Below are 109069 nucleotides of genomic sequence, written 5' to 3' on the forward strand. Positions count from 1 at the left end.
AAGGATGACAGCGCCCAGCGCTTTGTCGAGCGCCGCCTGCATCCGCGCCCGGAGGTGCACTCGCGGGTGCATTCGACCCTGCCCAAGGCCGACCCGCTCGATCCGCAGACCCGTTTCATCGAGCCGACCAAGCGCAAGCCCTATCGCCTGCTGAACGATAGCGAGCAGGAGCTTTACCAGCGGCTGTGCGAGGCCATGCCCAATATGCGGGTGTTTGCTCAGGTCGGGGTGTCGCAGCTGGCGCTGGCGCGGGGGCGGCATGAAGCGCAGCGCCTGAACCGCATGGCCGGTCGGGGCGTCGATTTTGTCGTTTGCGATCATGATTTTTCGATTGTCGCAGCCATCGAACTGGTCTGGCCGACGGCCGTGCCGGACGGCGACAATGCTGAAGACGTGAAACGGGTGGCCTTGCAGAGCCTGGGCATTCCGCTCATCGTCTTTTCCCCCAACAAGTTGCCCGACGTCGATGGCATCGGCCGTGCCATTGCCGACGCCATCCTGCGCCGCAAGCATCTGGAGAGCGAACGTGGCTGAGTCGGTGGCGGGTGTTGTGGCACGCAGCGCCGCGGCAGCATGGCCGAGCTGCTGAGGCAGAGCTTTCCCGCCATCCGGCAGCGCGGGCCGTGGGGCCTGTGGCTGCGTAGCAAACGCCTGCTGCTATTTTCTGCCCAGATCGCTCTGGCCCTGCTTAGCCCCCGTTTTCATCAGGCACCGCTGTATCAACGCACCGCCCAGGTGCTCTGCAGCAGCGCCTGGCAGACCCTGGCCAGCTACCTGCTGGCCTGCACCCTGATCAGCGCCGTGCTGACCCGGCTGGTGACTGTCAGCGCTGCCAGCTACGGTTTGTCGCATCTGGCGCTGGAAGGCGTGTTGCGGGTCTTTGTCATCGAAATCCTGCCGCTGGCGGCAACGTTGTTTGTGGCTACCCGTGCCGTGCCGCCGGCGTTGCGCCAGTTTGCCCAGGCCAGCGTGCGCCGGCAGGCGACGCTGGCCGATGTGCTGCCTTGCGTCCTCGGTAACGCAACAGCGGTGCTGGTGCTGGCCGTGTTTGCCGGCATCCTGTCCTTGGTCGTCGCCTATCTGGTGGTGCATGGCCTCAGCCCGTGGGCGCTGCCGGCCTATGGCCGGCTGATCGGTCAGGTGTTCGATCCCGTACTCAGCCTGGTGTTGCTGAGCAAAATCGTCTGGTTCGGCCTTGCGGTCGGCCTGGCGCCAACCACCGCCGTACTTGAAACGCAGCAGACACCCGCCAGTCTGGAAATGCGTATCATGGTGCGGCTGCTTTTTGCCCTGCTGCTGGTCGAGGTGTTCTTCCTCGCCCTGCGCCTGTTCTGAGCCATGTCCGAATCTCCCCTTTCCTCCCACAGCGTCCCTACCATCGCTCACGCCCAGACCAAGGCCGTCGCCCTCCTCCTGCTGGCGGGTACGCTGCTGGTCTTGTTCGTGCTGTACGTGATGCAGGCGCGCGGGGTGTTTACGGAAAACCAGCAACTGTTGCTGGTGGCCGAAAACGCTGAAGGGGTGACGGTGGGCAGCGACCTCAGCTTTTCCGGTTTTCCCATTGGCCGGGTCAGCCGGATCGAACTGGCCGAGGACGGCAAGGCGCACATCCACCTCGATATTCCCGTGGCGCAGGCGCGTTGGCTGCGTACCTCGTCCATTTTCACCCTGGAGCGCAATGTCGTCGGCAGTGCCAAATTGCGTGCCTACAGCGGCCTGCTCGACGACCCCCAGTTGCCGGATGGCGCCCGGCGTGACGTGCTGATCGGCGACGCTGCCGCCGGTGTGCCGGAACTGGTGGCGACCGCGCACAAACTCATCGACAACCTGGAACGCCTGAGCAACGCCGATTCCGCCCTGAGCGGCACGCTCGCCAACCTGCAGCAATTTTCCGCCAGCCTGAATGGCAAACACGGTGCCCTGGGCGCGCTGCTGGGTAACGAAAAGGATGTGGCCAAAGTCATTGCCAGCCTGGAGCAGACCCGGGCACTGCTGGTTGATGCCCGTGCCAGTCTGCAGAAACTCGATGCCAGTTTGGTGAATATGCAGGCCATCAGCAGTGATCTGCGCCCGATTGTCGATGACGCCAAGGCCATCAGCGGCAACGTGCGTGGCGCCAGCGAAGATCTCGATGCACTGCGTGCCGAGGTCGATCTCAACCTGCGCAAGGTCTCTGGCATGGTGGATGAGCTCAACCGCAAATGGCCTTTTGCCCGCGAGCAAAAGCTGGAGTTGCCCTGATGCGCTGCCTCTTCACCTTGGCTTTGAGCGCCCTGCTGCTGGCGGCCTGTGCCCACCAGCCCCCGCCACCGGACTGGCTGCTTGTCGCCCGCAGCGCCAGCGAACAGCATGCCCGCCTCTATCTCGAAGGGCGTGACCGGTTGGCGCAAAGCCAGCTCCAGACCGCCCGCGCTGCCACAGCCCGTACCGGCAACGCCAGCGCCATGGCACGGATCGAACTACACGCCTGCGCCGCCCGAATCGCCAGCCTGCAGCCCCCCGCCTGCCCTGAATTCCAACCGTTGGCTGACGATGCCGGCCAAGCCGAGAACGCGTATTTTCGCTATCTCACCGGTCAGCTGGTCGAAGGCGATCTGGCCCTGCTGCCCGCTACCCAACAGGCCGCATGGCGCAATCCGTCCAGCCTGAGCGACATCACCGACCCCCTCAGTCGTCTGCTCGCGGCCGCCGTGCTCCTGCACGCCGGCCGCTTGCCACCCGCCGCCTACCAAATCGCCATCGATACCGCCAGCCAGCAAGGCTGGCGCCGCCCCCTCGCCCACTGGCTGCAACTGGAAGAGGCGCGATTGAACCATGCCGGCGATGCAGCCGCTGCGGCTGCCATGGCGCGGCAACGGGCGCGGCTGCTGGCGGATTTGCCGGAAGCAGCGGTGGAACGCTGAAGTCCGGTTGCAGGTGCCTTCAGAAGATTTGCAACAGGCCTGGTCACTGCGGGTAAAACGCAAAGACATGCTGACACGTTCTCATCAGCGTGCCTCCCAGGGGTTGATGACGTTCACCCCGGCAGCCTCAAAAGGGGTGGTGTCACGGGTGGCGACGGCGAAGCCGTTGGCAAGGGCAATGGCGGCAATGAAAGCATCGGCCGTTGCAACGGCCAAGCCAGCAGCGCGGGACGTGGCCAGCAACTCGGCATAAGACTTTGTGCAAGCCATGTCGAACGGCAACACCCGGTTGGCGAACAGCGGCAGCAAGCGCTTTTCCAAATTCTCATGCAGGCTGTCCCGGCGCTTTCCCGCCGGCATCAGCGCGACACCCGCACGCAACTCAGCCACCGTGATCGTGGACAGGTAGAGCGTTTCCAGCGCTTGCGCGTCCATCCAGTCAAGGACGCGGGCATTTGGTTCCAGGCGCTGCGGCTCCGAAATTACGTTCGTATCGAGCAGGATCATTCGATGCTCACCGCACGGGCCGGAGACTTGATGCGTGCGCTCTCAAACAAGGAGTGTTCTTCATCGGTCAGGCCGCCAGCCTCGCGGGCGATGGAAGCCAGGAGCGAGCCAAGTTTCACACGCCCTTCCGGCTTGGTTGCCCGCTCCAGAATGTCGCGGATTTCGGCCTCGGTGCTGCGGCCATGATGGGCGGCTTGGATTCGGATGGCTCTATGCACCTCATCGGGCAGATTTCTTACATTCACGTTCGCCACTTGATATATCTCCATCTATAAACCATCAATGATCCCATTGTATGGTTATGATACCGAAGCGCAAGCCTTCAGGCCTCGGTAAGCGTCCGTTTGCGAGATCTTTTTCCCGCGTGCGCCAAATTACAACCCTTCCGTGCCCCGATACAACTCCGCCACCGGCAGGGAAAATTCCAGGCTGGGCAGGGTCAGCACGCCGTCCGGTTGCGGGCGCTGCGTGGACCACTGGTTCTCCGTGCGCACATAGGCCACCACCTCCGGGTTGTCCTGCCCGATCAGAACGTACTCGCGCAAGGAATCCAGCGTGCGGTAAGCAAACAGTTTTTCGCGGCGGTCAATGCGCTCGGTACTGGGAGACATGACCTCTACCAGCACCGAGGGTTGCGTGCGAAAGTGGCTGGCTTGATCGGCCGGATTGCAGGCCACCATGATGTCCGGGTAGTAAAAAAAATCTTCTTCATTGACCGACAGGCGAACTTTGAGATCCGCCATGAACACCCGGCACGGACCACCCGCCAGGTGGCGATGCAGGGCGGCAGCCAGATTGAGGCAGATAATGTTATGGCGAGCGCTGGCGCCGCTCATGGCATGCACTTCGCCGGCCAGATATTCATGCCGCTCGGCGGCGATTTCTTCCCCGTTCAGGTAGTCTGCGACAGAAAGCGTTTCACGAATTTGCGCGAGGGCCATGGGTCATCTCCATTTGTCTGGGCTTCGATGCGGATTGCTGCTGTGGATTGTCGCATGCAGCAGCGCGGCAGTGCGATGCTGGTTTATTGTGGCGAACTGAAGCAACAAGACCACCGAGGCGAAAGTCATTTCCGCCACTTTGTTTCGCTCCGGGTAAGGGCGGACGATTGCCGCGCGCCACGTCTATCGCTATGCTCAAAACCCCTGCCCTCCCCTGCGAGAACGAAAATGAGCCTGCCGCAAGCCAAAATGCCGTTGGGAGCCGACGATTACCTGGCCTGGGAACAGGAGCAGCCTTGTCGACATGAATACATCGACGGTGAAGTTTTCGCCATGAGTGGCGCCTCGGATGCGCACGGCACGGCAGCAGGAAATCTTTTCGCAGCCTTGCATACCTTTACCCGCGGCACCCCCTGCAAACCCTTCATCGCCGACATGAAAGTGCAGGTCGCAGCCGCCAACAGCTTCTACTACCCGGATATCCTCGTGACCTGCGATCCGCGTGACCGCACGCCAGAAGCCAGCCACGTCAAGCAACACCCCTGCCTCATCGTTGAAGTGCTCTCCCCCAGCACCGAAGCCTACGACCGTGGTAACAAGTTTGCCGCCTACCGCCAGCTCGAAGCGTTGCAGGAATACGCCCTGGTCAGCCTCGAAGCCCGGCGCATCGAAATCTTTCGCCGCGATGCCACCGGCCACTGGGTGTTGCACCCCTTCGCCCTTGATGAAACCCTCGAACTCGCCAGCCTCGACTTCCGCTGCCCCGTTGCCGAGATTTTTGAAGGTGTTGAAGGCGAGTGAAAGAACGGATGCAGGTCGCGCGGCCAACGCCAGGGTTCGTCGCGCACCGGCATGGTTAGGCTGATGAAATCGGCCGCATCAGCGCCCGGTAAATACTTGAGCACATACTCGTCGCGTTCGCGGTAGAGTTGGGCAACGGTCTTGCCACTGACCTGGACGTCGAGCTTCATGGCAAGTCACCTTGGCGCTGTTCGGCCAAGATTGCCGCTCGTCCGCGTTGCGGAGGTCGGGCGGGCTGTCGGTGGGCGTACAGGTCTCCACTGTGACAGCCTAAGGTGGGCATTCGGCTGAACGGTGTGCCATTCCGGCGTGGCACAGCTACAGGCTGTGCCATCATTGTTTTGTCATGCGGCAGGGATGCGCAGCATGGCGCGGGCTTCACGTCGCGGCGCATGCGGCGCGAACAGGTGAGTGCCGGGAAATCGCCACGGCAGCGGGTTTGCTGCAGAGCGGGGCGTGTGCTGGGCGATTCTCCAATAGTTGGCATGGCATATGCTTATAGCCCCACCAGCGGAGTATCCCGCCTTTTTCCTCCAAGGAGATTCAACATGAAAAAGATGCAACAAGGTTTTACCCTGATCGAACTGATGATCGTTGTGGCGATTATCGGTATCTTGGCTGCTGTGGCACTGCCGGCTTATCAGGACTACACGGTCCGCGGCCGCGTCTCTGAATTGGCAATTATGGCTTCTGGTGCTAAGGCTACTGTGAGTGAGAATATTGCCAACAACGGTGGCGCGATTCCTGCTGACGCATGTGTCGGTGTGAGCGTGTTTTCCTCTGCAACCAAAAATACCGCTAGCTTGGCATGCACTGCCGCCACTGGTGTGTTGACCGTTACAGGGACAACTGCAGCCCAAGGTGTGGTGTTGGTTTATACGCCGACACCGAGTGCTGGCAAAGTAGAATGGAAGTGCACCACTGCATCGGCGGCAAAATACAAGTATGTTCCTGCTGAGTGCCGTCAATCATAAAATTGGCTGAAGCAAAGAAGAGGGCTACGCCCTCTTTTTTTGTTTGAATTTTTTATGAGATTCATTGTTTTGAAGAAATTTTTGGCTGGCTGGAGTGCGGCAATATTATTTAATATTATTCCTGCATTATTTGCGATTACAGTTGGCTATGATAGAGGTTTGTTTGTACTTGAGAGCTTGCCGCTTGTTCTGTTGGCGGGAGTGGAGGCTGGTTTTTTTGTATTTATTTATGGGGTTTTTTTTGCTGGGTTGGAACTGATTTACGGCGTATCTCAGGCTTATCCTCTTTTTGAGGCTACCCAATTAATTGATGTGGTGGAATTTTTGCCAAATGCCAATAAAAAATACATTTTGCTTGTTGCGATGTATTTTTTTGTGTTTTTTGGGGTTGTTTTTTTGGGTGCTAAGCTTTCTCGTTTTTCTGGGAAGTTTTCTTTATCAATCGTTGTATTGATGATTTGCGGTTTTTCTTTGGGAGAAAAATTTAATAACTTTTCTTATGAGTCAGAAAAATTTTTCATTCTAAATCAAACCTTGGTAGGGGGGGTTTATTTTAGTTTAGAGGGAAGCAGGAGGTTTAATAATGCCCCTCAAGAAAAAAAAGAAGGGGGTGTGCCTTTTGCGTTGTGGGAGCACTCTAATGTGCCGATGAATGTCTGGGCGGGTGGCGTGCTGCCTAAAAAAATTCTTTTTGTAATGGTTGAGTCTTGGGGGATGCCCATAAATCAAGAAGAATATATTTATCAACTAAGGAATTTGAAGAGCAAAAAAAATATAAAAATTCTTAATGAGGGTTTAATAAAGTATGGTGGAGGTACTGCTGTTGCAGAGCTTCGTGAGTTGTGTAGGCTATATCCTCATGCATTGTCGTTCAGAGATATTCCTGAAGATTTTGCAAAGAATTGTTTGCCAAGAAAATTGCGGGACGAGGGCCGTCTGACTGTTGCTTTGCATGCTGCATCGGGCCATATGTACCACAGAGAAGATTGGTACCCCCGAATAGGATTTGAAGAAACTTATTTTTTTGATAACCCTATTGCCAAGGCTCGGAAATGCTTTAGTTTTCCGGGGTATTGTGATGTGGATTTTATTGATGCTGTAAAAAATAAGATTATTTCTAGTGAATCCATATTTTTTTATTGGTTAACCCTAAATTCTCATATCCCTTACGATGCAAGAGACTTGAAGCGCAGGGATGATGGTATTTGTCGCATTTTGGGAATTGAGGCCAGGGATCGTTGTATTCATTTTCAATTGCTGCAAGAGTTTTTTTCTGATTTTGCGGAAAAATTTGATGATCCTGGGGTAAAAGATTTGCATGTGGTTTTTGTTGGAGATCACTCGCCTCCATTTTTGGGTGTTGGAATTAGGAAGTATTTTTCAAAAGACGACATGGTTCCATTTTTGTATTTGAGGGTGGGGAAGTGACTGTTTTGTGGAATTTTTATCTTGCAGAATTTTGGATTTATCAAGGGTTTGCCAAAATTTTCCAAGGTGGTTGAGATTTTTTGCCCATGTCCTCTTTTTCTGTTTCGTTTGCATCTATTTCTTTGCGCACTACCTTGGCACAAGGTGTTGCGTTGTGCGTTTTGTTGGCTTTGTGGGCGCCCAACCTGCTGGGTGTTCCAGCGCTAGCGGATCAGGTAGAAATTGCAGTCCTGGGTGCTGTGTTGTGGCTGCTGTGCGTGGCACTGCTGGGGCGCTTGTGGTTGGTGTTGGTGCTGGCCTTGCCCGCCGCGCTGGTGTGGCCACTGGAGTTGTGGTTGCGCTGGCACAACGGCACCCCCATTTCGCCCCATTTGGCAGCGCTGGTGCTCGAGAGCAATTGGGCAGAGAGTGCTAATTTTTTATCCGCCTACGGGTTTGGTTTGGTTTGGTTTGGTTTGGTTTGGTTTGGCTGGTGCTGTATGCAGTGAGCTGCTGGTGGGCGTGGCGGTTCGATGTGCGTTGGCAGCACCGCTCCCGGGTTTATGTGGTAGCTCTTTGTGCGACCTTGTTGGTGCAGTTCTATCGATTTCATGGCACTGATGAGGTGTTGGTTAGTGATGTGGCTTCGGAGGCTTTAGCAGATCCCAAAATATCGAGCTGGACCTTGCAGTGGGCTGATGTTTATCCTGTTAATTTGCCCTTGGCCGTAATACATTTTCGTGAGCATCAGGGCAAGCTGCACGCGCTGCAATCGGGGTTGGCCAGTCGCAGCTTGCAGGCGCAGCAGATGGTGCATGCCCACAGCCCCGAGGTGGTGGTGTTGGTGATTGGTGAGTCGGCCAGCGCCACGCGCTGGGGCTTGCTGGGTTATGGCCGCGACACCACGCCGCAATTGGCGCAGCAGCAAGGGGTGGTGGTTTTTAGCGATGTGGTGGGCCTCTCCGTGCTGACGCGCACTGCAGTGCCGGGGGTGCTGTCGCGCAAACCTGTATTGAAGCCCAGTGGGGATATAGATTTGCAGGCCGAGCCCTCGCTGGTGCAAGCTTTCGCCCAAGTGGGCTACCAGACGCATTGGCTGTCTGCACAATCGCGGATGGGTCGGCACGACACTTCTATCAGCTTGTATGCCCGCGAGGCCGCCGATGTGCGTTTTGTAAACCCTGGTACCTACCAGCACCGTTTTCACATGGATGAGGCTCTGCTTGCACCTTTGCGCGATGTGCTGGCACAACCGGGGCGACATCTGGTGGTGCTCCACTTGCTGGGCAGCCACTTTGATTACGCTTTGCGCTACCCGTCCAGTTTTGACCACTTCCAGCCGTCGTTGCAGTCGGCCCCTGCTGCGACAGATCCGGCACGTTATGCCGAGCAGGTCAGCAACAGCTACGACAACAGCCTGCGCTATACCGACCACATACTGGCCCAGGTACTTAATGCCGTGCAGCAGCGCGGCGGCAATTCAGTGGTGGCCTATTTTTCAGACCACGGCGTTGATCCAGCGCAAGGGCAGTGCGCCTCGCAAAAGCCCAACCGGCGCAGCGAGGCTGCCTACCGTGTACCTGCATTTGTGTGGCTCAGCGAGCCGATGCGCACGCAGCACCGGGCGCAATGGCAGCGCTTGCAAAACAACGCCCAGCAGCCCTACACCACCCGCGCGCTGTATGCCACGCTGCTAGGGCTGGCATCGATTAATGTTTCTGGTGGCTTGCCCGCCGAGAGTTTTTTACAGTCCCCTGCTCAGCCGCTGCCGCCGCGCATGGTGGCAGGTATGACCGGCAACTTGGTGGACTTTGATGCGGCACGACAAAAGAGCGCGTGTTCCATCGTGGCTCATTGATAAGGAGTAATTTTGATCAATACGGTATTGCTACTGAGCTTTTTCATCTCCGGCTGCAGCGCCTTGATTTACCAAGTGAGTTGGCAGCGCGCGTTGTACAGCTTGATTGGCGTGGACATGGATTCCATCACCATCATCGTGTCGGTGTTCATGCTGGGCATTGGCTTGGGCGGCATGTTGGGCGGGTGGCTGTCGGATCGGTTTCCTCTGCGGCGTTTGCAGTGGTATGCGGGTATCGAGCTGTCGATTGCGCTGTACGGCAGTGCCAGCCTGTGGTTGTTGCGGTTGCTTCAAGCTGGGTTGGCAGACAGTTTTTTGGGCGACGGCGCTGTGGGCAGTGCGGTGGCCAGTTTTGGTTTTTTGCTGCTGCCCACGGTGCTGATGGGCATGACGCTGCCGCTGCTGACGATGGCTTTTGACGAGCGCACGGCCAATATTGGGGTTTCGGTGGGCACGCTGTATTTCATCAACACCTTGGGGGCAGCCACCGGTGCTGCGCTGGTGCCTTTTGTGCTGCTGCCGCTGTGGACGTTGCCGCAGGTGGTCTGGGTGGCCGTGGCGGGCAATGTGGCGGTGGTGCTGTGTGCGGTGCTGGCTGCCCAATTGCTGCCGCGCACTACCGCTGTCACCACAACCACCGGAGCCCCCGCATGAACTACCCCGCCTTGCTTTCTTTTGCCTGCGGTTTTGCCAGTTTGAGTTTGGAGATTTTGTGGGTGCGCCTGTATAGCTTTGCCAAGTTGTCCACCCCGGCAGCGTTTGGCTTTGTGCTCATGGCTTATTTGCTGGGCATTGCGCTGGGTGCACATGCCGGTGCCCGCGCCTGCCGCCGCGCTGATAGTGATGCCCAACTGTGGGAGCACAGCATTGCGGCACTGTGGTTGTCGGGGCTACTGACTTTGGTGTTGCCCGCACTATTTGGCGCAATGGCCAGCGTTTGGCTGGAAAGCGCAGTGCTGGACTTGCTGCTGATGGCTACCGCATCGAGCGTGCTGGCGTTTGTCTTCCCTATTGCCCACCATTTGGGCACGCAAAACTTGGAGGGCCAGCAAGGCCGACGCTTTGCGCTGGTCTATACCTCGAACGTGGCCGGGGCGGCGTTGGGGCCACTGGTGACGGGCTATGTGCTGCTGCATAGCCTGAGCTTGCAGCAAAGCTTTTTGGTGATTTGTGCGGTGCAATGTGCAGCGGCGGTGTTTTTTACGCTGGCGCTCAAAGCCAAGCCGCGCTATGGCGTGCTGGCAGGCGTGGGCACTTTGCTGGCTTTGGGCGGTGCGCTAGCCAGCACGCTGCAAGACCCCCATGCCTTGGTGCAATCGGTCAATCAAACGGGGACGCGTGCGGGCACAGTGATCGAAAACCGGCACGGCATCATCACCATCTTCCCTGAGGCTGGCCAAGGCGATGCAGTGTATGGCGGCAATGTGTACGACGGGCGCACCAACCTGAACCCTGAAATCAATAGCAACGGCCTGGAGCGCCCGCTGCTGATGGCGGCCCTGCAACCCAAACCCAGCCGGGTGTTGATGGTGGGCTTGTCGATTGGTACTTGGCTGGCGCTGGTGAACGAGTTTCCGGGCGTTGAGCAGGTGGATGTGGTGGAAATTAACCCCGGCTATTTGCAGGCCGCACAGGCCTACCCGGCGCAGGCGCGTGCTTTGCAAGACCCGCGCGTCAACGTGGTGGTGGATGATGCCCGGCGCTGGCTGCGCCAGCACCCGGGCAAGCAATACGACCTCATCATCATGAACACCACGTGGCACTGGCGCGCCAACATCAGCTTGCTGCTATCCACTGAGTTTTTGCAGTTGATGCAGGCGCACATGGCGCCGGGTGCGGTGCTGTCGTTCAACGCTACCGGCTCGGCGGATGCTTTTTATACGGCCAGCAAGGTGTTTGCCCATGCTTACCGCTATGTGAATTTTGTTTATGCCGCAGATTTTGATTTTCGTGCCCGCAAAGATACGGCTGCCACGCGCCAGCTCTACCAAAGCCTGACGCTGGGCGGTGCGCCCTTTTTTGCAGCCAATTCCCCCGCTATTGAGCGTTTTGTGACCCGGCCCTTTGTGGGCATAGATTCGGTTCAGAAATCAGCGGGACGGCCTTTGGAGCAGATCACCGACTACAACATGGTGACCGAGTTCAAGTATGGAAAATCGCTTTATTAGCGTGCTGCAGTTGTTCAACTATTGTTATTTACTGAGCTGACCGTTATGCAATCCGGAAGCCCCTTCTGAGTGCTAGCGCCATTCACTTGGCAATTACCGGAAAGCGGCATGAGTGGGCTTCCTGGAGGGTTTGCCACATTTGTGGTAGATTGGTTTCAGCTTAGGTTTTGCCCGTCCTGGAGGCCACTATGAGCACATCGACATCCATTCGCATCGACCAGACCTTGTACGATCAGGCGCGCTCCGAAGCCGTGAGTGAACACCGCACCATCGCCGGGCAGATCGAGTACTGGGCCAAGATCGGCCGCGCCGCCCTGGACAATCCCGACCTACCGGTGAGCTTCGTCGCCGAGTCGCTGGCTTCGCTGACCGAGCCGCGTGGTGAGGCCACGCGCTTCGTGCCGCGCTCCACACAAAAGCCCGGCCGCGTATGAGTCACGGCCTGCAGCAAACTCGGCGCTTTGCCCGGGCCTACAAGAAGTTGCACGACAACGTGGCGGCAGACGTCGATGCCGCCACCGAAGTCGTGGCGGCTGACCCGACGGTGGGCGAGCGCAAGAAAGGCGATCTGGCGCAGTTGCTGGTCTACAAATTCCGCAGCCAAGATCAGCTCTACCTGCTGGGCTACACCGTTGATGACGCGGTGCGACTGGTCTATCTGGAAGCGGTCGGCCCCCACGAGAACTTCTATCGCAACCTCGGGCGTTCGTGATGCCCGAGTCGCACGAATCCTCCGGCGGTTTTGAATCCGCCGCGCTGGGTTGGTTGTCGGTTTGCTTGTGGCGGATATCGATCTGGTGCTCATGGATGTTTGAGGGCGCGAACGCAGTTTCTGGCGAATTGGCTCAACAGGCAGAATCAGGAAAAACTGGCAGCATGAAACCCAGCCGTCGGCAGACAAAAAAACGAGGGAAGCTGAGCTAAAGCGGCGTGTTTATGTTGTTTGGCAGGAAAAACTGGTAGCATGAATCTCACCCTTTGGCAGACGAAAAACCGAGGAAATCTCACATATGCCGACAATTTTGAGAGTGGGTGGATTTCGGTTCTATTTCTATAGCCACGAGCCTAACGAGCCGCCCCATGTGCATATCGACAAAGACGTGGCCACCGCCAAAGTGTGGCTGCATGACGCCACTGTGGCACGCAGCATAGGTTCCTCTGCCCAAGATTTAGGCAAAATTCAACAGATGGTGAGAAGTCACCAATCTTCATTAAAGGAAGCATGGAATGCATTCTTTGGTACCTGAAACCGACGTGCGTGCAATGAACGTTGTCTTGGATGATGCGCGCTTGGTGGTCGATTTAATGGACGGGCGCACGATTGCCGTGCCGCTGGCGTGGTACCCCAGATTGGCCAATGCCACTCCCCAGCAGCGCAGCCATTGGCAGCTGGCCGGTGGTGGCTATGGCATCCATTGGCCCGATATTGACGAAGATCTGAGCACCGAGGGCTTGTTGCGTGGAGCTCATGCACCTCAGTCGCAATGAAGTCCATTTCCTTTAACACGCGTTCGCTGAAAAACCGAACTTCAAGTTCGTCGCCTTGAGAACCGCGTTAAGAGTCCGGATGGTTGGATTGCCCCGACTCGACAGCGTGCGATAGAGCGTTTCATGTGGTGATGGCGATATGCACTGATGCCATAAGACTCATGCGATTGCCCAGGGAACGATGTTGGACGCGGGTATTACGGCCTGGCATGCCTCAAGCGCAGCATCAGCACCAACGGATCTGCCGTCGCCGCCTGCAAGCCGTAATGCTCGTAAAACAGCTTGGCGCGCTCGTGCAGGGCATGCACGAGCAAGGCACGAACGCCAGTGTTCTGCGCAACGTTCACTGCGCGCTTGACGGCATCTTGCAGTAGCGATCCACCCAGCTTGATGCCTTGGGCTTGGTTGTCGACCGCAAGTCTGGCCAAGACCATGACGGGCACTGGATCGGGTATGTTTCTACGCACACCGCCTGTTGCGAGTTGATGGGACACGGCACCGGCTGCCATTGCGTAGTAACCGTAAACGCGGCGTGCACTATCCGCTACGACAAACGTGCGACTGGCTCCGCTGAGCTGATTGGCCATCGCACGACGTTTGAGCCATTCATCCAGTAGCGGTTCGCCGCAGGAAAAATCGGCGCAGCGATGATCGAGCGTCAATGGCTGTGGCGCGACCAGATCAAGGCTCATGCCTTGTTCCAAACTGGCTTCAGTGCAAGCAGGCGATCCAGCCCGGCGTTGGGCTTGGGTGGCGCATCCAGCAGTTCAACAAATTGCTGAAATTTGTCGGTATCCAGAGAGAAGTGAACCTGATCGAGTACAACGGACTGGGCGCGCTCGCAAGCAGCCTCCAGCATGAAGTCCGAACGATTTTTGCCTAGCAGATTGGCGGCGTGATCGATGAGGTCACGCTGCTCCGGCAGGGCGCGTAGATTGATGGCGGCGGCACGCATAGCGAGACTCCTTTTGTAAGCACAACAGATATACGGATGCTAGTGGCGCGTGTAGCTGTTGTCAATACAGGCGGGGTTGAACCCTGCCCCCACGGGGGGCAAATGGCGGAAACGATGGACTTTAGGCCCCTACCCTTCCATAGGTCAAACCAGGGACAGCCCCGGTGTCTGGGCGTTCACGAGGGTTCCTTGCTTGTGCTTGAGCTGGCTTCTGGCAAGGATTCGAAGACTTCTGCCGGGGTGGCGAGGAAGTCCAGGGATTTGAGAACCAGGCCACGTTCGGCATCCCGGGTGGCGAGCAGCCATTCGTCGTTTTCGGTGCGGCGGAAGATTTCGATACGGCGATACAGCGGGTCGATGAGGGCATATTCCTGCAGGTCGGAAATTTTCCGGTAGGCCGCGAATTTTTCGCCCCGGTCATAGGCGGCGGTGGAGTCGGAGAGCACTTCGATGATGATCTTGGGGTGGTGCAGCACCCGCTCGGCCTGCAGGTCGTCGGGATGGCAGCTGACGAAAACATCCGGGTAGAACACCGCATCGGCTTCATCGACGGCCAGTTGCATGTCGGCAATGTAGGTGCGGCAGGGACCGCCACGCAGATGGGCCTTGAGGGCGGCGAAGCAGTTGCCGGCCACCAGTACATGCGCTTGGCGGGCGCCGGTCATGGCGAACACTTCACCTTTCCAGTATTCGTGCTTGTACGGCTGCTCGGCTTCCCAGGCTAGAAAATCATTAAGGCTCATCGAGGTTTGAGGTGCTGGCAGGGCCATGGTGTTCTCCGGTTGTGCTTTGCCCGTGATGATTGCTTCATGTTGGACGAAGCAATATAGCAGATGCGCTGTGGGGCGGGCTGCTGCAAGCCTGGTCAGACAATGTGAGTCAGCTTGCCCTATCGAGGGGGGGGCGCACAATCCGGCTTCTTTAACCGGTTTTCTTGTGGCCGATGTTGATCTGGTGCTCATGGACGTTTGAAGGCACGAAAGCAGTTTCTGGCGAATTGGCTCAATAGGTGTCACGTCCCCAGGCATCTGGCCCCGCATCTCGAAACACCCCGAAAATTCCATCCTGTCTAGCCTCCTTGATGACCGAACGTCGAAAACGCAGGCCCATGGGGTCCAAAGAGATCGCCTCCCTCTCTTCCAGATAGCCAGCGTCATAGGCAAATTCGCCTACCCGTGTCTCGGGAGACCAGGAGAAGACGCCAGCCCGCACCGGTTTCGTTTCACCCGGACGGTACACCAGGATGGGCGTCGACTTCTTAGCCATTGCGGATTCTCTTCGGTAGTCGGCTGGCCATTAGCCGATGGCTATCAGATTCGAGGACGGCAATCTTGTCCACGTCGTCCAGTACATTCAAGGCCCACAAGGAAAACACACGAGCTTTTGTGCTTATAACCGTTTCAAGGCACGAATCCGCTGCCAAAGCTGGGCTGGCGGAATATCGATGGTCATGGCCTGCATGCAGCGCTCCAGCCAGCCGTGGCGTTGGTGCATGCGCTCGATGGCGGTGTTCAGGTCGCGCCGGATGGCCTGGCCGTAGGCTGATTCGGCTTTGGCAAGCGCCTGGCGCAAGCGGGCAAGATCGAGGTTCAGCATGGCCAGGTCGATCAGGTCGCGGCTGAAGATGCCGTCGTCCGCGTGTCTGTCGGCATTGGCCAGGAGTTTACTGGCGGCGAGGTCGGTCAGGGTCAGGGTGCTGATTGAGCACAGGATGTCGGTAGGGCCGGGGGCGTCGAGCGTGATGCGGGCTTCGCGAACGATTTCAAATTTGATGGGCTCGTTATCCATCAGTAGTTGCGTGCGGATTCCGTATTGATCGGCGCGGATCTCCCGCTGGACGATGAGGGGAATGGCGCCGGCGCGGGTGATTGACGCCATGCCCTGTGCGCTGGTGAGTATTTGCCGGAGTTCGCGATAGCCGGTGGGGTTGGAAATCAGGAAATCCATATCGACCGATTCGCGGTATTCGCCAAAACGCAAGGTAATGCAGGTGCCGCCGCCGAAGAGGCAGCCATGTTGCCGCAGTAGATCAGCGTCGAGTGCCTGCAGGACGCGCGCGATGCGTTGGTGGTGTGGGCGCTCAAACATGGCGTGGAACGTTGGCGAAAGCCTGGTGGAGCGCTTCAAGCAAATCCTGCTCGGACTGGGTCAGTTTGGCGCTCTCGAGATGACGTGCATTACGCTCGTAGATGTCGAATGCTTCGACAGGGCTTAACGTATCGATGCCCCTGACGTGCCAGGCGAGTGTTTTGAGTTGGGGGTAATCGACCAGGGCGATGCGCGCCGGAATCCAGCCTACTTTGTGGTCGGCGGGGGTATCTGGCCTGTCGGTCGGCACGACATGGAAATCCAGCCCCAGGACAGTCAACGTCTTGCCGTAAGCTCCCATGGCAACGCTGGTTTCGCCTTTTTCAATGCGGTGCAGGGTAACCCGGGAAATGCCAGCGGCTTCAGCCGTGGCGATGGCGCTGATGCGAAGTTGCTTACGCCGGGTACGAATTTCCTCACCCAGTGTTTTTAGACGTCGGCTGGTGATGTCGTCGGATGGCAAGTCGTTTGTTCCCATAGTGTTTCTCATAGTATTCAAAAACAAAAGAATGTCTACTATGAGAAATTATTTCGTGGTCTGACGTGCCGTTGCTCGGTGTCCGGCTGGTGGCTCAGCCGATGCATACCCAACCTGTAGACGCCCCGCCTGGCTAAACTGCGTGGCCCGTCGGCTTCCGTGTCAGCAAGTCCTGGTGCAGAAGGGTCTCAGGGTCTGCTGACTTGATGCCGAAGTGAAAAATGATCGAGGGCGCCCCGCGCTTCCCTGAATAAGCAAATCAGAAATCAATCGTTCCGCGCCATGCTGGCGCTTTCTAGACTGGCGCTCGTCTTAACGAAACGGAGCGCAGCATGCAACGCAAATCTCTTCTGGTCGGCCTGTTCGCGGCCGGTCTGCTCAATTTTTCCCTGGCGCAGGCGCAAACGACCCTGCTCAATGTGTCTTACGACCCAACCCGGGAGCTGTATCAGGAATTCAACCCGGCTTTTACCAAGTACTGGAAGGGCAAGAGTGGCCAGGAGGTAGTGGTTAAACAGTCGCATGGCGGTTCCGGCAAGCAGGCGCGGTCGGTGATTGATGGGGTGGATGCCGATGTGGTGACCCTGGCGCTGGCGGGGGATATCGATGCCATTGCCGAGAAGGCGCGGTTGTTGCCGGCGGACTGGCAGAAGCGGCTGCCGCTGGCGTCCACGCCTTATACCTCGACCATCGTTTTCCTGGTGCGCAAGGGCAATCCGAAAGGCATCAAGGATTGGGGCGATCTGGTCAAGCCCGGGGTGGCGGTGATTACGCCGAATCCGAAGACTTCCGGCGGTGCACAGTGGAACTATCTGGCTGCCTGGGAATTCGCCAAGCGCACCTATGGCAGCGAGGCGAAGGCGAAGGAATTCGTCGCCAACCTGTACAAAAACGTGCCGGTACTGGATTCCGGTGCCCGCGGTTCGACCATCACCTTCGTCGAACGCGGTATTGGCGATGTTTTCCTGTCGTGGGAGAACGAAGCCTTCCTGGCGGTCAAGGAGCTTGGTCCGGACAAGTTCGACATCATCGTGCCGTCGCTGTCGGTGCTGGCTCAGCCGCCGGTGGCGATTGTCGACAAGAACGTGGACAAGAAAGGGACCCGCCAGGTGGCGCAGGCTTATCTCGAGTACCTGTATAGCGAGGCGGGCCAGGAAATTGCGGCCCGCAACTACTACCGGCCGACGCTCGACAAGGTGGCGAAGAAGTACGCCAAACAGTTCCCAGCCGTAACCTTGTTCACCGTGGATGAGGCGTTTGGTGGCTGGAGCAAGGCCAAGGAAGTGCATTTCAAGGACGGCGGGGTGTTCGACCAGATCTTTACGCGTCGCTGAACGAAGTGGTTGCCAAGGCAGGGCAAAGTCCCTGCCTTGTTTGACCAGGGAATAAGCAATGACCTGTTTATTCTTTTTCGTTGAATTCAGAAGCCCTACACTTTTTCACCCCGTGCCCCGGAGAAGCGCATGCCCCTGAAGAAATTTCCTAGCACCCTGGCGATTCGTCCGGGCGTATTTGCTGTTGTGACACGCTGATGGCGACGCTAAAAAAATCAAGCGTGTTGCCCGGCTTCAACCTGACGCTGGGCTACACCATCGGCTATCTGTCGCTGATCGTGCTGATTCCGCTGACGGCGGTGTTCCTGAAAACGGCGAGCATGAGTTTCGACGAGTTCTGGCAGGTGGTCAGTGCCGACCGGGTGGTGGCCTCCTACAAACTCTCGTTTGGCGCCTCTTTCCTGGCGGCGGGCATCAATGCTGTGTTTGGCCTGCTGCTGGCCTGGGCGCTGGTGCGCTACTCCTTTCCCGGCAAGAAGCTGGTCGATGCCCTGGTCGATCTGCCGTTCGCCCTGCCGACGGCGGTGGCCGGCATTGCCTTGACCGCGCTCTATGCCCGCAATGGCTGGCTTGGCCAGTATCTTGAGCCGCTCGGCATCAAGGTGGCGTTTACGCCGCTCGGCGTGCTGGTGGCGCTGGTGTTCATTGGCTTGCCCTTCGTTGTCCGCACGGTGCAGCCGATTCTGGAAGATCTTGATACCGAACTGGAAGAAGCGGCGGCCAGCCTCGGCGCGCAGCGCTGGCAGACCTTTCGCCACGTGACCCTGCCGATCCTCCTGCCGGCGTTGCTGACCGGTTTTGCACTGGCGTTTGCCCGCGCTGTCGGCGAGTACGGTTCGGTCATCTTCATCGCCGGCAATCTGCCGATGGTGTCGGAGATCACGCCGCTGATGATTATCACCAAGCTGGAGCAGTACGACTATGTCGGGGCGACGGCGATTGCGTCGGTCATGCTCGTCTTTTCCTTCGTCCTGCTGCTGATCATCAATGGCTTGCAGGCTTGGACCGCCAAACGTACCGGGAGGGATCGCTGATGGCTGGCGCTGTGGCACTGCATGTGGGCGGCGACCATGCCGCCCGTTTCGAGGGCAAGGCGGCGACGCGCGAAACCCCGCTGGTCAAATGGACGATCATCGGCCTCGCGCTGACTTTCTTCGCCATTTTCCTGCTGCTGCCTCTGCTGGCAGTCTTTGTCGAAGCCTTCCGCAAGGGGTGGGAAACCTATCTGACGGCCCTGACCGATCCGGATGCCTTGTCGGCGGTCCGGCTGACCCTGCTGGCGGCGCTGATTTCGGTACCGCTCAACCTGGTGTTCGGGGTGGCGGCAGCCTGGGCGATTGCCAAGTTTGAATTTCGCGGCAAGCACTTCCTCATTACCCTGATCGATCTGCCGTTTTCGGTGTCGCCGGTGATTGCCGGTCTGGTCTTTGTGCTGATTTTCGGGGCCCAGGGCTGGTTGGGGCCGTGGTTGTTCGACAACGACATCAAGATCATCTTCGCCGTGCCCGGCATCGTGCTGGCCACCGTGTTCGTCACCTTTCCCTTCGTTGCCCGCGAGCTGATCCCGCTGATGCAGGCGCAGGGCAAGGAAGAGGAAGAAGCGGCGGTGGTGCTGGGTGCCAATGGCTGGCAGACCTTCTGGTATGTCACCCTGCCCAATATCAAGTGGGGGCTGCTCTATGGCGTGATCCTCACCAACGCCCGGGCGGTGGGCGAGTTTGGTGCCGTCAGCGTGGTTTCGGGGCATATACGCGGCCAGACCAACACCCTGCCGCTGCACGTCGAAATCCTCTACAACGAATACATGTTTTCGGCGGCGTTTGCCGTGGCTTCGCTGCTGGCCATGCTGGCGCTGGTCACCCTGGTCATCAAGAACTGGATCGAATATCAGGCGGCACGCAGTTACCGCACCACCTATGGCACATCCCAGCAGGAATCCGCATCATGAGCATTGAAGTCAAGAACATTCACAAGTCCTTCGGCAATTTTGTCGCGCTCGACAATATCAGCCTCGACTTTCCGACTGGTGAACTGGTTGCCCTGCTCGGTCCCTCCGGTTGCGGGAAGACCACCCTGCTGCGCATCATTGCCGGACTGGAGCAGGCTGATTCCGGCCAGGTGCTGCTTGAAGGCGAAGATGCTTCCGCGACCCATGTGCGCGAGCGTCAGGTGGGGTTTGTGTTCCAGCACTACGCGCTGTTCAAGCACATGACGGTGTTTGATAACGTCGCCTTTGGCATGCGCATGAAGCCGCGTGCTCAGCGGCCGTCGGCGGCGAAAATCCGGGACAAGGTGCATGAATTGCTCAATCTGGTGCAGCTGGATTGGCTGGCCGACCGTTTCCCGGCGCAGTTGTCCGGGGGGCAGCGCCAGCGGATCGCGCTGGCCCGGGCGTTGGCGGTGGAACCCCGTGTGCTCCTGCTCGACGAGCCGTTTGGCGCGCTCGATGCCAAAGTGCGCAAGGAACTGCGGCGCTGGCTGCGGCGTCTGCACGACGAGCTGCATATCACCTCGATCTTCGTCACCCACGATCAGGAAGAGGCGCTGGAAGTGGCGGACCGGGTGGTGCTGATGGATCACGGTCATGTCGAGCAGATCGGTACGCCGGAAGAGGTGTATCGGCATCCGGCGACGCCTTTTGTGTACAGTTTTCTGGGGGCGGTGAATCATTTCCACGGTCGCACCGAGGATGGCCTGATCCGCGTCGGTGAGGATGTGTTGCAGCGCCAGCCGGACGATTTTGCCCAGACCCTGGCGCAGGGCGCGTCGGTGGTGGCTTTTGCACGCCCGCACGAACTGATGATTCTGCCCGACGTCGGCGCGGGTGAAGGGGTGGCGGCAAAAATATCGCGCATCCTGGCTTTTGGTGTGACCGCCCGGATCGAGCTCGATGGCGTCAATGGCGCCAGCGGTCAGCATTTCGAGGTCGAACTGACGCGGGAGCAAGTGTTGCAGCAGGGGCCGGCCGAGGGCCAGCAAGTGCGCCTGGTGCCGTCGCGGCTCAAGGTGTTCGAGCACACGGGAGTCTGAGATGAACTTGCAACAACTGCGCATCGTGCGCGAAGCCATTCGCCAGGATTTCAATCTGACGGAAGTGGCCAACGCCTTATTTACCTCTCAGCCGGGGGTGTCCAAGCACATCAAGGATCTTGAGGACGAACTGGGGGTGGAGATTTTCGAGCGTCGTGGCAAGCGCCTGCTTGGCCTGACGGGCCCCGGTCAGGAACTGGCTGGAGTGGTTGAACGCATTCTGCTCGACACCCAGAACCTGCGCCGCATCGCCGACCAGTTTGCCAGCCGGGAAACCGGCCATTTCGTGGTGGCGACCACGCACACTCAGGCGCGTTACGCCCTGCCCAAGGTGATCAAGTGGTTCAAGCAGGATTACCCCAAGGTGCACCTGACGCTGCTGCAGGGCAGCCCGCGCGAGATCGGCGAAATGCTGGCTGCCGGTGAAGCCGATGTTGGGATCGCCACCGAAGGGCTGGAGGGCAATGACGATCTGGCGACATTTCCCTGCTATCAGTGGCGGCATGCGGTGATCGTGCCACAAGGGCATCCGCTGCAGCAGGTCGACAAGCTGACGCTGGATGTCCTGAGTGACTACCCCATCATCACCTACCACGCGGGTTTTACCGGCCGCTCCCATATCGACCAGGCGTTTGCCAGTGCCGGCATCGTGCCCGATGTGGTGCTGTCGGCCATCGACGCCGATGTGATCAAGACCTATGTCGGTCTGGGGCTGGGCGTGGGGCTAGTGGCCTCCATGGCCTTTGACCCGGAGCATGATCGCGGTCTGGCGTTGTTGCAGGCGGAAGACCTGTTTCCGCTCAACACGACTCGCCTGGCCGTGCGTAAAGGGGCCTGGTTGCGCAGCTACACCTATGCCTTTATCGAGAAGGTATCGCCGGACTTGTCCGAAGCCGTGGTCAAGGAGGCCATCCGCCAGAATGGCCGGGGCGAACAAGGGTGAGCATGGAGGTTGCCGCTGCAGTGAATACCCTGTTGCACTATTTTGATGCGCTCCGTGGCGCCGAGGACGATGATTCCTGCCTGCGTCTGCAGGCGGGCGAGATCAGCGGTCATTTTCGCGGGCTGGCGCTGAAAAGCGTCTTTCAGCCTCTGTTCTCCAGCCATTCCGGGCAGCCGGTCGCGCACGAGGCACTGCTGCGGGCGGCCGATTGCCAGGGACGGTCACTGCTGCCCGGCGAGGTATTTGCTTTTCCCTGCAATGCGCAGGAAATGCTGTTTCTCGACCGGTTGTGCCGGGTGGTTCATGCGGGCAATTTCGTGCGGCAGGCGCCGTCGGGTGACCTCTTCCTGAATATTGAAGGGCGTCACCTGCTGGCAGCTTCCAACCATGGTCAGACGTTTGAATCCCTGCTCAAGGTGTGTGGCCTGACCCCGGAGCGCGTCGTGCTGGAAATCCTGGAAGCGCGCATCGATGATCTGGGATGTTTGCAGGAAGCGGTGAGCGGTTATCGCAGCCGGGGGTATCGGGTGGCGATCGACGATTTTGGTTGCGCGCATTCCAATTTCGATCGCCTCTGGCAGCTCAGCCCGGACATCGTCAAGCTGGATCGCTCGCTGATGGTGCAGGCGGAAGCTAATTCCCGGGCGCGGCGGGTGCTGCCGAAACTGGTGGAGATCATCCACGAACTCGGTGCCACGGTGGTATGCGAAGGTATAGAGAACCGGACGCAGCACCAGCTGGCGGTCGATGCCGGGGCCGACTGGTTGCAGGGCTATTTCTACGCCCGTCCTGCTGCCGCACTGTGGCGTGCTCCAGCACAGGCCGCTACGGCATCGCATGCATTTTCGTTTGATCCGGAATGGGCGATACCATGATTATCGACTGGCCGCACTTCACGCCGTGGTCGGCGCTGGCCGGTGGGGGGCTGATTGGTCTGGCCGCTGCCCTGCTGTTGACCGGCCTGGGCCGGATTGCCGGGATCAGCGGCATATTTGCCGGCTTGTTGCAGCCATTTGCGGCAGAAAATCGCTGGCGCTGGGCTTTTTTTCTCGGCCTGTTGTTCAGCCCCTGGTTGCTGCGGACCTTGCGTCCCGGGCAGCCAGCGTTCCCTGACGCTGACATTACTGCGCCAGGACAGTGGCTGCTGTTGCTGGTGGCGGGTGTGCTGGTGGGTTACGGCACCCGCATGGCCAACGGGTGTACCAGCGGCCACGGTGTCTGCGGCCTGGCACGCTTGTCGCCCCGCTCCCTGGTGGCGGTGCTGGTGTTCATGGGTAGCGCCATGCTGACTGTGGCGCTGCTGCGCCATCTGCCGGGAGGCGTGTCATGAGCTTGCTGCTAGCGTGCTTGAGTGGACTCATTTTCGGCCTGGGACTGCTGCTGTCGGGCATGAGCAATCCGGCCAAGGTGCAGGGGTTTCTGGACATTTCCGGGGCCTGGGACCCTTCGCTGGCGTTCACCATGGCGGGGGCGATCGGCGTCGCCATGCCCTTTTTCTTCTGGGCCCGGCAGCGATCCCGAACCTGGTTGGGTTTGCCGCTGGCCCTGCCGGTCAGCGCCCGGGTGGACCGCCGGCTGGTGTTCGGTAGTGTGCTGTTTGGTATTGGCTGGGGACTGTCCGGCATTTGCCCCGGCCCTGCCCTGGTTGGGCTGGGAGGTGGATTTTTGCCGGCCATGGTGTTTGTCGCCGGTTTTTGTGGCGGCATCCTCGCCTTCAATCGGCGTTCCCGATCGACAGGGGACGCCTGAACGTTTCGCTCCCGCCGGCTAATGGCTGCCGGCGGGGCTCCGCACGGGAGGGTCAGCCGAGCACGTCCTTCCAGATGGTGGTGGCCCAGGCCCGGGTGTAGATGCCTTCTTCCACCGACGCTTCCTTGGAGACGCCGCCGGAACCTTCGACCACCAGGGGCACCTTCTTTTCCGGGTGGTAGCGGTGCACCGAATCGACATGGATGGCCCGCTTGCCATCGACCATGGAATAACAGGTGTTGGCCATCAGGGTGGGTTGCGGTTCCCGGCCGGAGAAGATTTCCACAATGGCGGCGGCCACGGCCTTGCCGTGCTGGTTGGCCATGTGGCCCGACTTGGGCATCAGGGGCGCGGCGGAGAGGGTGTCGCCCAGTACATGCACCTTCGGCACGGCGGTGGATTCCAGGGTGATCCAGTTCACCTCGGCCCAGCGGTCGTTCACATTGACTACGCCGATCTTGCGGGCGATGTCGGCGGCGCGTTGCTGGGGCAGGATGTTGAGCACGTCCCCCGTCACCTTTTCCCCCAGCTCACTGGTGACCGTGCGGCTGGCCGCGTCCAGGGCCACTACGTTCCACTTGGGCCGGTACTCGATGATCTCCTTGTAGTCTTTCTCCCAGACGCTGAGGAAGAGCTTTTCCTTGGAGATGATCTTGTCGTTGGCGTCCAGCACCAGTACCTTGGATTTGGGCTTGTGCTCCTTGAAGTAGGAGGCGATCAGGCTGGCCCGCTCATAGGGGCCGGGGGGGCAGCGGTAGGGAGCCTTGGGGATGGAGAGCACATAGGTGCCGCCGTCCGGCAGGTCTTCCAGTTGTTTGCGCAGCGCCAGGGTCTGGGGGCCGGCTTTCCAGGCGTGCAGCACGGTTTCCCGGGCCTTCTCGTCGTAGCCGGCGATGCTGTCGTAGTTGAAGTCGAAGCCGGGGGAAAGCACCAGCCGGTCGTAGCTGAAATCCCCGGCCTTGTCAGTCTTGACGACGCGCTTCTCCGTATCCACATCGGTGACGCTGGCGGTCACCACCTTGATGCCCCAGTGCTTCTTCAGGTTGTAGTAGCTGTGCACCGTGGTTTCGAACTTGCGGTGTCCTGCCAGCACTTCGTTGGAGGTGGGGCAGGAGATGAATTCCTTCTGGCGTTCGATCAGCACCACCTCGATGGCGCCATGGCTCCACTTGCGCAGGTATTTGGCGGCGGTGGCGCCGCCGAAACCGGCGCCGATCACCACCACCCGGCCCACGGGCTTCTTGCCCTTGGCGGCCAGGGCGGTGCCAGGGACGGCAGCAAAGGCAGCGCTGGCGCCGATGCCTTGCAGCAGGCGGCGACGTTCAGGATTGAATTTGTTCATGGCGGGTCTCCCTTATTTCTGCCTGGAAAAGTAGTCCGCCAGGATGGCGATTTCTTCGTCGGTATAGCCCTTGGCCAGCTGGTGCATGATGGTGGCGGGGCGGGTGCCTTGCTTGTAGGCCTTCAGGACTTCTTCCAGCCAGTCCTTGTCCTTGCCGGCGATACCGGGAATGGCGGCGGTGGATTTGCCGTCGGTGCCGTGGCAGTTGGCGCAATTGGCGGCAAAGTAGGGCGGCGGGGTCTGGGGCAGGCCGCTGGCCTGGGCCAGGCCCGCACTGCTTGCCAGCAGGGCCAGGGTGAGGGGGATGGTGCGGATTTTCATGGGACCTCCTTCAGGAATGGCGCCTTACTGCGCCGTCGTTTCAAAAGACTGTTGCTGGCCCTGGTTGTCCAGCCAGGCGATGCCGACCTTGTCGCCCGCCTTGACGCCCTTGAGGCGCCAGCCGAACAGGGGATCGGCGGCAATGCCGGAGCCGGTCTGTACCCGGGCCACCGGCTGCCCGTTCAGGGAAAGCTCGATTTCGGTGATGAAGTGGGCCGGCCGGGGGCGTCCCTGCTCGTCCTTGCTCAGGCCAGTGAGCATGGGGTGGTTGAGCAGCACCTTGATCAGGGCCGTGTGGTCCGGGTCGTTTTGCAGGCTGGCGCGCATGCGAATGGGGAATTTATTCATGGTTTACCTCACCCGGGCAGGCAGCCGCCGAGAATGACGCGCACTGTCCTGCTGTTGCTGTAGAGCTGGCCGTTGGCCTGGACCAGGACGTGCAGCTTCGAGGTTTCCGCCAGCTTGATCCGGGCTTCGAACCAGGGCTGCAGGCGGGGATTGAAGCTAGCATCGGCCAGGAGCGGGAATAGATTGCGCTCGCCGATCAGGAGAATCCGCTCCACCTGCGGCAGGTCGGTCTGGATTTCCACCGGGATATTGGCGCCGTTTTCCGCCACATCGGGCGCAACGATGCGGATTGCATCGCTGTCCCGGGGCGGCTTGAGGCCCAGGGCGGCGTAGACCGAGGCCGGGCTGCGGGCGTTGAAGGCGTTGCTGTTGCGGCTGGCGGGGCTGTTGGCCCAGGCCCCGCCCGGCGCCAGATAGGCGCTGAGCAGGGCGAGACCGCCGGCGAGGAAGTGGCGACGTTGCAAGACCGTTTCCTCCGCTCAATAGCTCTGGCCGGACTTCTCGCCCGGCAGGCCGCTGCCCACCTGGGCTGCCGCCCGGAAGAAGGCCGCCAGGGTCTGCGGAGTGACGCTCTGGAACAGGGCCGCGATGACCTGGGGGTCGCTCATGGCCTGCACCCAGCGTCCGGAGAGGCGGGCGTCCGCCAGCTGGGTCAGGGCCTGGATCAGTTCCGGATTGACCATGGCGTTGGCCCAGGCCACCAGGCTCTCCGGCTCCAGGTTTTTGGCGATGAAATCGGTCTGCAGCAGGGTGGTGCTCGCCGTCAGCCATTTTTCCAGCAGGGCGGGTTGGCCTAGGCGCAGCAGACCATTGACGGTCTCGGTGCGGGTCAGGGTGCGCACCCAGGCATTCACCAGGCGGGGGTTGCCCAACTTACCCAGGGCGGTGATCAGCTTGGGGTTGGCGGCCACGTTCAGCCACTTTTCCACCACCACCGGGTCGGAGAGCTTGAGGCCCACGGCGATGGTGTTGGGGTTGATGAGGGTTTCCACATAGCGCTGCAGCAGGTTGTCCTGGGCGTTGCGGCCGATCAGGTTTGCAAACACCGGCGGGTAGAAGCCGGCTTCCACCCAGCGCACCAGCAGCTTGTCGTCGGCCAGCCGGGCCAGGGTGTCGGCCAGGCGCGGGTCCGTGAAGGCGGTGGCCCAGCTGTTGAGCAGCACGGGATCGGCGGATTGCAGGGCGGCATCGATCAGGCGCGGGTCGGTGATGAGCTGCAGCCAGCCGTCCACATAGGCCTTGTCCTGGCCCAGCAGAGCCTTGGCCAGCGAAGCTGGAGAGGTGAGTTCCTTGATCCATTGCTGCGCTTGTTGAGTGGTAACGACCTTGCCCGCATCGGGTGAGGCCAGCTGGCCGACGATGGCCTGAACCTGGGCCGGATCGGCCAGATTGTTCTGCGCCAGGGCCGGTTGTCCGGCGAGCAGGGCGGCGCCGACGGCGGCCGCGAACAGGGATTGCTTGAAGGGAGTCATGGTCATTCCTTACAGATCGCCGTTGGCACCGGCCTGGATGATGTCCGCCAGGCCCTGGCGCAGCTGGATGGCGCCCTGGCGCAGGGCGTCGGGAATACGGTCGGGGTTGGGCAGGTCATCCACCCAGCGCACGTCCCAGTCGAGCATCACCAGCCAGATCTTCTGGTTGGCGTCTTCCACCACGGCGATGCGGCAGGGCAGGAAGATCACGAATTCCAGGCTGTAATCGAGCAGTTCCCGGGCGATGTTGGCGTCGCAGAAGTTGAAGATTTCCACCCGCGGCGTGGGCTTGCCGGTGGTGGCGGCCACGTCCTTCCAGATGGCGTTCACGCCGACGAACTTGAAGTTGATCTTGTTGGCCCGGGCCTTCATGGAGGCCACCACGTCGTCGTAGCTGAGGCCGGGCTTGGCCTCCACCTTGTAGGCCAGCAGGTTGATCAGGTCCCGCAGCGACAGGGGCGACAGGGCCAGGCTGCTCTGCACGAAGCGGTTGCGGGCTTCTGGGGTGATCGGGTCGAGCATGGTGTTGGGCGTGTGCCGGCGGGCTTCCGGCACGGGCACCGGGTATTTGTCCGGCAGGGTGTAACTGCCTTTGCCGGTTTGCTGCTGGGGGGCGCCGCTGCCGTACTGGGCCAGGGCGGAACCGCTGGCCAGGGTGAAGGCCAGGGCGAGGGCCGTGGCCAGGGAACGCGGGGGGATGGAATGCCGGGTCATGTCATTTCCCTTTCTTCTGGGTGTTCTGGGCAGCGGCCCGTTGCTGCAGGCCGTGGGCGCTCTGGGCGGAAGCCCGCAGCCCCTGGGCCAGGGCGCGCAGGCTGGTGTCGAGCAGCTTGGGGTCGGCGGACAGCATCAGGGCGTTGAGCACCCGGGGCTGGGTCAGGGCGTTCAGGTAGGGGGCGCTGATGCGCGGGTCGCTCCAGGCCAGCACGCTGTCGATGAAGGCGGGCTGGGTCAGGGAGAGGATCCACTGGTTGATCAGCACCGGGTCGGTGGTCTGGACGATGGCATCCACCACCTTGGGCTGGGTCAGGGTGGCGATCCACGGGCCCAGCAGTTTCGGGTCGGCAAAGCGCAGCAGGGCATCCACCAGGCGCGGGTCGGTGGCGAGCTTGAGCCAGGCGCGCACTGCCTCCGGCTCGGCGAAGCGGATCAGGGCGTCGAGGAAGCGGGGATCGGTGAAGGCGCTCACGTAGGCGGCAATGGCCTTGTCGTCGGCGACCTTGAGGAAGGCATCCACCACCTTGGGATTGGCGGCGGCCAGCAGCCACTGGCTCCAGAGCTTGGCGTCCGCCACCCTGGCCAGGGGTTCGATGATCTTCGGGTCGGTGAACACCAGGGCCAGCTGGCTGATGTATTTGGGATCAGCCCAGCTCAGGCTGGCTTCGATCAGTTTCGGATTGCCGAGCAGGCTGATCCAGGCGTTGGTCAGTTTCGGGTCGCCCAGCTTCAGGGCGGCATTGAGCAGGCGGGGATCGGTGAAGGTCTTCAGCCACTGTTCCAGCACCCGTTTGTCGGCCAGGCCGAGGGCGGCGTCGACAAATTTCGGGTCGGTAAAGCCCGTCACCCACTGCTGTGCCAGGGTCGGGTCGGCCGCCTTGAGCACGTTGGCCACCAGGGCCGGGTTGGTCATGATGTCCACCCAGCGGTTGATGTTTTCCGCATTGCCCTGCTTGAGCAGGGCTTCAATGGTTTCGGCGCGGGTCAGCACTCTGACCCAGCCGGCCAGGGTCTGCGGGTCCACCAGGCGGGCGAATTCGCCGATGGAATCCGGGGCGGCCAGGGCGCTGGCGGCTGTATCGGCCATCTTGCCGGCAGTCTTGCCGTCCAAGGCGTACTGGGCCAGCGCCGGCTGGGCCAGGGTCAACGCCGTGGCGATGGCCAGGGGGCGTAACGTGGCGCGCCACGGGTTGCGGGGTGAAACGGGCATGTTCTCTCCTTGTCGTCAGGGGTGGCGCCTGAATGCCAGCGCCAGAGGCTGCGCATGTTCGGGCGCCGGTGCTGCGGAGAGAACGATTTATTTTCGATAAGCATATCTGCGTTGGCGCAGGTGCTTCTGCAGGTGCCCGCAGGCGCCTCGTGCCGGCCTGGAGAGTGTTGCGTGGTCGGGGCCGGCGTATATCCATATACGGATTCCGTCGTTAATTTGCACCGGCGCTTGCCTTACGCTCCGGGCATCACGACATGACCCGGAGCCGTTAACCATGACTTGCCAGATCGCCACTGTACTTTCCGCCTTGCTGGCGGCCAGCCCTGTTCCGGTGCCGGACGGGCGCTCCGGGGTGGAATTGCGCAAGCCCGTGCCCGTCACGGTGAGCGTCCGCGCCGAGAAACCGCCGGTGCGACGTGATGGCCAGAAGCGGGCCCAGCTTGAGCGGCCTCCAGTGGTGGAGGCGGTACTGGGCACGGGAGCGGGTTCCTGAGTATTGGCGGTGACGGTGATGGCAGTAGATGTTGATCGGGCAGCTGGCGGCGGTCCTCACGAAAAACGCCCTGCTTGCCTGCCGACCAAGCAGCGCAACGCTTTGAGCAAGCTCTTTGAGCGTCCCGACTTCACGCCAGAGGAGGTGCATGCCCTGGGTCATGCGCGCTTGCTCAAGGTGAGTGGTCTCGGGCCCCGGGGGCTCGACATCATTGCCGACTGGCTGGCGGCCCATGGCCTGCTGCTGACCAGCCAGCAGGAAGCGAGCCGGCTTGGGCGGCAGGCCCGGCGGGTCGACCAGGCCATCCGCTTTCTTCAGCGCTGCGGCTACGAAATCAGGCCGCCGGCATCCCTGACCGGAGATTGACCGGCGGCAAACGCAAAAACTCAAGCGGGAGACCAATGCGTCCCGGACCTCGCGAGGTCCGGGACGCTGCTATTTCAGGCGGCGGGCCGGAGTCCGTTCAGCCTGGCAGCTTCGCTGCGGGCCTGCGGCAGCGCTGTGTTGCAAGCCTCCGGTCGGGCTTGCCGTAGCTCGCCGGTGCCGTGCGGGGTGTCATGCGGCGTAGCGCCGTCCTCTAGCAGGAGGCGGGCACCGATGGCCCGGGTTTTTCGGGCGATGTCACGTAGTCGCTGCGGCGACTCGAGTTGGCTGGCGTCGAGGCGCACGATGTCCGGCCGCAACTGTTCGAGCAGGGCGTCATTCGGATCGCCACGGCCAAAACGGTGAATGGCGAGGTGATAGCCCTGCGCCTGGTAATTGGTGATGGCTCGCTGCACCGGGTCGCCCGGAAGCAGGCCGCCGACTTCAAGTTCGAGGGTGACTTGCTGCGGGCTCAGGCCGCAGGTGCGCAGCAAGGCGGCAAAAACCTGGCCATGGTTGGCCGGCACGTTGAGTACGTGGCGAGGGTGGACCTTGAGCAGCAAGTTGCTGCGTTCCGGATGGTGCAGGTAATTGAGGGCATGCAAGGTGCGCACCAGGCGGTCCAGGTAGATGAATTCCTCATCATCGTAGGGCAGCACGAAAACGCTGTGCGGGTCGAGTGGTGTGCCGTGCCGCAGGCTGACGGCCTGCAGGTGCGCGGCATGGCCGTAGATCTGGCCGGTGGTGGTATCGACGATGGGCAGGAATTGCGAACTCAGTTGCAGGTTGGCGAAATGGGCCAGCACCCTGCCCTGTGCCGTGCTGAAGGTGGTCGGGCCGGCGGGTTTGGCGGTGCGGCCGGCGTTGAGGTAATGCACAAGATCGGTGAACGGCATGACGAAATTCCTTCGCGGGGAGCTGAATGACGCGGGCAGTGTGCCGGGCGTGCCGCGCCGCGAGAACGAAGAAATACGTATGAGCATATGCCTGGCCTCGGGCGGAAAATGGGCTATCGGCCTGGGGTGTTGCGGGAGTGCGGGCGTGATGCTCGGCAGGCGCGAGGAGATTTCTGTGCTGGAAGTACCAGGAGGCATGCGCCGGGGCGATATTTTTGCGGTTTGATTCGCCTCAATCTGCCGGTACACTGGCGCCTCCATAATTTGCCCACCCTGATCCGGGCACTTGCCCTTCTGCCATGCTCGAAGCTGACAATCTGGAATGCCTGCGCGGTGACAACCGCCTGTTTGCCGGGCTCGGCTTTACCCTGGCCCCGGGCGAACTGATTTATCTGCAGGGGCGCAATGGCGCCGGCAAGACCAGCCTGCTGCGCATGCTGATCGGGCTGCTGCCGCCGGAGAGCGGCGACATTCGCTGGCAGGGAGAATCGATTGGCAAACAGCGCGACGAATACCATGCCGCGCTGTGCTATCTCGGCCATCACAATGCAATCAAGGAAGAATTGACGCCGCTGGAGAACTTTCACCATGCGGCGCGCTTTGCCGGCCAGGACATGGACGAGGATGCCGCGCTTGACGCGCTGGCACAGGTGGGGCTGGCCGGGCGCGAGGATCTGCCCTGCCGCTACCTGTCGCAAGGGCAGAAACGACGGGTGGCGCTGGCCCGGCTGGTGGTGGATCGGCGGCCCCTGTGGGTGCTCGACGAACCTTTCGTGGCGCTCGATGTGGCGGCGGTGGACTGGCTGGCGCAGATCATTTCCGCCCATTTGCAGCGCGGTGGCATGGCGATCATGACCACGCACCAGGCGGTGGAGATTCCCGCCGGTGCCGTGCGGGAGTTGCGCATTGGCTGAGTCGATGCTGCACAAGAACATTTAAGGACGACCAGGACACAGCGTGCTCAAGATCATTTTTTCCGTGATAGCCCGTGATTTGCAGCTGGCCATGCGCCGGCAGGCGGATATCGTGTCGGCGCTGTTCTTTTTCGTCATCGTCGTCAGCCTGTTTCCGCTCGGGATCGGCCCGGAAACCGACCTGCTGCGCAAACTCGCGCCCGGCGTGCTGTGGGTGGCGGCATTGCTGGCCACCATGCTGTCCCTGCCGCGTCTGTTTGCCGACGATCATCGCGACGGCACACTGGAGCAGCTGGCACTTTCGCCCTATCCGCTGGGCTTGATCGTGACTGGAAAAACCATCGCTCACTGGCTGGTGTCCGGTCTGCCGCTGGCCCTGATTGCGCCAATTCTCGGGGTGCAGTTCGATCTTGCGGCCGATGCCTTGTGGGTGCTGACCCTGACCATCCTGATCGGCACGCCGGCCCTGTCCGGTATCGGCGCCATCGGTGCGGCGCTGACGCTGGGCTTGCGTGGCGGCGGCGTCCTTCTCTCGCTCCTGGTTCTCCCCCTCTACATTCCGGTGTTAATATTCGGCGCTGGCGCAGTTGAAGCCACGGTGTCCGGTCTCGGGGGGGATGGACATCTATCGTTGCTCGCTGCCATGACCACCGCCGCCATCGGCTTTGCCCCCTGGGCATCGGCCGCGGCCTTGAAAATTGCCCTCGAATGATCGATCGCTTCAACCTCTACCGTTTCGCTTCCCCCGCCACCTTTTATCCCCTTGCCGGCAAGCTGATTCCCTGGTTTGCTGCGGCAGGCGTGCTGTTCGGGCTGGTCGGCCTGTATATCGGCATGCTGGTGGCACCCACCGATTTCCAGCAGGGCGAGGGCTACCGCATCATCTTCATCCACGTCCCAACCTCATGGATGAGCATGTTCATCTATCTGGTGATGGCTTTCTGGGCCGCCATCGGGCTGGCCTTCAATACCCGCCTGTCGGGCATGATGGCGCAGGCGCTGGCGCCGACCGGCGCGCTGATGGCCTTTCTCTCGTTGTGGACCGGCGCCCTGTGGGGCAAGCCGATGTGGGGGACCTGGTGGGTCTGGGATGCCCGCCTGACCTCCGAACTGATCCTGCTCTTTCTCTACATCGGCTACATGGCGCTGGTGGCGGCGATTGACGATCCGCGCCGGGCTGACAAGGCCGGCGGCATCCTGCTGCTGGTTGGCGTGGTCAATATTCCGATCATCTACTTCTCGGTGAAGTGGTGGAACACCCTGCACCAGGGCTCCAGCGTCAACCTGACCAAATCGTCGATGGCCGAAATCATGCTCTGGGGCATGCTGCTGATGGCGCTGGCGTTCTGGATGTATGCCATCGCCGTGGCGCTGGCCCGGGTGCGCACCCTGATGCTGGAGCGCGAGCGCAACGCCGAATGGGTGCGGAAGATGCTGAGCGAGGAAAACGCATGATTTACTGGAACAGTTTTGCCGACTTTCTTGCCATGGGGGGGTACGGGCTCTACGTCTGGGGTTCGTTCGGCGTTACCGCCCTGGTCATGGTGGCCGAACCCATCCTCGTCGCCCGCAACCAGCGGGCAAGTGTGGCGCGTCTCAAGCGCCAGTTGCGTGCCGAACAGCGCGCTGAATCACGGAGTCCTGCTGCATGAAGCTGCGTCACAAGAAACTTGCCCTGATCGGTGGGGCGCTCGCCCTGCTCGGCATCATCGCTGCCCTGGTGCTGAACGCGTTGAACAGCAATATTGCCCTCTACATTTCGCCGACTGACGTGAAAAACGGCAAGGCGCCGGCCGACAAGCTGTTCCGCATCGGCGGTCTGGTCAAGGAAGCCAGTATTCAGCGGCAGGCCGATGGGGTGACGATCCGCTTCATCATCACCGATACCGAGAATGATATTCCGGTCGATTACGTGGGCATCCTGCCCGATCTGTTCATGGAAGGAAAAGGCGCGGTGGCGCAGGGACGGATGCTGGAGAGCGGGGTATTCAAGGCGCAGGAAGTGCTGGCCAAACACGACGAAAACTACATGCCGCCGGAAGCAGCGCAGGCCCTGAACGAAGCGCATGTGCGCGGGGTGGAGAAAGCCGCAGAAAAAGCGGCGGCGGAAGCTGCTTCGGCAGCAAGCACCGCCGAAACTGCGCCGAAAGCGAGTAACTGAGCATGATTCCTGAACTTGGACATTTTTCCCTCATCCTCGCGGCCCTGGTCAGTCTGCTGCTCGGCACCCTGCCCCTGATCGGCGCCCATCGCGGCCATGCGGCCTGGATTGCGCTGGCTCGCCCGGCGACATCGGCCTATGCCCTGCTGACGACGTTTTCTTTCCTGTGCCTGACCTGGGCTTTTGCCGCCAACGATTTCTCGGTGGTGTATGTGGCGCAGCACTCGAATTCGCTGCTGCCCATGGCCTACCGCATTTCCGCCGTGTGGGGCGGGCATGAAGGTTCTCTGCTGCTGTGGATGCTGATGATGTCGTGGTGGGCGCTCGGCGTGCGCATCTTCTCCCGGCAATTGCCGGAAGTGATGCTGGCGCGGGTACTCGGCACGCTGGGTCTGGTCTCCTTCGGCTTCCTGCTGTTCATCCTGTTCACCTCCAACCCGTTCGAGCGTCTGCTGCCGGCAGTGGCGGAAGGGCGCGATCTGAATCCGCTGTTGCAGGATCCCGGCCTGATCATCCATCCGCCGTTGCTCTACATGGGTTACGTCGGTTTCTCGGTCGCCTACGCCTTTGCCATCGCCGCCCTGCTCTCGGGCAAGCTCGATGCCGCCTGGGCGCGCTGGTCGCGGCCATGGACGACGGCGGCCTGGGTCTTTCTGACGCTGGGCATCGCCATGGGTTCGTGGTGGGCGTATTACGAACTGGGCTGGGGTGGCTGGTGGTTCTGGGACCCGGTCGAGAACGCTTCGTTCATGCCCTGGCTGGTCGGCACGGCGCTGATCCACTCGCTGGCGGTTACGGAAAAGCGCGGCAGTTTCAAGAACTGGACGGTGCTGCTCGCCATTTCGGCCTTCTCGCTGTCGCTGCTTGGTACCTTCCTGGTGCGTTCCGGCGTGCTCACTTCAGTACATGCCTTTGCCACTGATCCGACGCGCGGTGTCTTCATCCTGATCTTCCTGGTTGCGGTGATCGGTTCGTCGCTTGCGTTGTTTGCCTGGCGCGCCCCGTCGGTCGGGCTTGGTGGCCGCTTTGCCCTGGTGTCGCGGGAGTCGCTGCTGCTGACCAATAACGTGCTGCTGGTCGTGGCGTGCGCCACCGTGCTGCTGGGGACACTGTATCCGCTGCTGATCGATGCCTTGGGCGTGGGCAAGATTTCCGTTGGCCAGCCTTATTTCGACGCAGTGTTTGTGCCGGTGATGACGCCGGTGCTGTTCCTGATCGGCATCACGCCGTTTGCGCGCTGGAAATCGGCGTCATTCACCGAAATACTGCGCACCGGGCGCTGGGCGCTGGCCTGTGCTGCCGTAGTGGCGATTGCCCTACCCTTGATCTACGGCCAGTGGAAGGCGATGACGGCGCTGGGGTTGTTGCTGGCCGCCTGGATCGCCTTTACTGCCCTACTCAATTTTGCCCAGCGGGTACGGGCGACGCGGGGCGAGCGTGGTGTGGTTGCCGCCATCCTGGCGCAGCCCGGTGCGTTTGCCGGCATGCATCTGGCGCATATCGGTGTGGCGGTGTTCGTGGTCGGCGTCACCATGGTGACGAGTTTCGAGCAGGAAAAGGACGTCAAGCTTGGCCCGGGTGAAAGCGTCGATGTCGGCGGTTACCACTTCACCTTCAAGGGCGTGCGCTCGGTGGAAGGGCCGAATTACAACGCCGCACAAGGCGAATTCGAGCTTAGTGAAAATGGTCGCGTGCTACGTACCCTGCATCCGGAAAAGCGCAATTATTTCTCGTCCATGATGCCGATGACCGAAGCGGCAATCGATGCTGGATTGCTGCGCGATGTGTATGTGTCGCTCGGCGAACCGATCAACCCGGATCAGCCGGAAGGGGATTGGGCCGTACGTGTGTATTACAAGCCGTTTGTCGACTGGATCTGGGGGGGGAGCGTCCTGATGTCCCTGGGCGGGCTGCTGGCCATGCTCGATCGTCGTTACCGCACCCGCCGCCAGGCAGTGTCGTCCGGACAGCAAGGGGAGCAGGGGGAATGAACCGTTATTTCTGGATTCTCGGCGCCTTCATCGCCCTTGCGGCGTTGCTGGCTGTGGGGTTAGGGCTCAATCCGCGCGAGGTGCCTTCGCCGCTGGTGGGCAAGCCGGCGCCGGCCTTCAATCTGGCCGTGCTGGGCAAGGAGGGCGAAACCATGGGGCCGGAGGCGATGCGCGGCAAGGTGTGGTTGCTCAATGTCTGGGCCAGTTGGTGCGTATCCTGCCGGCAGGAACATCCGGTGCTGGTGGAGTTCTCGCGGCGCGGCAACGGCACCCCGATTGTCGGCCTGAATTACAAGGAGCTGCGCGGTGATGGTGAAATCGACATGCGCCGCGTCGTGCCGGAGCAGGAAGCACCACTGGCGCGCGAACGGGCGGCTGGCTGGCTGAAGCAGCATGGCGATCCCTACCTGCTGACGGTGATGGATATCGATGGCCGGGTCGGCATCGATTATGGCGTGTATGGCGTGCCGGAAACCTACGTCATCGACAAGGAAGGCGTGATCCGCATGAAGCACACTGGCCCGGTGTCGCCGCAGATACTCAATGACAAGATCCTGCCGCTGGTGGCGGAGTTGAGCCGATGAAAGCACTTTATATTGCGGGCCTGCTGGTGAGCTTGTGCATCCTGCCGGCACAGGCATCGTCCACCTACGAAGCGGCCGTGGCGACTGATCCGGTGGCAGAGAAGCGTCTGCAGGCATTGTCGCGGGAACTGCGTTGCCTGGTGTGCCAGAACGAAACCATTGCCGACTCCAACGCCGAGCTGGCGGTTGATTTGCGGCGTGAAATCCGCGGCATGATTCAGGAAGGTCGTTCCGACAACGAAATTCTCGAATTCATGGTCACCCGCTATGGCGATTTCGTGCTCTACCGGCCGCCGGTCAAGGCCATCACCCTGCTGCTCTGGGGTGGGCCGATTGCCTTGCTGCTGATCGCCGTGCTGTCGCTGCGCAGCTATCTGAAGCGGCGCAGCATCCTGGTGGCGAAAACGGACAAACCCCTGAGTGCCGAGGAAGCCCGCCGCGCCGAGGCCTTACTGAAGGAACTTGACTCAAAATGACCCCATTTGCCGTTTTTGCCTTCCTTCTCCTCCTGACCACGCTGGCGCTGCTTTTTCCCGCCTTGTGGTTCGGTCAGCGGCGCCGCGCCGTCGACGCCGACCGCAAACGTACCAACCTGGCCATCTATCGCGACCAGCTGGCCGAACTGGAGCGCGAGCATGCCGAGGGCAGTCTGGCGACCGATGATTTCGAGCAGGCCAGGACGGAACTGCAGCGGCGCATGCTGGAAGAGGTCGGCCCACAGGATGAGGCGCTTGTCAGTACGACGCAGCGTAGCCGGCCAACGGCTATCGCGCTGCTGTTTGCCCTGCCCTTGCTGGCCGTTGCCGGTTACGCCCTGCTTGGCAATCCGCTTGCCCTGAATCCGGAAAAAGCGGTGGCGCAGCCGCAGATGACGGCAGAGGATATCAATGCCATGGTCGAAAAGCTGGCCGCCCGCATGCAGGAAAATCCGGACGACACCAATGGCTGGCTGATGCTTGCCCGCTCCTACAAGATGCTGGGTCGTTACGATGAAGCTGTGGCGGCTTTTGGCAAGGCGGAAAAGGCAGTGGCTGAAGATCCGGAGCAGCTTGCCAGCTATGCCGAAACACTGGCCATGGCCAGCGGCAAGGGCCTGAGCGGCAAGGCGCTGGAACTGGTCAATCAGGCCCTGAAACTGAATCCGCAACACGCACATGCCCTGTTCCTCGCCGGCATGGCGGCCATGGAGCGCGGCGACCGCAGTGCCGCCATCGGCTACTGGGAAACGCTGCTGAGCCAGGTCGAACCCGGCTCCGAGCTCGACCAGATGCTGCGCCAAGGAATCGAGCAGATGAAGCAGAAGGCGAACTAGCCGCTCAGCTGGTCAAGAAAAATCCCCCGCAGTTTGCAGACTGCGGGGGATTTTTTTTGCCTCTTCGGGTAGGGCCTGCTGCGTGCAGCTACTCCTTTTGTTTGCCGCTGTCGTCCTCGTCATCGTCGCTCACCACCGCGTTGATACCAGCAGCCGCGACATCCACCGTGGTGCCAACAACCGTCGCTCCCACCTTGACGGTCGTGGCGACGACACTGACGGCAGCGTCCGCGACAGTCACGACAGCGCAGGCGCTGTTGAGTGCAGCAGCTGCGGCGAACAGGAAGATTCGGGCAAGTTTGGGCATGGCCTGGAATGAAATAAACCCCCGTTTCGATCAGCGGCGAAACGGGGGTTACGGTATCCGGTGCTGCGCCGCCGGGAAGGCGTGCAGCGGTGGGTGTGGTTACTCGAACTCGATGATGACCTGATCCACCGACAGGCTTTCACCCACGGCAGCGGCAATCTTCTTGACCTTGCAGTCCTGATCGGCCTTGAGGATGTTTTCCATCTTCATTGCTTCGATCACGGCGAGCTTCTCGCCGGCCTTCACTTCCTGACCGACCTGTACCGATACTTCGCGCAGCAGGCCAGGCATTGGCGAGAGCAGGAACTTGGACAGGTCTGGTGCCGGTTTTTCCGGCATCAGGGCGAGGAGTTCGGCAGCACGGGCGCTCATCACCATGAAATCGGCGCGCGCGCCCCAGTGGAACAGGGAGTACTTGGTCTTGTGCCGCTCCACCTGCAGGGTGAATGGCTTGCCGTTGCAGGTGCCGATGAACAGGGTCTCGCCGAGTTTCCAGTCAGACAGGATCTCGTACGGCTTGCCTTCGTATTCAACGTAGTAGCCACCGTCGATGGGACGGGCGATGACCGGGTGGTTTTCCTTCTCTTCACCATTCAGGCGGACCACCATCCAGTGATCGCCGACGATGCGTTCGTGCCCTTGCAGCTGGCCGCTGATGGAGGCCGAGCGATCGGTGAAGGCGCGATACACGTAGGCAGCGACCGACACCAGCAGCGCCGGGTTGTCGTGCGGCACCATCGAGGAGTCGAAGCCCGTCGGGTATTCCTTGGCGATGAAGCTGGTGTCGAAAATGCCGGACTGGAAGCGCGGATGCTGCATCAGCGCTGCCTGGAACGGAATGTTCGAGGAGATGCCACGAATCACGAAGCTGTTCAGTGCCTGACGCATGCGGGCAATGGCGGCGTTACGATCCTTGCCGTGCACGATCAGCTTGGCGATCATCGAGTCGTAGAACATCGAGATTTCGCCACCGTCGTACACGCCGGTATCGACACGGGTGCTGCCGTCGCTGTCGGTTTCTTCCACCGGCGGCAGGAATTTGACCAGACGGCCCGTCGACGGCAGGAAACCGCGGAAGGGGTCTTCGGCGTTGATCCGGCATTCCATCGACCAGCCATTGATCTTGACGTCGGCCTGGGTGATGGGCAGCTTTTCGCCGTAGGCGACGCGGATCATCTGCTCGACCAGGTCGAGGCCGGTGATCAGTTCGGTGACCGGGTGTTCCACCTGCAGGCGGGTGTTCATTTCCAGGAAGTAGAACTCCTTGGTCGCGCCAGAGACGACGAATTCGACCGTGCCGGCCGATTCGTAATTCACCGCACGGGCCAGGGCCACGGCCTGTTCGCCCATCGCCTTGCGCATTTCCGGATCGACGAAGGGGCTCGGTGCCTCTTCGATGACCTTCTGGTGGCGGCGCTGGATCGAGCAATCGCGCTCGTTCAGGTACACGTAGTTGCCATGGCTGTCGCCGAGCACCTGGATTTCGATGTGGCGCGGTTCCAGCACGTACTTTTCGATGAAGACGCGGTCGTCACCGAAGGAGTTGCGCGCTTCGTTGACGCAGGAGGAGAAGCCTTCGTGCGCTTCGGCATCGTTGTAGGCCACGCGCAGACCCTTGCCGCCGCCGCCGGCGGAGGCCTTGATCATCACCGGATAGCCGATCTTCTTGGCGATCTCGACCGCTTCGTCGGGGCCGGCGATGGCATCGTTGTAGCCGGGAATGGTGTTGACCTTGGCTTCGATGGCCAGCTTCTTCGACTCGATCTTGTCGCCCATCTTGGCCACGGAGTAGTGCTTCGGGCCGATGAACTTGATGCCTTCTTCTTCCAGGCGACGCGAGAACTCGGCGTTCTCCGACAGGAAGCCGTAGCCGGGATGCACTGCCTCAGCGCCGGTCTGCTTGCAGGCGGCGATGATCTTGTCCATGACCAGGTAGGATTCCTTCGAGGCGGCCGGGCCGATGCAGACGGCTTCGTCGGCCTCGATCACGTGCAGGGAGTCCTTGTCGGCCTCGGAATAGACTGCCACGGTGGCAATGCCCATCTTGCGGGCAGTCTTGATGACGCGGCAGGCGATTTCACCGCGGTTGGCGATCAGAATTTTCTTGAACATGTTCCTTTTTCTCCCTGACGCTTACAGAGGAATGTTGCCGTGCTTGCGCCACGGATTGTCGAGTTTCTTGTCGCGCAGCATGGCCAGCGAGCGGCAGATACGCTTGCGGGTAGCGTGCGGCATGATGACGTCGTCGATGAAGCCACGGGCGCCGGCGACAAACGGGTTGGCGAACTTTTCCTTGTACTCGGCTTCGCGCTGGGCCAGCTTTTCCGGATCGTTCTTTTCTTCACGGAAGATGATTTCGACCGCACCTTTGGGGCCCATGACGGCGATTTCGGCAGTCGGCCAGGCCAGGTTGACGTCGCCGCGCAGGTGCTTGGAGCTCATCACGTCGTAGGCGCCGCCGTAAGCCTTGCGGGTAATCACGGTGACCTTGGGCACGGTGCACTCGGCGTAGGCATAGAGCAGCTTGGCGCCGTGCTTGATGATGCCGCCGTATTCCTGAGCGGTACCCGGCATGAAGCCCGGCACATCGACGAAGGTGACGACCGGAATGTTGAAGGCGTCGCAGAAACGGACGAAGCGGGCGGCCTTGATCGCCGACTTGATGTCGAGACAGCCGGCCAGCACCAGTGGCTGGTTGGCGACGATACCGACCGGGTGACCATCCATGCGGCCAAAGCCGATGATGATGTTCTTGGCGTAGTCGGCCTGCAGTTCGAAGAAATCGTTGTCATCGACCACCTTGATGATCAATTCCTTCATGTCGTACGGCTTGTTCGGATTGTCCGGCACCAGCGTGTCGAGCGAGTGATCGAAGCGGTCGGCTGGATCGTTGGTCGGCGTCACCGGTGGTTTTTCACGGTTGTTGGCCGGAATGAAGTTCATGAAGCGGCGCAGCATGGACAGCGCTTCAACGTCGTTCTCGAAGGCCAGGTCGGCGACGCCGGACTTGGTCGTGTGGGTGATGGCGCCACCCAGTTCTTCGGCGGTAACGTCTTCGTGGGTGACGGTCTTGACCACTTCCGGGCCGGTCACGAACATGTAGGACGAGTCCTTGACCATGAAGATGAAGTCGGTCATCGACGGCGAGTACACGGCACCGCCGGCGCAGGGGCCCATGATCATGGAGATCTGCGGCACGACGCCGGAGGCCATCACGTTGCGCTGGAACACGTCGGCGTAGCCGCCGAGCGAGGCAACGCCTTCCTGAATACGGGCGCCGCCCGAGTCGTTGAGGCCGATCACCGGGGCGCCGACCTTCATGGCGTGATCCATGACCTTGCAGATCTTCTCGGCATGGGTTTCCGACAGCGAGCCGCCGAATACGGTGAAATCCTGCGAGAAAACAAAGACCAGACGACCGTTGATGGTGCCGTAGCCGACCACGACGCCGTCACCCGGTGTTTTTTCCGATTGATCCATGCCGAAGTCCACGCAACGGTGTTCCTTGAACATGTCCCATTCTTCGAAGGAACCGGGGTCAAGCAGCAGTTCGATGCGCTCGCGCGCGGTCAGCTTGCCTTTTTTGTGCTGACTGTCGATGCGTTTCTGGCCACCGCCGAGGCGGGCCAGTTCACGCTTTTTTTCCAGCTGGCGAATGATGTTGTGCATAAAAACTCCCTCAGAAAATCGGCTAACTTGGAAATGAGTGTCGGAAATCAGTGGTTCAGGTAGCCCAGCAGTGTATAGGCTGCGGCGGCCGGTGTCGTGCGTCCTGTTTCGACCGCAGCCGCTAGCGCCGGCAGGTTGCGGCGTACTGCCGGGTGCTGGCGGAAATGCTGGCGCAGCCCGGCGTCGATCATCTGCCACATCCAGGCCAGCGCCTGATGCTGACGCTTGCTGGCAAACTCGCCGCTGGCCTCGAGTGCGGCACGGAATTTTTCCACCTCGGCCCAGAACTCTGCAATACCCGCCTTGCGCAAGGCCGACAATGAAATCACCGGCGGTGCCCAGTGTTGCGAGGCGGGTCGCAGCATGTGCAGGGCATTGCGCCACTGGGCACGGACCACGGCGGTGGCCTGCGGGTCGATATCGGCCTTGTTGATCACCACCATGTCGGCGATTTCGACAATGCCCTTCTTGATCGCTTGCAGGTCATCGCCGGCATTCGGCAGTTGCAGCAGGCAGAACATGTCGACCATGCCGGCGACGGTGGTTTCGCTCTGGCCGACGCCGACGGTCTCGACGATGATGACGTCGTATCCGGCGGCTTCGCAGAGCAACATGGCCTCACGCGTTTTTTCGGCGACGCCGCCGAGCGAACCGGCAGACGGGCTGGGGCGGATGAAGGCTTCTTCCCGCTGGCTGAGCAGTTCCATCCGGGTCTTGTCGCCCAGAATGGAGCCGCCAGTGACGGAGGAGGACGGGTCGATGGCCAGCACGGCGAGTTTCTTGCCCTGCTCGATCAGCCAGACGCCGAGCGCCTCGATGAAGGTCGACTTGCCGGCGCCGGGAACGCCGGAAATACCGATGCGGATGGCCCCCCCGGTGTGCGGCAGCAGGGCATTGAGCACAGCATGTGCGCGTGTCTGATGGTCGCCACGGGTCGATTCGATCAGGGTGATCGACTTGGCCAGCGCGCGCCGCTGGCCCGCCAGCACACCGCTGACCAGTTGCTGGTCAGCGGCTGACAGGTCTGCGCCCGGTACGGAGGTTACGTCTGTCACGCAAACGCCGTTTCAGGAACGAGCTTTCTTGATTTCTTCCAGCACCTTGCGGGCGGAATCCTCGATCCGCGTGCCCGGGCCGAAGATGGCCTTGGCGCCAGCCGCGTATAGGGCATCGTAGTCCTGCGCCGGAATCACACCGCCGGCGAAGACGATGATGTCGTCAGCACCTTGGGCGCGCAGTGCTTCGATGATCTGGGGCACCAGGGTCTTGTGGCCCGCAGCCAGCGACGAGCAGCCGATGGCATGGACGTCGTTTTCGATGGCCTGACGGGCGGCTTCTTCCGGGGTCTGGAAGAGCGGGCCCATGTCGATGTCGAAACCGAGGTCGGCGTAGGCGGTGGCGACGACCTTGGCGCCGCGGTCATGGCCGTCCTGGCCCAGCTTGGCGATCATCACACGGGGCCGACGGCCTTCTTCTTCGGCGAATTTGGCCACTTCGGCCTTGATTTCTTCCCAGCTGTTCATGCCGTCCACGACACCTCCATAGACACCTGAAATGGTCTGGTTGTTGGCGCGGAAACGGCCGTAGACCTTTTCCAGCGCATCCGATACTTCGCCGATCGAGGCGCGCAGGCGGATGGCCTTGACGGTGAGGTCAAGCAGGTTGCCTTCGCCGGTTTCAGCGGCCTTGGTCAGCGCGTCCAGCGCTGCATTGACGGCGGCGCTATCGCGGCTGGCGCGGATTTTCTGCAGGCGGGCGATCTGGGCGTCACGCACGGCGTGGTTGTCGATGTCGAGGATCTCGATCGGGTCTTCCTTGGCCAGCTTGTACTTGTTAACGCCGACGATGACATCCTTGCCGGAGTCGATGCGCGCCTGTTTGTCGGCGGCGCAGGTTTCGACCTGCATCTTGGCCCAGCCGGATTCGACGGCCTTGGTCATGCCACCCATCGCCTCGATTTCCTGGATGATGCCCCAGGCCTTGTCGGCCATGTCCTGGGTCAGCTTTTCCATCATGTAGGAACCGGCCCACGGATCAACGACGTTGGTGATGTGGGTTTCTTCCTGGATGATCAACTGGGTGTTGCGGGCGATGCGGGCCGAGAACTCGGTCGGCAGGGCAATGGCTTCGTCGAGGGCATTGGTGTGCAGCGACTGGGTGCCGCCGAAGACCGCCGCCATCGCCTCGATGGTGGTGCGCACGACGTTGTTGTACGGGTCCTGCTCGGTCAGCGACCAGCCGGAAGTCTGGCTGTGCGTGCGCAGCATCATCGACTTGGCGTTCTTGGCGCCGAAGCCGGACATGATGCGGTGCCACAGGAGGCGGGCGGCGCGCATCTTGGCGATTTCGAGATAGAAATTCATGCCCACTGCCCAGAAGAAGGACAGGCGGCCAGCGAAGGTATCCACGTCCATGCCCGCTTTCATGCCGGTACGCACGTATTCCATGCCGTCAGCCAGGGTGAAGGCCAGCTCGATGGCCTGGTTGGCGCCCGCTTCCTGGATGTGATAGCCGGAAATGGAAATCGAGTTGAACTTCGGCATGTGCTGCGCCGTGTAGGCGAAGATGTCGGCGATGATCTTCATCGACGGCGTCGGCGGATAGATGTAGGTGTTGCGGACCATGAACTCCTTGAGGATGTCGTTCTGGATGGTGCCCGACAGCTTGTCCTGCGACACGCCCTGTTCCTCGGCGGCGACGATGTAGCCGGCGAGAATGGGCAGCACGGCGCCGTTCATGGTCATGGAGACGGAAATCTTGTCGAGCGGAATGCCGTCGAACAGGATCTTCATGTCTTCCACGGAATCGATGGCCACGCCTGCCTTGCCGACGTCGCCGGTGACGCGCGGATGGTCGGAGTCATAGCCGCGGTGGGTGGCCAGGTCGAAGGCGACCGACACGCCCTGGCCACCGGCGGCAAGCGCCTTGCGGTAGAAGGCGTTGGAGGCTTCGGCGGTGGAGAAGCCGGCATACTGGCGGATGGTCCACGGCTTGACCGCGTACATGGTCGGCTGCGGGCCGCGCAGGAACGGGGCGATGCCGGGCAGAGTGTCAGCAAATTCGAGGCTCTCGACATCTTTTTTGGTGTACAGCGCCTTGACCTGCAGACCTTCCGGCGTGTGCCACACCAGATTGGCGACATCGCCACCAGGAGCCTGCTTGGCGGCTGCTTTTTCCCATGCGTCGAGAGTGTTGGAGTCCAGGAATTTTTCAGACATGAAAGACCTTTCGCCGGTTGGATTTAACCCAGCCCATGCTGGATGCAAAAAATCGCATCTTTGGGATTGGCTAGAAATGATTAGCCGGACATAATACGTTATCCATAATTACGGAACAAGCCGCTCGCGCGCGTATACTTTTTGTCACGTGGCGGTAGGCCGCCGGATGAAAACACAACAACGACAATGACTCGAATCGCTTCCACCGCCCTCTACCAGCAAGTTGCCGAACGTTTGCGGCAGCAGATTTTTGCGCACGAACTGACCCCTGGCGACTGGGTGGATGAACAGAAACTGGCCGAGCAGTATGGTATTTCCCGCACGCCCCTGCGCGAAGCGCTCAAGGTGCTGGCGGCGGAAGGTCTGGTGGAACTGAAGCCGCGCCGGGGCTGCTATGTGACGGAAATTTCCCGCCAGGATATTGACGATATTTTTCCGCTGATCGCTTTGCTCGAAGGGCGTTGCACGTTCGATGCCGTGCAGCGCGCGACGGAAGCCGATCTCGCTGAGTTGGCGACCATTCATGACCAACTCGAGCGTGCAGCGGCGGCCCAGCAGATCGCCCTTTTCTTTGAGGCCAATCAGGAGTTTCATCGCAAGCTTCAGGCCATGTCCGGCAACCGCTGGCTGTTGTCGGTCATCCAGGATCTGCGCAAGGTGCTCAAACTCTCACGTTTGCACTCCCTGTCGCTGGAAGGGCGTCTGCAGCAGTCGCTGGCAGAGCATCGCAGCATCCTCCAGCATGTTCAGGCGCACGATGCGGCGGCCGCGGAGCGGGCGATGTACGCCCACATCATTTCCGGGCGCGAGGCATTGGCGCGGATGGAAGCGCAGGCAGCAAAAAACAGCTGAAAAAAGAGCCGGGGCATCGGTTGTCGATGCACAAGTGCCGCACAAGAAAAACCCCCTGGCAGTCTGACTGCGCAGGGGGTTTTTTGTACTCCAGTTGGAGGTTGCTTAGTGCTTGGCGGCACCTGCTGCGCCGTAACCCGTCTGGGCACGGACGTACTGGTCGTCAAAGGCTTCGATTTCCGACTTGCCGCGAGCGCTGCTGTCGGTGGTCGAACCAAACCAGGCCAGGAAGAAGGCGATCGGCATGGCGAACAGTGCCGGCTGGGTGTAGGGGAAGAGCGGAGCTGCATTGCCCAGCACATCGACCCATACCGACTTCGAGAAGAGCACGAAGCAGACGGCGGAAACCAGGCCACCGTAGCCGCCCCACAGAGCGCCACGGGTGGTCAGGCCCTTCCAGTACATGGAGAGGATGAGCACCGGGAAGTTGGCGGCTGCGGCAACACCGAAGGCCAGACCCACCATGAAGGCGATGTTCATCTTCTCGAACATGATGCCGAGGACGATGGCCACGAAGCCGAGGATGATGGTGGCGATCCGGGATACACGGATTTCGGAGGCTTCCGAGGCCGTACCCTTCTTGATGACGCGGGCGTAGATGTCATGCGAGATGGCCGAGGCACCCGCCAGCGCCAGGCCGGATACCACCGCCAGGATGGTGGCGAAGGCTACCGCAGCCAGGAAGCCGAGCAGCATGTTGCCGCCAACTGCTTTGGCCAGGTGCATGGCAACCATGTTGCCGCCGCCGATCAGCTTGCTGCTGATGTCGCCGCCTTCGAAGTATTCAGGATTCTGACCCACGATGATGATCGCAGCCAGGCCCATGAAGAAGATGACGTTGAAGAAGTAGGCCACGAAACCGGATGCGTAGAGCACCGATTTGCGGGCTTCCTTGGCGTCGGTGACGGTGAAGAAGCGCATCAGGATGTGCGGCAGGCCGGCGGTACCGAACATCAGGCCCAGACCGAGCGAGATGGCGGTGATCGGGTCGGCGAGCAGGGAGCCCGGGTGCATCATGCGTTCCCCCAGCTTGTGCACCGACATGGCCTGGTCGACCATCTTTTCGTACGAGAAACCGAACTCGTTCATGGCCAGCAGCATGACCAGCGTGCCACCGGACAGCAGCATGACGGCCTTGATGATCTGCACCCAGGTGGTGGCAACCATGCCGCCGAAGGTGACGTAGACCATCATCAGGATGCCGACCACGAAGATGGCGACGTTGTAGTCCAGACCGAACAGCAGCTTGATCAGCTGACCGGCACCGACCATCTGCGCAATCAGGTAGAAGCAGACCACGGTCCGCGAGGAAATCGCGGCCATGGTACGCACCCGGCCTTGATCGAGGCGGTAGGCGGTGATGTCGGAGAAGGTGAACTTGCCCAGATTGCGCAGGCGTTCAGCCATCAGGAACAGGATGATCGGCCAGCCGGCGAAGAAGCACAGCATGTAGATGTAGCCGTCATAGCCCGAGGTGTACACCATGGCGGTGAGACCGAGCAGGGTGGCTGCCGACATGTAGTCACCGGCAATGGCCAGGCCATTCTGGAAGCCGGTGATGCCGCCGCCCGCAGTGTAGAAGTCAGAGGTCGACTTGGTGCGGCTGGCTGCCCAGTAGGTGATCCCCATGGTCAGGGCCACGAAGATGCAGAACATGATGATGGCGTGCCAGTTGGTCGCCTGTTTTTCCGTGGCACCGACGGCGTCGGCAGCAACGGCAAGGGCGCACAGGCTGAAAAGGCCGAGTGCAGTCAGAAGCTTGCGCATTATTTTTCCTCCTTCCAGGCGTCGCGGACGATTTCCTGCGACAGGGTGTCGAATTCCGTATTGGCACGGCGGACATAAATCACCGTGGTCACCCAGAAAAAGACGAAGAGGAACAGCTCCAAGGTGACACCGACTGTCCACCGCGAACCTTCGGCAATCGGATTGCCGAGGGATTCAGGGGCAAAAGCCACTATCAGCACGAAGCCGTAGAACAGGGTTAACACGATCGCGGCCAAGGTCCAGGCAAATCGTCCCCGCTTGTTAACCAACTCCTGGAATTTGGGATTGTCCCGCATCCTTTCGTACATTGCGCTGCTCATAACCATTCTCCTTATTCATAATTATAAAAAACAGCGGGCGCATTGTAGCTTATATAAGAGGCATTAACCTTACAGGCGATGTAAGCTTCAGCCTTCTTTTTACACCTCACCGCACAATTCATGAGCAGCATAGACCTACAGCGCACGGGTGCAGTCGCTACCCTGATCCTTTCCAATCCGGGAAAACTCAACGCCATCGACCTGTCCATGTGGCAGGCACTCAAACAGCGCATGGCAGAACTGGTAGCCCAGCCGGATGTACGTTGCGTCGTCGTGCGTGGTGCAGGCGACGAGGCTTTTGCTGCCGGGGGAGACCTGGAAGAGTTCGTCACCGCCCGGGCGACGCTGGAACAAGCCCTGCATTACCACGGCGAAGTCGCGGCGGCACTGCAGGCGATTGCTGATTTTCCACATCCCACCATCGCCATGATTCGCGGCGCCTGCGTCGGTGGAGGTCTGGAAATCGCGGCTGCCTGCGATTTGCGCATCGCCAGCAACAACGCCCGCTTTGGCGCGCCGATCAACAAGCTTGGGTTTTCCATGTATCCCGGAGAAATGGAAGGCTTGCTGCAACTGGTCGGACCGGCGGTGGTCAAGGAAATCCTGCTCGAGGGACGTATCCTGACGGCGACGGAGGCCTACGAGAAAGGGCTGCTGACCCGGGTGGTGGCGGGCGAGGAATTGGCTGCGGAAGTCGCCGCCAGTGTCGAACGAATCTGCCAGGGGGCGCCGCTGGTCGCCGGCTGGCACAAGCAGTGGATCAAGCGCCTGCAGAGCGGAGCACCCTTGAGCGAGGAAGAAAAGGCCGCTTCCTTTGCCTTTCTTGCGACAGAAGACTACCGCGAAGGGCTGGCGGCCTTTCTCGAAAAGCGCAAGCCGCAGTTCAAGGCGCGCTGACTATCCACCCAGGACGGTGTGCAGCATCTTGGCGGAGAGCAGGAGCAGTACACCGGCAAAAATCTTCTTCAGGGTAGGCACCGGCAAGCGGTGGGCCATGCGCGCACCGAACGGGGCGGTGAAGGTCGATACCAGACTGATCAGCAGCAAGGCTGGCAGATAGACGTAGCCGATGCTGCCCGTGGGCAGTCCCTGGCTGTGCCAGCCATTGAGCAGATACCCTGCGGCGCCGGCCAGGGCAATGGGCAGTCCGATCGCGGCGGAGGTGCCGATGGCTTCCTGCATCCTGACGTTGCACCAGGTCATGAACGGTACCGACAAGGTGCCGCCACCAATCGCCACCAGCGAGGAAATACCGCCGATGACGCTACCCGTGGCAAAGAGGCCGACGCGGCCGGGCAACTCGCGCGCCGGTTTGGGTTTGATGTTGAGCACCATCTGCAGTGAGACGTACACCATGAAGCAGGCGAAAAACAGTGCCAGGCTGCTGCTGTCGGCGCGGGTTGCGAAAAAAGTGCCGGAGAAGGTGCCGAGCAAGACGCCCGGGGTGACGCCGCGGACGATTTCCCAGCGCACCGCGCCGTGTCGGTGATGGGCGCGCAGACTGGCGATCGAGGTGAGTACGATGGCGGCCATCGAAGTTCCTAGTGCCAGATGCACCAGTTGTTCAGCCGGAAAGCCTTGGGCGGCGAACAGGGTGATCAGCATCGGCACCATGATGCCACCGCCGCCCACGCCCAGCAGGCCGGCAAAGAACCCGACGAAAGCGCCCAGGACAAGATAGGCGGCAAGCCATTCGATAGCCATTACGATGATCCGCGATGTTGCGTAAACGAAAACAGGTGGCAGAAGTGTCTGCCACCTGTTGAATAAAGTCCCCGCGGGTGCCGTCAGGCCGGCATCCTGAACCGGAGTTCAGAGTGGCTGCTTCCCTTTCGCATCAGGTGCGTTCGCGGGGAACGCGCACAACAGCGACATCGTGGTCAGCAACCGATGCCAATCAGCATTGGTTCAAGGAATTATGGCCTTAACAAACACCGCAGGGAGCAATCGGCGGGCTTTCCGTGCGTCACTGGTATCAGATATCCAGTGGTTGCTGGGAAACCAGCACGGTATCCAACCGTGCGCCCATGTCCTGGATTCTACCCTTCAGGTCCGGCGATGCAAGCACTGTTGCACTTTCTTCGCCCCCCTTCTCGCTCAGTCGCTCGTGGGCGATGTTCAGGGCGGCCATGACGGCGACGCGCTCGGCAATCGTGTTCTTGGTTTTCTGTGCGATTTCGCGCATCTTGCTGTCGACCAGTTCGACCGCCGCCAGCAGTGCCGGACGTTCTTCGCTATGGCAGGCCACACGGTATTCGCGGCCCATGATCTTGACGTCGAGAAAATTTCCTTCGTTACCCATGTCAGGCCTCCTCGGGCAGTTGCTCGACCAGGCCGGCCAGGCGATCGCGTGCGGTGTCCATGGCCGCGCGCAGGTTGAGGCGTTCGTGGTCGGCAGTGGCGAGCTGATTTTTCAGCACGTCATTTTCGGCACGCAGTTGTTTGACCAGGGCAAGAACCTGTTCGATTTTCTCTTCGAGCGCAGTGAGTTCGGCATTCATGGCGCGCACTATAGAGGGGTAAAGATAAACGAGTCAAGGACTAAGCGGCTATTTTCAAAGTGTTTTATCGCACGGTGACTGGCTTTGCCACGCCGTGTGCAGCACGCCGGGGACAAGGCCGGTAGAATGCTGCCTCCACTGTCCTGCGCCCTATCCTGCCCATGCCTTCACCGCGCCGCGCTGCGCTGATTCTCGTGCTGCTTGCCCTGCTGGTGTTGCTGTCCATTGTATTGGCGCTGCTGGTAGGTAGTCTGCAGGTGACGCCGGCCGAACTGTGGGCTGCCGTGACTGGAAGTGCGAGCGGATCGGGAGGGCTGGTGCTAGAGCTGCGCCTGCCGCGCGCGCTGGCTGCCTTTGCCTGTGGCGCCTTGCTGGCGCTGGCCGGCGCGCTGATGCAGGTATTGCTGCGCAATCCCTTGGCTGACCCTTACGTGCTCGGCATTTCCGGTGGTGCCGGGGTCGGAGCCATGAGTGGTCTGTTTTTTGGCTTATCTTTATGGGCGGTTGATGCGCTGGCATTTGCCGGGGCCCTGCTGGCGATGCTGACGGTGTTTGGTCTGGCACGCGGCGATGGTAGCTGGACGCAGACCCGGCTGCTGCTGACCGGGGTAATCGTTGCCGCAGGCTGCGGCGCCTTGATCGCGCTGATGCTGTCGCTGGCGGAAGATGGTCGGGTGCACGGCATGTTGTTCTGGCTGATGGGCGATCTCGGACAAACCTTCATCTGGTGGCCGGCCATGCTGGTGCTGGTGGTGGCGTTGCTGTGCAGCCTGCCCTTTGCCCGTGAGCTGAATCTCCTGGCACGGGGCCTGCTGCAGGCGCAGGCTTTTGGCGTTGCGGTCGGACGCCTGCGCTTCATTGTGTATGTGCTGGCGTCGCTGGCCACGGCGGCGGCGGTGACCACTGCCGGCTCGATTGGCTTTGTCGGTCTGGTGGTGCCACATCTGGTGCGGCTGGCGATCGGCAACGACCAGCGCGTGCTGCTGCCGGGCGCCGCGCTTGCGGGGGGAGCTTTGCTGGTGCTGGCCGATACGGCGGCGCGCACACTGATTGCGCCACAACAATTGCCGGTCGGCGTGCTGACCGCGCTGATCGGCGTGCCGGTATTCTTGTTCCTGCTGGCGAGGCAGCCGCGATGAGCGGCCCATATGTGGCGCCGCTGGCTGCCCGGCAACTGGTGGTTGAAGTGGGCGGCCGGCGGGTGATCGATGGGCTTGACCTGAACGTGGCGGCGGGCGAATGCCTGGGCATTCTGGGACGTAATGGCGCGGGGAAATCAACCCTGCTGACCACCTTGGCGGGGTTGCGGCCCCCTGCGCAGGGCGAGGTTCTGCTGGCCGGGACGCCTTATCCGCAGCTCAACCCGCGTGCTGCTGCCCTGCAGCGAGGCTGGCTCGGGCAATTCCAGCAAGACCCTTTCGGTGCCAGCGTGCTGGAGACGGCACTTGCCGGCCGGCATCCGCATCTCGGGCGCTGGGACTGGGAATCTGCCGCCGATGGTGCCAAGGTGCGTGAGGCCTTGAGCCTGCTTGGCCTGGCCGGCATGGAGCAGCGGCAGGTGCATACCCTGTCTGGGGGGGAGCGCCAGCGTCTGGCACTGGCGACCTTGCTGGTGCAGGCACCAGGCGTGTACCTGCTCGATGAACCTTTGTCGCATCTCGACCTCAACCACCAGATGGCCGTGTTGCGCTTGTTCTCTCAGCTTGCCCACACGCAGGGGGCAGCGGTAGTCATGGTGTTGCATGAACCGGCACTGGCGCATCGTTTTTGCGACCGGGCCCTGCTCATTCACGGCGACGGCCGGTGCGTACAGGGTACGGCAGATGAAACCCTGACGGCGGCGAAGTTGTCCGAGCTTTACGCTTACCGGCTGCGCCAGATCAGCGACGGTGACCAACGTTGTTTCATTCCGGAGTGACTTTCATGAGCATCAGCCATCAGCAGCGCATGCAGAAAAAGAAAGCCGTGATCGATGACAAGATCGAGGCTGCCACCGTTGCCCGTGGTGTGCTGGTCGTTCACACCGGTAACGGCAAGGGCAAGTCGACTGCGGCTTTTGGTGTTCTGGCGCGGGCGCTGGGACATGGTCAGCGGGCGGCCGTGGTGCAATTTGTGAAGGGCCGTAGCGATACCGGGGAAGAAGCTTTCTTCCGCCAGCAGCCAGGTGTCACCTGGCATACCGGCGGTGCCGGCTTTACCTGGGAGACCCAGGATCAGGGACGCGATGCCGCCGCGGCTCAGGCCGCCTGGGGCGTCGCTTGCCAGCATCTAGCCGATCCCGGCATCGATCTGGTGATTCTTGATGAATTCACCTATGCCTTCAAATATCAGTGGCTCGACCTGGATGCGGTCTGCGCTGTGCTGCGCGCGCGTCCGCCCATGCAGCACGTGATCATTACCGGGCGTGGGGCACCGCCTGCCCTGCGCGAGCTGGCGGATACGGTGAGCGACATTGGCATGGAAAAACACGCTTTCCAGGCAGGAATCCAGGCCATGCCCGGGCTCGAGTGGTAACGACACTGCTGGCTTCGGCGTGACTTCAGGCCCGGATGTCGCGCAGCGTCAGGGTTGCCATTGTCACGTGGTGGAGTGCCTATCTTCCGTATTTCCGAAGTTTACCTGCGTTCATCGCTGGTTTTTTAGAAACAGAAAGGCCACGTACAATGGCCGCTGTTTTTTCCTGGAGACAAGTATGAACAAATTTCTTGCCCTTGTGGCCGCTGTGGTCGTCGGTTTCACCCTCAACATCAGCGATGCCGAAGCCAAGCGCATGGGGGGCGGTGGTTCCCTCGGCATGAAGCGGCAGATGACGCCGCCGGCCAAGAACAATACCGCCCAGCAGGCGCCCAATCGCCAGCAGGCGGGTACGCCGGGCCAGCAAGCGCAGCCGAAACGTTCCTGGATGGGACCGCTGGCGGGTCTGGCCGCAGGTCTGGGGCTGGCGGCACTGGCCTCGCACCTCGGTTTCGGTGAGGAAATGGCCAACATCATGATGATTGCCCTGCTGGCCATCGCTGCGTTCATGCTGTTCCGCTTCTTCACGCGCAACAAGGCAGCGCCGGCGCAAGGCATGCAATATGCTGCAGCGGGTCAGGGCGGTGGCCAGATCGCACGTCCGGAATTTACCCCGGCTGCGGGTGGCACGGCGACGGCTGCGGCCGCACAGGCGGTGGCGGCCGATGGCAGCAGCGGCAACATTCCGGCGGATTTCGATACGGCCGCCTTCGTGCGCAATGCCAAAGTCAACTTCATCCGTCTGCAGGCCGCGAATGATTCGGGCAATCTTGACGACATTCGCGAATTCACCAGTCCGGAAGTCTTCGCCGAAGTGAAGCTGGCAATTGAAGAACGCAACGGCGCCGCTCAGGAAACCGACGTGGTGCATCTGGATGCGGAAGTGATTGATGTGACCGAGGAAGAGCGCCGCTACATCGTCAGCGTGCATTTCAGCGGCCAGATCCGCGAGGAGCGTGATGGACCGGCGGAAAGTTTCTCCGAAGTCTGGCACATGACCAAGCCGGTCGACGGTAGCCGGGGTTGGGTCATCGCCGGGATCGAACAGGCGTAAATCTGCCCAACCAGAAAAACGGCCGCGTTGTAGCGGCCGTTTTTTATTCCCCGGCGCTTTCAGCCATGCACTTCCATGGCCCATTGCAGGGCGGCAAGGTGGCTGTCGGTGGCTTGTTCCGGGCTGATGCCGCAACGTTCGGCGGCTTGCTGCAGACGTTCCGGTTCCTTGAAACCATGTTCGCAGGCGATGGTGAGGTCGAGGAACGGAAAGTAAGGGCCGCTGTGGTCGAGGAGTGCGGCGCGCACTTCGTCGGCCAGCGAGAGTGGCGCGATGGCCTTGGCCAGGGGTACTTGCAGCACGATGTCGGCGAGTGACAGCAGGCCGACCAGGAACAGCGATTCGCTCTGTCCGGGCGCTTTTTCGGCCCCGAGAAGTTCGAGCATGCGGGCGCGGACCAGAGCAATTTCCAGCGCGGCCGAGGTGCGGCCATTGTTGGCGTCAGGGGCGCAGGCGAGGAGGATCAGCCAGCGGTAGAGCCGTTCGCGGCCGAACATGAGCAGGGCGTGCTCGATCGAGGTGACCGGTTCCTGCGGCTGGTAGGCGGCGGAATTGACGTAGCGCAGCAGGCGCAGCGAGAGCGCGGCATCCTGTTTGAGCAGGTTGGCGATTTCCCTTGTTTCGCCATCGGCGCGCAGTTTGGCGATCAAGGTGGCGATGCGCAGGGTGTCCGGGCCGGGCTCGTGTTTACCCCACTCTTCCCGGCTGGTGACAAAAGCGCCATGAAACAGGGCCGCGCCCATTTTGTGCGCAAAGCGGAAATCTTCCAGCGCCGGCAGATCACGCACGAACCAGCGCGCCGTGCTGCCCTGCTCGAGTTGCAGCTGGCGCAGGCGGGTGCAGTGATTGGGATAGAGCGTCGGTGCCTGCAGGGCAATGAATTCCGCCAGCGGCAGGGCCGCGCCGTATTCCTCAATGACTAATGGATCGGGCAGGCCGATGCGGAAGCCGTCAGCCTGGCGCTGGCGCAGGGCCGCCTGCAGGGCTGCCGGTGCCAGGCTTCCTGCATCGGATAGCGGTGGCGCCAGTAGCAGCATGATCTGGTGGGCCGGGAGTTGGTCGAGTAACGGATGCGTCAGGAAGGAATCGGGAATTTCGATGCAGGCCAGCCGTTGTCCGAGCAGGCGGTCAATGCGCGCATCCAGTAGATGGCCGATGAGGATTTCAGTGTACAAATGCCGCAGCCGCCGGCTGCTGTGGCGGATATTGTGATGAGCTGCTTCCTGCAGGGCAAACAGGTAGGCAACGATACGCTGGTCCTCGCCGAGAATGGGCTCGCGGCAGAGGTAAGTGGCGGCTGTTTCAGTCTGCTGCGCTGACGGGGCGCGGGCGGCGGCGGGCGATTCCGCGGCCGGCGCAGGGGGATGGGTAGGTTGCGGGGGCGTGGCAACGTGCGTTTCGCCCAGCAGGCGGCCAAAAATTTTCTTGAACACGATGCCTCCAGCGGCTTGGGTTTATGCCTTGATTATAAGAGACGCCCGCCTGCAAGGTGCATTCAGTATGGCCACAGCCGTGCCGATCACGCTTCGCGCATGATGCGCCAGTACTGGAATTTCAGGGCGGCCACGGCGCCGGCAATAATCGCAGCCAGGGCGAGGAAGGACCCCAGTGCCAGGGTGGATACACCGCTCAACCCCTGGCCGATGGTGCAGCCGAGGGCGGTGACGCCGCCAAATCCCATCAGGGCGGCACCGATCAGGTGGTTGGCCGTATCCTCCACACCGCTAAACCCCTCCCAGCGAAAACTGCGGGTGGCCAGCGACCAGAGCAGCGAACCCGCCAACAGGCCGAGGACAGTGGTGATGCCCACGGTCAGGACGCGGCTGCTATCGGACCACAGCATCAGCCACTCCAGGGTATAGGCAACCGGCCCGACAAAAGTGAATGCTTCCATACGCCCGCTATTGGTGGCGAGAAACGCTTCCTGCAGGGTTTCCGGGTGTTCCGCAACATAGCCCAGATGGCCGCTGACATACCAGGCAGCAACAATGACCAGGCCGCTGCCAAGACCGCCGACGAGGTTGTCGATCGTCCAGAAATCACGCCGGGCCAGACTCCAGGCCACCAGCGCCCCGCCGCAGCCATACACCGCCAGCCCGCGGGCGAGGCTGCCGTCCACCCCGGCCTGGCGCAGCAGGCTGGTGAGGTCAGCGCCTTGCGGCAGGGGAATCGACCAAGGGTCAAGCAGGTTGACGCGCCACACGCCAAATAGGCCGCGCATGGTCATGTAGGCCGTCAGGCCCAGGACCAGGAGCACCACCAGCGACTTCAGATTGCCACCGCCAATGCGGAGCAATGTTTTCGAGCCGCAGCCGGACGCCAGCACCATGCCGAACCCGAAGCAGAAGCCGCCTAGGGTGAAAGACAACCAAGGCAGACTGCCGCTGCGGTAGAGCGATTTGTTCAGGTCGATCAGGCCGGCCAACTCCAGTGAACCAGCCCCCAGTATGGCCACGCCGATCGCCAGCAGCCACATCCGCATGCGGCTCCAGTCGCCCATGTTCACAATGTCGGCAACGGCGCCCATGGTACAGAAATGGGTTTTCTGGCCGATCAGGGCAAAAATGAAGGCGAGCGCAAAGCTCAGGCCGAGAATCAGGTCGGGTGACAGCGCGTTCATGTCAGCATTGGTAGCGGGTGGGGTCGGTGATGCCGGCGGCGGCAAATCCGGCGGCGCGCAGGCGGCAGGAATCGCATACGCCGCAGGCGCGCCCTTCGGCATCCGCCTGGTAGCAGGATACGGTGAGACCGTAATCGACGCCGAGGCGCACGCCCTGCCGGATGATGTCGGCCTTGGACAGGTCGATCAACGGCGCGTGGATATGCACCCCTTGTCCTTCCACGCCAGCCCTGGTGGCGAGATTGGCCATTTTTTCAAAGGCGGCGATGTACTCCGGGCGGCAATCCGGATAGCCGGAATAATCCACCGCATTGACGCCGACGAAAATATCGCGGCTGCCCAGCACTTCCGCCCAGGCCAGCGCCAAGGACAACATGATGGTGTTGCGCGCCGGGACGTAGGTGATGGGGATACCGCCCTGGGCGCCGTCAACCGGCACTGCCAGGGAGGTATCGGTCAGCGCCGAGCCGCCGAATTGCGCCAAGCCGAAGTCGATCACGCGTTGTTCGCTGGCGCCCAGCGCGGCAGCCACCCGCTGCGCTGCGGCCAGTTCGGCACGATGACGCTGGCCATAATCGAAGGACAGGCAATAGGTGGCGAATCCCTGCTGTTTTGCCAGAGCCAGACAGGTGGCCGAATCGAGGCCGCCGGAAAGGAGAACGACTGCTTTTTTCATCATGGGGCGCGAATATACCCGAATTTGGCGATGGCCAATTTGTACGCCATTCTGGCGTGGTTGGGGCGGCGGCTTGCACAGGCCGGTTACACATTTTCCCCGAAGTGCTGCAGGCCATCGAGATCGATGACGTGGATGCCGCCATATTCGCAGCGCACCAGCCCGGCTTCTTCCAGCGCCTTGATCCCCTGGTTGGCCCGCTGGCGGGAGACCCCGGCGAGATAACCAAGCTCTTCCTGCGAGATTTGCAGCAGGCGCTGGGTGCCGGGGTACAACACCGGGTTGAACAGGGCGGCCAGCACACGGGCGATGCGGGTGTCGATGCCGAGCATGCGCTCGTTTTCCATCATGCCGATGAACTGGCCCAGGCGTTCGTTCAACTGGGTGATCATGTAGCGGTTGAAGGGAATGCTGTGGTCCAGTAGCCACAGAAAGGTGGCGCGGTTCATGAATGCCACTCGTGTTTCGCGGATGGCCATCACATCGTAGCGGCGCGGTTCTTCCTTGAGCAGGGAACCTTCGCCGAACCAGCCGCCCGTGCTGATGCCGGTCAGCGAGGTGGTCTTGCCGCTGGTCCAGTGGCTGGCCATCTTGCCCAGGCCATCGATGATGCCCATCCAGTGGGTGACCGGTTCGCCTTTCATGCAGATGAAGGCGTTGGCGGGGAAGCGTCGTTCCACCGTGCCGGCCAGGGCGCGCTGGAACGCGTCCGCGCTCAGTGCCTGCCCCCAAAGGGAGTTGCGCAGCAATGTTTCGATGGTGTTCAACGTTCGTTTCCCTGTGCCGTGTCGAGGCTGATTATAGGGGGTGGAGTTTGTTCCGGGGATGCGCGTGTCGAGAGTCGGCATGACGCATGCTGTAAACGTAACGGTCGATTCCGGGTGGATGGCAACGTTTCGTAAAGCACCTGTGGCTGGCCTTTTCCAGGATTGTGGTTGACTTTCATGTCGGGGACAACATAGCCTGCAGCCGACAGCCGCACAGAACGTAGGGGTATTTGGCACTCCGGGTTGCAGGCGTTGTGCGCCTCTGTCATCGACTGACCACTCATAAAAAACAAGATTCTGCAACCGTGCAGGCGGTGGAAGAAACCCCGATGACGATCCCGGGCGGGACCTATGTCACCACGGCACAGGCCAAGGCGCAGTTCGACAAGGGCGCCGTGTTCATCGATTCGCGCGTGCCGGCCGAATACGCCGAAGAGCACATCAAGGGGGCCACCAGCGTTGTTTACCGGGAAAAGCACAGCAAGGTGTCGACGATTGATCCGGAGGACAAGATGGACTTGGCCAAATTGCCGGCCGATAAGGCCAAGCCGCTGGTCTTCTACTGTAACGGTTCGCCTTGCTGGCGCGCCTACAAGGGCGCTGTGATGGCGATCAAGGCCGGCTACAGCAAGGTGAATTGGTACCGTGACGGGCTGCCGGCCTGGAAAGCTGCCGGTCATCCGGTCGAGTAATCGGAGTAATTCTGCAGGCGCTTGCCCTTGGCGGGGCAAGCGCCTGTTTGCCTGATTGCCCTTCTTCTCGACAAACCCTCACTTTCCCCTAGCGACATGCAACTGACCATCGGCAAAAAACTCTATCTTTTCGCCGCCATTGCCCTGCTGATGTTGATCGCCCTGACCACGATCAACCTGTTCGGTGGCCGTCAGGCCAACGCGGACATGCAGAACATGGTGGAGCATGAAGTCAAAACCCTTCTTCTGACGCAGGCCATAGACCGCGATCTGCTTGAAATCCGTTTCCGCGTCGCCGGCGTCGTGCTCGATCAATTACCGAGTGTTGGCGCCCAGAATCACCTGAAGCAGGCGCGCCAGGCGATCGAAAGCAACTGGCAGGCGTTTGCGGCGATCTTCGTTGCCCATTCCACAGAAGAAAGCGAACTGGCGGCGCAGATTGCCGAAGGCATCAAGGCCCTGCCGCCGATCTTCAGTACGATTGATAGCCTCTACGGCGCCAACGATAACGAGGCGTTGAAGATGGTGCTGGAAGATGATTGGCCAATTGTCATCACCAAGGTGCAGAAACCCCTGGCTCAACTGGTCAAACTGCGCGAGGACAGCCTTGCCCAGTTGCAGGCGCAGAGCCTGCAGGACGGTCAGCGCCGTACCACTCTGACCCTGGGTATTTCGGTGCTGGCAGCGGTTTTGCTGCTGGCGATTGCGACATTCATCATTCGCTCCATTACGCGGCCGTTGGCCAGTTTGCAGGACACCATCGTGCAGGTCGAGCGCAGTGGTGACTGCACCCTGCGTGTCGGGATCCAGGCGCAGGATGAAATCGGCCACACTGCCGCGGCCTTTGACGGCATGCTGGCCCGCATTGCGGCCTTGATCGGCGAGACCCGTGGCTCGGCGACGGCCATTGCCGCAGCGGCGCAGGAAATGTCCGCGGCCGGGGTACAGGTGGCGCGCGGTTCCGGTGAGCAGTCAGCAGCGGCTTCGGCGGTGGCGGCGGCGATTGAGCAGACCTCGGTCAGCATGTCGGAAACGGCGCACAACGCGCAGCTGGCCGACGAAACGGCGACCCGCGCGCGCAACAATATCGAGACGACGCTGGCGACCGTACGTGATGCCGCTGACAACGTCGACAACCTGGCCGCCATGATCTCCGAAGCCAGCGGCGACATTGCCCGTCTGGCGGAAAGCTCACGGCAGATTGACGGCATTGTGCGCACCATCAAGGACATTGCCGACCAGACCAATCTGCTCGCCCTGAATGCGGCCATTGAAGCAGCCCGTGCCGGTGAGCAGGGACGTGGTTTTGCAGTGGTGGCCGACGAGGTGCGCAAGCTGGCTGAAAATACCGCGCATGCCACCAACGAAATCTCCGGTTTGATCAGTGGTGTTCAGTCTCAGGTCGATGCTGCGGTATACCGCATGCAGGCCGCCAACGAGAAGGCTGGCACGGCGCGCGAGCGGGTGGTGGCCTCGACCGATACCCTGGACAGCGCAAACGCCGAAACGCACCGGGTGACGGAGTCGGTGCGCACTATCGCTGACGCGATGCGCGAGCAGGATTCGGCGGTACAGCAGGTTTCCCAGCGCATCGAGCAGATTGCCCAGATGACCGAAGAGAACACGGCGGCCGCCGATGCCGCTGCGCGCACGGCGCAGCATCTCGACGAATTGGCCGACGGTTTGCGCCAGTCGGTAGCCAAGTTCAAGGTCTGAACAGACACCAGCGGCGGTTAGCAGGTCGCTACTGCCAGCAAAAACGGCGGAACAGCACAATGTTCCGCCGTTTTTCGTCGACCCTGCCGAGCGTATCGGCCCATGCTGTGGCGCCCTCTTTCTCCAACAATGTCCCCCGGATGACATTCACGCTCCGCGGCAGGGCCTAGACTGTCCTGCATGGGCCCTTTCCCTCCTGCAAGTTTGCTGTAAGGCAGCCGGGACAGAATGACCCGCACCCAGACAGATCGCAAACAAAGAGTTGCGGCGGAGGAGACAATTTATGCAGGCAAAGTATTCGGCGCCGGATGGGCAGCACACCTTCCCGCGTCTGTTGATGCACCATGCAGCGACCCGTGGGCAGGCGCCTGCCATGCGCGAGAAGGATCTCGGCATCTGGCAGACCTGGACTTGGGCTGCTGTCGCCGAACGTGTGCGCGCCCTGGCCTGCGGCCTGGCCGAGCTGGGGTTTCGGCGGGGTGACAATCTGGCCATCGTGGGTGACAACCGGCCGCATCTTTACATGATGATGACCGCCGCCCAGTGTCTGGGCGGCATACCTGTGCCGCTCTATCAGGATGCGGTGGCTGAGGAAATGCTGTTCGTCATGCAGGATGCCGGCGTTCGCTTCGTGGTGGTCGAAGACCAGGAGCAGGTCGACAAGATGCTGGAGATCCGGGGGCAGATTCCGCACCTGGAGCACATCATTTATGACGACCCGCGCGGCATGCGCCACTACACCGAGAGTTTCCTGCACGATGTCGAGGCCTTGATGGAGCTGGGGCGCGTCCATGACCGCAACCATCCCGATTTTCTTGACGGCGAGATCGAGCGGGGGCATTTCGATGATGTCTCGGTCATGCTCTATACCTCCGGCACCACGGGCAAGCCGAAGGGCGTCTGCCAGACACACGCCGCCTTCATCGCGGCGGCGCGGGGAGGCATCGAGGTTGACCGCATGACGGCCGACGGTGACATCCTGTCCTACCTGCCCATGGCCTGGGTCGGCGACCACCTGTTTTCCTTCGCCCAGGCGATGGTCGCCGGCTTCACCATCAACTGCCCGGAGTCCGGCGATACGGTGATGACCGACTTGCGCGAGATCGGGCCGACCTACTACTTTGCCCCGCCGCGTGTTTTCGAGAGCCTGCTGACGTCGGTGATGATCCGCATGGAAGATGCCGGCAAACTGAAGCAGCTCCTGTTCCAGCACTTCATGGCGGTGGCGCAGCGTTGCGGCGCCGACATTCTCGACCGCAAACCGGTACCTCTGGCGGATCGTCTGCAGTACTGGCTGGGCAACCTGTTCATTTATGGGCCCTTGTGCAATGTACTCGGGATGAGCCGCATCCGTGTCGCCTATACCGCGGGAGCGGCGATCGGACCGGATCTGTTCCGGTTCTATCGCTCCATCGGCATCAATCTCAAACAGTTCTATGGTCAGACGGAAACCTGCGCCTATGTCTGCCTGCAGCACGATGGCCAGATCAAGTTCGATTCAGTGGGGCGGGCGGCACCCGGCGTGCAGCTGAAGATTGCCGATAACGGCGAAGTTCTGGTCAAGGGGCCGATGCTGCTCAAGGAATACTACAAGCGCCCGGAAGCTACAGCCGAAGCCTGCGATGACGAGGGCTGGTTCCTCACCGGCGATGCCGGTTTCCTGGATGCGGATGGCGATCTGAAGATCATCGACCGGGCCAAGGATGTCGGCAAGCTGGCCAATGGTGCGATGTTCGCTCCCAACTACATCGAGAACAAACTGAAATTCTTCCAGTACGTCAAGGAAGCGGTCTGCTTCGGCGCCGACCGCGAGATGGTGACCGCCTTCATCAATATTGACGTCGGCGCTGTCGGTAACTGGGCTGAACGTCGCGGTATCGCCTACGCCGGCTATACCGATCTGGCTGCCAAGACCGAGGTGTACGAGTTGATCAAGAGCTGTCTGGAAGAGGTCAATGCGACGCTGGCCAGCGACAGCATGGTTGCCGACTCGCAGGTGCATCGTTTCCTCATCCTGCACAAGGAACTCGATCCCGACGACGACGAGTTGACCCGCACGCGCAAGGTCCGCCGCAACTTCGTTTCCGAGAAATACAAGGTGTTGATCGACGCGCTCTACGGCGGCCTGCCGTCGCAATTCATCGAAACCGAGGTCAAATTCGAGGACGGTCGTCGCGGCAAGGTGTCCGCCGACTTGCGCATCGTCGATTGCAAGACCTTCCCGATTGCACGAAAGGCGGCATGAGATGGCCAAGAAAATCGGCGACGTCATTCTCGATCTGCAGAACATTTCCCTGCGCTTCGGCGGCGTCAAGGCGCTGACCGACATTTCCTTCGACGTCCGCGAACACGAGATCCGCGCCATCATCGGCCCGAACGGCGCGGGCAAGAGCTCGATGCTCAATGTGATCAACGGCGTTTACCACCCGCAGGAAGGCAAGGTGTTCTGGCGCGGCAGCGAGCGCAAGAAAATGGAACCGCACATGGCGGCGCAGCAGAACATCGCCCGCACCTTCCAGAACATCGCGTTGTTCAAGGGTATGAGCGTGCTCGACAACATCATGACCGGGCGCATCACCAAGATGAAATCGACCTTCCTCGAGCACGCGCTGTGGTTCGGCCGGGCCAAGAACGAGGAGCTGGAGCACCGCAAGAAGGTCGAGGAGGTGATCGACTTCCTCGAAATCCAGCACATCCGCAAAACGCCGGTCGGGCGGCTGCCCTACGGTCTGCAGAAGCGCGTTGAGCTCGGCCGGGCGCTTGCCGCCGAGCCGTCGATGCTGCTCCTCGACGAGCCGATGGCGGGCATGAACGTCGAGGAAAAGCAGGACATGTGCCGTTTCATCCTCGACGTGAACGACCAGTTCGGCACCACCATCGTCCTCATCGAGCACGACATGGGTGGTGATGGACATCTCCGACCGGGTGGTGGTGCTCGACTACGGCAAGAAGATCGGCGACGGCTCGCCGGACGACGTGAAGAACAACGAAGACGTGATCAAGGCCTATCTGGGCCAGGGTCACTGAGGAGACGGAAGATGGAATTCTTTTTTGAAGTTCTCATCGGCGGTTTGCTCAGCGGCGTCATGTACGCACTGGTCGCCCTCGGTTTCGTGTTGATCTACAAGGCCTCCGGCGTGTTCAACTTCGCCCAGGGGGCGATGGTCTATCTTGCTGCGTTGTCGGTGGTCGGCATCATGGAATGGGGGGCGCCGTTGTGGCTGGCGGTGATTCTGGCCTTTGGCATCATGACCGCCTTCGGTATCGGCACCGAGAAGTTCGTGCTCAGGAAGCTGGTGAACCAGCCGCCGATCGCGTTGTTCATGGCCACCATCGGCCTGACTTTCTTCATCGAGGGGCTGGCGCCGATGATCTTCGGCTCCGATCCGCGCGCTCTTGATATCGGCATCGTCGACGAGCCGATCCCCTACATCCTCGACAACTGGAACATGGTCATCTCCAAGTTCGACTTGATCGCGGCCGGTGTCGCCGCCTTGCTGGTCACCGTGCTCGCCCTGTTCTTCCAGTACACGCGGATCGGCCGCGCCCTGCGCGCGGTCGCCGACGACCACCAGGCGGCGCTGTCGATCGGCATTCCACTGCAGCACATCTGGGCCATCGTCTGGGGCGTTGCCGGCTTCGTCGCGCTGGTTGCCGGCATGATGTGGGGCGCGAGAAACGGCGTGCAGTTTGCGCTCACTTTCACGGCATTGAAGGCGCTGCCGGTGCTCATTCTCGGCGGCTTCACCTCGGTGCCGGGCGCCATCGTTGGTGGTCTGATCATCGGTGCTTCGGAAAAGCTCGCCGAAATCTACATCCCGCCGGTGATGCAGGACCTCTTCGGTGGCAACTTCGGCGGCATCGAAGGCTGGTTCCCCTATGTGCTGGCCCTGTTGTTCCTGCTGGTACGGCCGGAAGGGCTGTTCGGCGAAAAACACATCGACCGGGTCTAAGGAGAAAACGCGATGCTTTACCGTGAAGCCGGTCAGTTCAAGACTACTTACGCCGCCGATCAGCAGCTGTTTCCGATCCGTCAGGATCGCATCGGCGTCCTGTTGTTGCTTGCCGTGGCCTTTTTCGGCGTGCCGCTGTTTGCCAGTGAATACTGGTTCTCGGCCATCCTCATTCCTTTCCTGATCTTCTCGCTGGCGGCGCTCGGGCTCAATATCCTGACCGGTTACGCCGGCCAGTTGTCGCTTGGCACCGCCGCCTTCATGGCGGTCGGCGCCTACGCCGCCTACAACTTCCAGTTGCGCATCGAAGGCATCCCGATCCTGGTGTCCTTCATCGGTGCCGGTCTGGTTGCAGCCGGCGTCGGCATCCTGTTCGGCCTGCCCAGCCTGCGCATCAAGGGTTTTTACCTGGCCGTGGCGACGCTGGCGGCGCAGTTCTTCATCGTCTGGTGCCTGACCAAGTTTCCCTGGTTGTCGAACAATTCCTCGTCGGGTGTGATTTCGGCGCAGAACATCGAGATTCTGGGTTTTGCCTTCAATACGCCGGTGAGCAAGTATTTGCTGGTGCTGGCGATTGTCGTCGTCATGGCGCTGGCGGCCAAGAACATGGTGCGCTCATCGACCGGGCGGGCCTGGATGGCGGTACGTGACATGGACGTCGCCGCTTCGGTGATCGGTATCCGTCTGATGCGTACCAAACTGCTCGCCTTTGCCGTCAGTTCTTTCTACTGCGGTGTGGCCGGCGCTCTCTACGCCTACTGCTACCTCGGCTCGGTCGAGCCGGACGGTTTCTCGCTCGACATGTCCTTCCGCATCCTGTTCATGATCATCATCGGCGGCGTCGGTTCGATTCTTGGTTCCTTCCTCGGTGCCGCCTTCATCCTGCTCCTGCCCATTTTCCTGGACATCACCCTGCCTGCTCTGGCCGGGGTGTTCGGCTTACCCTTCTCCAGCGCCACCGTGTCGCACATCCAGATCCTGGTGTTCGGGGCGCTGATCATGTTCTTCCTGATCGTCGAGCCGCACGGGTTGGCCCGTCTGTGGCAGATCGCCAAGGAGAAGCTGCGCCTGTGGCCATTCCCGCACTGAGAACCGGCCTTTTTTTGTAACACTGGAAGGAGACATACACATGAAAATAAATTTCAAGCCCGCTGTTGCCGCTGCCGCGGTTTCCCTGGCCCTGATCGCACCGCAGACTTTCGCTGCCGAGCAGTTCTTCCCCATCCCGAGTTACCGCGTCGGCGCCTATGGTGCCAACGGCCAGGCTTTCTACGGTGGCTTCATCGATTACCTGAACTACGTCAATACCAAGGAAGGCGGTGTCAACGGCGTGACCCTGACCTGGGAAGAGTGTGAAACGGAATACAACAACGCCAAGGGCGTCGAGTGTTACGAGCGCCTCAAACGCAAGGCCGGTGAATCGGCGGGGCCGATCCACACCATGTCCACCGGCATTTCCTATGCGCTGATCGACAAGTCGGCACAGGACAAGCTGCCGCTGGCGATGATGGGCTACGGTCGCACCGATGCGGTGGATGGTTCCGTCTTCCCCTACGCCTTCCCGCTGGTCACCACCTATCAGATGCAGGCTTCGGCCATCGTCAGGTTCGTCAAGGAAAAACTGGGCGGCAGCCTGGAGGGCAAGAAGATCGTCTACCTCTACCATGATTCGGCCTATGGCAAGGAGGCCATCATCGCCATGGAGGCGGAGGCGGCGCTCAACAAGTTCAAACTGGTGCAGATTCCGGTGGCCCACCCGGGGAATGAGCAGAATGCGCAATGGCTGCGCATCCGTCAGGAGCGGCCGGACTATGTCGTGTTCTGGGGCTGGGGCGTGATGAACCAGACGGCGCTGAAGGCGGCGCAGAAGGTCGGTTTCCCGCGCGACAAGATGATCGGCTCGTGGTGGACCGGATCGGAAGAAGACGTGGTGCCGGCGGGCGATGCCGCCAAGGGCTACATGGCGGCAACCTGGAATCTGGCCGGCAAGCACATTCCGCTGATCGCCGATATGGAAAAAGTGATCTATGGCGCCGGCAAGGGCAACCTGCAGGACACCTCGAAGATCGGCACGGTGCTCTATAACCGCGGCGTGTCGGCGGCGGTGCTGTCGGTCGAGGCGATCCGCAAGGGACAGGAGAAGTACGGCAAGGGCAAGCCGCTCAACGGCGAGCAGACGCGCTGGGCGCTGGAAAACCTCAACATCACCGATGCCCGCATCAAGCAACTGGGGGCCACCGATCTGCTGCCGGAAATCAAGACCTCCTGCAACAATCACGAGGGCTCCGGCAAGGTGAAGATCCAGCAATGGGATGGTGCCAAGTGGGTGCCGGTATCTGGCTGGATCGAGGGCAACAAGGCGCTGATCCACCCGCTGTTCCAGGCGTCCGCCAAGCAGTATGCCAAGGAAAAGGGCATCACGCCGCGTGACTGCAGCAAGGAAAAATAAGGCGGCAGCGAGTGGCCGGGTGTGGGCGCATCCACCCCGCATCCGGCCACTGCGCACATGACGGGATACGACATGAATACACAAGCTGCGACCCAGGAAACGCACGCCGCTGCCGGCGTCGCCAACTACCTGAGCATCAACAACATCGAGGTCATCTACGACCACGTGATCCTGGTCCTCAAGGGCGTCTCGCTGGCTGTTCCCAAGGGCAAGATCGTCGCCCTGCTGGGGGCCAATGGCGCCGGCAAGTCGACCACGCTGAAGGCGATTTCCAACCTGCTGCACGCCGAGCGCGGCGATGTGACCAAGGGATCGGTCGAGTACAAGGGCCAGCGTGTTGATCAGCTGTCGCCCAACGAACTGGTCAAGCGCGGCGTCATCCAGGTCATGGAAGGGCGCCACTGCTTTGCCCACCTGAGCATCGAGGAAAACCTGCTGACCGGGGCTTATACGCGCAACATTTCGCGGGCCGAGCTGAAGGACAGTCTGGACAGGGTTTATCACTATTTCCCGCGCCTCAAGACGCGGCGCAGCTCGCAGGCCGGCTACACCTCCGGCGGCGAACAGCAGATGTGCGCCATTGGCCGGGCGCTGATGGCCAGGCCGGAGATGATCCTGCTCGATGAGCCGTCCATGGGCCTGGCACCACAGATCGTGGAAGAAATCTTCGAAATCGTGCGCGATCTGAACAGCCGCGAACAGGTCAGCTTCCTGCTGGCCGAGCAGAACACCATGGTCGCGCTCAAGTACGCCGATTTTGGCTACATCCTGGAGAACGGGCGGGTGGTGATGGAGGGCGAAGCGGAAGCACTGCGCACCAACGAGGACGTCAAGGAGTTCTACCTCGGGCTCAGTTCGGCCGGGCGGAAGTCGTTCAAGGACGTCAAGCATTACCGCCGCCGCAAGCGCTGGCTTTCGTAACGGCAGTGCGTCGCTCAGGGCGGCGTTGTCGGCCGGCTTGTTTGCAGGAGCAAACGGCGCCGGCCTCCGCCTTGCCCTGAGCGACTACTTTGCCGTTCCGGCATCCTTCCTTTATAGAACCCAATGGTTACGGCCGACCGTGAAAAACGGAGAAAAATGAAATGAGCTACTACGATTCGCTCGAAACCCGTGATCCGGCGGTGCGCGAGGCCGATCTGATGGACAAGTTGCGCCGCCAGCTGGCGCATGCCAAGCAGGCGAGCACTTACTACGCACACGTGCTGGCCGGGATTGATCCGGCGGCCTGCGACTCACGCCAGGCGCTGGCAGCACTGCCGCTGACGCGCAAGCGCGAGTTGATCGAATTGCAGAAGGCGACCCCGCCGTTTGGCGGCCTCAACGCGCTGGCCAAGGGAGAGGTGCGCCGGGTCTTCGCGTCGCCCGGGCCGATCTTCGAATTGCAGGGGGCCGAGGTCGATCACTGGCGCATGGTGCGGGCGCTTTATGCGGCGGGTTTTCGCCGTGGCGAGTTGATCCACAACTGTTTTTCCTACCATTTCACGCCCGGCGCTTTCCTCATGGAAGGGGGCGCCCGCAAGCTGGGTTGCGCGGTTTTTCCCGGTGGTGTCGGGCAGACCGAGCAGCAGGTGCAGGCCATGGTGAACCTGCGCCCGGACGGGTATGTGGGGACGCCCTCCTTCCTCAAGCTCATCATCGACAAGGCGGATGAGCTGGGTGCCGATATTTCGTCGCTGCGTAAAGCGTTGGTGTCCGGTGAAGCACTGCCCGGCGTGACCCGGACCTGCCTGGCTGAGCGCGGCATCGTCGTGCGGCAGTGCTACGCCACGGCCGATATCGGCGCCATTGCCTACGAATCCGAGATCGACGCCGGCATGGTGGTTGAGGAAGATCTGCTGCTGGAGATCGTACGTCCCGGCACCGGCGACCCAGTGCCGGCGGGCGAAGTGGGTGAAGTCGTCGTCACCACCTTCAACCGTGATTACCCGCTGATCCGTTTTGCCACCGGCGACCTGTCAGCGCTTCTGCCCGGAATGTCTGCCTGCGGCCGTACCAATCAACGCCTCAAGGGCTGGCTCGGGCGGGCGGACCAGACCACCAAGATCAAGGGCATGTTCGTGCACCCCGAGCAGGTGGCAGAAATTCAGGCGCGCTTTCCGGAAATTTCCCGCATGCGCCTGGTGGTCGACAATCCGCAGGCACAGGACCGCATGGTGTTGCAGTGCGAGCTTGAGCAGGCGCCGGATGCTTTGGTGCTGCGCCTGCGGGAAGTGCTGCGCGAACAGACCAAGTTGCGTGGCGAAGTGGCTTTCGTGGCGCGCGGGGGCTTGCCCAATGACGGGAAAGTGATCGAAGATAGGCGGGTGTATTGATTTCAGGAAATCGCCATGCGCCGTCTGGCTGCCATTCTGGCCTGTTTGCTCCTGCCGCCAGCCTCTGCGCTGGCCGAAAGCGCTGCCCTGCGGCCTTCGGCCAGTCTGTTGTTCAAGTATCCCGAACTGTTGCAGCCCGGCACTTGCGTCATGTATCGGGAAGGTGGGGCTGGCTGGGTATTGACCGAGCCGCTGTATTACCTGAAAGCGCATGTCATTGCGGCGGCTGTCAGTACCCGGCAGCTGCCACACTGTCCGCAGGTACCCGGGAAGTTGCCGGAGCAGTACAACCGTGCCGAAGCGATTCGCCACTTCCAGGCCACGCCTTGTCTGGCGGCGCATGAAGGCGAGCGCAGCGAGCAGATCGGCCTGGTGCAACTGCGCGTCGCCAGCTGGGAAACGCCTTACGAGCGCAAGATGGAAAACGCCGGCCGCCTGTACCGCGGCTATTTCCTCGATCAGCGTCTGCGCAAGGATCTGGAAATCGAACTCGAAGCCGACCTGCTAGCGCCCTGCCCGGCCGGAGAGTAAGCAAGCGACAGGAGACCACGCTGGGTGGCTACCTGTAGCGGCTACTCAAGTGCTGCGCATGAGGGACACTGCGCCGAGTGCCACCAGACGCTCGATTTCCACCGCCGTCAGTCCCAGGGCTTGCAGGCGTTCCACTGTGTGTTCGCCGAGCACGGGCGGCGCTTCCTGAACCTGTGCCGGGGTGCGCGACAGCCGGGGGGCCGGCGCCGGTTGCGCTACGCCGGCCAGTTCGATGAAGCTGGCGCGCGCCTGGTGATGCGGGTGCTGTCGTGCCTGCGCCATGGTCAGCACTGGCCAGACACAGTCATCGGTGTCCGCAAAAACATTCTCCCAGTGGGCGCGCGGCTGGCTGGCAAAGAGCGTCGTGAGGCGTGCCTTCATGCGCGGCCAGCGTGCCGTGTCGTACTGCGCCCCTTGAAAGTCAGGATCCTCGGTCAGTTGCAGGCGGGCGAGGAAGCTGGCATAGAACTGCGGCTCCAGCGGGCAGACCGACAGCCACAGGCCATCGGCGCAGGCGTAAACATCGTAGAACGGTGCGCTCGAATCGATGGCGCACTGGCCCTGCCATTCGCCCAGCGCCTCCAGATTGAACAGCCCATGTCCGAGCAGGGCAGCGCCCTCGCACATGGCCGCATCAATGACCTGCCCCTGGCCACTTTTCTGCGCTTCGATCAGCGCGCAGGCAATTCCCCAGGCCAGCAGTAGACCGCCGCCGCCCATGTCACCCACCAGCGTGGGGGGCGCCCAGGGGGCGCCGCCATGGCGGCGGCCACTATCCAGCATGCCGGCCAGCGCCGCGTAATTGGCGTCATGCCCGGCGCGGGCAGCGAGTGGTCCGCTCTGCCCCCAGCCGGTCATGCGGCCATAGACCAGGCGCGGGTTGGCCTGCAGGCAGATCTCCGGGCCAAAGCCCAGGCGCTCCATCACGCCGGGGCGGAACCCTTCGAGCAAGACATCGGTTTCGGCGATCATGCGCAGTACGAGAGGGCGTATCTCCGGATTCTTGAGATCAATGCAGATGGATTTCTTGCCACGGTTGGCCACTGCCTTGCGTCCACCGCCAAACAGCTGTGAGGCGAAGGTGCCGCCCGCCCGTTCGAGCAGTGTCACTTCCGCCCCCATGTCGGCGAGCAGCATGCCGCAGAAGGGGCCGGGGCCGATGCCGGCGAATTCGAGCACTTTGAGGCCGCTGAGCGGACCGGTTTGGGTTGAGCTGGTGCGGGTGTTCATGCGTGAATGGAGTGAGTTGAAGCGGTCCGCAGTATCGCATGTGTTTGCCGGCGGCATCGTGCTTCGGGCATGATCGCGAATTGACCGGAGGGACGCGATGAAAAGTAAGATTGATGAATTACTCGGGCGAATTGCCGCTCTGCAGGACGAACTCGACGGCGAGTACCGCCGGGCGCGTGAGGACTGGGCACGCAAGAAGGCCGAATTGGCCGACGAATTCGCCCGTCAGCAGCGGCGGTACAAGACCGGCTTGTTCCGTTTCCTGATCCGCTCCCGTTTTTTGGTGCTGCTGACCGCGCCGGTTATCTACGCGGGCTGGATTCCTTTTGTGCTGATGGATCTGTTCGTCTCGGTTTATCAGCACATCTGCTTTCGCGTCTATCGCATCCCGCGCGTGCGCCGGGCCGATTACATCGTCTTCGATCGGGCCGACCTGCCCTATCTGAATCTGGTCGAAAAATTCAACTGCTTCTACTGCTCGTACGGCAACGGTGTCGCTGCCTACACCCGCGAGATTGCCGCACGTACCGAGCAATACTGGTGCCCGATCAAGCACGCCCGCCGTATTCGGGCCGCACACGACCGCTATCCGAAATTCTTCGACTATGGCGATGCGGAAGCTTTCCAGCAGGGCTTGAACCGGCTGCGCAAGCAATACGATGATACGGATCCGCCGGCACCGCCGAGGTGAGAGGCGCTAGGGCGGCAAGTATCATTTTTTCCAGCAGGGAGCCGGAGTTCAGCCGGCGGCTCAAAGTACTGCGGGTGGTGGATTTCAGGCCTTGCGTCCGAACAGGCCTTTGACCGCTTCCTGCAGGTCGGCTGGCAACACGACCAGCTTGGCGTTGTCTTTCTCGCCCAGGCGTTCCATCGCCGCGATGTATTTCTCGCCGAGCAGGTAAGCCATCGGTGTGGAGTGGTCGCCAATGGCGGAAGTGACGCGGCGGATGGCTTCGGCGGAGGCTTCGGCCAGCATTACCTGGGCGTCGGCGTCGCGCTTGGCTGACTCCAGACGGGCTTCGGCTTCCAGAATGGCGGACTGCTTGGCGCCTTCGGAGCGGGTGACCACCGCCTTGCGTTCGCGCTCGGCTGCGGCCTGCATTTCCATGGCTTTCTGCATCGATTGCGACGGCTTGATGTCCTGGATTTCCACTGACTTCACCGTAAGGCCCCAGTCGATGGCTTCATCGGCGATGCTTTCGCGCAGTCGCGCCTTGATCTTGTCACGCGACGACAGGGCTTCGTCGAGTTCCATTTCGCCGATGATGGAGCGCAGCGTGGTCATGATCAGGTTGCGGATGGCTTCGGAGAAATTGGTCACGCCATAAACGGCTTTGACCGGGTCGGTGACTTTCACGAAAGCGATGGCGTTGGTCAGGATGACGGCGTTGTCGCGGGTAATCACCTCCTGCTCCTGGACGTCGAGGATGATGTCCTTGGTGATCAGCTTGTAGGCAACGTTGTCCAGATAGGGGATGACGATGTTCAGGCCCGGCTTCAGGGTGTTGAGATATTTGCCCAGACGCTCGACCACCCATTCCTCGCCCTGCGGCACGATGCGTACGCCCTTGCCGATGGTGATGACGGCAAAGGCGAGCAGTGCAAGTGCAACGGTCAGTCCAACTTCCATCTCGATTTCTCCTGTGACTAATTTTTGACGACTTTGAGGTAATTGCCTTCAATCGCCACCACGCGTACCCGGTCGCCGGCGGCGATGGCTTCATCGGCGAGGCAGGTCCATTCTTCGGAGCCCAGGAGCGGGCGCTGGAAACGGACGCGACCCTTGGCAAAGGGGGCGATGGCGGCGACTGCCAGACCGATTTCGCCGACAACTTCGCCATCGGCGCTGCCACTCAGGGTGCGCGTGTCGTGCCGGAAGAAGCGGAACCAGATGAAGGTGAAGGCCAGTGAGGCAACGATCCAGAGCAGGATCTGGGCGGTGGGCGAGAGATCGAACAGGGCCAGCGACAATCCCACCAGCAGCCCCCCCAATCCGAACCAGATCAGGTAGAAGGTCGGAATTGCCAGTTCCGCGACGATCAGGATGATGCCGCCGACCAGCCAGTGCCACCATTGCAGTTGCGAGAGGATTTCCATCCGGCGAGTATTTCGGGTTTATGACGATGGGTCAAGCAGATTTGTGGTTTCTACGAATCCACAACTCGGGCGGGCTTTTCTAGAATTCGCCCATGCATACCCTCCTCCTGTTGCTGCCCGATTTTTCCCTGATCCTGCTCGGCGCCCTGATCCGGCGCTGGATGCATCTGGGCGATCACTTCTGGCAGGGGGTGGAAAAATTGGTGTATTTCATCCTGTTCCCGGCGCTGCTGGTGAATGCCATCCTGCGCACCCAGCTCGATCTGGGAGCGGCCCTGCCCTTGTTGCTGACAGCGTTTGCGGCGATGGCCGCCGGCATGTTGCTGGGACTGCTGCCGCGCCCCTTCCTGAAGGTGGCGCCCATCAATTTTGCCTCCCTGTTCCAGTGCGGTTACCGCTTCAATTCCTACATTGCCCTGGCGGTGGTGGGCATGCTTTTCGGTACGCCGGGCATTGCCACCATGGGCTTGATTCTCGGAGCAGCCGTGCCGTTTGCCAACCTGGTGTCGGTGTGGATGCTGGCACGGCACGGGACCGTTGGTGTCTGGCGGGAAATTGCACGTAATCCGCTGATTTGGGCTACTGCCGGGGGATTCCTGCTGAATCTTGCCGGCTTTCTGCCGCCGGCGCCGCTACAGGCGTTTCTTGGCCGCCTGGCAGATGCCTCGATTGCGCTGGGTTTGCTGACGGTTGGCGCGGCCTTGCGTCTGGACGGCGTCGCCGGCGTCCGCTTTTTGTCCGGCTGGCTGCTCGCGGTCAAGCTGTTGGCCCTGCCACTGGTGGCGGCGGCCATCGGCCATCTGCTCGGGCTGGATGGGCTGAGTTATCAGGTGGTGGTGCTATTTGCCGCGATGCCGACCGCGTCGTCAGCCTATATCCTGGCCATGCGCATGGGCGGGGATGGCCGCAGTGTCGCCTGGCTGATTTCTGCCAGCACCCTGGGTGCCATGCTCACCTTGCCGCTCTGGGCTGCCTGGTTACTTGCCGCCGGGCAGCCCTGAGCGGATCAGGTCGTTTTCTTCTTCGCCGTCGCGCCGGCGCGGGGGGTGCTGCGTTTTTTCGGTGGCGCCTTGGCGGCTGGCTCTGGTTTGGCCTCTGGAGCGGGAGGGGGTTCCGGCTGCATTTGTTCCAGATGTTCACGCATCTGCTGCATCATCTGCCAGGGAAACATCATCGCTTCCGTGAGGAAGGCGGGAACTTCGGCGTCGGTTTCTGCGGCCTCGGGCGCTGCGGCAGATTCGTTCTGCATCTGCTGTGCGGCCTGTGACGCCATCTGGCCCATGGCGTGCACGGTGCCCACGGTGGTACGCTGCATTTCCAGCCCTTGGATGGTCATCTGCAGCATTGAAAGATTCATGCGCAGCCAGCCTTCCACGGCCTTCATGTCCTTGATGCGCTTGTCGAGCTCATCCACATCGAAGGTCGGCGCCACCATGCCAGGCAGGGAGAAACCCATGTTCCCCCACAGATTGCGCATGAAATTGAGTGGGTCATTGCCAGGGTTCTGCATCATGTCGGCCTCCCGTTGTGTCGTTTCGTTGATCTTAAACCACTTTGTGCCACACGATGCTAGATTAGCAGCCTCTTTTACAGGAAATGGTCATGTACAGATTTTTGGTGGTCGAAGATCATGCGCTGGTGCGCGAGAGCATGGTGGGCTTGTTGCGGCAGATGGAAGAGGGGGTCAGCGTGCAGGAGTGCGCCGATCTGGAGAACGCATTCGATGTGCTCGACGAAGACAGTGACTACGATCTGATGCTGCTCGATCTGGCGCTGCCGGGCGTGGATGGTTTTTCCGGCCTGGACATCCTGCGCCGGCGCTATCCGGCCATGCCGGTCGTGGTGGTGTCAGCCTTCGATGACCCGCCTTCGGTAACCCGGGCCATTCACCTGGGCGCTTCCGGCTTCATTCCCAAAGCCCTGAACGGCAGCGAATTGCTGCATGCCGTGCGGCATGTGCTGGAAGGCAATATCTACCGCCCCAGTCTGCCGGAAGTGGCGCGTCTGGATAAACTGACGCCGCCACCGCCAGCTACCGGTCGTGGCGTGCGCCCGGAGGAGATCGGTCTGACCGAGCGTCAGGCGCAGGTGCTGGACTTGATGGTGCGAGGTTTGTCCAACCGCCTGATCGCCAAGCAGCTGAACCTGTCTGAAGGTACCGTCAAGATTCATGCGACGGCGATTTTCAAGGTGCTTGGCGTGACCAGTCGCACCCAGGCCCTGGTTGCGGCGGCACGTTATGGTCTGGAATTTGTGTCGACTGAATCCGACGAGAAGTGAGTGATGGCTTACCGGTCGCGGCAGGTTTGCAACACGGCGCGCAGGCGGGCCGGACGGAGTGGCAGATGCAGGCAGTAAGCGCCCGGCGGGCAGGGGCTGATGTCGCCGAGAATGATCAGGTCGACCGCCGTCGCCACCTCGGGAATGGCGTCAGCCAGGCACAGGACGATGCTGCCCGAGGGCAGGTGCTGGCAGTCTGCGTCATCGCAGTAGCGGGTCTGGTACCCCCAGCGCTCTACCAGCGTCTGGCACTGCTGCAGCGCTGCTATATCGCCATGCAGATACAGTAGATTGGCGTTGTCGTCCGTGTGCAGGTCAGTTGCTGCAGCGCTGACGGGCTCGGCGCGAGCCAGCCGCAGCCCGAAGCAGGTGCCCAGTCCGACTTGTGAGCGCAGGCTGATTTCGATCGCCAGCAGGCGCGCCAGACGTTGCACGATGGAGAGTCCCAGTCCCAGCCCGCCTTCTTGCTCGCGTGCGGTATTGGCGACCTGGAAGAATTCGGCAAAAACGTGTTGCTGATCGGCGAGAGCGATGCCAATTCCGTTGTCGCGGACTTCGAGGCGCAATTCCCCGGCGGCGCTTTCCTGCCGTACGCCGACCAGGACGCTGCCACCTGCCGGTGTGTAGCGCAAAGCATTGGTGATGAGGTTGCCAAGAATTTGGCCGAGCAACTGGGGGTCGGTGTGTACCCAGATCCGGGTTTTCCTGAAACGTAAGCGTAGGTTCGCCGCTTCGGCCTGGCGGGCATAGGTTTTTTCCAGCGAGGCGAACAGTTCTTGCAGTGGGAAAGTCTGCGGATGCGCCTGCGTGCCGCCGATATCGAGACGTGAGATGTCGAGTAGTGTGTTGAGCATTTCCCCCAGGTTTTGGGCGGACTGGTTGATCTGCTGCGCAATACGGTGCGTCGGCGTGGCGCTGTCCAGCTGCCGCAGTAGATCGGTGCTGAACAAGGCAATGGCGTGCAGGGGCTGGCGCAGATCGTGGCTAGCTGCTGCCAGGAAGCGGCTCTTGGCGGTGTTGGCACGTTCCGCCAGATCTTTTTCGTGCAGCAGGTCGGCTGTGGCCTGTTCGATCCGCTCTTCCAGTTTTTTGCGGTGGCCTTCGATGGCTGCCGTCAGCCGGCGCAGGTCGTTGAACTGGCGGCGTAGCAGCAGCAGGCCAAAAAACAGGATCGAGGAAAGCAGGATCGCCAGTGTCGCAATTTGCGCAAAGCGCTCACGCCAAGGCAGCAATACGGCGCGTTCGGAGATCGCCGCCGTCAAGCGTAAATCGGGGAAGCCCGGTACCGGCGAAGTCGACATCAGGTAACCGCGTGCTCGGGCGACCCCATTGTCGGGTAGCACGCCCCGCAGTGTGCCGGCAAACAGGACCTCTCCGACCTGGCGGCCAAGAATGCCAGAGTGTGCCGTCATGTCTACAGGGCGACAGGAGCCGACGATTTCGCCCTTGCGATTGATCAGCATGGCGTCGAAATCATCACTGGGTCGTCCCGGCCAGCAAAAATCCTGCAGGTAGCTGGGCTCCAGCGTGGCGTAGGCAATGCCGGCGAAGCGATTGCCGTCTGGCAGGGCGCTGTTGGTCAGGCGGTGGGCCACGCCATACCCATAGCGCCCGGTATTGCGTCCGATGTACGGTCCGAATGTCGAGGACGAGGCGCCGCGGTGCAGGTCGATGAAATATTGTCGGTCGCTGACGTTGATCTGCGGCGGTGGAAAGTGGGTGGAGATGAAGCGTTGATTGCCGTTGGCATCGAAAATAACCAGATCGCGCAGTTGCGGCATGGCCCGTGAATGCCGCTGGGCGACGTATTCCCATCCCTTGAGTGGCGACCAGTCGGGCCAGTCGGGGCGGTTGAGGGAGAGATCGGTGGCGATTTCCCGCGCCAGGATGTCGATGGCCTCGACCGCACGGGCGGTATGTTCGGCCATCATGCTGGTGAATTGCTGTAGTTCCCGTTCGCCGCGGGCCAGTTCATCGCGATAGGACAGGCCGAGATCGATGAGAAAGGCTGACAGCACGGCCAGCGTGCCCACCAGCACGGCGAACAGGGCGAATTTTTCCGGCGTGCGGTTCAGCTTGGCGAACATGCGATGCGATAGCAGTACAGCGGGCGCGGCGGGTTGCAAGCAACATCGATCACCCGCCATGGCGTCACGCCGGGGACCGGGAAACTGTTGCTGACGAAGAGGCTGCCCGGCCGCATTTCTGCCTGCGCCTTGGCCCACAACTTGGTCATCGGCGCCGGGGAAAGAAAGGCATACACCAGATCATGGTCGGCGAGCGAGGTTTGCCACAAATCGCCCCAGCGCCAGTCGATATTTGCTCGGCCTAGGCTGAGGATGCGTCCGCCCAGCCAGGTCAGCGGGGCATTTTCGATTCCGGTGAACTGCCGTTCCGGCCAGGCATCGGCCAATGGCACCAGGGTGCTGCCCAGGCCGGCGCCCAGATCGAGAAAACGGGCCGCTTCTTCTTCGCCCAGCAGTTCATCCAGTGCCGCCACTGTGGCCCGGTTGGACAGATAGAGCGGCACCTGGCCGGACAGGGCGCCGCGATACACCAGTAGCAACAGGATGAAGGCCAGCAGGAACCAGCCCGGATCGATGGCCAGCTGGTGCGTGAGCCAGATCGCCGGCATGAAGAGGGCGTGGATCAGCCGCCACCACCAGGCCTGGCGGGCGATGGTGGCAAAGGCCAGGGCAACGGCGCCGATCGCCAGACTGGTCTGCTGCCAGGGCAAGGCTTCACTGCCCCAGCCGTAATACGGCCAGGCGATCGACAGCACGAGAATGACGGCAGCGCCCTGCAGGGCAAACTGGCGGGCAGGCGTACTGTTCATTGCAGCCGTTCCGGCGCCTGCAAGGCGGCGAAAAATTGCCCGCTGTATGCGCTCTCAGGTCGCAGCATAGGTAAAGGCATCGGCAAAAAATTCTGTTTCCGGCAAACCGCGCTGGCCGATGTAATCGCTACGGGCGGCGTCGATCATGGCGGGCGCGCCGCAGGCGTACACCTGATGCGCGGACAGATCGGGAAAATCCGCCAGCACGGCCTGATGCACCAGGCCGGTGCGCCCGCTCCAGGCATCTTCCACAGCCGCTTCCGAGAGGACGGGGACGTAGCGGATGTGGGCGTGTTCCGCTGCCCAGCGGGTAGCCAGAGCATGCTGGTACAGATCGCCAGGCCGGCGTGCACCCCAGTAAATATGCAGTGGGGTGCGTTCGCCCGCACTCAGGCTTTGCTCGACAATGGCCTTGATCGGCGCAAAGCCGGTGCCGCCCGCGAGCAGGATCAGTGGTTTCTGTTCCGGGTTCTGCAGGTAGAAGCTACCGTGCGGCCCCTCGAAGCGCAGGATGTCACGCACTTTGGCGCTGGCGAACAGCGGTTCGGTGAATGCGCCGCCCGGCACATGACGAATGTGCAGTTCCAGCAAACCGCCGGCGGCCGGTGCATTGGCCAGGGAAAAGCTGCGCTTGCGGCCATCCTTGAGCAGGATGTCGATGTATTGCCCGGCATGGAAATCCAGGGTTTCGGCAGCGGGCAGGCGCAGTTGCAGGATGAGGACGTCGGCGGCCGGTTTGTCCAGGTGTTCGATGCGGGCGGGCAGGGTCTTGACCGGCAGGGCATCGCGGGTACGCAACTGGGCGCATTCGATGGTGACATCGCTGCGGGGACGGGCGCAGCAGAACAGGGTCAGGCCGGCCGCCAGGTCCGCGTCACTGAGCCTGGCCTTGCCGTGATCGACTTCGCCGCCCAGCACCTTGCCCTTGCAGGCCCCGCAGGCCCCGTCGCGGCAGCCATGCGGTAGCTGCAGGCCTTGCCGCAGGGCGGCATCGAGCAGGGTTTCATCGGCTTCGGCCACGTACTGGCGGCCACTGGGTTGGACGGTGATCTGGTAGGACATCCTTACTCCTTGGTCGTCGGCTACAATGCCGGCGTGCAAAAAATCCTGATTGTCGGCAGCGGGGACGTGGCCCGCCGCATCCTCTGTCAACTGCCGCGCGCGTGCCGCGTGTATGCGCTGGTGCGCGATGTGGCGGCCGCTGCTGCCTGGCGTGCCGCTGGCGCCCGGCCCATTCTCGGTGACCTCGATCAGCCCGCCAGTCTGCGTCGCCTGGCCGGTCTGGCCGACACCGTCCTGCATCTCGCGCCGCCGCCCGCACACGGCGAATGCGACAGCCGGACCCGCCATTTGCTGGCCAGCCTGTCGCGCGCGGCGAGTCTACCACGCCGCCTGATCTACGTTAGCACCACCGGCGTCTATGGCGATTGCGGCGGTGCCTGGATCGACGAAACCCGCCCTGGGGCCGCGCACAGTGCGCGCGCCCGGCGCCGGGTCGATGCTGAAACCACCCTGCGTGCCTGGGGACGGCGCCAGGGGGTGACGGTGTGCATCCTGCGCGCACCGGGCATTTATGCCGCCGAACGTCTGCCGCTGGCGCGCTTGCAGCAGGGCACCCCGGCTTTGCTGGCGGCGGAGGATGTCTATTCCAACCATATCCACGCCGACGATCTCGCGGCTGCCTGTTGTGCGGCCATGCGCCACGGTCGTCCGGGACGGGTGTACAACGTCGTCGATGACAGCAGCCTGAAAATGGCCGATTACTTTGACCGTGTCGCCGCCGCCTGCCATCTGCCCGCACCGCCGCGTCTGTCGCGGCAGCAGTTGCAGGAGGTGCTGACACCGCTACAGCTTTCCTTCATGCGGGAATCGCGGCGCATCCGCAACGACCGCCTGAAAACTGAACTGCACTTACGCCTGCGGCATCCGACAGTCGACTCCGTACTGGACGGCATCGCCGCAACACTGACCCGGAGGAATGGATGCTCGTCGTAAAATCACTGCACATCTGGATGGTGGTGTCCTGGTTCGCTGGACTCTTCTATCTGCCACGCATTTTCGTCAATCTGGCCATGGTGCCGGCGGAGAGCGCGGCAGAGTACGACCGCCTGCTGCTGATGGCGGGGAAACTGTTCAAATTCATGACGCCGCTGGCGGTACTGACCATCGTCACCGGCCTGTGGCTGTGGTTCGGCTATGGTTTTTCCGGCGGCTGGTTGCACGCCAAGACCACTCTGGTGGCGGCTCTGGCCGGCTACCACCTCTATTGCGGCAGCCTCCTGAACGCTTTTCGCGGGCGCGCCAATCGCAAATCGCATGTCTGGTTCCGCTTTTTCAATGAAGTGCCGGTGCTGGTCCTGCTGGCCGTCATTTTCCTCGTTGTTCTCAAGCCTTTCTGATCATGAACCACTATTTCGCCATCTGCCCGCGCGGCCTGGAAACGCTGCTGCAGGATGAACTTGCCGCGCTCGGTGCAACCGAGTTGAAGATCACGCACGGCGGCGTGCACTTTGCCGGTGACTGGGCGGTGTGCTATCGCGCCAATCTGGAATCGCGCCTGGCTACCCGCATCCTGTGGCACCTGGTGACCGGTCCTTATACCCGGGAAGACGATATTTACCGGCTGGCGGTGCGGCAGTTGTGGCCGAATCATTTCTCCGTCGCCAACACTTTCCGGGTGGTCACCACCGCCATCAAGTGCCCGCTCAAATCGCTGGATTTCGTCACCCTGCGCGTCAAGGATGCCGTGTGCGACCGTTTCCGCGAAGATGCGGGTGAGCGCCCCAACATCGATACCCGCTATCCGGATGTCAGTGTGCATGTTTTCCTGACCGCCGATCGCTGCACCCTGTATCTGGATACGTCCGGTCAGCCCTTGTGGCAGCGAGGTTTTCGCCGGGCCAGCGTGGATGCGCCGGTGAAGGAGAATCTGGCCGCCGGCATCCTGAAACTGAGCGGCTGGCAACCGGATACACCGCTGGTTGATCCCATGTGCGGTAGCGGTACCTTCCTCCTCGAAGCGGTGCAGATGGCCCTCGATCGGGCGCCCGGCCTGGACCGGCACTTCGGTTTCGAGCGCCTGAAAAAATTTGATGCCGCGCTGTGGACGCACATCCGCAATGCTGCACTGGCGCGGGTGAAAAATCCGGCACAGCTGGACATCCGTGGTTCCGACCATGACGAGCGCGCCGTACGGGCTGCCCGGCGGAATCTGGAAGAGGCCGGTTTCAGCCAGTGGGTGCGGGTCGATACGGCGGATTTGCTGGAGCTCAGCGCGCCGGCGCCGGCCGGCACGCTGGTGGCCAACCCTCCTTACGGTGAGCGCCTGGGCGAGCAGGAAGAGTTGGCGGCATTCTATCCACAGCTGGGCGCAGTCCTGAAGCGTCACTGGGCGGGCTGGAACTGTTTCTTCTTCACGGCCGATCTGCGCCTGCCCAAATTGATGGGGCTCAAACCCAGTCGCAAGACGCCTCTCTACAATGGCCCCCTGGAGTGCCGATTGTTTGAAATACGGATGGTGGCGGGCAGTAACCGCAAACCGTGAATGCTGCACTGCGTCATAAAAGAGGTTTGATTCGCCCCGGATTTCTATAGACAATGGCGCCCGGTATTTCTTCAAAATCCAAAGAAAAAAGTTCAGGAGAAGCGTATGTCCGTGCAGTCCATGTATCAATCCAAACGCATGTCGGCAGCCGATGCCGTGCAGTTCGTCCGTAATGGTGACACCATCGTCGTCCCTACCGGCGCCGCCGAACCCCCTGCTCTCCTGCACGCTTTGTCGGATGCGCGGCACAAGCTGCATGGCGTCGTCGTTTCGCAGATCCTGCCCCTGCGCAAGTACGCCTATATTGATCCGGAAACGGTCGAGAACGTCCGTCATAGCGCCTATTTCTTCGGTGGCGCGACCCGCCCGGGCGGCCAGGAAGGCTGGGTGGATTATGTTCCCGCCTACTTCAGCGAACTGCCGATGCTGATCCGCCGCAACATGACCCCGGCCGACGTGGTTTTTGCCATTGTGTCGCCGATGGACGAATACGGTTACTTCTCTCTCTCCCTTGGCCCGGACTACACCATGGCGGCGGTTGAAAAGGCCCGGGCCGTGGTGCTCGAAGTCAATCCGAACGTGCCGTTTGCCAACGGCAACTGCCACATCCACATCTCGCAGGTGGCCGCACTGACCGAGAGCAACGATCCCCTGTTCGAAGTCGGTCTGCCGAAAATTGGTCCGGTGCAGGAAGCCATCGGCGCCCACGTCGCCGAGATGATTCCTGACGGAGCCACCCTGCAGATCGGTTACGGCGGTATTCCTGACGCCGTGGTGATGCAGCTGACCAACAAGCACAACCTTGGCGTGCACACCGAAATGGTGGGCGACGGCATCATGACCCTGGTCGAAGCCGGGGTCATCGACAACAGCCGCAAAAACGTCAATCGCGGCAAGATGCTCGCCACCTTCGCCCTAGGCTCGAAGAAGCTGTACGACTTCATCAACCGCAATCCGTCGATCGAAATGCACCCGGTCGATACCACCAACGATCCCTTCCTGGCGGGCCAGAACGACAACCTGCACTGCATCAACGCCACCATGCAGATCGATTTCCTCGGCCAGTGCGGCTCGGAAACCCTCGGCCCGAAGCCGTATTCCGGTACCGGTGGCCAAGCCGATTTCGTGCGCGCCGCCAATCGCTCCAACGGCGGCAAGGCGTTCATCGTGCTGCCGTCTACGGCCAAGGACGACACCATCTCGCGTATCGTGCCGACCCTGACGCCGGGCACCCATGTCACCACCAGCAAGAACGACATCAACTACGTGGTGACCGAATACGGCGTGGCGCAACTGCGCGGTAAAACCGCCAAGCAGCGTTGCGAGGCGCTGATCGCCATTGCTCACCCGAATTTCCGTGCCGAGTTGCGTGAGCAGGCAAAGAAATTGAACCTGCTCTGATTTTCAATTGCAGGTCGCAGGCCGGGATGGCGACATCCCGGCTTTTTTGTGCCCGGTTTACAACCTGTAGCAATTCGCCTCTCCTCTCCGCAGCGCTGCTGGTCTATCCTGCGGCATGGGCTACCGGGATTCCGCCATGAAAATTGCCAGATCAATCACCTTGCTCCTCCTCGCCTTCTGCCTTGCCGGCCAGAGCGCGTGGGCGCACGGGCCACGGGCCCGGGTGGGGGTTTATGTCGGCCCGGTGTGGAGCCCATTCTGGTATCCGGCGCCCTGGCCGTATTACCCTCCGCCGGTGATCGTGATGCCACCGGCGCCGCCGCCCGTCTATGTCGAACAGGCCAGGCCGGCGCCAGAGGCAGCCGAATACTGGTATTACTGCCGGTCGGCCGGGGACTATTACCCGGCGGTCAGTGTTTGCCCGCAGGGCTGGTTACCGGTATTGCCGGAACCGTCTGCCCCACCCGCCACTGCTCCTGCACTGCAGGAATGAAAGGACTTCCGATGCGTGTGCCTCAATATTCGCGTTTCTATCTGGCCCTGCCTGTCGTCTTGTTGCTGGGCGCCTGCACGACTGTGCCGACCGGCCCGTCGGTGATGGTCTTGCCCGGCACCGGCATGAGCCTGGAGCGATTTCGTGCCGATGAAACCTGGTGCCGTGACGATGCCTTGCGTCAGATCGGCGGCCAGAGCGCCAGCGACAACCAGCGGCAGGCGACGCTCAATTCGGCGGCAATCGGGACCGCCATTGGCACCGTTGCTGGCCTGGCTATCGGCGGTAGTGGCCGTGGTGCAGCAGTCGGCGCCGGTGTTGGCCTGATTGCCGGCAGTGCTGCGGGTAGCGATGCCGGCCGGCAATCGGCGGTGGGTAGTCAGCGGCAGTACGACAACGCCTACGTTCAGTGCATGTACGCCCAGGGGCATCGGGTGCCGGTCGCCGGCAATCTGACGCAGGAGGCACCGTTACGTAGTGGCGATGCGGGTATTCCGCCCCCGCCGCCGGGCCGGCCCCCGGCGCCACCGCCCGGGGTGCGGTGAGACGCGCAGTCCGGGAGCATAGTAGAATGGGCGCATGCCCCATCTCGACACGCTTTTGCTGAAAGAACGCCTTGCCTCACTGGCCGGGCGTTTTGATGTTGATGTGCTGGCCGAATGCGACTCCACCAGCAGCGAACTGCTGCGCCGGGCTACCGCCGGTGCGCCCTCCGGCAGCGTCGTGCTGGCCGAGCGGCAGTGGGCCGGGCGCGGTCGTCGGGGGCGCAGTTGGGCCGCGCAACCGGCCGACAGCCTGACTTTTTCCCTGCTCTGGCGTCTGCCTGCGGGCTGCCAGCCCAGTGGCCTGTCCCTGGTGGTCGGCCTGGCCGTGCTGGAAGCCCTGCATTCGCTGGGGGCAGCTGGCCTCGCTCTGAAATGGCCGAACGATCTGCTGCTCGTGCGGGAAGACGGTTTTGCCAAACTGGCGGGGGTGCTTATCGAACTTTCCAGTGACCGCCGTGGCATGCTGGCCTGTATCGGCATCGGTTTGAACCTGCGCCCGCCGGAGGGTGATTTCGCTTTTCCCGTGGCCGGGTTGGCTGAAGCCCTGCCCGCCCTGCCCGCCCGTCACATCCTGCTGGCGGAGATGTTGCGCACTCTGGCCGGTCGGCTGGACGCGTTCACCAGCGTCGGCTTTGCGCCGCTGCGTGCGGACTGGATGCGCCATCACGCCTGGCAGGATCGTCCGGTCAGCCTGCTTGCTGAAGGAGCGATCGAAGAAAGCGGATACTGCCGGGGGGTCGATGCCGATGGCGCCCTGTTGCTGGAAACTGCCACTGGCCTGCGCCGCATCCTGGCCGGCGATGTCAGTCTGCGTGCGTCATGATGCTCTGTCTCGACTGCGGCAACAGCCGCATTAAATATGGTCTGAGCGCCGCCACGGATGACCGCTGGCGTTGCAGCGGCAGTCTCGAGCATGCGGCGCTGGCCAGTCTGCCGGGGCTGTTGGCGCCTTATCCCCCACCGCAGCACATTCTGTGTGCCAATGTCGCGGGGGAGGCCATCGAGGCGCAGCTACGTGCGGTTCTGCACGGTTTCGCTGCGCAGTGGCACAGTGTGCGTAGCACGGCGCAAGCGGCAGGGGTGCGTAACGGCTATCAGAACCCAGGGCAGTTGGGCGTGGATCGCTGGTGCGCCTTGCTCGGCGCCCGCAGTCTGCAGGCGGGCAATCTGCTGGTGGTCATGGCGGGCACCGCCACCACCATCGATGTGCTCGATGCAGAAGGGAATTTTCGCGGGGGACTCATCCTGCCTGGTCAGTCCCTGATGCGCCAGGCGCTGGCCCGCGATACCGCTGCTCTGCCGCTGGCCGAGGGGGCTTGCGAGCGCTGGCCACAAACCACGGCCGATGCCATCCATACCGGCACCCTCTTCGCGCAACTCGGTGCCATCGAGCGCGTCTGGGCAGCCTGGCCGGACAGCATCTGCCTGCTGTCGGGTGGCGCCAGCCCGCTGCTTGCGCCACACCTTACGTGCCCGACGCGCCAGATCGCTGACTTACCCCTGCTCGGCCTGCGTCAACTGGCACGGCAGGAATTGAACATTAGCTGAGAACCATGGAAATCGTCCCCGTCGCCGAACTGAAGATCGGCATGTTCATCGTCGAACCCGATTGCCCGTGGACCGAATTCAATTTCGCGTTACAGGGCTTCGTCATCAGCACTCCGGAACAGATCGATACCTTCGCCAGTAAGTGCCGTTTTGTGCAGATTGACCGCAGCCGCTCAATTCTCGATCAGTATGCCGCTTCCCAGCGCGTCAATCCGGCGCACCAGTTGCGGGCGGCAACGCTGGCCGCAGAAGCGCCCCAACTGGCCCGTCGCGGTCCACCGGGGCGACCGTTGCAGGCCACGGCACCGGCTGAGCAGCGGCGGCGACTACTCAATTTTCTGCAGCGGCAGCAGGACGATCACGAAGCGATCGCCCTGGGCCGCGAGATCGTGCACATCGAACCGCGTTACGAAGCTTTGCAGCACGCCCTGCAGCAGACCTTCCAGCGTGCCAAGGCGGAACAGGGCTGTGATCTGGGGCAATTGCGCGAAGGGGTGGGCGATCTGGCCGGCAGCCTGCGGCGCAATCCCGATGCGCTGATGTGGCTGTTGCGGCTGAAGACGGTCGACGATTACAGTTTCGATCACGCCATGGAAGTCGCCGTGCATGCCCTGCTGCTGGGCAATCACCTGGGCTGGCGTGGCACGCCCCTGCTCGAACTGGGGGTTGCCGCGCTGTTGCAGGATGTGGGCAAGACGCAGATTCCCGCCGCCATCCTGAACAAACGGGAGGCGCTTACTGCCGAGGAGGTACTGCAGATTCGGGCACATGTCGCGGCATCGCTGGAATTGCTGTTGCGCCAGGCTGATTTTCCAACCGACATACTGCAGGCCATTGCCCGGCATCACGAGCGCTGGGATGGCAGCGGTTATCCCCGTGGCCTGCGTTTCGAGGAGATCGGCCTGAATGCCGAAATTCTGGGGCTGGCCGATTCCTTCTGCGCCATGCTGAGCGACCGCCCCTACCGCCTGGCGACCGGACATCAGCAGGCGCTGGAAATCCTGTTTGGCCTGCGCGGCAAGAAATTCAACCCGGTGCTGATGGAACAGTTTGCCCAGTGTGTCGGGCTCTATCCCGTCGGCACTCTGGTCGAGTTGAGCAATGGCGAGGTGGGCGTCGTACTGCTGCAGAACCGGGTACAGCGTGCTCGCCCGCGTGTTCTGATTCTTCTCGACGCTGACAAGACGGTGTTGCGCAGCTATCGGTTGCGTGACCTGCGCGCAGTGGAGTGTGATCATCTGCGTATTCAAAAAGCCTTGCCGCGCGGCGCTTACGACTTGTCACAACATGACTACTTTCTCGCCTGATCCGCCGTCGCCACAAGACCATCAGGTGAGCGAGCTCGATCTGGCCGCCTTTGCCCTGAGCGAGGATGATCTCAGTTCCCTGCGTGGCCTGAGTGGAATCTGGCGCGGAGCGCTGGCGCCGCACCTGGCGGCAGCCGAGGGCGATCTGGCTTTGCTGGAATTCCTCGTGATCGCCGAGTGGCTGCCCTTGGCGCTGGCCGATGCCGGCTGGCAGCGAGAATGGGTGGCAGGTTGGCAGACATTGACCAGTCGCGGCTACGCGCAGGCTGATATCTTCCGCCTGTTCTTCACCGTGGTGGCGCAGTGCGAAAACGAACTATTGGGTGACAGCGGCAGTGTCAGCCGCGTCATCATCAATCTGTTTACCTGTCTGCGCCGGGCTGTTCTGGCGGCGATCATCAGTGTCATCGATCTGAGCAGCATGGCGCGCGGCGAGAGCGAGGACGCATTACCCGGCGAGCTGATTGCCCTGCGCAATGTACGCGAACGTCTGCTCGCCGGCGAACTGTTCGGCCTGCTGTCGATCAGCGCCAGCAATCGCGAAGCGTTTACCAGCCTGCCCGCTGCCGATCTGCAGCAGATTCCCTACCTGCTGGCCGAGCACATTGCGGCTTGTCTGCGTCCGGAAGACCAGATTTTCAGCGGCCGCGACAATGAGTGGCTGGTGTTGCTGAATGGGCTGCAGACGCCGGCGCAGGTGATGCTTGCCGCGACCCAAATCAGCCGCAGTTTCGAGCCCCCCCTGCTGCTGCTCAGTGGCCGGCGGGTGCCCATGCATACGGCGATCGGCTGTGTGGCCCTGCCGGAACATGCAGAGGATGCGGAAAATGCGCTCAAGGCTGCCCGCCTGGCACGCTGGCAGGCGCGCCGGGAAAGGCAGGCCTGCGCCTGGTACGAGCCGCATCTGGGCGAACGCTGGCAGCAGCGCGAACAATTGCTCGTGCCGCTGCAGGAAGCGCTGACTCAGGACAGGCTGACGCTGTATCTGCAACCGCAGGTCGATCTGACCGACGGCCGTTGCATCGACGCCGAACTGCTCCTGCGCTGGCAGCACGACGGCCAGTTCGTGCCGCCCGCGAAAAGCATCGAATTGATCGAGAGCAATGGCTGGCGCACGCAATACACCGACTGGCTGGTACGTACTGCCCTGCGGACCTTGAGTGAACTGGATGCTGCCGGCATTGGTATCGGCCTGTCATTCAATCTGACCGCTGCCGACATGCTCGATGCCGATCTGCCCGAGCTGCTGGCGCAGTGTCTCACCACCTGGCGCCTGCCGGGCAGCCGTCTGACTCTGGAACTGACGGAATCGGCCCTGCTGCATAACCGCACGCTTGCGCTGGCCAACATGGAACGTTTGCGCGCCTTGGGTTGCCGGCTGGCACTTGATGATTTCGGTACCGGCTATTCCTCGCTCAGTTACCTGGTCACCTTGCCGGTGCAGGAAATCAAGATTGACCGCTCTTTCGTCATCGCCATGGAACAAAGCGCCGATGCGCGCCGGGTGGTGCGCACCATCGTCGATCTGGCCAGCGACCTGGGGATGCTGCCGATTGCCGAAGGCGTCGAGAACGATGCTGCCCACGCTGCCGTCAGCGCACTCGGCTGCCAGGTCGGCCAGGGCTACCTGTATGGCAAGCCGATGCCGCTGGCACAGTTCATCGCCTGGTACCGGGAGCGCTACGGCAACGGCTGAGCGGCATCCTGCATCAGTTGATGGCCAGGCACAGGTACTTCACTTCCAGATATTCCTCGATGCCGTATTTCGCACCTTCCCGGCCCAGGCCGGATTGCTTGACGCCGCCAAACGGTGCCACTTCGTTGGAAATCAGCCCGGTATTGACACCGACCATGCCGTATTCCAGTGCCTCACCCATCCGCCAGGCGCGGCCGAGATCGCGTGTGTATACGTAGGCGGCCAGTCCGAATTCGGTTGCGTTGGCGAGCGCGATAGCCTCTGCTTCGCCGGAAAAGCGGAACAAGGGCGCCAGCGGGCCGAAGCTTTCCTCGCGGGCGACGCGCATGGCAGGTGTGACCTCGGTCAGGACGGTAGGCTGATAGAAATTGCCGCCGCGCGCATGGCGTGCACCGCCACAGCGTACCTGCGCCCCCTGTGCCAGGGCGTCCGCCACATGCGCTTCGACCTTGGCCAGCCCCGACGCATTGATCAGCGGCCCCTGCTGCACGCCGGCCTCATCGCCTGCGCCCACCTGCAGGTCCTGGACGCGGGCGGCGAGTTTTTCGGCAAACGTCTCGTAGATACTGTCCTCCACCAGAAAGCGGTTGGCGCAGACGCAGGTTTGCCCGGTGTTGCGGTATTTCGCCGCCAAAGCGCCTTCCACCGCAGCGTCGACATCGGCATCGGCGAAAACGATGAAGGGCGCGTTGCCGCCCAACTCCAGTGACAGCTTCTTGATGCTCGGTGCGCATTGCGCCATCAACTGTCGGCCGACGGCGGTCGAACCGGTAAACGACAGCTTGCGTACGGTGGGATTGGCGCAGAGTTCGCCGCCAATGGCCTGCGGGTCGCCGCTCACGACATTGAATACGCCTGCCGGCAAGCCCGCGGCCTCAGCCAGCGCGGCTAGGGCCAGCGCCGTCAGCGGCGTCGCTTCGGCGGGTTTTACCACCACCGTACAGCCAGCGGCCAGCGCCGGCGCTACCTTGCGGGTAATCATGGCCAGCGGGAAATTCCACGGTGTGATGGCGGCACAGACGCCGACTGCCTGCTTGATCGTCAGCAGCCGCGTGTGCGCTTGCGGGCTGGGAATGGTCTCACCGTAGGTGCGCTTGCCTTCTTCGGCAAACCATTCGACGAAAGAGGCGCCGTAGGCCACCTCTCCCCGCGCCTCGGCCAACGGCTTGCCACATTCGGCAGTGATCAGGCGGGCGAGATCTTCGGCGTTGTCGTTGATGGCGCGGAACCAGGCGTGCAAGACCTGTGCCCGGGTCTTGGCCGGGCGTGCCCGCCATTCGGCCAGCGCTGTTTCGGCGGCGGCAATGGCACGGCGGGTTTCCGCTGCCCCACAGCGCGGCACCTCGGCCAGCAGGGCGCCGTTGGCCGGGTTGTGCACGGCCAGTAGGGCGCCGTTGTCTGCGGCAATCCACTGGCCGTCCACATAGTTGAAGGTACGCAGTAAAGCCGGGTTTTGCAAGTTAACCATTTTGAAAAATCCTGAAAAAACGTTACGTTATGCGGATTTCAAGAAACCGGATTGCCTATGCGCTGCCGCTTGTCCCTGTCTTCCCTCTTGTCCGCCCTGGGTGTCGCGTTCGTGCTTGCTGCCTGCGGCAGCCCGGCACCGCGTCCGCCCGGAGAGGGGGAAACTATAGCGCAGAGCCGCCGTCCCGCCAGCCCGGCCGGGGCCGATGTCGCGCTTTATGCTTTGACGTTGATCGATACCGGTTATCGCTTTGGCGGCAAAAATCCGCAAGCGGGTCTCGATTGCAGCGGCATGGTCAGCTACGTTTTCGGCCAGGCCGCCGGCCTGAAAGTCAGCGGCAGTGCCGCCGACATCGCCCGCCAGGGCCGTCCGGTCGGCCGCCACGAGTTGCGTGCCGGTGATCTGGTGTTCTTCAATACCCTGAACCGCCCTTTCTCGCACGTGGGGATCTACATCGGTGACAACCGCTTCATCCACGCGCCGTCGAGCAATGGTGCCGTGCGTGTCGAACAGATGAGCAACCGCTATTTTGCCCAGCGCTACGAGGCGGCACGCAGCTTGCTTGATTGAATCAATGCACGGGCTCTTTACTACAAACTCCTTTGCATCGTTGGTAAAACTACCGAATGGTTTGGTATCTCATTGATATCTGATGGTCGCCATGCGATTTCGTGATGGCGATGCTCAAGCCTGTTACTAACCGTCTCTAGGTGGCTTGCTGGCCTTGCCCGAAAAATGCTTTCATGTGCTCGCATGCAAAGTGTCTTCGTTATAAACCTACAGAGGTAGAGCGCACTATGTCCCACCTTGAATCACTCATCGTTGAATACCTCGACTGGCAGGGCTATTTGGTGCGTCGAAATACCAAGGTTGGTCGGCTAAAACATGGTGGCTGGGAGATGGAGCTTGATGTCATCGGCTACAACCCGCACACCAGTGATCTTGTCCATTACGAGCCGTCGGTTGATGCTCATACATGGGATACGCGCGAGACCAGATATGCCAAAAAATTCGAGGCGGCACGCAAACTCATTTTTGCTGAGGTTTTTTCATGGCTGCCGCCAGAAACTCAGCTGCGTCAAATCGCGGTATTTCCCTCGCACCCCAAAGGCCGGGACACCATTGCTGGCGGTCAAATCATGTCTATCGATGAGTTTGTCGCCGAGGTGCGTTCAAAAATCGTCGAGTGCGGTATTGCGTGCCGCAGTGCTATATCCGAAAACTATCCGCTTTTACGCGTATTGCAGCTGTCCCACTGTGGGTATAACCGTGTTCTCTAACAGGTGTTGCCTCATAGGGAGCGCCCTCTTGATGTGGCGCATTGCCATGCCGGCCTGCGCTCCCTCATAATCCGGCGCTTATTTGAGCTGGGGCGCTGCATGTTTGCTGATGGCCGTTCTTCAATCTTTTCCTGTCTTGCCGGCGCTCTGCTTGCGCTCTTGCTGACGGCCTGCCAGCCGGCGCCGGAGACGATGAGTGCTCCACGCAGCGTGCTGGTACAGGCTGCCGTGCTGGCACCCGTGGGAGGGGGTGTGCTGACGGGTGAAGTTCGGGCCCGGCATGAAGTTGATCTGGCCTTCCGGGTGGGGGGGAAGATCCTGCTGCGGCAGGTGGATAGCGGCCAGGAAATCCGCCCCGGTCAGTTATTGGCTGAACTCGACCCGGCCGATCTGCGTCTGGCCGCCAGTGCCGCAGCGGCACAGCTGGCGGCGGCGGAAAGCGATCTGGCGACAGCCAGTGCGGAGCGCCAGCGTTACGCCGAGTTGCTGGCGAAGAAGTTTGTCAGCCAGGCCGCCTTCGACAGCCGCGACAATGCCTTCAACGCGGCCCGTGCGCGTCTGGAACAGGCACGTTCACAAAGCCAGCTGAGTGCCAATCAGGCGGCCTATGGCGCTTTGGTGAGCAGTTTCCCCGCCGTGGTCAGCGCTGTGCTGGCCGATGCCGGCCAGGTGGTGGCGGCGGGGCAGCCGGTGTTGCGGGTGGCACGTCCGGAAGAGAAGGAAGTACTGGTGGCGGTGCCGGAGAGCCGGCTGGCCGAGGTGCGCGCCGCGCCCTACTTCAATGTGCAGCTCTGGGTGGCACCGCAGGAGCAGATGCGCGGCGAGTTGCGCGAACTAGCGAGTGTCGCCGATCCGCAGACCCGTACCTACGCGGCCCGCATCCGCTTGCTGGCGCCGCCGCCGAGCGTCAGCCTGGGCATGACGGCGCGTGTCACGCCAGCGAATGAGGCTAGTGCCGGCGTGCTGGTGCCGCTGGCGGCAGTGGGGGACCGTGGTGAAGGTAGTTTTGTCTGGGTGGAGAAAGACGGCAAGTTGAGCGCCCGGCCGGTGAAGGTGACGGCCTTCCGCGCCGATGGCGCCCTGCTCGGTGCGGGCCTGGCGGCAGGAGAAAATGTGGTGATTGCCGGCATCAATCTGCTCAGCGAGGGGTTGGCGGTGAGCGCGCGTCCGGCCCCGCCGCCGGCAGCGCAACGCTGAGCCGGTATCCCGTGAATACGCGTTTCAACCTGTCCGACTGGACCCTGCATCACCGTACCCTGGTCGGGTATTTCATGTTTGCCCTGGCGCTCATGGGGGCGTTTGCCTATGGCCAGCTGGGGCAGGCCGAAGATCCGCAATTCACCTTCAAGGTGATGGTGATCCGCACCCTGTGGCCCGGGGCAACGGCGACGCAGGTGACGCAACAGGTTACCGAGCGGATCGAGAAAAAGCTGCAGGACATGGCCGAACTGGACAAGCTGCAGAGTTACTCGCGGGCCGGCGAATCGACGGTGATCTTCTACGCCCGGGAAAGCCTGCCGGCGAAGGCGATGCCGGAAACCCTCTACCAGGTGCGCAAGCGCATCGGCGATCTGCGCGTCAGCTTGCCGCCGGACATCGCCGGTCCCTTCTTCAATGATGAGTTCGGTGATGTGTTCGGTAATATTTTCGCGCTCACCGGCGATGGCCTCAGCCAGCCTCTGCTGAAAGATCAGGCCGAGCGGATTCGCGATGAGCTGCGCCAGGTGCCCAGTGTCAGCAAGGTGGAAATTTTTGGTGTGCAGGACGAAAAAATCTACGTTGATCTGGCCAATGCCAAGCTCGCCACCCTGGGCATCACACCGGCCGCGATCATGCAGGCGCTGGCGCAGCAGAATGCCCTGAGCGGCGCCGGTTTCTTCGAGATGCACGACGAACGCATCACCCTGCGTCCGGATGGCGCGCTCGATGGCGTCGATGCTGTTGCGGCCACCCTGATCCGTGCCAATGGCCGCGCCTTCCGGCTGGGCGATGTGGCCCATGTGCATCGCGGTCTGAGCGATCCGCCCGCAGCCTTCGTGCGCTATAACGGTCGCCAGGCGCTGGCGATCGGTGTCGTCATGGCACCGGGAGGCGACATCATCGCCTTGGGCAAGGCGCTGACGCAGCGCGTGCAGGCACTGCGCCAGACCCTGCCACTCGGCGTCGAGATCGAAGAAGCCATCAGCCAGCCGGTTGCCGTCAGCCGCTCCGTCGATGCCTTCATCAAGGCGCTGGCGGAGGCGGTGATCGTCGTGATGGCGGTGACCTTCCTCAGTCTCGGGATGCGCACCGGTATGGTGGTGGCGATTTCCATTCCGCTGGTGCTGGCCGCTTCCTTCCTCTGCATGCATCTGCTTGGCGTCGGTCTGCACAAAGTCTCGCTGGGCGCGCTGGTGCTGGCCCTGGGGTTGCTGGTGGACGATGCCATCATCGCGGTCGAGATGATGTGGGTGAAAATGGAGCAAGGCTGGGAACGGACCCGCGCCGCCTCGTTCGCTTTCGTCAGTACGGCGGGCCCGATGCTGTCGGGCACGCTGGTCACGGTGGCTGGTTTCATCCCGATCGCGATTGCCCGATCGGCGACGGGCGAATATGCCTTTTCCTTCTTCCAGGTTAACGCCATCGCCTTGCTCATTTCCTGGCTGGCTGCCGTGGTGGCGATTCCCTGGCTGGGCTACAAACTGCTGCCCGATCCGCGGGCGCCACGCCCGCCCAGCCGTTTTCCCCGTGTGGCGCGGCTGGCGCAGCGGCTCGGACTCGGCGCACCGGTGCATGGTGACGATCATGATGTGTACGGGACGCCGTTTTATCAGCGTTTCCGCCGCCTGGTCGCCTGGTGCGTCGCGCACCGCTGGCGGGTGGTGGTGGCTACGGCGCTGGCATTCGTGTTCGCTATTTATGGCATGCAGCATGTGCAGAAGCAGTTTTTCCCCAATTCCACGCGCCTGGAACTCAACGTCGAACTGCGCTTGCAGGAGGGGGCTTCATTGCTGGCGACCGAGCGGGCAGTGGCGGAGCTGGAAGACTGGCTGGCCGCTGATCGCGCTGAGCATGGGCAACTCAGTCACTACATTACCTGGGTGGGGAGTGGCGTGCCGCGCTACTACCTGGCGCTCGACCAGCAGTTGCCGGCCGCCAATCTTGCCCAGTTCATCATCGTCACGCCGGGCATCGCGGAACGGGAGGCCTTGCGTCAGCGCCTGATCGATTTTTATGCCGCGCATCCGGCCGGAGTGAGGGCCAATATCGGGCGGATCGAAAATGGTCCGCCGGTCGGCTATCCGGTGCAGTACCGCGTGTCCGGCGAGGATATCGAGGTGCTGCGCGCGCTTGCCGAGCGCGTCGCGGCGCGGATGCGCGATGACGCACGCCTGTCCAACATCAATTTCGACTGGTACGAACAGAGCAAGGCGGTGCGCATCGAAATCGATCAGGACAAGGCGCGCCTGCTCGGTATCTCCAGTCAGGATATTGCCCAGTTGCTGGCCTTGTCGCTGCAGGGACAGCCGGCAACCACGCTGCGCGAAGGCGACAAGCGGGTGGATGTGGTGCTGCGTGCGGCAGGCGATACCCGTCTGCACCCCGAACAACTGGCCAGCCTGATGCTGCCGACGGCCAGCGGCAAGAGTGTGCCGCTGGCCCAGATCGCGCATCTGACGCCGGTGTTCGAGCCGGGGCTGATCTGGCGGCGTGACCGGGTGCCGACCATCACCGTGCGCGCCAATCTGTATGGAGATACGCAGCCGGCAACCGTGGTTGATGCCCTGCGACCGGGGATCGATGCCATCCGTGCCGAGTTGCCGTCGGGTTACCAGATTGCAACCGGCGGTTCGGTCGAAGAATCGGCCAAGGGGGGGGATTCGGTGGCAGCGGGGCTGCCGGTGTTCATCTTGGCGGTCATCACCATCCTGATGATTCAGTTGCAGAACGTGTCGCGCGTCATCATGGTGCTCCTGACGGCGCCGCTGGGCATCATCGGTGTGGTGCTGTTCCTGTGGGTCAGTGGCAAACCCTTCGGTTTCATGGCCCTGCTCGGCACCATTGCCCTGTTTGGCATGGTGATGCGCAATTCGGTGATCCTGGTCGATCAGATCGAACAGGATCTGGCGGCCGGCAAGGCGCGCACCGAAGCGATCGTCGAATCCACCGTACGCCGGTTGCGTCCGATTGCCCTGACGGCAGCGGCGGCGGTGCTGGCCATGGTGCCGCTGTCGCGTAACGATTTCTTTGGTCCGATGGCGATTGCCATCATGGGCGGCTTGATCGTCGCCACCGCCCTGACCCTGTTTTTCCTGCCGGCTTTGTATGCCGCCTGGTACAAGGTGGGGCGAGGGTGAAGCTGCGCTGAAGGAGTGGTACGCTGCAGCGCCGAGTCTGGCTGCTGCAGGCCGGCCGCAGGTGCGGCCTGGACAAGGGTTCAGCTCGGTTCAGCGCAAGTTGCCGAGCTCTTTCTGAATCGCCTGCAGATTACGTTCGTGCTGGGCGATACGGTCACGGTAGGGGCCCAGTTGCTCCGGTGTGGCGCGGCGTGCTTCCTGGTCGGCGAGATCCTTTTTCGCCTGGTCCAGCCGCTTCTGCTCGCCACTCAGCTCCTGTTCCAGGATGTGGCGGCGATCATTGTCGCGGGCTTTTTGCGTGTCGTCCTGGACGCGCGGAAAGCTTGCCGGTGTGGGGGTGCTGCTGGCGCGCGCCTTTGGGGCCGGCAGGGTGTTGTGTGGGTCCACCGCGATGGCCTGGCAATTCTTGTCCACCCGGCTGCTGGAAATCAGCACGCCGCCGTTGGCGTCGGTGCAGCGGTAGATGGTCTGAGCGCTGACTGCCATTGGCAGCAGGGCGCAAAGGAAGGGAATGAGCTTGTGGGTCATGGCGTTTGTGTCACTGTCATGGTCCGGGGTGGGCGGCCAGTGTACCGGAGTCTGTCGGTTGTGGACGAAAAAAGGGTGGCAGGCCACCCTTTTTTACAATCCATTACTGCTGCTTGGCAGATCAGCAGCTGTAATACATTTCGTACTCAATTGGATGGGTGGTCATGTTCAGCCGTGTGACTTCACCCCGCTTGAGTGCAATGTAGGCATCGATCCAGTCGTTGGAGAAGACGCCGCCGCGGGTCAGGAAATCGCGGTCCTGGTGCAGCGCGGTCAGCGCTTCGTCGAGGGAGGCGCAGACGGTCGGGGTCTTGGCGTCTTCTTCCGGCGGCAGGTCATAGAGATTCTTGTCGGCCGGGTCGCCGGGGTGAATCTTGTTCTGCACACCATCCAGGCCCGCCATCAGCAACGCGGCAAAGCACAGGTAGGGATTGGCCGCCGGGTCGGGGAAACGGGTTTCGACGCGGCGGGCCTTGGTCGAAGCGACAAAAGGAATGCGAATCGAGGCGGAGCGGTTTTTTGCCGAGTAGGCCAGCTTGACCGGCGCTTCGAAGTGCGGCACCAGGCGCTTGTAGCTGTTGGTGGCCGGGTTGGTGATGGCATTCAGCGCCTTGGCGTGCTTGATGATGCCACCAATGTAGAACAGCGCGAATTCACTCAGGCCGGCGTAGCCGTCTCCGGCAAAGAGGTTCTTGCCGTCTTTCCAGATCGATTGATGCACGTGCATGCCGGAACCGCTGTCGCCGACGATGGGTTTGGGCATGAAGGTCGCCGTTTTGCCGTACTGGTGAGCGACGTTGTGCACGACGTATTTGAGGATCTGGGTCCAGTCGGCCCGCTGAACCAGGGTGGAGAATTTGGTGCCGATCTCGCACTGGCCGGCGCTGGCGGTTTCGTGGTGATGTACTTCCACCGGTACGCCCAGCGCTTCCAGGGTCAGCACCATGGCCGAGCGGATGTCATGCAGGCTGTCGACCGGTGGGACCGGGAAATAGCCGCCCTTGACGGTTGGCCGGTGGCCGCTGGCGCCCATGCCGTTGTTTTTCTCACCGGAGCCCCAGGCGGCTTCGTGCGAGTGGATCTTCAGATTGCAGCCGGACATGTCGACGGCCCATTCGACGCCATCGAAAATGAAAAATTCGGGTTCCGGGCCAAAAAAGGCGGTATCGCCCAGGCCGGAGGACTTCAGGTAGGCTTCGGCGCGTTTGGCGATGGAGCGCGGGTCGCGGTCGTAGCCGCGGCCATCGGCGGGATCGACTACGTCACAGGTCAGGACCAGCGTGGTTTCGTCGTAGAAGGGGTCGATGTAGGCTGTGTTGGCATCCGGCATCATGACCATGTCGGAGGCCTGCACACCCTTCCAGCCGGCAATCGATGAACCGTCGAAGGGGTGCCCGTTTTCGAAGAATTCCTCATCGAAGGCCGAGGCCGGCACGGTCACGTGTTGTTCCTTGCCGCGGGTGTCGGTAAAGCGGAAATCGACAAATTTGACGTCGTTTTCCTCGATCATCTTCATTACATCGTGCGGGCTGCCCATCGTGCTACGCTCTCCAGAGAAAACCGCAGGCCAGGGTTGGCCAGCAGAATGTGCGGGTGCAGTATTTTGCCACAGGGCCGGCCGGGTGCAGCGCAGTTCACGCGCGTGTTCAACGATTTCCCGGGGTAAAGTAACGCCCGTTTCCTGTGTTTGTCATTGCCGTGTCATTTCATCCCCTCTTTTGCCATCCCGGTTGCCAGGCGCCCCCCGGTCTGGCGGTCAGCGTGCGTGCCGACACTACGTCGGCCGGCGACCTGCGTCTTGCCTATCATCTGCAAGGGGGCGCGCAGCTGCGCCTGCCTCCTCCCGTGTTGCCCGGCCCTGCCGACGATCTGTGGCAGCACACCTGCTGTGAAGCGTTTGTGGCGGGGGGAGCGGGCACTGGGTATCGGGAGTTCAATTTTTCTCCTTCGGGGGCCTGGGCGGTGTATGCCTTCCGGGCTTACCGGGAGCGTCAGCCGGATTGGCGGGCCGAGGTGGCGCCACAGATTCGTTGCGAGCTGGCGGCGAACGATGTCCTGCTCGAAGCGGTCATCCCCCGTCTTCTCCTGCCCGCTGCGCCCGCCCGCCTTGGTCTGAGTGTCGTGCTCGAAACGGTGCGCGGCGAAAAAACATATTGGGCGTTGGCGCATGTCGCCGCCCAGCCTGATTTCCATCTTGCTGCCAGCTTCACGCTGCCTTTGCCATGACTGCTACGACCCTTTTCGGTATTGACCGCCTCATCGCCGATCCTGCCCTGCGCCAGCCGTTGCGGGGCAAGCGGCTTGCTTTACTGGCCCACCCGGCTTCCGTGACGGCCGATCTAACCCATAGCCTGGATGCCTTGGCCGCCCTGCCCGATCTCAAGTTCACCGCCGCCTTCGGCCCACAGCATGGCTTGAAGGGCGACAAGCAGGACAACATGGTGGAATCGGGCGATTTCCTCGATCCACTGCACGGTATTCCGGTGTTCAGCCTGTACGGCGAAGTTCGTCGGCCGACCGCGGCGATGATGGACAGCTTTGATGTGCTGCTGGTTGATCTGCAGGATCTTGGCTGCCGCATCTACACCTTCATCACCACGCTGCGCTATGTGCTGGAAGCGGCTGCGGCGCATGGCAAGAGTGTCTGGGTGCTGGACCGGCCGAATCCGGCCGGGCGGCCGGTCGAGGGGTTTACCCTGCGCGCGGGCTGGGAAAGTTTTGTCGGTGCCGGCCCGTTACCGATGCGCCATGGTCTGACGCTGGGCGAACTCGGCCACTGGTTCATCCACCACCTGCAACTCAACGTCGATTACACCGTGATCGAAATGCAGAGCTGGCAGCCGGACGCCGCGCCCGGTTACGGCTGGCCGCTGGGCGAACGTTCCTGGATCAACCCCAGCCCGAATGCCCCCAATTTGTGGATGGCCCGCGCCTATGCTGGCACGGTGATGCTCGAAGGCACGACGCTGTCAGAGGGGCGCGGTACGACCCGGCCACTGGAATTCCTGTTCGGCGCCCCCGATCTTGATGCCCGCGCCGTCCTGCGGGAAATGCGGGCTTTCGCGCCGGCCTGGCTGGCGGGTTGCGCCCTGCGTGAATGCTGGTTTGAGCCGACCTTCCACAAATTTCAGGGGCAGCTCTGCCACGCGGTGCAGATTCACACGGAAGGGCCAGCTTACGATCATGCCGCATTCCGTCCATGGCGGCTGCAAGCCCTCGCCTTCAAGGCAATTCGTCGACTTTATCCGGATTACCCGTTGTGGCGGGATTTCGGCTACGAATACGAATTCGATCGTCTGGCCATTGATCTCATCAATGGCTCGCCGCTGCTGCGTGAGTGGGTGGATGACCCGGACAGCACGGCGGCCGGACTCGAACAGGCAGTGGCTGCCGATGAAGCAGCGTGGCTGGCACAGCGGGCCCCGTTCCTTATTTATTGACTGACGCCGCGTGCAGCGCCAGGGCATGCTCGCAACCGGGCTCAGTCGAAATTGCGCAGCGACAGACTGACTGAAAGCTGTGCGCCGATCCAGCCGAGGAAGGCGCCGAGGCCCGTCAGGATGGCAACCTCGATACCGGTGGGGGCGCGCAGGCGGTAATCGCCACCGTAGAGGGCCGCCAGTTCGCTGACCGGCGCGGCGAGCTGGGCCAGGGCGGCGAATACCAGGGCGGCGGCAATCAGGCCGCCCAGCGCACCTTGCAGGGCGCCGAAGTAGTAGAACGGGCGGCGGATGAAGGCATCGGTGGCGCCGATCATGCGTGCCACCTCGATTTCGGCGGCTTTGGCCATGACCTGCAGGCGGATCGTATTGAAGGTGACGGCAATGAGGCCGATGGCAAACAGTGCCGCCAGCAGCGTCAGGGCCAGTTTGCCCAGGCGCAGGAAAGCATCGAAGCGTTTGACCCAGGCCGTGTCGAGCTGGACGTGGGCCACTTTGGGCCAATCGGCAATTTCGTTGCGCAAGGTGTCGAGCGCTGCCGGCGAGATGTCCGTGGGCTCGACGATGAAGGCGTCCGGCAGCGGGTTGCGCGGCAGGCTGGCGACAATGTCGGCCAGATCCTGTTTTGCCTGCAGGCGCTCCAGTGCTTCGGCGCGCGGGACGAAGCGGGTGTTGACGCCGGGCAGTTGCTGCAGGCGTTGGCGGATTTCATCGACTTGCGCCGTGCTGGCATCCTGCGCCATGAACACGCTGATCTGCTGTCCGCCGGAGGCGCTGTGGCCCAGGCTGCGCAGATTGTCGAGGACGATGTAGCCGAACGCCGGCAAGGTCATGGCGATGCCGATGGCAAACAGCGACAGCAGGGTATTGAAGGGGTTGCCGGCGAGGCGGCGCACGGCCTGCACGAAAGCAGCGCGATGCTGGGTCAGCCAGGCGTTCATACCACTCTCCCGTGGCCCAGGCGCAGGGCGTTGCCGTGACAGGTTTCGATCCAGTTCTGGTCGTGCGTGGCCACGACCACGGTGACGCCGACGCGATGGAAATCACTGAACAGGTAGCGGATGTCGGCGGCGGAATCCTTGTCCAGATTGGCGGTAGGTTCATCCGCCAGGAGCACGGTGGGGCGGTTGACGATGGCGCGGGCAATGGCCAGGCGCTGTTGTTCGCCACCGGAGAGAGCAATCGGCATGGCTTTTTCGCGTGCCAGCAGGCCCACTTTGTCGAGTGCCGCCTGCGCCCGACGCACCGCGTCGCGCTGGGAAAAACCGGCAATCTGCAGCGGCAGCATCACGTTGTCCAGCGCGTTACGGTCGAACAACAGTTTCTGGTCCTGGAAGATCAGGCCGAAATGCCGCCGGACGTAGGGGATGGCGCCTCGGCGCAGGGCTGAAAGATTTTGCCCGTTGACCACCAGGCTGCCGGACGTGGGGCGTTCGATTGAAGCGATCAGCTTGACCAGCGTGGTTTTGCCGGCACCGGAATGGCCGGTGATCAGCACCATTTCGCCGGCGGCAATGCGGAAACTGACGTCCCGCAGGGCTTCGAAGCCGCCGGGGTAGCGTTTGGTCAGGTTGCTGGCGACGATCATTGGGCGAACAGGGCATCCACAAAATCACGGGCGACGAAGGGGCGCAGGTCGTCGATCTGTTCGCCAACGCCAATGAAGCGGATCGGTTTCGGGCACTGGCGGGCAATCGCCGCAACGACGCCGCCCTTGGCGGTGCCGTCGAGCTTGGTCAGGACCAGGCCGGTGACGTTGATCGCCTTGTCGAAGGCCCGGACCTGGGCCAGGGCGTTCTGGCCGATGTTGGCGTCGAGCACCAGCAGGGTTTCGTGCGGGCCTTCCGGTTCGACCTTCTGGATGACGCGGCGGACTTTCGCAATTTCGTCCATCAGGTGCAGTTGTGTCGGCAGGCGGCCGGCGGTGTCGGCCAGCACGACATCGATGCCGCGTGCCTTGGCGGCAGAAATGGCATCGAAGATGACGGCGGCCGGATCGCCCGATTCCTGAGCGATGACGGTGACGTTGTTGCGTTCGCCCCAGGTCTGCAACTGCTCGCGGGCGGCGGCGCGGAAGGTGTCGCCGGCAGCCAGCAGCACGCTCTTGCCCTGGCTCTGGAAATACTTGGCCAGCTTGCCGATGGAGGTGGTCTTGCCGGCCCCGTTTACCCCGGCAATCATGATCACGTAAGGCGAGTGGGTGCTCACGTCGAGCGGCTGTTCCAGCGGCAGGAGCACGCGGTGCAAGGCGTCGGCGAGTGCTGCCTGGATGCTTTCCGGAGTGTCCAGCTTGTCGCGTTTGGCGGCTTTTTTCAGTTCATCGAGCAGATGGGTGGTGGCTTCGATACCGACGTCGGAGGTCAGCAGCAGGGTTTCCAGTTCTTCGAGCAGCTCATCGTCGACCTTGCCGCGGGCAAACACGGATTTGAGCTTGCCGCCCCACTGGGCGCGGGTGCGGGCCAGACCCTGGAACAGACGCTCGCGCCAGGAAGGCGCTGCGGTCGGTTTGGCGTCCGGTTGCGGGGGCGCGGCAGCGGGCGCCACGGCGGGGACGTCTGCCGGGGCGGGCGGCGGGGTTTTTTTGAGGAAACTGAACATGGGTGTTAAGGTCCGATCTAAGCTTCGGTTCCTGGCTGACAGGCGGGCGCGCTGCCGTTAAGATACCGCCCCAAGCATGCCACCCGGATGAATGCAGAAATAACGCCCGATTCTAGCAGAAAGCCCCCTTGCCCCATGCGTACCGCTTCCCGTCTCCGTCTTTTAATTACCCCCTGGCTGGCCGCCGCCGTGTGCGCCGCGCCGGCCCTGGCTAATCCGTATGAAACCCGGCTCGACAACGGCCTGCGTGTGATCGTGAAGGAAGACCGGCGGGCGCCGACGGCCGTGCATATGGTGTGGTACCGCATCGGCAGCATGGATGAGGTGGATGGCACGTCGGGCGTGGCGCATGTGCTCGAACACATGATGTTCAAGGGGACGCCGACGGTGGGTCCCGGTGAATTCAACAAGCGTGTGGCGGCAGCCGGCGGGCGTGACAATGCCTTCACCAGCCGTGATTACACCGCCTATTTCCAGCAGATTCCGCGGGAGAAGCTGGGCGAGATGATGGCCCTGGAGGCCGACCGGATGCGCCACCTGAACGTCGATGCCAGCGAATTCGCGCAGGAGATCAAGGTGGTCATGGAAGAGCGTCGGATGCGCACCGATGATGATCCGCAGGCCAAGCTGTTCGAGCAGATGAATGCAGTTGCATTCCAGGCGCATCCCTATCGTCGTCCCATCATCGGCTGGATGAGCGATCTGGAGAACATGAGCGCGGCCGATGCCAAAGCCTGGTACGACAACTGGTATGTCCCCAACAACGCCTACGTGGTGGTGACCGGTGATGTCGATCACAAAGCTGTGTTTGCGCTGGCGCAGCAGCACTACGGCGCCTTGCCGGCGCGTGCTTTGCCCCTGCGCAAGGAGCAGGTCGAACCGCGTCAGGAAGGTCCGCGGCGGGTGACGGTCAAGGCGCCAGCGGAATTGCCGGTGCTGATCATGGGCTACAAGATGCCGATCCTGCGCGATGCCCGGCAGGACCGTGAGCCTTATGCGCTGGAAATCCTCGCCAGCATTCTCGACGGCCACGATGCCGCCCGTTTCAACCGCAAGCTGGTGCGCGAAGACAAGGTGGCGCTGTCCGCAGGCGTCAGCTACGACAGTACCGCGCGTGGTCCCGGCATGCTCTATCTCTACGGCAGCCCTGCCGAGGGGCGGAGCGTGGCCGAACTGGAAAGCGCGCTGCGCGAAGAAATCAAGCGTATCCAGGAACAAGGGGTGAGTGCGGCTGAGCTACGGCGGAGCAAGGCGCAGTTGATTGCCGGTCAGGTGTACAAACTGGATTCAATGTTTGGCCAGGCGATGGAAATTGGTCAGATGGAAGCTGTCGGCCTGCCCTGGCAGGATGTGGAGGTGATGCGGGAGCGTCTGCAGAACGTCAGCGCGGCTGAAGTGCAGGCGGTAGCGAAAAAGTATTTCAACGATGATGCGTTGACCGTAGGCATCCTCGACCCTCAGCCTCTGGATGGCAAACCCCGTCGTCCGGCCGTTGCCGTACGCCATTGAGCCTGATCCGGAAGAAACCGAGTGACGTCATGAAAAAAATATTTTCCGGCTTTTGCCTGCTGATTCTTTGCCACTTCGCCGCTCCGCTTGCTGTCGCCGGCGTGCAGATCGAACACTGGACGACCGCGCAGGGCAGTCGTGTCTATTTCGTTGCGGCGCCGGCGCTGCCCATCGTTGATGTGCAGGTCGATTTTGCTGCGGGCTCGATGTTCGATCCGCCCGGCCAGGCGGGACTCGCCGCGTTGACCCGGGCGACGCTCGATCTGGGCGCTGGCAAGCGCGATGAAAGCGAAATTGCCGAACAGCTTGCCGATCTCGGGGCGGTCATGGGGGGCGGTGTTGATACCGACCGCGCCAGCCTGAGCCTGCGTACCCTTGCTGAGCGCAGCAAGCGTGATGTGGCGCTGGCCGTGTTGCGCGAGGTGCTGGCCCAGCCTCATTTTTCAGCGGCCATCGTCGAACGGGAAAAAGCGCGCACCATTGCCAGCCTGAAGGACGCACAAACCCGTCCCGACAGCATTGCCGGTCGGGCGTTCTGGGAAGCGCTGTATCCGCAGCATCCGTATGGCCAGCAGGCCAGTCCCGACAGCGTCGCCAGTTTGAACCGAGATGCCTTGGCCGCATTTCATGCTCGTCTGTATACCGCCGCGAATGCCAGCATTGTTATGGTCGGGCAGTTACGTCGCGCGGAAGCCGAAAAGATCGCCGGCGAAATTAGCGCGGCCCTACCTGCCGGCGCCCCGCCCAGCTTGCCGGCTGCACCAGTGGCAACACCGGCGCAGCAGAAGAACATTGCCCATCCGGCCAGCCAGGCACACATCTACCTTGGCTTGCCGGCGATCGAGCGCGGCCATCCGGATTTTTTTGCCCTGCAGGTGGGTAACTACACCCTGGGTGGCGGTGGTTTCGTGTCACGCCTGGTGCAGGAGGTGCGCGACAAACGCGGTTTTGCCTACAGTGTGTACAGCTACTTTGCGCCGCTGCGTCAGGCTGGGCCGTTCCAGATCGGGCTGCAGACGCAGCGCAAGCAGGCGGCTGAAGCCATCCGCGTTGTGCGCAAGGTGCTGGATGATTTTCTCCGCGACGGCCCCAGCGAGGAAGAGCTGGCCGCGGCCAAGGCCAACCTGTCCGGCAGCTTCCCGCTGCGCCTGGACAGTAACGCCAAGCTGCTCGCCAACGTGGCCGCCATCGGCTTCTATGGTCTGCCGCTCGATTATCTCGACCAGTATCGCGCGCGGATCGATGCCGTGACCGCAGCCGAGGTCAAGGCCGCTTTTGCCCGCCATGTCCGGCCGGCGGATCTGGTGACGATTACGGTCGCAGCAGAGTGAATAGGGTGCGTATCGTCGGCGGCGAATTTCGTCGTCGGCAACTGCGGTTTCCTGACAGCGCCGGTCTGCGTCCGACGCCCGATCGCGTGCGCGAAACGCTGTTCAACTGGCTGGGGCAGGATCTGAGCGGCTGGCAGTGTCTCGATCTGTTTGCCGGTAGTGGTGCCCTGGGTTTTGAAGCCGCTTCCCGGGGGGCGGAAAAAGTGGTTATGGTGGAAAAGGCGGCGCCCGTCCTGGCGGCTCTGCAGGCCAACCACGCACTGCTGCACCACCCCGCCAGCGTGCAGATTTGGCGGGGGGATGCGTTACAATACCTTGATTCTACGACGGCACGTTTTGATCTGGTGTTCATTGATCCACCCTACCGCTCAGGTTGGCTGGATCGACTCCTGCCCCGGCTGGAACGGGTCACGACTGCCGCTACCCTGCTCTATGTCGAAGCGGAAAACCCTGTCACCCGCTTCGGCCCCTGGCACCGGGTGCGTTACGGCACCGCCGGCGAAGTGCATTACCAGTTGCTGCAACAAGATACCGACCCACGCGAAGCGAGAGACTGCACTTGAAGCCACTCAATCACCGCATTGCCATTTACCCTGGTACGTTCGACCCCATCACCCGGGGGCACGAAGACCTGGTACGACGCGCCGCCAGCCTGTTCGATCACCTGATCCTGGCCATTGCCGAAAGCCCGGCCAAGCAGCCGCTTTTCAGCCTGGGTGAGCGGGTCGAGATGGCGCGGGAAGTGGTCGGTGATCTGCCCAACCTGGAAATTGTCGGCTTCAACTGTCTGCTCATGCGTTTTGTGCGTGAACGTGGCGCCAAGGTCATCGTGCGCGGCTTGCGTGCCGTGTCTGACTTCGAGTACGAGTTCCAGATGGCCGGCATGAATCGCAGCGTCTATCCCGACGTTGAAACCGTTTTTCTCACCCCGGGCGAGCAATACATGTTTATTTCCGCAACGATGGTAAGGGAAATTGCACGTTTGGGCGGAGATGTAGCAAAATTCGTTCATCCCACCGTGGAAAAGCGCCTGCGGGCAACCCACACTGCTTAAAAGAGAGAGGAAAAAACATGGCTCTGATGATTACCGACGAGTGCATCAACTGCGACGTATGTGAACCGGAATGTCCGAACGAAGCGATTTCGCAGGGTCCGGAAATCTATGTCATTGACCCCAAGAAGTGCACCGAGTGTGTTGGTCACTACGATGAGCCGCAGTGCGTGCAGGTCTGCCCGGTCGATTGCATTCCCAAGGACCCGGCCAATGCCGAGAACGAAGATCAGCTCTGGGCGAAATACACCGCCCTGACCGGCAACCCCCGCGCCTGATCTTCTGTTCGACAAAAAACCCGCCGGTGCAAACCTGGCGGGTTTTTTTGTGGGCTGTGCTTGCGGCGCGCCCGGGGTCGCCGTTCAGGCGACCTGCAATTCGTCGATCTGCTCGGTTTCCAGCAGTTCCTGCACGCGTGCCTCCATGTTGTCGAGCATCCGGATCTGCTGTTGCAGGCCGGTGCCGACTGTTTCCAGTTCGGCGATGCGGTCTTCCAGCGTGTCGGTGGCCTGGTGGATGCGCTTGATACTTTCCAGGCGGCGCTTCAACTGGATCTGGTGCTCGCGGACCTGCGTTTCCATGGGCGCCATGATGGCGCGCAGCCAGATTTCGGCGTCCTTGTTGGCGCGCTCGAAAGCACGCCGCACCTGCACCGCGACTTCTTCGAAAAATTTCTGGGTGATGTTCTTCTTGTCATGCGTGAGCAGCGAAACGGTCGAGCCGAGATGGCTGTCGCACCAGTTCTCCAGCCGATCCATTTCCTTCTCGTAACGGAGCAGGGAGAAGGTCGTCGGGGAGCCCAGTTTCAGGCCGTGTTCTACCGTGAATTTCTTGTACACCATCTCCATCATGGCCAGGATTTCGCCGATTTCATGTGAAGAATCCGCCAACGCGCGCCGGGTCTGCGCGAAAAATGATTTCATCGCGCTCGACAGGTTTTTCGAAAAACTGGCTTCCAGCATGGCTTCGCGTGTTTCGCCGGTCACTTGGCGCAGGCGGTCGAGGCCCAGGTGGGCGAACAGATTATTGGTCAGTGTCGAGAACACGCTGCGCACGGCGTAGTAGCGCTGCAAGCCCTGTTCGAATTCATCTTTCTCGGTGCGCACCTTGCCCATCATGTATTCGACCACGCCACGATTCTTGCCGCGCAGTTCGGTGAGTTCGGTCAGTTGTTCGCTGAGGCCGCTCTGTCGCGATTCGAGCAGGGTGCGGACGCGTTTGGCAACATCGCCGAACTCCTGACCGGTGCTTTCGCAGACGATATCGCGTTTGGCCGGAATGAGCTCGTCCGATAGGGCGGCTTCCAGCATGGGTAGGCGGCTGCGTGCCAGCAGCTCGATGTCCTGGTTGATCTTGGCAACCAGACCTTTCTGCGCCGACACCGGGAACACCTGGCTGGCTGGCAGATCGAGAATCTGCGCCGATTGTTCAACCTGGCGGGCGATTTCGGCATTGATTTCCGCTTCGGTTTTCAGCTCGTCCCACTGGCCGTCGATTTTGTTCAGGACCACCAGGCGCCCGCGCCGGGTGGTACCGCCGGTGCAGATATGCTCTTTCCAGATGGCCAGGTCGGATTGGGTGACGCCGGTATCGGCCGCCAGAATGAAGAGCACGGCGTGTGCATTGGGCAGCAGCGACAGTGTCAGTTCCGGCTCGGCGCCGATGGCGTTCAGGCCGGGGGTGTCGAGAATCACCAGACCTTGCTTGAGCAAGGGGTGAGGGAAATTGATCAGTGCGTGCCGCCAGCGCGGAATCTCGACCATGCCTTCGGCGTCCGGGCGATACAGATCGTTGTCTTCCTCATCGGTAGCGAAACCGAGTCGGCTCGCTTCATCCGGCGTCACCCGGGTGGTTTCGCTGACATGGCGCAAGGCGTCTTGCAGGCTTTCCGGTGAATCGACATCGATCGGCAGGCGTTCCCATTGATCCGGAAAACGCTTGTATTCGCCGACGCCGGTGTTGGAGGCGCGGGTCTGGATGGGGAGCAATTCGAGCTGGGGGGGCTTGTTGCCATCGAACAGCAATTCGGTCGGGCACATGGTGGTGCGGCCGATTGAGGAAGGCAGCATGCGGTCGCCGTAATCGGCGAAGAAAATGGCGTTGATCAGTTCCGATTTGCCGCGCGAGAACTCGGCAACAAAGGCCACATTCAGGCGATCCTCGGCCAGACGCTCGAGCAGTTGTCCCAGTCGCAGGTCGATTTGCCCATCGGACAGCTCGTTTTCGGTGAGCCAGGTTTGAAACTCGGCGATATCACTGGCAAGTAGGGTGCGCCAGGCAGTGTATGCAGCAAACTGGTGGGCAAGCGTCATGGGTGCGTTCCTTTGCGACGAGGCGACCAGCAATTTAGCACAAATGTCATGAATCAGCGCTGGCAAACCGGGCAGTAATAGGTGCTGCGGCCGGCCTGGCGGATTTGCCGCACGGTGCCGGAACAGCGTCGACACGGCTGCCCGGCGCGCTCGTAAACGCCAGCCTGGATCTGGAACCAGCCGGGGCTGCCGTCGCTGTGTACGTAGTCGCGGATACTGCTGCCGCCGGCAGCAATGGCTTCGCTGAGCGTCTCCTTGATGGCCGTTGTCAGCCGGTCGATGCGCGTGGCGGCGATGCGGTTGGCAGCGCGCAGGGGGGAGATGCCGGCTCGGAACAGGCTTTCGGACGCATAGATGTTGCCCACGCCGACCAGCAGGTGGCTGTCCATCAAGACCGGCTTGATTGGGCTATGCCGGCGGGCCAGCGCTTCCTGCAGCCACGCGGCAGTGAATGCCTCGGTCAGGGGTTCCACGCCCAGGTGGGCCAGCAGCGGATGAGCCAGTGCCGCCTGCGGTGGCCCCGGCTGCCACAGAATGAGGCCGAACCGGCGAGGATCGGTGAAGCGCAGCAG

120 protein-coding genes, 1 other RNA gene and 2 pseudogenes (2 of these 123 cut by a window edge) are annotated in these 109069 nt (G+C 61.7%); 75 read left to right on the top strand and 48 right to left on the bottom strand.

The window, feature by feature from the left end; genetic code table 11:
- The 4 genes in view from JYJ39_RS05080 to JYJ39_RS05095 are tightly spaced (at most 39 nt apart) and all read left to right on the top strand, a layout consistent with a single transcriptional unit that may run on beyond the window.
- Positions 1–534 carry the 3' portion of a DUF2726 domain-containing protein gene (locus JYJ39_RS05080; RefSeq protein ID WP_205202609.1) on the top strand. Its footprint begins 78 nt before the window's first position, so only the last 534 of its 612 coding nucleotides appear in the window; its start codon lies beyond the left edge, outside the window; the stop codon is at positions 532–534.
- Positions 535–573: 39 nt separating this feature from the next.
- On the top strand, positions 574–1335 hold the full coding sequence (locus JYJ39_RS05085) for an ABC transporter permease (protein ID WP_205202611.1): 762 nt from the start codon (positions 574–576) through the stop codon (positions 1333–1335).
- 3 nt (positions 1336–1338) lie between these two features.
- Positions 1339–2241, top strand: a complete 903-nt coding sequence (locus tag JYJ39_RS05090; protein ID WP_205202613.1) for an MlaD family protein — start codon at positions 1339–1341, stop codon at positions 2239–2241.
- Positions 2241–2903: a hypothetical protein gene (locus JYJ39_RS05095; RefSeq protein ID WP_205202615.1), complete on the top strand. Its 663-nt coding sequence runs from the start codon at positions 2241–2243 to the stop codon at positions 2901–2903. Before JYJ39_RS05090 ends, JYJ39_RS05095 begins: the two co-directional genes overlap by 1 nt.
- A gap of 84 nt (positions 2904–2987) precedes the next feature.
- Here the strand turns inward: JYJ39_RS05095 and JYJ39_RS05100 are convergent, their stop codons facing one another.
- From JYJ39_RS05100 to JYJ39_RS05110, 3 genes are all read right to left on the bottom strand, one after another.
- The gene (locus JYJ39_RS05100) at positions 2988–3410 is read right to left on the bottom strand and encodes a type II toxin-antitoxin system VapC family toxin (protein ID WP_205202616.1); all 423 of its coding nucleotides are present in this window, start codon (positions 3408–3410) and stop codon (positions 2988–2990) included.
- Positions 3407–3664, bottom strand: coding sequence for a FitA-like ribbon-helix-helix domain-containing protein (locus tag JYJ39_RS05105; RefSeq protein WP_205202617.1), 258 nt, complete (start codon positions 3662–3664; stop codon positions 3407–3409). The genes JYJ39_RS05100 and JYJ39_RS05105 overlap by 4 nt, the downstream gene beginning before the upstream one ends.
- A gap of 120 nt (positions 3665–3784) precedes the next feature.
- Positions 3785–4351 (bottom strand): Uma2 family endonuclease, encoded by a 567-nt coding sequence (locus JYJ39_RS05110; protein ID WP_205202619.1) that lies wholly within the window; start codon positions 4349–4351, stop codon positions 3785–3787.
- 228 nt (positions 4352–4579) lie between these two features.
- Between JYJ39_RS05110 and JYJ39_RS05115 the strand changes: the two genes are divergently transcribed.
- Positions 4580–5152, top strand: a complete 573-nt coding sequence (locus JYJ39_RS05115) for a Uma2 family endonuclease (RefSeq protein WP_205202621.1) — start codon at positions 4580–4582, stop codon at positions 5150–5152.
- 56 nt (positions 5153–5208) lie between these two features.
- On the opposite strand, the pseudogene JYJ39_RS14180 reads toward JYJ39_RS05115, so the two are convergent.
- Positions 5209–5322 (bottom strand): annotated as a pseudogene (locus JYJ39_RS14180) (hypothetical protein); the annotation flags it as partial.
- Positions 5323–5700: 378 nt separating this feature from the next.
- Between JYJ39_RS14180 and JYJ39_RS05120 the strand changes: the two are divergent.
- From JYJ39_RS05120 to JYJ39_RS05165, 10 genes are all read left to right on the top strand, one after another.
- Entirely contained in the window at positions 5701–6126 is a 426-nt protein-coding gene (locus tag JYJ39_RS05120) for a pilin (protein ID WP_205202623.1), read from the top strand.
- A gap of 54 nt (positions 6127–6180) precedes the next feature.
- Positions 6181–7554 carry a sulfatase-like hydrolase/transferase gene (locus JYJ39_RS05125; protein ID WP_205202624.1) on the top strand — a complete coding sequence of 458 codons (1374 nt, stop codon included), beginning with the start codon at positions 6181–6183 and terminating at the stop codon, positions 7552–7554.
- An 86-nt stretch (positions 7555–7640) separates the two neighbouring features.
- On the top strand, positions 7641–8042 hold the full coding sequence (locus JYJ39_RS05130) for a hypothetical protein (RefSeq protein ID WP_205202625.1): 402 nt from the start codon (positions 7641–7643) through the stop codon (positions 8040–8042).
- Positions 8043–8068: 26 nt separating this feature from the next.
- Positions 8069–9391 carry a phosphoethanolamine transferase gene (locus JYJ39_RS05135; RefSeq protein ID WP_205202626.1) on the top strand — a complete coding sequence of 441 codons (1323 nt, stop codon included), beginning with the start codon at positions 8069–8071 and terminating at the stop codon, positions 9389–9391.
- A 12-nt stretch (positions 9392–9403) separates the two neighbouring features.
- A complete protein-coding gene (locus JYJ39_RS05140; RefSeq protein ID WP_205202627.1) occupies positions 9404–10045 on the top strand; it encodes a fused MFS/spermidine synthase in 642 nt (213 codons plus the stop codon).
- Positions 10042–11559 (top strand): hypothetical protein, encoded by a 1518-nt coding sequence (locus JYJ39_RS05145; protein WP_205202628.1) that lies wholly within the window; start codon positions 10042–10044, stop codon positions 11557–11559. Before JYJ39_RS05140 ends, JYJ39_RS05145 begins: the two co-directional genes overlap by 4 nt.
- A gap of 188 nt (positions 11560–11747) precedes the next feature.
- Entirely contained in the window at positions 11748–11993 is a 246-nt protein-coding gene (locus JYJ39_RS05150; RefSeq protein WP_205202629.1) for a ParD-like family protein, read from the top strand.
- Positions 11990–12271, top strand: a complete 282-nt coding sequence (locus tag JYJ39_RS05155) for a type II toxin-antitoxin system RelE/ParE family toxin (protein WP_205202631.1) — start codon at positions 11990–11992, stop codon at positions 12269–12271. Before JYJ39_RS05150 ends, JYJ39_RS05155 begins: the two co-directional genes overlap by 4 nt.
- A 298-nt stretch (positions 12272–12569) precedes the next feature.
- Positions 12570–12806, top strand: a complete 237-nt coding sequence (locus JYJ39_RS05160; RefSeq protein ID WP_205202633.1) for a DUF4160 domain-containing protein — start codon at positions 12570–12572, stop codon at positions 12804–12806.
- On the top strand, positions 12787–13047 hold the full coding sequence (locus JYJ39_RS05165; RefSeq protein WP_205202635.1) for a DUF2442 domain-containing protein: 261 nt from the start codon (positions 12787–12789) through the stop codon (positions 13045–13047). The genes JYJ39_RS05160 and JYJ39_RS05165 overlap by 20 nt, the downstream gene beginning before the upstream one ends.
- Positions 13048–13244: 197 nt before the next feature.
- Here the strand turns inward: JYJ39_RS05165 and JYJ39_RS05170 are convergent, their stop codons facing one another.
- The 6 genes from JYJ39_RS05170 to JYJ39_RS05195 all read right to left on the bottom strand — a co-directional run bounded on the left by JYJ39_RS05170 (position 13245) and on the right by JYJ39_RS05195 (position 16568).
- On the bottom strand, positions 13245–13739 hold the full coding sequence (locus tag JYJ39_RS05170) for a GNAT family N-acetyltransferase (RefSeq protein WP_205202637.1): 495 nt from the start codon (positions 13737–13739) through the stop codon (positions 13245–13247).
- A complete protein-coding gene (locus tag JYJ39_RS05175) occupies positions 13736–14002 on the bottom strand; it encodes a DUF1778 domain-containing protein (RefSeq protein ID WP_205202639.1) in 267 nt (88 codons plus the stop codon). The genes JYJ39_RS05170 and JYJ39_RS05175 overlap by 4 nt, the downstream gene beginning before the upstream one ends.
- A 176-nt stretch (positions 14003–14178) precedes the next feature.
- Complete coding sequence (locus JYJ39_RS05180) at positions 14179–14772, bottom strand: Uma2 family endonuclease (protein WP_205202641.1); 594 nt, start codon at positions 14770–14772, stop codon at positions 14179–14181.
- A gap of 232 nt (positions 14773–15004) precedes the next feature.
- On the bottom strand, positions 15005–15268 hold the full coding sequence (locus tag JYJ39_RS05185; RefSeq protein WP_205202643.1) for a HipA N-terminal domain-containing protein: 264 nt from the start codon (positions 15266–15268) through the stop codon (positions 15005–15007).
- Positions 15269–15391: 123 nt separating this feature from the next.
- Positions 15392–16090: a nucleotidyl transferase AbiEii/AbiGii toxin family protein gene (locus JYJ39_RS05190; RefSeq protein WP_205202646.1), complete on the bottom strand. Its 699-nt coding sequence runs from the start codon at positions 16088–16090 to the stop codon at positions 15392–15394.
- Entirely contained in the window at positions 16083–16568 is a 486-nt protein-coding gene (locus tag JYJ39_RS05195; protein WP_205202648.1) for a helix-turn-helix domain-containing protein, read from the bottom strand. The genes JYJ39_RS05190 and JYJ39_RS05195 overlap by 8 nt, the downstream gene beginning before the upstream one ends.
- A gap of 332 nt (positions 16569–16900) precedes the next feature.
- Here JYJ39_RS05195 and JYJ39_RS05200 point away from each other — a divergent pair, with 332 nt between their 5' ends.
- The 8 genes from JYJ39_RS05200 (at position 16901) to JYJ39_RS05235 (ending at position 23624) form a co-directional block, all read left to right on the top strand.
- Positions 16901–17902, top strand: a complete 1002-nt coding sequence (locus JYJ39_RS05200; protein WP_205202650.1) for a sulfate ABC transporter substrate-binding protein — start codon at positions 16901–16903, stop codon at positions 17900–17902.
- 197 nt (positions 17903–18099) lie between these two features.
- The gene (cysT, locus tag JYJ39_RS05205) at positions 18100–18936 is read left to right on the top strand and encodes a sulfate ABC transporter permease subunit CysT (protein WP_205202651.1); all 837 of its coding nucleotides are present in this window, start codon (positions 18100–18102) and stop codon (positions 18934–18936) included.
- Positions 18936–19850: a sulfate ABC transporter permease subunit CysW gene (gene cysW / locus JYJ39_RS05210; RefSeq protein WP_205202652.1), complete on the top strand. Its 915-nt coding sequence runs from the start codon at positions 18936–18938 to the stop codon at positions 19848–19850. The genes cysT and cysW overlap by 1 nt, the downstream gene beginning before the upstream one ends.
- Positions 19847–20932 carry a sulfate/molybdate ABC transporter ATP-binding protein gene (locus JYJ39_RS05215; RefSeq protein ID WP_205202653.1) on the top strand — a complete coding sequence of 362 codons (1086 nt, stop codon included), beginning with the start codon at positions 19847–19849 and terminating at the stop codon, positions 20930–20932. The genes cysW and JYJ39_RS05215 overlap by 4 nt, the downstream gene beginning before the upstream one ends.
- A 1-nt stretch (position 20933) precedes the next feature.
- A complete protein-coding gene (locus JYJ39_RS05220; RefSeq protein WP_205202654.1) occupies positions 20934–21875 on the top strand; it encodes a CysB family HTH-type transcriptional regulator in 942 nt (313 codons plus the stop codon).
- Between the two features lie 2 nt (positions 21876–21877).
- Positions 21878–22750, top strand: coding sequence for an EAL domain-containing protein (locus JYJ39_RS05225; protein ID WP_205202848.1), 873 nt, complete (start codon positions 21878–21880; stop codon positions 22748–22750).
- Positions 22747–23205: a YeeE/YedE family protein gene (locus JYJ39_RS05230; RefSeq protein ID WP_205202655.1), complete on the top strand. Its 459-nt coding sequence runs from the start codon at positions 22747–22749 to the stop codon at positions 23203–23205. The genes JYJ39_RS05225 and JYJ39_RS05230 overlap by 4 nt, the downstream gene beginning before the upstream one ends.
- The gene (locus tag JYJ39_RS05235; RefSeq protein ID WP_205202656.1) at positions 23202–23624 is read left to right on the top strand and encodes a DUF6691 family protein; all 423 of its coding nucleotides are present in this window, start codon (positions 23202–23204) and stop codon (positions 23622–23624) included. The genes JYJ39_RS05230 and JYJ39_RS05235 overlap by 4 nt, the downstream gene beginning before the upstream one ends.
- 52 nt (positions 23625–23676) lie before the next feature.
- Here JYJ39_RS05235 and JYJ39_RS05240 read toward each other — a convergent pair whose 3' ends face one another.
- From JYJ39_RS05240 to JYJ39_RS05270, 7 genes are read right to left on the bottom strand one after another with little or no spacing between them, the layout of a single operon-like run.
- Entirely contained in the window at positions 23677–24966 is a 1290-nt protein-coding gene (locus tag JYJ39_RS05240; protein ID WP_205202657.1) for an NAD(P)/FAD-dependent oxidoreductase, read from the bottom strand.
- Between the two features lie 12 nt (positions 24967–24978).
- Entirely contained in the window at positions 24979–25287 is a 309-nt protein-coding gene (locus JYJ39_RS05245; RefSeq protein ID WP_205202659.1) for a c-type cytochrome, read from the bottom strand.
- Positions 25288–25311: 24 nt separating this feature from the next.
- Positions 25312–25635 carry a thiosulfate oxidation carrier complex protein SoxZ gene (gene soxZ / locus JYJ39_RS05250; protein ID WP_205202661.1) on the bottom strand — a complete coding sequence of 108 codons (324 nt, stop codon included), beginning with the start codon at positions 25633–25635 and terminating at the stop codon, positions 25312–25314.
- 8 nt (positions 25636–25643) lie between these two features.
- Positions 25644–26099, bottom strand: coding sequence for a thiosulfate oxidation carrier protein SoxY (locus JYJ39_RS05255; protein ID WP_205202663.1), 456 nt, complete (start codon positions 26097–26099; stop codon positions 25644–25646).
- A gap of 15 nt (positions 26100–26114) precedes the next feature.
- Entirely contained in the window at positions 26115–27107 is a 993-nt protein-coding gene (locus JYJ39_RS05260) for a hypothetical protein (RefSeq protein ID WP_205202665.1), read from the bottom strand.
- A gap of 9 nt (positions 27108–27116) precedes the next feature.
- Positions 27117–27821 (bottom strand): DUF302 domain-containing protein, encoded by a 705-nt coding sequence (locus JYJ39_RS05265; RefSeq protein ID WP_205202667.1) that lies wholly within the window; start codon positions 27819–27821, stop codon positions 27117–27119.
- A gap of 1 nt (position 27822) precedes the next feature.
- Positions 27823–29034 carry a hypothetical protein gene (locus JYJ39_RS05270; protein ID WP_205202669.1) on the bottom strand — a complete coding sequence of 404 codons (1212 nt, stop codon included), beginning with the start codon at positions 29032–29034 and terminating at the stop codon, positions 27823–27825.
- A gap of 274 nt (positions 29035–29308) precedes the next feature.
- On the opposite strand from JYJ39_RS05270, the gene JYJ39_RS05275 reads away from it, so the two are divergent.
- Both JYJ39_RS05275 and JYJ39_RS05280 read left to right on the top strand, forming a co-directional pair.
- Positions 29309–29527 (top strand): hypothetical protein, encoded by a 219-nt coding sequence (locus JYJ39_RS05275; protein WP_205202670.1) that lies wholly within the window; start codon positions 29309–29311, stop codon positions 29525–29527.
- An 18-nt stretch (positions 29528–29545) separates the two neighbouring features.
- Positions 29546–29893, top strand: a complete 348-nt coding sequence (locus JYJ39_RS05280) for a hypothetical protein (protein ID WP_205202671.1) — start codon at positions 29546–29548, stop codon at positions 29891–29893.
- A 74-nt stretch (positions 29894–29967) separates the two neighbouring features.
- Here JYJ39_RS05280 and JYJ39_RS05285 read toward each other — a convergent pair whose 3' ends face one another.
- Complete coding sequence (locus JYJ39_RS05285) at positions 29968–30786, bottom strand: EAL domain-containing protein (protein ID WP_205202672.1); 819 nt, start codon at positions 30784–30786, stop codon at positions 29968–29970.
- Here JYJ39_RS05285 and JYJ39_RS05290 point away from each other — a divergent pair.
- The 10 genes from JYJ39_RS05290 (at position 30785) to ccmI (ending at position 37748) form a co-directional block, all read left to right on the top strand.
- Positions 30785–31012 carry a hypothetical protein gene (locus JYJ39_RS05290; RefSeq protein ID WP_205202673.1) on the top strand — a complete coding sequence of 76 codons (228 nt, stop codon included), beginning with the start codon at positions 30785–30787 and terminating at the stop codon, positions 31010–31012. The two genes, JYJ39_RS05285 and JYJ39_RS05290, sit on opposite strands and share 2 nt — an antisense overlap.
- 73 nt (positions 31013–31085) lie before the next feature.
- Complete coding sequence (gene ccmA / locus JYJ39_RS05295; RefSeq protein ID WP_205202674.1) at positions 31086–31700, top strand: cytochrome c biogenesis heme-transporting ATPase CcmA; 615 nt, start codon at positions 31086–31088, stop codon at positions 31698–31700.
- 43 nt (positions 31701–31743) lie between these two features.
- A complete protein-coding gene (gene ccmB, locus JYJ39_RS05300) occupies positions 31744–32412 on the top strand; it encodes a heme exporter protein CcmB (protein ID WP_205202675.1) in 669 nt (222 codons plus the stop codon).
- Positions 32409–33155, top strand: a complete 747-nt coding sequence (ccmC, locus tag JYJ39_RS05305) for a heme ABC transporter permease CcmC (protein WP_205202676.1) — start codon at positions 32409–32411, stop codon at positions 33153–33155. Before ccmB ends, ccmC begins: the two co-directional genes overlap by 4 nt.
- Positions 33152–33352, top strand: coding sequence for a heme exporter protein CcmD (gene ccmD, locus JYJ39_RS05310; RefSeq protein ID WP_205202677.1), 201 nt, complete (start codon positions 33152–33154; stop codon positions 33350–33352). Before ccmC ends, ccmD begins: the two co-directional genes overlap by 4 nt.
- Complete coding sequence (ccmE, locus tag JYJ39_RS05315; RefSeq protein ID WP_205202679.1) at positions 33349–33861, top strand: cytochrome c maturation protein CcmE; 513 nt, start codon at positions 33349–33351, stop codon at positions 33859–33861. Before ccmD ends, ccmE begins: the two co-directional genes overlap by 4 nt.
- 2 nt (positions 33862–33863) lie before the next feature.
- The gene (locus JYJ39_RS05320) at positions 33864–35852 is read left to right on the top strand and encodes a heme lyase CcmF/NrfE family subunit (RefSeq protein ID WP_205202681.1); all 1989 of its coding nucleotides are present in this window, start codon (positions 33864–33866) and stop codon (positions 35850–35852) included.
- Entirely contained in the window at positions 35849–36436 is a 588-nt protein-coding gene (locus JYJ39_RS05325) for a DsbE family thiol:disulfide interchange protein (protein ID WP_205202683.1), read from the top strand. Before JYJ39_RS05320 ends, JYJ39_RS05325 begins: the two co-directional genes overlap by 4 nt.
- A complete protein-coding gene (locus JYJ39_RS05330) occupies positions 36433–36912 on the top strand; it encodes a cytochrome c-type biogenesis protein (protein ID WP_205202685.1) in 480 nt (159 codons plus the stop codon). The genes JYJ39_RS05325 and JYJ39_RS05330 overlap by 4 nt, the downstream gene beginning before the upstream one ends.
- Positions 36909–37748: a c-type cytochrome biogenesis protein CcmI gene (ccmI, locus tag JYJ39_RS05335; RefSeq protein WP_205202686.1), complete on the top strand. Its 840-nt coding sequence runs from the start codon at positions 36909–36911 to the stop codon at positions 37746–37748. The genes JYJ39_RS05330 and ccmI overlap by 4 nt, the downstream gene beginning before the upstream one ends.
- Before the next feature lie 88 nt (positions 37749–37836).
- On the opposite strand, the gene JYJ39_RS05340 is transcribed toward ccmI, so the two are convergent.
- The 5 genes from JYJ39_RS05340 to scpA form a co-directional block, all read right to left on the bottom strand.
- Complete coding sequence (locus JYJ39_RS05340) at positions 37837–38055, bottom strand: hypothetical protein (protein WP_205202687.1); 219 nt, start codon at positions 38053–38055, stop codon at positions 37837–37839.
- A gap of 99 nt (positions 38056–38154) precedes the next feature.
- The gene (gene accC / locus JYJ39_RS05345) at positions 38155–40167 is read right to left on the bottom strand and encodes an acetyl-CoA carboxylase biotin carboxylase subunit (RefSeq protein WP_205202688.1); all 2013 of its coding nucleotides are present in this window, start codon (positions 40165–40167) and stop codon (positions 38155–38157) included.
- A gap of 21 nt (positions 40168–40188) precedes the next feature.
- Positions 40189–41724, bottom strand: a complete 1536-nt coding sequence (locus JYJ39_RS05350; RefSeq protein ID WP_205202689.1) for an acyl-CoA carboxylase subunit beta — start codon at positions 41722–41724, stop codon at positions 40189–40191.
- A gap of 47 nt (positions 41725–41771) precedes the next feature.
- A complete protein-coding gene (gene meaB, locus JYJ39_RS05355; protein ID WP_205202690.1) occupies positions 41772–42779 on the bottom strand; it encodes a methylmalonyl Co-A mutase-associated GTPase MeaB in 1008 nt (335 codons plus the stop codon).
- A 12-nt stretch (positions 42780–42791) separates the two neighbouring features.
- Positions 42792–44942 carry a methylmalonyl-CoA mutase gene (scpA, locus tag JYJ39_RS05360; protein WP_205202691.1) on the bottom strand — a complete coding sequence of 717 codons (2151 nt, stop codon included), beginning with the start codon at positions 44940–44942 and terminating at the stop codon, positions 42792–42794.
- A gap of 186 nt (positions 44943–45128) precedes the next feature.
- Here scpA and JYJ39_RS05365 point away from each other — a divergent pair, with 186 nt between their 5' ends.
- Positions 45129–45794, top strand: coding sequence for a GntR family transcriptional regulator (locus JYJ39_RS05365; RefSeq protein WP_205202692.1), 666 nt, complete (start codon positions 45129–45131; stop codon positions 45792–45794).
- Positions 45795–45899: 105 nt separating this feature from the next.
- Here JYJ39_RS05365 and JYJ39_RS05370 read toward each other — a convergent pair whose 3' ends face one another.
- The gene (locus JYJ39_RS05370; protein ID WP_205202694.1) at positions 45900–47561 is read right to left on the bottom strand and encodes a cation acetate symporter; all 1662 of its coding nucleotides are present in this window, start codon (positions 47559–47561) and stop codon (positions 45900–45902) included.
- On the bottom strand, positions 47561–47881 hold the full coding sequence (locus JYJ39_RS05375; protein ID WP_240189554.1) for a DUF485 domain-containing protein: 321 nt from the start codon (positions 47879–47881) through the stop codon (positions 47561–47563). The genes JYJ39_RS05370 and JYJ39_RS05375 overlap by 1 nt, the downstream gene beginning before the upstream one ends.
- Positions 47882–48001: 120 nt before the next feature.
- Between JYJ39_RS05375 and JYJ39_RS05380 the strand changes: the two genes are divergently transcribed.
- The gene (locus JYJ39_RS05380) at positions 48002–48778 is read left to right on the top strand and encodes an enoyl-CoA hydratase/isomerase family protein (protein WP_205202695.1); all 777 of its coding nucleotides are present in this window, start codon (positions 48002–48004) and stop codon (positions 48776–48778) included.
- Here the strand turns inward: JYJ39_RS05380 and JYJ39_RS05385 are convergent, their stop codons facing one another.
- The 4 genes from JYJ39_RS05385 to JYJ39_RS05400 all read right to left on the bottom strand — a co-directional run bounded on the left by JYJ39_RS05385 (position 48779) and on the right by JYJ39_RS05400 (position 50382).
- On the bottom strand, positions 48779–49585 hold the full coding sequence (locus tag JYJ39_RS05385; protein ID WP_205202697.1) for a sulfite exporter TauE/SafE family protein: 807 nt from the start codon (positions 49583–49585) through the stop codon (positions 48779–48781).
- Positions 49586–49649: 64 nt separating this feature from the next.
- A non-coding RNA gene (gene ssrS, locus JYJ39_RS05390) (6S RNA) lies at positions 49650–49827 on the bottom strand.
- 29 nt (positions 49828–49856) lie between these two features.
- Positions 49857–50183, bottom strand: coding sequence for a cell division protein ZapA (locus tag JYJ39_RS05395; RefSeq protein WP_205202699.1), 327 nt, complete (start codon positions 50181–50183; stop codon positions 49857–49859).
- Position 50184: 1 nt separating this feature from the next.
- On the bottom strand, positions 50185–50382 hold the full coding sequence (locus JYJ39_RS05400) for a hypothetical protein (protein WP_205202701.1): 198 nt from the start codon (positions 50380–50382) through the stop codon (positions 50185–50187).
- Between the two features lie 161 nt (positions 50383–50543).
- Here JYJ39_RS05400 and JYJ39_RS05405 point away from each other — a divergent pair, with 161 nt between their 5' ends.
- From JYJ39_RS05405 to JYJ39_RS05420, 4 genes are all read left to right on the top strand, one after another.
- Positions 50544–51521, top strand: coding sequence for a FecCD family ABC transporter permease (locus tag JYJ39_RS05405; RefSeq protein ID WP_205202703.1), 978 nt, complete (start codon positions 50544–50546; stop codon positions 51519–51521).
- Positions 51518–52300 carry an ABC transporter ATP-binding protein gene (locus tag JYJ39_RS05410; RefSeq protein WP_205202706.1) on the top strand — a complete coding sequence of 261 codons (783 nt, stop codon included), beginning with the start codon at positions 51518–51520 and terminating at the stop codon, positions 52298–52300. The genes JYJ39_RS05405 and JYJ39_RS05410 overlap by 4 nt, the downstream gene beginning before the upstream one ends.
- Positions 52301–52305: 5 nt before the next feature.
- Positions 52306–52896 carry a cob(I)yrinic acid a,c-diamide adenosyltransferase gene (gene cobO / locus JYJ39_RS05415; RefSeq protein WP_205202708.1) on the top strand — a complete coding sequence of 197 codons (591 nt, stop codon included), beginning with the start codon at positions 52306–52308 and terminating at the stop codon, positions 52894–52896.
- Between the two features lie 178 nt (positions 52897–53074).
- Positions 53075–53950, top strand: a complete 876-nt coding sequence (locus JYJ39_RS05420) for a Tim44 domain-containing protein (RefSeq protein ID WP_205202709.1) — start codon at positions 53075–53077, stop codon at positions 53948–53950.
- Between the two features lie 59 nt (positions 53951–54009).
- Here the strand turns inward: JYJ39_RS05420 and JYJ39_RS05425 are convergent, their stop codons facing one another.
- The 4 genes from JYJ39_RS05425 to JYJ39_RS05440 all read right to left on the bottom strand — a co-directional run bounded on the left by JYJ39_RS05425 (position 54010) and on the right by JYJ39_RS05440 (position 58013).
- Positions 54010–55383 carry an EAL and HDOD domain-containing protein gene (locus tag JYJ39_RS05425; RefSeq protein WP_205202710.1) on the bottom strand — a complete coding sequence of 458 codons (1374 nt, stop codon included), beginning with the start codon at positions 55381–55383 and terminating at the stop codon, positions 54010–54012.
- Between the two features lie 86 nt (positions 55384–55469).
- Entirely contained in the window at positions 55470–56570 is a 1101-nt protein-coding gene (locus JYJ39_RS05430) for a YeeE/YedE family protein (RefSeq protein WP_205202711.1), read from the bottom strand.
- A gap of 1 nt (position 56571) precedes the next feature.
- Positions 56572–57249 (bottom strand): 7-cyano-7-deazaguanine synthase QueC, encoded by a 678-nt coding sequence (gene queC, locus JYJ39_RS05435; RefSeq protein WP_205202712.1) that lies wholly within the window; start codon positions 57247–57249, stop codon positions 56572–56574.
- Positions 57250–57332: 83 nt separating this feature from the next.
- Positions 57333–58013: a Crp/Fnr family transcriptional regulator gene (locus JYJ39_RS05440; RefSeq protein WP_205202713.1), complete on the bottom strand. Its 681-nt coding sequence runs from the start codon at positions 58011–58013 to the stop codon at positions 57333–57335.
- Between the two features lie 329 nt (positions 58014–58342).
- Between JYJ39_RS05440 and JYJ39_RS05445 the strand changes: the two genes are divergently transcribed.
- The 10 genes and pseudogenes from JYJ39_RS05445 (at position 58343) to JYJ39_RS05490 (ending at position 69666) form a co-directional block, all read left to right on the top strand.
- Complete coding sequence (locus JYJ39_RS05445; protein ID WP_205202715.1) at positions 58343–58705, top strand: rhodanese-like domain-containing protein; 363 nt, start codon at positions 58343–58345, stop codon at positions 58703–58705.
- A gap of 96 nt (positions 58706–58801) precedes the next feature.
- On the top strand, positions 58802–60421 hold the full coding sequence (locus JYJ39_RS05450) for a methyl-accepting chemotaxis protein (protein ID WP_240189555.1): 1620 nt from the start codon (positions 58802–58804) through the stop codon (positions 60419–60421).
- A 283-nt stretch (positions 60422–60704) separates the two neighbouring features.
- The gene (locus JYJ39_RS05455; RefSeq protein WP_205202717.1) at positions 60705–62666 is read left to right on the top strand and encodes an AMP-dependent synthetase/ligase; all 1962 of its coding nucleotides are present in this window, start codon (positions 60705–60707) and stop codon (positions 62664–62666) included.
- 1 nt (position 62667) lies between these two features.
- Positions 62668–63448: pseudogene (locus tag JYJ39_RS05460) on the top strand (ABC transporter ATP-binding protein).
- Between the two features lie 11 nt (positions 63449–63459).
- Entirely contained in the window at positions 63460–64374 is a 915-nt protein-coding gene (locus JYJ39_RS05465; RefSeq protein ID WP_205202719.1) for a branched-chain amino acid ABC transporter permease, read from the top strand.
- A 12-nt stretch (positions 64375–64386) separates the two neighbouring features.
- Positions 64387–65463, top strand: coding sequence for a branched-chain amino acid ABC transporter permease (locus tag JYJ39_RS05470; protein WP_205202722.1), 1077 nt, complete (start codon positions 64387–64389; stop codon positions 65461–65463).
- A gap of 40 nt (positions 65464–65503) precedes the next feature.
- Complete coding sequence (locus tag JYJ39_RS05475; RefSeq protein WP_205202724.1) at positions 65504–66823, top strand: ABC transporter substrate-binding protein; 1320 nt, start codon at positions 65504–65506, stop codon at positions 66821–66823.
- Between the two features lie 72 nt (positions 66824–66895).
- On the top strand, positions 66896–67744 hold the full coding sequence (locus tag JYJ39_RS05480) for an ABC transporter ATP-binding protein (protein WP_205202726.1): 849 nt from the start codon (positions 66896–66898) through the stop codon (positions 67742–67744).
- A 161-nt stretch (positions 67745–67905) separates the two neighbouring features.
- A complete protein-coding gene (locus JYJ39_RS05485; RefSeq protein ID WP_205202728.1) occupies positions 67906–69135 on the top strand; it encodes a phenylacetate--CoA ligase family protein in 1230 nt (409 codons plus the stop codon).
- A 15-nt stretch (positions 69136–69150) separates the two neighbouring features.
- Complete coding sequence (locus JYJ39_RS05490) at positions 69151–69666, top strand: hypothetical protein (RefSeq protein ID WP_205202730.1); 516 nt, start codon at positions 69151–69153, stop codon at positions 69664–69666.
- Between the two features lie 45 nt (positions 69667–69711).
- Here JYJ39_RS05490 and JYJ39_RS05495 read toward each other — a convergent pair whose 3' ends face one another.
- Positions 69712–70896: a CaiB/BaiF CoA transferase family protein gene (locus JYJ39_RS05495; RefSeq protein ID WP_205202732.1), complete on the bottom strand. Its 1185-nt coding sequence runs from the start codon at positions 70894–70896 to the stop codon at positions 69712–69714.
- Between the two features lie 97 nt (positions 70897–70993).
- On the opposite strand from JYJ39_RS05495, the gene JYJ39_RS05500 reads away from it, so the two are divergent.
- Positions 70994–71587: a hypothetical protein gene (locus tag JYJ39_RS05500; protein WP_205202734.1), complete on the top strand. Its 594-nt coding sequence runs from the start codon at positions 70994–70996 to the stop codon at positions 71585–71587.
- Between the two features lie 84 nt (positions 71588–71671).
- On the opposite strand, the gene JYJ39_RS05505 is transcribed toward JYJ39_RS05500, so the two are convergent.
- Positions 71672–72526 (bottom strand): SPFH domain-containing protein, encoded by an 855-nt coding sequence (locus tag JYJ39_RS05505; protein WP_205202736.1) that lies wholly within the window; start codon positions 72524–72526, stop codon positions 71672–71674.
- Positions 72527–72543: 17 nt separating this feature from the next.
- Positions 72544–72993 (bottom strand): NfeD family protein, encoded by a 450-nt coding sequence (locus JYJ39_RS05510; RefSeq protein WP_205202738.1) that lies wholly within the window; start codon positions 72991–72993, stop codon positions 72544–72546.
- Positions 72994–73085: 92 nt separating this feature from the next.
- Here JYJ39_RS05510 and JYJ39_RS05515 point away from each other — a divergent pair, with 92 nt between their 5' ends.
- The gene (locus JYJ39_RS05515) at positions 73086–73994 is read left to right on the top strand and encodes an AEC family transporter (protein WP_205202740.1); all 909 of its coding nucleotides are present in this window, start codon (positions 73086–73088) and stop codon (positions 73992–73994) included.
- A 5-nt stretch (positions 73995–73999) separates the two neighbouring features.
- Here JYJ39_RS05515 and JYJ39_RS05520 read toward each other — a convergent pair whose 3' ends face one another.
- A complete protein-coding gene (locus JYJ39_RS05520; protein WP_430622467.1) occupies positions 74000–74506 on the bottom strand; it encodes a PhaM family polyhydroxyalkanoate granule multifunctional regulatory protein in 507 nt (168 codons plus the stop codon).
- Positions 74507–74595: 89 nt separating this feature from the next.
- Here JYJ39_RS05520 and JYJ39_RS05525 point away from each other — a divergent pair, with 89 nt between their 5' ends.
- Positions 74596–75273 (top strand): response regulator transcription factor, encoded by a 678-nt coding sequence (locus JYJ39_RS05525; RefSeq protein ID WP_205202742.1) that lies wholly within the window; start codon positions 74596–74598, stop codon positions 75271–75273.
- An 8-nt stretch (positions 75274–75281) separates the two neighbouring features.
- Here the strand turns inward: JYJ39_RS05525 and JYJ39_RS05530 are convergent, their stop codons facing one another.
- Genes JYJ39_RS05530 through JYJ39_RS05540 form a run of 3 tightly spaced genes read right to left on the bottom strand, consistent with a single transcriptional unit; the run spans position 75282 to position 79171 of the window.
- Positions 75282–77360, bottom strand: a complete 2079-nt coding sequence (locus tag JYJ39_RS05530) for a sensor histidine kinase (protein ID WP_205202744.1) — start codon at positions 77358–77360, stop codon at positions 75282–75284.
- Positions 77345–78109, bottom strand: coding sequence for a class I SAM-dependent methyltransferase (locus JYJ39_RS05535; protein WP_205202746.1), 765 nt, complete (start codon positions 78107–78109; stop codon positions 77345–77347). The genes JYJ39_RS05530 and JYJ39_RS05535 overlap by 16 nt, the downstream gene beginning before the upstream one ends.
- A 54-nt stretch (positions 78110–78163) precedes the next feature.
- Positions 78164–79171, bottom strand: coding sequence for a CDP-6-deoxy-delta-3,4-glucoseen reductase (locus JYJ39_RS05540; RefSeq protein ID WP_205202748.1), 1008 nt, complete (start codon positions 79169–79171; stop codon positions 78164–78166).
- Between the two features lie 33 nt (positions 79172–79204).
- Here JYJ39_RS05540 and JYJ39_RS05545 point away from each other — a divergent pair, with 33 nt between their 5' ends.
- From JYJ39_RS05545 to JYJ39_RS05590, 10 genes are all read left to right on the top strand, one after another.
- On the top strand, positions 79205–80104 hold the full coding sequence (locus JYJ39_RS05545) for an NAD-dependent epimerase/dehydratase family protein (protein WP_205202853.1): 900 nt from the start codon (positions 79205–79207) through the stop codon (positions 80102–80104).
- Positions 80092–80508, top strand: a complete 417-nt coding sequence (locus JYJ39_RS05550) for a CopD family protein (RefSeq protein WP_205202751.1) — start codon at positions 80092–80094, stop codon at positions 80506–80508. The genes JYJ39_RS05545 and JYJ39_RS05550 overlap by 13 nt, the downstream gene beginning before the upstream one ends.
- Positions 80508–81653 (top strand): THUMP domain-containing class I SAM-dependent RNA methyltransferase, encoded by a 1146-nt coding sequence (locus JYJ39_RS05555; RefSeq protein ID WP_205202854.1) that lies wholly within the window; start codon positions 80508–80510, stop codon positions 81651–81653. Before JYJ39_RS05550 ends, JYJ39_RS05555 begins: the two co-directional genes overlap by 1 nt.
- A 105-nt stretch (positions 81654–81758) precedes the next feature.
- A complete protein-coding gene (locus JYJ39_RS05560; RefSeq protein WP_205202753.1) occupies positions 81759–83054 on the top strand; it encodes an acetyl-CoA hydrolase/transferase family protein in 1296 nt (431 codons plus the stop codon).
- Positions 83055–83190: 136 nt separating this feature from the next.
- A complete protein-coding gene (locus tag JYJ39_RS05565; RefSeq protein ID WP_205202754.1) occupies positions 83191–83547 on the top strand; it encodes a hypothetical protein in 357 nt (118 codons plus the stop codon).
- Between the two features lie 11 nt (positions 83548–83558).
- Complete coding sequence (locus tag JYJ39_RS05570) at positions 83559–84092, top strand: glycine zipper family protein (protein WP_205202755.1); 534 nt, start codon at positions 83559–83561, stop codon at positions 84090–84092.
- Between the two features lie 34 nt (positions 84093–84126).
- Positions 84127–84915: a biotin--[acetyl-CoA-carboxylase] ligase gene (locus JYJ39_RS05575; protein WP_205202756.1), complete on the top strand. Its 789-nt coding sequence runs from the start codon at positions 84127–84129 to the stop codon at positions 84913–84915.
- A complete protein-coding gene (locus JYJ39_RS05580) occupies positions 84912–85640 on the top strand; it encodes a type III pantothenate kinase (RefSeq protein WP_205202757.1) in 729 nt (242 codons plus the stop codon). Before JYJ39_RS05575 ends, JYJ39_RS05580 begins: the two co-directional genes overlap by 4 nt.
- Positions 85641–85645: 5 nt before the next feature.
- Positions 85646–86947, top strand: coding sequence for an HD-GYP domain-containing protein (locus tag JYJ39_RS05585; RefSeq protein ID WP_205202758.1), 1302 nt, complete (start codon positions 85646–85648; stop codon positions 86945–86947).
- On the top strand, positions 86928–88643 hold the full coding sequence (locus JYJ39_RS05590) for a putative bifunctional diguanylate cyclase/phosphodiesterase (protein ID WP_205202759.1): 1716 nt from the start codon (positions 86928–86930) through the stop codon (positions 88641–88643). The genes JYJ39_RS05585 and JYJ39_RS05590 overlap by 20 nt, the downstream gene beginning before the upstream one ends.
- Before the next feature lie 13 nt (positions 88644–88656).
- Here JYJ39_RS05590 and JYJ39_RS05595 read toward each other — a convergent pair whose 3' ends face one another.
- Positions 88657–90111 carry an NAD-dependent succinate-semialdehyde dehydrogenase gene (locus JYJ39_RS05595; RefSeq protein ID WP_205202760.1) on the bottom strand — a complete coding sequence of 485 codons (1455 nt, stop codon included), beginning with the start codon at positions 90109–90111 and terminating at the stop codon, positions 88657–88659.
- Between the two features lie 57 nt (positions 90112–90168).
- Between JYJ39_RS05595 and JYJ39_RS05600 the strand changes: the two genes are divergently transcribed.
- The 4 genes from JYJ39_RS05600 (at position 90169) to JYJ39_RS05615 (ending at position 95728) form a co-directional block, all read left to right on the top strand.
- Positions 90169–90681 (top strand): C40 family peptidase, encoded by a 513-nt coding sequence (locus JYJ39_RS05600; protein ID WP_205202761.1) that lies wholly within the window; start codon positions 90169–90171, stop codon positions 90679–90681.
- Positions 90682–90908: 227 nt separating this feature from the next.
- Positions 90909–91391, top strand: a complete 483-nt coding sequence (locus tag JYJ39_RS05605) for a hypothetical protein (RefSeq protein ID WP_205202762.1) — start codon at positions 90909–90911, stop codon at positions 91389–91391.
- Positions 91392–91490: 99 nt separating this feature from the next.
- A complete protein-coding gene (locus JYJ39_RS05610; protein ID WP_205202763.1) occupies positions 91491–92588 on the top strand; it encodes an efflux RND transporter periplasmic adaptor subunit in 1098 nt (365 codons plus the stop codon).
- Positions 92589–92599: 11 nt separating this feature from the next.
- Positions 92600–95728 (top strand): efflux RND transporter permease subunit, encoded by a 3129-nt coding sequence (locus tag JYJ39_RS05615; protein ID WP_205202764.1) that lies wholly within the window; start codon positions 92600–92602, stop codon positions 95726–95728.
- A 90-nt stretch (positions 95729–95818) separates the two neighbouring features.
- Here JYJ39_RS05615 and JYJ39_RS05620 read toward each other — a convergent pair whose 3' ends face one another.
- Positions 95819–96256: a DUF4124 domain-containing protein gene (locus JYJ39_RS05620; RefSeq protein ID WP_205202765.1), complete on the bottom strand. Its 438-nt coding sequence runs from the start codon at positions 96254–96256 to the stop codon at positions 95819–95821.
- A gap of 121 nt (positions 96257–96377) precedes the next feature.
- Entirely contained in the window at positions 96378–97793 is a 1416-nt protein-coding gene (gene glnA, locus JYJ39_RS05625) for a type I glutamate--ammonia ligase (RefSeq protein ID WP_205202766.1), read from the bottom strand.
- 161 nt (positions 97794–97954) lie between these two features.
- Between glnA and JYJ39_RS05630 the strand changes: the two genes are divergently transcribed.
- A complete protein-coding gene (locus JYJ39_RS05630) occupies positions 97955–98482 on the top strand; it encodes a DOMON-like domain-containing protein (RefSeq protein WP_205202767.1) in 528 nt (175 codons plus the stop codon).
- Positions 98479–99696 (top strand): exo-beta-N-acetylmuramidase NamZ family protein, encoded by a 1218-nt coding sequence (locus JYJ39_RS05635; protein WP_205202769.1) that lies wholly within the window; start codon positions 98479–98481, stop codon positions 99694–99696. The genes JYJ39_RS05630 and JYJ39_RS05635 overlap by 4 nt, the downstream gene beginning before the upstream one ends.
- A 41-nt stretch (positions 99697–99737) precedes the next feature.
- Here JYJ39_RS05635 and ftsX read toward each other — a convergent pair whose 3' ends face one another.
- From ftsX to ftsY, 3 genes are read right to left on the bottom strand one after another with little or no spacing between them, the layout of a single operon-like run.
- Entirely contained in the window at positions 99738–100637 is a 900-nt protein-coding gene (ftsX, locus tag JYJ39_RS05640; RefSeq protein ID WP_205202772.1) for a permease-like cell division protein FtsX, read from the bottom strand.
- Positions 100634–101284, bottom strand: coding sequence for a cell division ATP-binding protein FtsE (locus tag JYJ39_RS05645; RefSeq protein ID WP_205202773.1), 651 nt, complete (start codon positions 101282–101284; stop codon positions 100634–100636). The genes ftsX and JYJ39_RS05645 overlap by 4 nt, the downstream gene beginning before the upstream one ends.
- Positions 101281–102294, bottom strand: coding sequence for a signal recognition particle-docking protein FtsY (gene ftsY / locus JYJ39_RS05650; RefSeq protein WP_205202774.1), 1014 nt, complete (start codon positions 102292–102294; stop codon positions 101281–101283). The genes JYJ39_RS05645 and ftsY overlap by 4 nt, the downstream gene beginning before the upstream one ends.
- Before the next feature lie 135 nt (positions 102295–102429).
- Between ftsY and JYJ39_RS05655 the strand changes: the two genes are divergently transcribed.
- Genes JYJ39_RS05655 through JYJ39_RS05675 form a run of 5 tightly spaced genes read left to right on the top strand, consistent with a single transcriptional unit; the run spans position 102430 to position 106463 of the window.
- Positions 102430–103803: a M16 family metallopeptidase gene (locus tag JYJ39_RS05655; RefSeq protein ID WP_205202775.1), complete on the top strand. Its 1374-nt coding sequence runs from the start codon at positions 102430–102432 to the stop codon at positions 103801–103803.
- Between the two features lie 29 nt (positions 103804–103832).
- Positions 103833–105134, top strand: coding sequence for a M16 family metallopeptidase (locus JYJ39_RS05660; protein WP_205202776.1), 1302 nt, complete (start codon positions 103833–103835; stop codon positions 105132–105134).
- Positions 105131–105697 (top strand): 16S rRNA (guanine(966)-N(2))-methyltransferase RsmD, encoded by a 567-nt coding sequence (gene rsmD / locus JYJ39_RS05665; protein ID WP_205202777.1) that lies wholly within the window; start codon positions 105131–105133, stop codon positions 105695–105697. The genes JYJ39_RS05660 and rsmD overlap by 4 nt, the downstream gene beginning before the upstream one ends.
- Positions 105694–106188 (top strand): pantetheine-phosphate adenylyltransferase, encoded by a 495-nt coding sequence (gene coaD / locus JYJ39_RS05670; protein WP_205202779.1) that lies wholly within the window; start codon positions 105694–105696, stop codon positions 106186–106188. The genes rsmD and coaD overlap by 4 nt, the downstream gene beginning before the upstream one ends.
- Before the next feature lie 17 nt (positions 106189–106205).
- Positions 106206–106463 carry a YfhL family 4Fe-4S dicluster ferredoxin gene (locus JYJ39_RS05675; protein ID WP_205202782.1) on the top strand — a complete coding sequence of 86 codons (258 nt, stop codon included), beginning with the start codon at positions 106206–106208 and terminating at the stop codon, positions 106461–106463.
- An 84-nt stretch (positions 106464–106547) separates the two neighbouring features.
- On the opposite strand, the gene JYJ39_RS05680 is transcribed toward JYJ39_RS05675, so the two are convergent.
- Positions 106548–108497 carry a dynamin family protein gene (locus JYJ39_RS05680; protein ID WP_205202792.1) on the bottom strand — a complete coding sequence of 650 codons (1950 nt, stop codon included), beginning with the start codon at positions 108495–108497 and terminating at the stop codon, positions 106548–106550.
- Positions 108498–108550: 53 nt separating this feature from the next.
- Positions 108551–109069, bottom strand: partial view of a bifunctional DNA-formamidopyrimidine glycosylase/DNA-(apurinic or apyrimidinic site) lyase gene (gene mutM, locus JYJ39_RS05685; RefSeq protein WP_205202794.1) — the 3' portion only. It continues 315 nt past the right edge of the window; 519 of the gene's 834 nt are visible here — the last part of the coding sequence; its start codon lies beyond the right edge, outside the window; the stop codon is at positions 108551–108553.

Source organism: Azonexus hydrophilus (assembly GCF_905120355.1).
Taxonomy (GTDB): domain Bacteria; phylum Pseudomonadota; class Gammaproteobacteria; order Burkholderiales; family Rhodocyclaceae; genus Azonexus.

Coding starts and splice junctions, on each gene's coding strand:
- JYJ39_RS05085 (WP_205202611.1), top strand. CDS start 574: ATGGCCGAGCTGCTGAGGCAGAGCTTTCCCGCCATCCGGCAGCGCGGG.
- JYJ39_RS05090 (WP_205202613.1), top strand. CDS start 1,339: ATGTCCGAATCTCCCCTTTCCTCCCACAGCGTCCCTACCATCGCTCAC.
- JYJ39_RS05095 (WP_205202615.1), top strand. CDS start 2,241: ATGCGCTGCCTCTTCACCTTGGCTTTGAGCGCCCTGCTGCTGGCGGCC.
- JYJ39_RS05100 (WP_205202616.1), bottom strand. CDS start 3,410: ATGATCCTGCTCGATACGAACGTAATTTCGGAGCCGCAGCGCCTGGAA.
- JYJ39_RS05110 (WP_205202619.1), bottom strand. CDS start 4,351: ATGGCCCTCGCGCAAATTCGTGAAACGCTTTCTGTCGCAGACTACCTG.
- JYJ39_RS05115 (WP_205202621.1), top strand. CDS start 4,580: ATGAGCCTGCCGCAAGCCAAAATGCCGTTGGGAGCCGACGATTACCTG.
- JYJ39_RS05120 (WP_205202623.1), top strand. CDS start 5,701: ATGAAAAAGATGCAACAAGGTTTTACCCTGATCGAACTGATGATCGTT.
- JYJ39_RS05125 (WP_205202624.1), top strand. CDS start 6,181: ATGAGATTCATTGTTTTGAAGAAATTTTTGGCTGGCTGGAGTGCGGCA.
- JYJ39_RS05130 (WP_205202625.1), top strand. CDS start 7,641: ATGTCCTCTTTTTCTGTTTCGTTTGCATCTATTTCTTTGCGCACTACC.
- JYJ39_RS05145 (WP_205202628.1), top strand. CDS start 10,042: ATGAACTACCCCGCCTTGCTTTCTTTTGCCTGCGGTTTTGCCAGTTTG.
- JYJ39_RS05150 (WP_205202629.1), top strand. CDS start 11,748: ATGAGCACATCGACATCCATTCGCATCGACCAGACCTTGTACGATCAG.
- JYJ39_RS05155 (WP_205202631.1), top strand. CDS start 11,990: ATGAGTCACGGCCTGCAGCAAACTCGGCGCTTTGCCCGGGCCTACAAG.
- JYJ39_RS05160 (WP_205202633.1), top strand. CDS start 12,570: ATGCCGACAATTTTGAGAGTGGGTGGATTTCGGTTCTATTTCTATAGC.
- JYJ39_RS05165 (WP_205202635.1), top strand. CDS start 12,787: ATGCATTCTTTGGTACCTGAAACCGACGTGCGTGCAATGAACGTTGTC.
- JYJ39_RS05170 (WP_205202637.1), bottom strand. CDS start 13,739: ATGAGCCTTGATCTGGTCGCGCCACAGCCATTGACGCTCGATCATCGC.
- JYJ39_RS05175 (WP_205202639.1), bottom strand. CDS start 14,002: ATGCGTGCCGCCGCCATCAATCTACGCGCCCTGCCGGAGCAGCGTGAC.
- JYJ39_RS05180 (WP_205202641.1), bottom strand. CDS start 14,772: ATGGCCCTGCCAGCACCTCAAACCTCGATGAGCCTTAATGATTTTCTA.
- JYJ39_RS05185 (WP_205202643.1), bottom strand. CDS start 15,268: ATGGCTAAGAAGTCGACGCCCATCCTGGTGTACCGTCCGGGTGAAACG.
- JYJ39_RS05190 (WP_205202646.1), bottom strand. CDS start 16,090: ATGTTTGAGCGCCCACACCACCAACGCATCGCGCGCGTCCTGCAGGCA.
- JYJ39_RS05195 (WP_205202648.1), bottom strand. CDS start 16,568: ATGGGAACAAACGACTTGCCATCCGACGACATCACCAGCCGACGTCTA.
- JYJ39_RS05200 (WP_205202650.1), top strand. CDS start 16,901: ATGCAACGCAAATCTCTTCTGGTCGGCCTGTTCGCGGCCGGTCTGCTC.
- cysT (WP_205202651.1), top strand. CDS start 18,100: ATGGCGACGCTAAAAAAATCAAGCGTGTTGCCCGGCTTCAACCTGACG.
- cysW (WP_205202652.1), top strand. CDS start 18,936: ATGGCTGGCGCTGTGGCACTGCATGTGGGCGGCGACCATGCCGCCCGT.
- JYJ39_RS05215 (WP_205202653.1), top strand. CDS start 19,847: ATGAGCATTGAAGTCAAGAACATTCACAAGTCCTTCGGCAATTTTGTC.
- JYJ39_RS05220 (WP_205202654.1), top strand. CDS start 20,934: ATGAACTTGCAACAACTGCGCATCGTGCGCGAAGCCATTCGCCAGGAT.
- JYJ39_RS05225 (WP_205202848.1), top strand. CDS start 21,878: ATGGAGGTTGCCGCTGCAGTGAATACCCTGTTGCACTATTTTGATGCG.
- JYJ39_RS05230 (WP_205202655.1), top strand. CDS start 22,747: ATGATTATCGACTGGCCGCACTTCACGCCGTGGTCGGCGCTGGCCGGT.
- JYJ39_RS05235 (WP_205202656.1), top strand. CDS start 23,202: ATGAGCTTGCTGCTAGCGTGCTTGAGTGGACTCATTTTCGGCCTGGGA.
- JYJ39_RS05240 (WP_205202657.1), bottom strand. CDS start 24,966: ATGAACAAATTCAATCCTGAACGTCGCCGCCTGCTGCAAGGCATCGGC.
- JYJ39_RS05245 (WP_205202659.1), bottom strand. CDS start 25,287: ATGAAAATCCGCACCATCCCCCTCACCCTGGCCCTGCTGGCAAGCAGT.
- soxZ (WP_205202661.1), bottom strand. CDS start 25,635: ATGAATAAATTCCCCATTCGCATGCGCGCCAGCCTGCAAAACGACCCG.
- JYJ39_RS05260 (WP_205202665.1), bottom strand. CDS start 27,107: ATGACTCCCTTCAAGCAATCCCTGTTCGCGGCCGCCGTCGGCGCCGCC.
- JYJ39_RS05265 (WP_205202667.1), bottom strand. CDS start 27,821: ATGACCCGGCATTCCATCCCCCCGCGTTCCCTGGCCACGGCCCTCGCC.
- JYJ39_RS05270 (WP_205202669.1), bottom strand. CDS start 29,034: ATGCCCGTTTCACCCCGCAACCCGTGGCGCGCCACGTTACGCCCCCTG.
- JYJ39_RS05275 (WP_205202670.1), top strand. CDS start 29,309: ATGACTTGCCAGATCGCCACTGTACTTTCCGCCTTGCTGGCGGCCAGC.
- JYJ39_RS05280 (WP_205202671.1), top strand. CDS start 29,546: ATGGCAGTAGATGTTGATCGGGCAGCTGGCGGCGGTCCTCACGAAAAA.
- JYJ39_RS05290 (WP_205202673.1), top strand. CDS start 30,785: ATGACGAAATTCCTTCGCGGGGAGCTGAATGACGCGGGCAGTGTGCCG.
- JYJ39_RS05285 (WP_205202672.1), bottom strand. CDS start 30,786: ATGCCGTTCACCGATCTTGTGCATTACCTCAACGCCGGCCGCACCGCC.
- ccmA (WP_205202674.1), top strand. CDS start 31,086: ATGCTCGAAGCTGACAATCTGGAATGCCTGCGCGGTGACAACCGCCTG.
- ccmC (WP_205202676.1), top strand. CDS start 32,409: ATGATCGATCGCTTCAACCTCTACCGTTTCGCTTCCCCCGCCACCTTT.
- ccmD (WP_205202677.1), top strand. CDS start 33,152: ATGATTTACTGGAACAGTTTTGCCGACTTTCTTGCCATGGGGGGGTAC.
- ccmE (WP_205202679.1), top strand. CDS start 33,349: ATGAAGCTGCGTCACAAGAAACTTGCCCTGATCGGTGGGGCGCTCGCC.
- JYJ39_RS05320 (WP_205202681.1), top strand. CDS start 33,864: ATGATTCCTGAACTTGGACATTTTTCCCTCATCCTCGCGGCCCTGGTC.
- JYJ39_RS05325 (WP_205202683.1), top strand. CDS start 35,849: ATGAACCGTTATTTCTGGATTCTCGGCGCCTTCATCGCCCTTGCGGCG.
- JYJ39_RS05330 (WP_205202685.1), top strand. CDS start 36,433: ATGAAAGCACTTTATATTGCGGGCCTGCTGGTGAGCTTGTGCATCCTG.
- ccmI (WP_205202686.1), top strand. CDS start 36,909: ATGACCCCATTTGCCGTTTTTGCCTTCCTTCTCCTCCTGACCACGCTG.
- JYJ39_RS05340 (WP_205202687.1), bottom strand. CDS start 38,055: ATGCCCAAACTTGCCCGAATCTTCCTGTTCGCCGCAGCTGCTGCACTC.
- accC (WP_205202688.1), bottom strand. CDS start 40,167: ATGTTCAAGAAAATTCTGATCGCCAACCGCGGTGAAATCGCCTGCCGC.
- JYJ39_RS05350 (WP_205202689.1), bottom strand. CDS start 41,724: ATGCACAACATCATTCGCCAGCTGGAAAAAAAGCGTGAACTGGCCCGC.
- scpA (WP_205202691.1), bottom strand. CDS start 44,942: ATGTCTGAAAAATTCCTGGACTCCAACACTCTCGACGCATGGGAAAAA.
- JYJ39_RS05365 (WP_205202692.1), top strand. CDS start 45,129: ATGACTCGAATCGCTTCCACCGCCCTCTACCAGCAAGTTGCCGAACGT.
- JYJ39_RS05370 (WP_205202694.1), bottom strand. CDS start 47,561: ATGCGCAAGCTTCTGACTGCACTCGGCCTTTTCAGCCTGTGCGCCCTT.
- JYJ39_RS05375 (WP_240189554.1), bottom strand. CDS start 47,881: ATGAGCAGCGCAATGTACGAAAGGATGCGGGACAATCCCAAATTCCAG.
- JYJ39_RS05380 (WP_205202695.1), top strand. CDS start 48,002: ATGAGCAGCATAGACCTACAGCGCACGGGTGCAGTCGCTACCCTGATC.
- JYJ39_RS05385 (WP_205202697.1), bottom strand. CDS start 49,585: ATGGCTATCGAATGGCTTGCCGCCTATCTTGTCCTGGGCGCTTTCGTC.
- JYJ39_RS05395 (WP_205202699.1), bottom strand. CDS start 50,183: ATGGGTAACGAAGGAAATTTTCTCGACGTCAAGATCATGGGCCGCGAA.
- JYJ39_RS05400 (WP_205202701.1), bottom strand. CDS start 50,382: ATGAATGCCGAACTCACTGCGCTCGAAGAGAAAATCGAACAGGTTCTT.
- JYJ39_RS05405 (WP_205202703.1), top strand. CDS start 50,544: ATGCCTTCACCGCGCCGCGCTGCGCTGATTCTCGTGCTGCTTGCCCTG.
- JYJ39_RS05410 (WP_205202706.1), top strand. CDS start 51,518: ATGAGCGGCCCATATGTGGCGCCGCTGGCTGCCCGGCAACTGGTGGTT.
- cobO (WP_205202708.1), top strand. CDS start 52,306: ATGAGCATCAGCCATCAGCAGCGCATGCAGAAAAAGAAAGCCGTGATC.
- JYJ39_RS05420 (WP_205202709.1), top strand. CDS start 53,075: ATGAACAAATTTCTTGCCCTTGTGGCCGCTGTGGTCGTCGGTTTCACC.
- JYJ39_RS05430 (WP_205202711.1), bottom strand. CDS start 56,570: ATGAACGCGCTGTCACCCGACCTGATTCTCGGCCTGAGCTTTGCGCTC.
- queC (WP_205202712.1), bottom strand. CDS start 57,249: ATGATGAAAAAAGCAGTCGTTCTCCTTTCCGGCGGCCTCGATTCGGCC.
- JYJ39_RS05445 (WP_205202715.1), top strand. CDS start 58,343: ATGACGATCCCGGGCGGGACCTATGTCACCACGGCACAGGCCAAGGCG.
- JYJ39_RS05450 (WP_240189555.1), top strand. CDS start 58,802: ATGCAACTGACCATCGGCAAAAAACTCTATCTTTTCGCCGCCATTGCC.
- JYJ39_RS05455 (WP_205202717.1), top strand. CDS start 60,705: ATGCAGGCAAAGTATTCGGCGCCGGATGGGCAGCACACCTTCCCGCGT.
- JYJ39_RS05465 (WP_205202719.1), top strand. CDS start 63,460: ATGGAATTCTTTTTTGAAGTTCTCATCGGCGGTTTGCTCAGCGGCGTC.
- JYJ39_RS05470 (WP_205202722.1), top strand. CDS start 64,387: ATGCTTTACCGTGAAGCCGGTCAGTTCAAGACTACTTACGCCGCCGAT.
- JYJ39_RS05475 (WP_205202724.1), top strand. CDS start 65,504: ATGAAAATAAATTTCAAGCCCGCTGTTGCCGCTGCCGCGGTTTCCCTG.
- JYJ39_RS05480 (WP_205202726.1), top strand. CDS start 66,896: ATGAATACACAAGCTGCGACCCAGGAAACGCACGCCGCTGCCGGCGTC.
- JYJ39_RS05485 (WP_205202728.1), top strand. CDS start 67,906: ATGAGCTACTACGATTCGCTCGAAACCCGTGATCCGGCGGTGCGCGAG.
- JYJ39_RS05490 (WP_205202730.1), top strand. CDS start 69,151: ATGCGCCGTCTGGCTGCCATTCTGGCCTGTTTGCTCCTGCCGCCAGCC.
- JYJ39_RS05495 (WP_205202732.1), bottom strand. CDS start 70,896: ATGAACACCCGCACCAGCTCAACCCAAACCGGTCCGCTCAGCGGCCTC.
- JYJ39_RS05500 (WP_205202734.1), top strand. CDS start 70,994: ATGAAAAGTAAGATTGATGAATTACTCGGGCGAATTGCCGCTCTGCAG.
- JYJ39_RS05505 (WP_205202736.1), bottom strand. CDS start 72,526: ATGGAAGTTGGACTGACCGTTGCACTTGCACTGCTCGCCTTTGCCGTC.
- JYJ39_RS05510 (WP_205202738.1), bottom strand. CDS start 72,993: ATGGAAATCCTCTCGCAACTGCAATGGTGGCACTGGCTGGTCGGCGGC.
- JYJ39_RS05515 (WP_205202740.1), top strand. CDS start 73,086: ATGCATACCCTCCTCCTGTTGCTGCCCGATTTTTCCCTGATCCTGCTC.
- JYJ39_RS05520 (WP_430622467.1), bottom strand. CDS start 74,506: ATGATGCAGAACCCTGGCAATGACCCACTCAATTTCATGCGCAATCTG.
- JYJ39_RS05525 (WP_205202742.1), top strand. CDS start 74,596: ATGTACAGATTTTTGGTGGTCGAAGATCATGCGCTGGTGCGCGAGAGC.
- JYJ39_RS05530 (WP_205202744.1), bottom strand. CDS start 77,360: ATGTTCGCCAAGCTGAACCGCACGCCGGAAAAATTCGCCCTGTTCGCC.
- JYJ39_RS05535 (WP_205202746.1), bottom strand. CDS start 78,109: ATGAACAGTACGCCTGCCCGCCAGTTTGCCCTGCAGGGCGCTGCCGTC.
- JYJ39_RS05540 (WP_205202748.1), bottom strand. CDS start 79,171: ATGTCCTACCAGATCACCGTCCAACCCAGTGGCCGCCAGTACGTGGCC.
- JYJ39_RS05550 (WP_205202751.1), top strand. CDS start 80,092: ATGCTCGTCGTAAAATCACTGCACATCTGGATGGTGGTGTCCTGGTTC.
- JYJ39_RS05560 (WP_205202753.1), top strand. CDS start 81,759: ATGTCCGTGCAGTCCATGTATCAATCCAAACGCATGTCGGCAGCCGAT.
- JYJ39_RS05565 (WP_205202754.1), top strand. CDS start 83,191: ATGAAAATTGCCAGATCAATCACCTTGCTCCTCCTCGCCTTCTGCCTT.
- JYJ39_RS05570 (WP_205202755.1), top strand. CDS start 83,559: ATGCGTGTGCCTCAATATTCGCGTTTCTATCTGGCCCTGCCTGTCGTC.
- JYJ39_RS05575 (WP_205202756.1), top strand. CDS start 84,127: ATGCCCCATCTCGACACGCTTTTGCTGAAAGAACGCCTTGCCTCACTG.
- JYJ39_RS05580 (WP_205202757.1), top strand. CDS start 84,912: ATGATGCTCTGTCTCGACTGCGGCAACAGCCGCATTAAATATGGTCTG.
- JYJ39_RS05585 (WP_205202758.1), top strand. CDS start 85,646: ATGGAAATCGTCCCCGTCGCCGAACTGAAGATCGGCATGTTCATCGTC.
- JYJ39_RS05590 (WP_205202759.1), top strand. CDS start 86,928: ATGACTACTTTCTCGCCTGATCCGCCGTCGCCACAAGACCATCAGGTG.
- JYJ39_RS05595 (WP_205202760.1), bottom strand. CDS start 90,111: ATGGTTAACTTGCAAAACCCGGCTTTACTGCGTACCTTCAACTATGTG.
- JYJ39_RS05600 (WP_205202761.1), top strand. CDS start 90,169: ATGCGCTGCCGCTTGTCCCTGTCTTCCCTCTTGTCCGCCCTGGGTGTC.
- JYJ39_RS05605 (WP_205202762.1), top strand. CDS start 90,909: ATGTCCCACCTTGAATCACTCATCGTTGAATACCTCGACTGGCAGGGC.
- JYJ39_RS05610 (WP_205202763.1), top strand. CDS start 91,491: ATGTTTGCTGATGGCCGTTCTTCAATCTTTTCCTGTCTTGCCGGCGCT.
- JYJ39_RS05620 (WP_205202765.1), bottom strand. CDS start 96,256: ATGACCCACAAGCTCATTCCCTTCCTTTGCGCCCTGCTGCCAATGGCA.
- glnA (WP_205202766.1), bottom strand. CDS start 97,793: ATGGGCAGCCCGCACGATGTAATGAAGATGATCGAGGAAAACGACGTC.
- JYJ39_RS05635 (WP_205202769.1), top strand. CDS start 98,479: ATGACTGCTACGACCCTTTTCGGTATTGACCGCCTCATCGCCGATCCT.
- ftsX (WP_205202772.1), bottom strand. CDS start 100,637: ATGAACGCCTGGCTGACCCAGCATCGCGCTGCTTTCGTGCAGGCCGTG.
- JYJ39_RS05645 (WP_205202773.1), bottom strand. CDS start 101,284: ATGATCGTCGCCAGCAACCTGACCAAACGCTACCCCGGCGGCTTCGAA.
- ftsY (WP_205202774.1), bottom strand. CDS start 102,294: ATGTTCAGTTTCCTCAAAAAAACCCCGCCGCCCGCCCCGGCAGACGTC.
- JYJ39_RS05655 (WP_205202775.1), top strand. CDS start 102,430: ATGCGTACCGCTTCCCGTCTCCGTCTTTTAATTACCCCCTGGCTGGCC.
- JYJ39_RS05660 (WP_205202776.1), top strand. CDS start 103,833: ATGAAAAAAATATTTTCCGGCTTTTGCCTGCTGATTCTTTGCCACTTC.
- JYJ39_RS05675 (WP_205202782.1), top strand. CDS start 106,206: ATGGCTCTGATGATTACCGACGAGTGCATCAACTGCGACGTATGTGAA.
- JYJ39_RS05680 (WP_205202792.1), bottom strand. CDS start 108,497: ATGACGCTTGCCCACCAGTTTGCTGCATACACTGCCTGGCGCACCCTA.